The 115,343-nt window shown below is 59.3% G+C and carries 104 protein-coding genes (1 of these 104 running past the window's edge); 70 read left to right on the top strand and 34 right to left on the bottom strand.

Annotated elements, in window-relative coordinates; all coding sequences use genetic code 11:
• Both WA845_RS14530 and WA845_RS14525 read left to right on the top strand, forming a co-directional pair.
• On the top strand, positions 1-1,429 hold the 3' portion of the coding sequence (locus tag WA845_RS14530; RefSeq protein WP_174151620.1) for a type I secretion system permease/ATPase. The gene continues 419 nt to the left of window position 1, outside the view; the window shows 1,429 of its 1,848 coding nt (coding positions 420-1,848); the start codon falls outside the window, past its left edge; the stop codon is at positions 1,427-1,429.
• Positions 1,416-2,729, top strand: coding sequence for an HlyD family type I secretion periplasmic adaptor subunit (locus tag WA845_RS14525; RefSeq protein WP_174151619.1), 1,314 nt, complete (start codon positions 1,416-1,418; stop codon positions 2,727-2,729). Before WA845_RS14530 ends, WA845_RS14525 begins: the two co-directional genes overlap by 14 nt.
• Positions 2,730-2,753: 24 nt before the next feature.
• Here WA845_RS14525 and WA845_RS14520 read toward each other — a convergent pair whose 3' ends face one another.
• Together WA845_RS14520 and WA845_RS14515 are read right to left on the bottom strand one after the other, a co-directional pair.
• Positions 2,754-3,674 carry an SMP-30/gluconolactonase/LRE family protein gene (locus tag WA845_RS14520; RefSeq protein ID WP_174151618.1) on the bottom strand — a complete coding sequence of 307 codons (921 nt, stop codon included), beginning with the start codon at positions 3,672-3,674 and terminating at the stop codon, positions 2,754-2,756.
• Positions 3,675-3,707: 33 nt separating this feature from the next.
• A complete protein-coding gene (locus WA845_RS14515) occupies positions 3,708-4,421 on the bottom strand; it encodes a GntR family transcriptional regulator (RefSeq protein ID WP_034498325.1) in 714 nt (237 codons plus the stop codon).
• A gap of 103 nt (positions 4,422-4,524) precedes the next feature.
• Here WA845_RS14515 and WA845_RS14510 point away from each other — a divergent pair, with 103 nt between their 5' ends.
• From WA845_RS14510 to WA845_RS14465, 10 genes are read left to right on the top strand one after another with little or no spacing between them, the layout of a single operon-like run.
• Positions 4,525-5,577, top strand: a complete 1,053-nt coding sequence (locus WA845_RS14510; protein ID WP_174151617.1) for a Gfo/Idh/MocA family protein — start codon at positions 4,525-4,527, stop codon at positions 5,575-5,577.
• Positions 5,570-6,586 (top strand): Gfo/Idh/MocA family protein, encoded by a 1,017-nt coding sequence (locus tag WA845_RS14505; protein ID WP_337322434.1) that lies wholly within the window; start codon positions 5,570-5,572, stop codon positions 6,584-6,586. The genes WA845_RS14510 and WA845_RS14505 overlap by 8 nt, the downstream gene beginning before the upstream one ends.
• The gene (locus tag WA845_RS14500) at positions 6,583-7,656 is read left to right on the top strand and encodes a Gfo/Idh/MocA family protein (RefSeq protein WP_072493613.1); all 1,074 of its coding nucleotides are present in this window, start codon (positions 6,583-6,585) and stop codon (positions 7,654-7,656) included. Before WA845_RS14505 ends, WA845_RS14500 begins: the two co-directional genes overlap by 4 nt.
• 22 nt (positions 7,657-7,678) lie before the next feature.
• The gene (locus tag WA845_RS14495) at positions 7,679-8,950 is read left to right on the top strand and encodes an ABC transporter substrate-binding protein (RefSeq protein WP_004438356.1); all 1,272 of its coding nucleotides are present in this window, start codon (positions 7,679-7,681) and stop codon (positions 8,948-8,950) included.
• Positions 8,951-9,007: 57 nt separating this feature from the next.
• Positions 9,008-9,976 carry a carbohydrate ABC transporter permease gene (locus WA845_RS14490; protein WP_337322433.1) on the top strand — a complete coding sequence of 323 codons (969 nt, stop codon included), beginning with the start codon at positions 9,008-9,010 and terminating at the stop codon, positions 9,974-9,976.
• Positions 9,969-11,012 carry a carbohydrate ABC transporter permease gene (locus WA845_RS14485; RefSeq protein ID WP_035208507.1) on the top strand — a complete coding sequence of 348 codons (1,044 nt, stop codon included), beginning with the start codon at positions 9,969-9,971 and terminating at the stop codon, positions 11,010-11,012. Before WA845_RS14490 ends, WA845_RS14485 begins: the two co-directional genes overlap by 8 nt.
• A 22-nt stretch (positions 11,013-11,034) precedes the next feature.
• Positions 11,035-12,114, top strand: a complete 1,080-nt coding sequence (locus tag WA845_RS14480) for an ABC transporter ATP-binding protein (protein ID WP_174151616.1) — start codon at positions 11,035-11,037, stop codon at positions 12,112-12,114.
• A gap of 37 nt (positions 12,115-12,151) precedes the next feature.
• The gene (gene araD / locus WA845_RS14475) at positions 12,152-13,876 is read left to right on the top strand and encodes an L-arabinonate dehydratase (RefSeq protein ID WP_174151615.1); all 1,725 of its coding nucleotides are present in this window, start codon (positions 12,152-12,154) and stop codon (positions 13,874-13,876) included.
• An 11-nt stretch (positions 13,877-13,887) separates the two neighbouring features.
• The gene (locus tag WA845_RS14470; RefSeq protein WP_035208513.1) at positions 13,888-14,685 is read left to right on the top strand and encodes an NAD-dependent epimerase/dehydratase family protein; all 798 of its coding nucleotides are present in this window, start codon (positions 13,888-13,890) and stop codon (positions 14,683-14,685) included.
• 34 nt (positions 14,686-14,719) lie between these two features.
• Positions 14,720-15,430, top strand: a complete 711-nt coding sequence (locus WA845_RS14465; RefSeq protein WP_003506768.1) for a ribonuclease activity regulator RraA — start codon at positions 14,720-14,722, stop codon at positions 15,428-15,430.
• A gap of 3 nt (positions 15,431-15,433) precedes the next feature.
• On the opposite strand, the gene WA845_RS14460 is transcribed toward WA845_RS14465, so the two are convergent.
• Complete coding sequence (locus tag WA845_RS14460) at positions 15,434-17,785, bottom strand: helix-turn-helix transcriptional regulator (RefSeq protein WP_337322438.1); 2,352 nt, start codon at positions 17,783-17,785, stop codon at positions 15,434-15,436.
• 135 nt (positions 17,786-17,920) lie between these two features.
• Between WA845_RS14460 and WA845_RS14455 the strand changes: the two genes are divergently transcribed.
• The 19 genes from WA845_RS14455 to WA845_RS14365 all read left to right on the top strand — a co-directional run bounded on the left by WA845_RS14455 (position 17,921) and on the right by WA845_RS14365 (position 42,391).
• The gene (locus tag WA845_RS14455; protein WP_337322432.1) at positions 17,921-18,949 is read left to right on the top strand and encodes an ABC transporter permease; all 1,029 of its coding nucleotides are present in this window, start codon (positions 17,921-17,923) and stop codon (positions 18,947-18,949) included.
• Positions 18,949-19,830: an ABC transporter permease gene (locus WA845_RS14450; RefSeq protein WP_020813268.1), complete on the top strand. Its 882-nt coding sequence runs from the start codon at positions 18,949-18,951 to the stop codon at positions 19,828-19,830. Before WA845_RS14455 ends, WA845_RS14450 begins: the two co-directional genes overlap by 1 nt.
• Before the next feature lie 4 nt (positions 19,831-19,834).
• Positions 19,835-21,481, top strand: coding sequence for a nickel ABC transporter ATP-binding protein NikE (gene nikE, locus WA845_RS14445; protein ID WP_174151613.1), 1,647 nt, complete (start codon positions 19,835-19,837; stop codon positions 21,479-21,481).
• A 17-nt stretch (positions 21,482-21,498) separates the two neighbouring features.
• Complete coding sequence (locus WA845_RS14440) at positions 21,499-23,055, top strand: hydantoinase/oxoprolinase N-terminal domain-containing protein (RefSeq protein ID WP_072493680.1); 1,557 nt, start codon at positions 21,499-21,501, stop codon at positions 23,053-23,055.
• Complete coding sequence (locus WA845_RS14435; RefSeq protein ID WP_004438394.1) at positions 23,048-24,181, top strand: DUF917 domain-containing protein; 1,134 nt, start codon at positions 23,048-23,050, stop codon at positions 24,179-24,181. Before WA845_RS14440 ends, WA845_RS14435 begins: the two co-directional genes overlap by 8 nt.
• 43 nt (positions 24,182-24,224) lie before the next feature.
• On the top strand, positions 24,225-25,820 hold the full coding sequence (locus tag WA845_RS14430) for an ABC transporter substrate-binding protein (protein ID WP_072493606.1): 1,596 nt from the start codon (positions 24,225-24,227) through the stop codon (positions 25,818-25,820).
• 116 nt (positions 25,821-25,936) lie between these two features.
• Positions 25,937-27,013 (top strand): DUF917 domain-containing protein, encoded by a 1,077-nt coding sequence (locus WA845_RS14425; RefSeq protein WP_006698622.1) that lies wholly within the window; start codon positions 25,937-25,939, stop codon positions 27,011-27,013.
• Positions 27,010-28,548, top strand: coding sequence for a hydantoinase/oxoprolinase N-terminal domain-containing protein (locus tag WA845_RS14420; protein WP_174151612.1), 1,539 nt, complete (start codon positions 27,010-27,012; stop codon positions 28,546-28,548). The genes WA845_RS14425 and WA845_RS14420 overlap by 4 nt, the downstream gene beginning before the upstream one ends.
• A gap of 44 nt (positions 28,549-28,592) precedes the next feature.
• Complete coding sequence (locus WA845_RS14415) at positions 28,593-29,537, top strand: isoaspartyl peptidase/L-asparaginase family protein (RefSeq protein WP_037091053.1); 945 nt, start codon at positions 28,593-28,595, stop codon at positions 29,535-29,537.
• A gap of 104 nt (positions 29,538-29,641) precedes the next feature.
• Positions 29,642-30,547 carry a LysR family transcriptional regulator gene (locus WA845_RS14410; RefSeq protein WP_004438405.1) on the top strand — a complete coding sequence of 302 codons (906 nt, stop codon included), beginning with the start codon at positions 29,642-29,644 and terminating at the stop codon, positions 30,545-30,547.
• Positions 30,548-30,725: 178 nt separating this feature from the next.
• Positions 30,726-31,670, top strand: a complete 945-nt coding sequence (locus WA845_RS14405; RefSeq protein ID WP_004438407.1) for an ABC transporter permease — start codon at positions 30,726-30,728, stop codon at positions 31,668-31,670.
• Positions 31,667-32,485, top strand: a complete 819-nt coding sequence (locus WA845_RS14400) for an ABC transporter permease (RefSeq protein WP_072493604.1) — start codon at positions 31,667-31,669, stop codon at positions 32,483-32,485. The genes WA845_RS14405 and WA845_RS14400 overlap by 4 nt, the downstream gene beginning before the upstream one ends.
• Complete coding sequence (locus WA845_RS14395; RefSeq protein ID WP_037091055.1) at positions 32,482-34,116, top strand: ABC transporter ATP-binding protein; 1,635 nt, start codon at positions 32,482-32,484, stop codon at positions 34,114-34,116. Before WA845_RS14400 ends, WA845_RS14395 begins: the two co-directional genes overlap by 4 nt.
• A 13-nt stretch (positions 34,117-34,129) precedes the next feature.
• Entirely contained in the window at positions 34,130-34,972 is an 843-nt protein-coding gene (locus WA845_RS14390) for a serine hydrolase (RefSeq protein ID WP_167378225.1), read from the top strand.
• 29 nt (positions 34,973-35,001) lie between these two features.
• Entirely contained in the window at positions 35,002-36,546 is a 1,545-nt protein-coding gene (locus tag WA845_RS14385) for an ABC transporter substrate-binding protein (protein WP_035208529.1), read from the top strand.
• A gap of 127 nt (positions 36,547-36,673) precedes the next feature.
• Positions 36,674-38,116, top strand: a complete 1,443-nt coding sequence (locus WA845_RS14380; protein WP_004438417.1) for a M20 family metallopeptidase — start codon at positions 36,674-36,676, stop codon at positions 38,114-38,116.
• A gap of 503 nt (positions 38,117-38,619) precedes the next feature.
• Complete coding sequence (locus tag WA845_RS14375; protein ID WP_174151609.1) at positions 38,620-39,549, top strand: sugar ABC transporter substrate-binding protein; 930 nt, start codon at positions 38,620-38,622, stop codon at positions 39,547-39,549.
• A gap of 236 nt (positions 39,550-39,785) precedes the next feature.
• Positions 39,786-41,327, top strand: a complete 1,542-nt coding sequence (locus WA845_RS14370; RefSeq protein ID WP_113344121.1) for a sugar ABC transporter ATP-binding protein — start codon at positions 39,786-39,788, stop codon at positions 41,325-41,327.
• Positions 41,328-41,359: 32 nt separating this feature from the next.
• A complete protein-coding gene (locus WA845_RS14365) occupies positions 41,360-42,391 on the top strand; it encodes an ABC transporter permease (RefSeq protein ID WP_022563607.1) in 1,032 nt (343 codons plus the stop codon).
• Positions 42,392-42,472: 81 nt separating this feature from the next.
• Here the strand turns inward: WA845_RS14365 and WA845_RS14360 are convergent, their stop codons facing one another.
• Positions 42,473-43,228 carry a gamma-glutamyl-gamma-aminobutyrate hydrolase family protein gene (locus WA845_RS14360; protein ID WP_125270832.1) on the bottom strand — a complete coding sequence of 252 codons (756 nt, stop codon included), beginning with the start codon at positions 43,226-43,228 and terminating at the stop codon, positions 42,473-42,475.
• 293 nt (positions 43,229-43,521) lie between these two features.
• Between WA845_RS14360 and WA845_RS14355 the strand changes: the two genes are divergently transcribed.
• A complete protein-coding gene (locus WA845_RS14355) occupies positions 43,522-44,619 on the top strand; it encodes a TRAP transporter substrate-binding protein (RefSeq protein ID WP_003510333.1) in 1,098 nt (365 codons plus the stop codon).
• Between the two features lie 368 nt (positions 44,620-44,987).
• Here the strand turns inward: WA845_RS14355 and WA845_RS14350 are convergent, their stop codons facing one another.
• Positions 44,988-46,469 carry a TRAP transporter large permease gene (locus tag WA845_RS14350; RefSeq protein ID WP_004438436.1) on the bottom strand — a complete coding sequence of 494 codons (1,482 nt, stop codon included), beginning with the start codon at positions 46,467-46,469 and terminating at the stop codon, positions 44,988-44,990.
• Between the two features lie 31 nt (positions 46,470-46,500).
• Positions 46,501-47,040, bottom strand: a complete 540-nt coding sequence (locus WA845_RS14345) for a TRAP transporter small permease subunit (protein WP_004438438.1) — start codon at positions 47,038-47,040, stop codon at positions 46,501-46,503.
• Between the two features lie 413 nt (positions 47,041-47,453).
• On the opposite strand from WA845_RS14345, the gene WA845_RS14340 reads away from it, so the two are divergent.
• The gene (locus WA845_RS14340; protein WP_004438441.1) at positions 47,454-47,678 is read left to right on the top strand and encodes an aa3-type cytochrome c oxidase subunit IV; all 225 of its coding nucleotides are present in this window, start codon (positions 47,454-47,456) and stop codon (positions 47,676-47,678) included.
• Positions 47,679-47,744: 66 nt separating this feature from the next.
• Positions 47,745-48,278: a hypothetical protein gene (locus tag WA845_RS14335; RefSeq protein ID WP_174151608.1), complete on the top strand. Its 534-nt coding sequence runs from the start codon at positions 47,745-47,747 to the stop codon at positions 48,276-48,278.
• 50 nt (positions 48,279-48,328) lie between these two features.
• Here the strand turns inward: WA845_RS14335 and WA845_RS14330 are convergent, their stop codons facing one another.
• The gene (locus WA845_RS14330) at positions 48,329-49,582 is read right to left on the bottom strand and encodes an NAD(P)/FAD-dependent oxidoreductase (protein ID WP_220366954.1); all 1,254 of its coding nucleotides are present in this window, start codon (positions 49,580-49,582) and stop codon (positions 48,329-48,331) included.
• Between the two features lie 317 nt (positions 49,583-49,899).
• Here WA845_RS14330 and WA845_RS14325 point away from each other — a divergent pair, with 317 nt between their 5' ends.
• Positions 49,900-51,636: a methyl-accepting chemotaxis protein gene (locus tag WA845_RS14325; protein WP_174151606.1), complete on the top strand. Its 1,737-nt coding sequence runs from the start codon at positions 49,900-49,902 to the stop codon at positions 51,634-51,636.
• An 80-nt stretch (positions 51,637-51,716) separates the two neighbouring features.
• Here WA845_RS14325 and WA845_RS14320 read toward each other — a convergent pair whose 3' ends face one another.
• The 8 genes from WA845_RS14320 to WA845_RS14285 all read right to left on the bottom strand — a co-directional run bounded on the left by WA845_RS14320 (position 51,717) and on the right by WA845_RS14285 (position 61,337).
• The gene (locus WA845_RS14320) at positions 51,717-53,036 is read right to left on the bottom strand and encodes an LLM class flavin-dependent oxidoreductase (RefSeq protein WP_337322431.1); all 1,320 of its coding nucleotides are present in this window, start codon (positions 53,034-53,036) and stop codon (positions 51,717-51,719) included.
• A gap of 18 nt (positions 53,037-53,054) precedes the next feature.
• Positions 53,055-54,401, bottom strand: coding sequence for an MmgE/PrpD family protein (locus WA845_RS14315; RefSeq protein WP_174151636.1), 1,347 nt, complete (start codon positions 54,399-54,401; stop codon positions 53,055-53,057).
• A 4-nt stretch (positions 54,402-54,405) separates the two neighbouring features.
• Positions 54,406-55,203, bottom strand: a complete 798-nt coding sequence (locus WA845_RS14310; RefSeq protein WP_174151605.1) for an amino acid ABC transporter ATP-binding protein — start codon at positions 55,201-55,203, stop codon at positions 54,406-54,408.
• 12 nt (positions 55,204-55,215) lie between these two features.
• Entirely contained in the window at positions 55,216-55,998 is a 783-nt protein-coding gene (locus WA845_RS14305; RefSeq protein WP_006698607.1) for an amino acid ABC transporter permease, read from the bottom strand.
• Positions 55,995-56,738, bottom strand: coding sequence for an amino acid ABC transporter permease (locus tag WA845_RS14300; RefSeq protein ID WP_111813386.1), 744 nt, complete (start codon positions 56,736-56,738; stop codon positions 55,995-55,997). Before WA845_RS14300 ends, WA845_RS14305 begins: the two co-directional genes overlap by 4 nt.
• 186 nt (positions 56,739-56,924) lie before the next feature.
• Entirely contained in the window at positions 56,925-57,764 is an 840-nt protein-coding gene (locus WA845_RS14295) for a transporter substrate-binding domain-containing protein (protein ID WP_004438468.1), read from the bottom strand.
• Positions 57,765-57,988: 224 nt separating this feature from the next.
• A complete protein-coding gene (locus WA845_RS14290; protein ID WP_034498268.1) occupies positions 57,989-60,277 on the bottom strand; it encodes an NADP-dependent malic enzyme in 2,289 nt (762 codons plus the stop codon).
• A gap of 160 nt (positions 60,278-60,437) precedes the next feature.
• On the bottom strand, positions 60,438-61,337 hold the full coding sequence (locus WA845_RS14285) for a LysR family transcriptional regulator (protein ID WP_174151604.1): 900 nt from the start codon (positions 61,335-61,337) through the stop codon (positions 60,438-60,440).
• A gap of 399 nt (positions 61,338-61,736) precedes the next feature.
• Between WA845_RS14285 and WA845_RS14280 the strand changes: the two genes are divergently transcribed.
• The 3 genes from WA845_RS14280 to WA845_RS14270 are packed head-to-tail and all read left to right on the top strand — an operon-like array spanning position 61,737 to position 65,874.
• Positions 61,737-64,166 carry a glucose/quinate/shikimate family membrane-bound PQQ-dependent dehydrogenase gene (locus WA845_RS14280; RefSeq protein ID WP_220366955.1) on the top strand — a complete coding sequence of 810 codons (2,430 nt, stop codon included), beginning with the start codon at positions 61,737-61,739 and terminating at the stop codon, positions 64,164-64,166.
• Between the two features lie 56 nt (positions 64,167-64,222).
• Positions 64,223-64,447: a hypothetical protein gene (locus tag WA845_RS14275; protein ID WP_035208549.1), complete on the top strand. Its 225-nt coding sequence runs from the start codon at positions 64,223-64,225 to the stop codon at positions 64,445-64,447.
• A complete protein-coding gene (locus WA845_RS14270) occupies positions 64,444-65,874 on the top strand; it encodes a mannose-1-phosphate guanylyltransferase/mannose-6-phosphate isomerase (RefSeq protein WP_044459816.1) in 1,431 nt (476 codons plus the stop codon). The genes WA845_RS14275 and WA845_RS14270 overlap by 4 nt, the downstream gene beginning before the upstream one ends.
• 57 nt (positions 65,875-65,931) lie before the next feature.
• Here WA845_RS14270 and WA845_RS14265 read toward each other — a convergent pair whose 3' ends face one another.
• Complete coding sequence (locus WA845_RS14265) at positions 65,932-66,654, bottom strand: CPBP family intramembrane glutamic endopeptidase (protein ID WP_064263145.1); 723 nt, start codon at positions 66,652-66,654, stop codon at positions 65,932-65,934.
• A gap of 222 nt (positions 66,655-66,876) precedes the next feature.
• Here WA845_RS14265 and WA845_RS14260 point away from each other — a divergent pair, with 222 nt between their 5' ends.
• The 9 genes from WA845_RS14260 (at position 66,877) to queE (ending at position 75,128) form a co-directional block, all read left to right on the top strand.
• The gene (locus WA845_RS14260; protein ID WP_034498262.1) at positions 66,877-68,109 is read left to right on the top strand and encodes an ABC transporter substrate-binding protein; all 1,233 of its coding nucleotides are present in this window, start codon (positions 66,877-66,879) and stop codon (positions 68,107-68,109) included.
• Between the two features lie 141 nt (positions 68,110-68,250).
• Positions 68,251-69,153 carry a carbohydrate ABC transporter permease gene (locus tag WA845_RS14255; RefSeq protein WP_004438488.1) on the top strand — a complete coding sequence of 301 codons (903 nt, stop codon included), beginning with the start codon at positions 68,251-68,253 and terminating at the stop codon, positions 69,151-69,153.
• Positions 69,146-70,087 carry a carbohydrate ABC transporter permease gene (locus tag WA845_RS14250; protein ID WP_004438490.1) on the top strand — a complete coding sequence of 314 codons (942 nt, stop codon included), beginning with the start codon at positions 69,146-69,148 and terminating at the stop codon, positions 70,085-70,087. Before WA845_RS14255 ends, WA845_RS14250 begins: the two co-directional genes overlap by 8 nt.
• A 5-nt stretch (positions 70,088-70,092) precedes the next feature.
• Positions 70,093-71,181 (top strand): ABC transporter ATP-binding protein, encoded by a 1,089-nt coding sequence (locus tag WA845_RS14245; protein ID WP_111813377.1) that lies wholly within the window; start codon positions 70,093-70,095, stop codon positions 71,179-71,181.
• A 55-nt stretch (positions 71,182-71,236) separates the two neighbouring features.
• Positions 71,237-72,001, top strand: a complete 765-nt coding sequence (locus WA845_RS14240) for a sugar phosphate isomerase/epimerase family protein (protein ID WP_035211069.1) — start codon at positions 71,237-71,239, stop codon at positions 71,999-72,001.
• 23 nt (positions 72,002-72,024) lie between these two features.
• Positions 72,025-73,158, top strand: coding sequence for a Gfo/Idh/MocA family protein (locus tag WA845_RS14235; protein WP_174151602.1), 1,134 nt, complete (start codon positions 72,025-72,027; stop codon positions 73,156-73,158).
• 151 nt (positions 73,159-73,309) lie between these two features.
• Complete coding sequence (queC, locus tag WA845_RS14230) at positions 73,310-74,020, top strand: 7-cyano-7-deazaguanine synthase QueC (protein WP_004438501.1); 711 nt, start codon at positions 73,310-73,312, stop codon at positions 74,018-74,020.
• On the top strand, positions 74,020-74,376 hold the full coding sequence (gene queD / locus WA845_RS14225; RefSeq protein ID WP_174151601.1) for a 6-carboxytetrahydropterin synthase QueD: 357 nt from the start codon (positions 74,020-74,022) through the stop codon (positions 74,374-74,376). The genes queC and queD overlap by 1 nt, the downstream gene beginning before the upstream one ends.
• Positions 74,373-75,128, top strand: coding sequence for a 7-carboxy-7-deazaguanine synthase QueE (gene queE, locus WA845_RS14220; RefSeq protein ID WP_174151600.1), 756 nt, complete (start codon positions 74,373-74,375; stop codon positions 75,126-75,128). Before queD ends, queE begins: the two co-directional genes overlap by 4 nt.
• A 241-nt stretch (positions 75,129-75,369) precedes the next feature.
• Here queE and WA845_RS14215 read toward each other — a convergent pair whose 3' ends face one another.
• The 6 genes from WA845_RS14215 to WA845_RS14190 all read right to left on the bottom strand — a co-directional run bounded on the left by WA845_RS14215 (position 75,370) and on the right by WA845_RS14190 (position 81,451).
• Complete coding sequence (locus tag WA845_RS14215) at positions 75,370-76,419, bottom strand: Gfo/Idh/MocA family protein (protein WP_004438510.1); 1,050 nt, start codon at positions 76,417-76,419, stop codon at positions 75,370-75,372.
• A gap of 18 nt (positions 76,420-76,437) precedes the next feature.
• Positions 76,438-77,223, bottom strand: coding sequence for a ThuA domain-containing protein (locus WA845_RS14210; protein WP_004438513.1), 786 nt, complete (start codon positions 77,221-77,223; stop codon positions 76,438-76,440).
• A 55-nt stretch (positions 77,224-77,278) separates the two neighbouring features.
• The gene (locus tag WA845_RS14205; protein WP_064263139.1) at positions 77,279-78,307 is read right to left on the bottom strand and encodes an ABC transporter ATP-binding protein; all 1,029 of its coding nucleotides are present in this window, start codon (positions 78,305-78,307) and stop codon (positions 77,279-77,281) included.
• 10 nt (positions 78,308-78,317) lie between these two features.
• Positions 78,318-79,151, bottom strand: a complete 834-nt coding sequence (locus WA845_RS14200) for a carbohydrate ABC transporter permease (protein WP_004438518.1) — start codon at positions 79,149-79,151, stop codon at positions 78,318-78,320.
• The gene (locus tag WA845_RS14195; protein ID WP_004438520.1) at positions 79,148-80,122 is read right to left on the bottom strand and encodes a carbohydrate ABC transporter permease; all 975 of its coding nucleotides are present in this window, start codon (positions 80,120-80,122) and stop codon (positions 79,148-79,150) included. The genes WA845_RS14200 and WA845_RS14195 overlap by 4 nt, the downstream gene beginning before the upstream one ends.
• Before the next feature lie 63 nt (positions 80,123-80,185).
• Complete coding sequence (locus tag WA845_RS14190) at positions 80,186-81,451, bottom strand: ABC transporter substrate-binding protein (RefSeq protein WP_174151599.1); 1,266 nt, start codon at positions 81,449-81,451, stop codon at positions 80,186-80,188.
• Between the two features lie 270 nt (positions 81,452-81,721).
• On the opposite strand from WA845_RS14190, the gene WA845_RS14185 reads away from it, so the two are divergent.
• From WA845_RS14185 to WA845_RS14175, 3 genes are all read left to right on the top strand, one after another.
• A complete protein-coding gene (locus WA845_RS14185; protein WP_044459944.1) occupies positions 81,722-82,735 on the top strand; it encodes a substrate-binding domain-containing protein in 1,014 nt (337 codons plus the stop codon).
• 173 nt (positions 82,736-82,908) lie between these two features.
• Positions 82,909-83,106, top strand: coding sequence for a hypothetical protein (locus WA845_RS14180; RefSeq protein ID WP_004438530.1), 198 nt, complete (start codon positions 82,909-82,911; stop codon positions 83,104-83,106).
• A 230-nt stretch (positions 83,107-83,336) separates the two neighbouring features.
• Positions 83,337-83,495, top strand: coding sequence for a hypothetical protein (locus WA845_RS14175; protein WP_004438532.1), 159 nt, complete (start codon positions 83,337-83,339; stop codon positions 83,493-83,495).
• Here the strand turns inward: WA845_RS14175 and WA845_RS14170 are convergent.
• Positions 83,492-84,076, bottom strand: a complete 585-nt coding sequence (locus tag WA845_RS14170; protein ID WP_004438534.1) for a DNA-3-methyladenine glycosylase — start codon at positions 84,074-84,076, stop codon at positions 83,492-83,494. The two genes, WA845_RS14175 and WA845_RS14170, sit on opposite strands and share 4 nt — an antisense overlap.
• A 91-nt stretch (positions 84,077-84,167) precedes the next feature.
• Here WA845_RS14170 and WA845_RS14165 point away from each other — a divergent pair, with 91 nt between their 5' ends.
• From WA845_RS14165 to WA845_RS14150, 4 genes are all read left to right on the top strand, one after another.
• Positions 84,168-84,566, top strand: coding sequence for a hypothetical protein (locus tag WA845_RS14165; RefSeq protein ID WP_034498252.1), 399 nt, complete (start codon positions 84,168-84,170; stop codon positions 84,564-84,566).
• Positions 84,563-85,348 (top strand): SDR family oxidoreductase, encoded by a 786-nt coding sequence (locus tag WA845_RS14160; protein WP_004438541.1) that lies wholly within the window; start codon positions 84,563-84,565, stop codon positions 85,346-85,348. The genes WA845_RS14165 and WA845_RS14160 overlap by 4 nt, the downstream gene beginning before the upstream one ends.
• Positions 85,349-85,523: 175 nt before the next feature.
• Complete coding sequence (locus tag WA845_RS14155; protein ID WP_174151598.1) at positions 85,524-86,579, top strand: L,D-transpeptidase family protein; 1,056 nt, start codon at positions 85,524-85,526, stop codon at positions 86,577-86,579.
• 19 nt (positions 86,580-86,598) lie between these two features.
• Entirely contained in the window at positions 86,599-87,384 is a 786-nt protein-coding gene (locus WA845_RS14150; RefSeq protein ID WP_174151597.1) for a L,D-transpeptidase, read from the top strand.
• 166 nt (positions 87,385-87,550) lie between these two features.
• On the opposite strand, the gene WA845_RS14145 is transcribed toward WA845_RS14150, so the two are convergent.
• From WA845_RS14145 to WA845_RS14135, 3 genes are all read right to left on the bottom strand, one after another.
• A complete protein-coding gene (locus WA845_RS14145) occupies positions 87,551-87,853 on the bottom strand; it encodes a DUF982 domain-containing protein (RefSeq protein WP_004438551.1) in 303 nt (100 codons plus the stop codon).
• A 114-nt stretch (positions 87,854-87,967) separates the two neighbouring features.
• On the bottom strand, positions 87,968-88,135 hold the full coding sequence (locus WA845_RS14140; RefSeq protein WP_006698588.1) for a hypothetical protein: 168 nt from the start codon (positions 88,133-88,135) through the stop codon (positions 87,968-87,970).
• Positions 88,136-88,311: 176 nt separating this feature from the next.
• Complete coding sequence (locus tag WA845_RS14135) at positions 88,312-88,839, bottom strand: DUF4142 domain-containing protein (RefSeq protein ID WP_044459826.1); 528 nt, start codon at positions 88,837-88,839, stop codon at positions 88,312-88,314.
• Positions 88,840-89,207: 368 nt separating this feature from the next.
• Between WA845_RS14135 and WA845_RS14130 the strand changes: the two genes are divergently transcribed.
• The 6 genes from WA845_RS14130 to WA845_RS14105 all read left to right on the top strand — a co-directional run bounded on the left by WA845_RS14130 (position 89,208) and on the right by WA845_RS14105 (position 93,583).
• Positions 89,208-89,408, top strand: a complete 201-nt coding sequence (locus tag WA845_RS14130; protein ID WP_035211052.1) for a hypothetical protein — start codon at positions 89,208-89,210, stop codon at positions 89,406-89,408.
• 210 nt (positions 89,409-89,618) lie between these two features.
• Positions 89,619-90,398 carry an ABC transporter ATP-binding protein gene (locus WA845_RS14125; RefSeq protein ID WP_006698586.1) on the top strand — a complete coding sequence of 260 codons (780 nt, stop codon included), beginning with the start codon at positions 89,619-89,621 and terminating at the stop codon, positions 90,396-90,398.
• 23 nt (positions 90,399-90,421) lie between these two features.
• Positions 90,422-91,195 carry a transporter substrate-binding domain-containing protein gene (locus tag WA845_RS14120; RefSeq protein ID WP_112636715.1) on the top strand — a complete coding sequence of 258 codons (774 nt, stop codon included), beginning with the start codon at positions 90,422-90,424 and terminating at the stop codon, positions 91,193-91,195.
• Positions 91,196-91,214: 19 nt separating this feature from the next.
• A complete protein-coding gene (locus tag WA845_RS14115; RefSeq protein WP_174151596.1) occupies positions 91,215-91,937 on the top strand; it encodes an ABC transporter permease in 723 nt (240 codons plus the stop codon).
• Positions 91,938-91,949: 12 nt separating this feature from the next.
• A complete protein-coding gene (locus WA845_RS14110; protein WP_037091118.1) occupies positions 91,950-92,639 on the top strand; it encodes an ABC transporter permease in 690 nt (229 codons plus the stop codon).
• A 17-nt stretch (positions 92,640-92,656) separates the two neighbouring features.
• Complete coding sequence (locus WA845_RS14105; protein ID WP_174151595.1) at positions 92,657-93,583, top strand: homocysteine S-methyltransferase family protein; 927 nt, start codon at positions 92,657-92,659, stop codon at positions 93,581-93,583.
• Positions 93,584-93,793: 210 nt separating this feature from the next.
• Here the strand turns inward: WA845_RS14105 and WA845_RS14100 are convergent, their stop codons facing one another.
• Positions 93,794-95,128 carry an aspartate aminotransferase family protein gene (locus WA845_RS14100; protein WP_337322430.1) on the bottom strand — a complete coding sequence of 445 codons (1,335 nt, stop codon included), beginning with the start codon at positions 95,126-95,128 and terminating at the stop codon, positions 93,794-93,796.
• 145 nt (positions 95,129-95,273) lie between these two features.
• Between WA845_RS14100 and WA845_RS14095 the strand changes: the two genes are divergently transcribed.
• The 4 genes from WA845_RS14095 to WA845_RS14080 all read left to right on the top strand — a co-directional run bounded on the left by WA845_RS14095 (position 95,274) and on the right by WA845_RS14080 (position 99,838).
• Complete coding sequence (locus WA845_RS14095; RefSeq protein ID WP_004438580.1) at positions 95,274-95,822, top strand: cupin domain-containing protein; 549 nt, start codon at positions 95,274-95,276, stop codon at positions 95,820-95,822.
• Positions 95,823-96,440: 618 nt separating this feature from the next.
• Positions 96,441-97,121 carry a sugar transferase gene (locus WA845_RS14090; protein WP_004438583.1) on the top strand — a complete coding sequence of 227 codons (681 nt, stop codon included), beginning with the start codon at positions 96,441-96,443 and terminating at the stop codon, positions 97,119-97,121.
• A gap of 184 nt (positions 97,122-97,305) precedes the next feature.
• Positions 97,306-98,562: a polysaccharide biosynthesis/export family protein gene (locus tag WA845_RS14085; protein ID WP_113731676.1), complete on the top strand. Its 1,257-nt coding sequence runs from the start codon at positions 97,306-97,308 to the stop codon at positions 98,560-98,562.
• Between the two features lie 7 nt (positions 98,563-98,569).
• Positions 98,570-99,838, top strand: a complete 1,269-nt coding sequence (locus WA845_RS14080; protein WP_113344059.1) for an O-antigen ligase family protein — start codon at positions 98,570-98,572, stop codon at positions 99,836-99,838.
• Here the strand turns inward: WA845_RS14080 and WA845_RS14075 are convergent.
• From WA845_RS14075 to WA845_RS14055, 5 genes are all read right to left on the bottom strand, one after another.
• Positions 99,835-100,329, bottom strand: coding sequence for a hypothetical protein (locus tag WA845_RS14075; RefSeq protein ID WP_004438593.1), 495 nt, complete (start codon positions 100,327-100,329; stop codon positions 99,835-99,837). The two genes, WA845_RS14080 and WA845_RS14075, sit on opposite strands and share 4 nt — an antisense overlap.
• Positions 100,330-100,412: 83 nt before the next feature.
• Entirely contained in the window at positions 100,413-101,771 is a 1,359-nt protein-coding gene (locus WA845_RS14070) for an HlyD family type I secretion periplasmic adaptor subunit (RefSeq protein ID WP_004438597.1), read from the bottom strand.
• 8 nt (positions 101,772-101,779) lie between these two features.
• On the bottom strand, positions 101,780-103,987 hold the full coding sequence (locus WA845_RS14065; RefSeq protein WP_174151594.1) for a type I secretion system permease/ATPase: 2,208 nt from the start codon (positions 103,985-103,987) through the stop codon (positions 101,780-101,782).
• Between the two features lie 68 nt (positions 103,988-104,055).
• Positions 104,056-106,077 (bottom strand): hypothetical protein, encoded by a 2,022-nt coding sequence (locus WA845_RS14060; protein WP_174151593.1) that lies wholly within the window; start codon positions 106,075-106,077, stop codon positions 104,056-104,058.
• A gap of 149 nt (positions 106,078-106,226) precedes the next feature.
• Complete coding sequence (locus tag WA845_RS14055; protein WP_006698576.1) at positions 106,227-107,192, bottom strand: hypothetical protein; 966 nt, start codon at positions 107,190-107,192, stop codon at positions 106,227-106,229.
• 915 nt (positions 107,193-108,107) lie between these two features.
• On the opposite strand from WA845_RS14055, the gene WA845_RS14050 reads away from it, so the two are divergent.
• The gene (locus WA845_RS14050) at positions 108,108-108,878 is read left to right on the top strand and encodes a helix-turn-helix domain-containing protein (RefSeq protein WP_022563657.1); all 771 of its coding nucleotides are present in this window, start codon (positions 108,108-108,110) and stop codon (positions 108,876-108,878) included.
• Between the two features lie 42 nt (positions 108,879-108,920).
• On the opposite strand, the gene WA845_RS14045 is transcribed toward WA845_RS14050, so the two are convergent.
• Positions 108,921-109,268, bottom strand: coding sequence for a hypothetical protein (locus WA845_RS14045; protein WP_006698574.1), 348 nt, complete (start codon positions 109,266-109,268; stop codon positions 108,921-108,923).
• 392 nt (positions 109,269-109,660) lie between these two features.
• Between WA845_RS14045 and WA845_RS14040 the strand changes: the two genes are divergently transcribed.
• From WA845_RS14040 to WA845_RS14020, 5 genes are read left to right on the top strand one after another with little or no spacing between them, the layout of a single operon-like run.
• Positions 109,661-110,683 carry a UDP-glucuronic acid decarboxylase family protein gene (locus tag WA845_RS14040; RefSeq protein ID WP_006698573.1) on the top strand — a complete coding sequence of 341 codons (1,023 nt, stop codon included), beginning with the start codon at positions 109,661-109,663 and terminating at the stop codon, positions 110,681-110,683.
• A gap of 1 nt (position 110,684) precedes the next feature.
• Positions 110,685-111,668 (top strand): UDP-glucose 4-epimerase GalE, encoded by a 984-nt coding sequence (gene galE / locus WA845_RS14035; protein ID WP_337322429.1) that lies wholly within the window; start codon positions 110,685-110,687, stop codon positions 111,666-111,668.
• Positions 111,665-113,596 carry a glycosyltransferase family 2 protein gene (locus WA845_RS14030; RefSeq protein ID WP_045535105.1) on the top strand — a complete coding sequence of 644 codons (1,932 nt, stop codon included), beginning with the start codon at positions 111,665-111,667 and terminating at the stop codon, positions 113,594-113,596. Before galE ends, WA845_RS14030 begins: the two co-directional genes overlap by 4 nt.
• A gap of 14 nt (positions 113,597-113,610) precedes the next feature.
• Positions 113,611-114,114 carry a DUF995 domain-containing protein gene (locus tag WA845_RS14025; protein ID WP_034498547.1) on the top strand — a complete coding sequence of 168 codons (504 nt, stop codon included), beginning with the start codon at positions 113,611-113,613 and terminating at the stop codon, positions 114,112-114,114.
• Between the two features lie 13 nt (positions 114,115-114,127).
• Positions 114,128-115,090 carry a glycoside hydrolase family 26 protein gene (locus tag WA845_RS14020; RefSeq protein WP_004438632.1) on the top strand — a complete coding sequence of 321 codons (963 nt, stop codon included), beginning with the start codon at positions 114,128-114,130 and terminating at the stop codon, positions 115,088-115,090.
• A gap of 53 nt (positions 115,091-115,143) precedes the next feature.
• Here the strand turns inward: WA845_RS14020 and WA845_RS14015 are convergent.
• Positions 115,144-115,343, bottom strand: a 200-nt coding sequence (locus tag WA845_RS14015; protein WP_337322428.1) for an AGE family epimerase/isomerase, incomplete at its 5' end; no start/stop codon positions are given.

The following is a 115,343-nucleotide window of genomic DNA, read 5'->3' as shown; positions in this document are numbered from 1 at the left end:
TGCCTTTTTCGACCTGCCGTGGATGCCGCTTTATCTCGGCATATGTTTCCTGTTCCATTTCTGGATCGGTGTAACGGCGCTCGCCGGCGCTGTGCTGCTGGTCTCGCTCACAATTTTCACCAATATCTTTTCTCAAAAACCAATCCGCGACACCATGGTGGAAAACATGGTCCGCAACCGGCAGCTGGAGGCCTCCCGCCGCAACGCAGAGGTGGTGCAGGCCATGGGGCTTGGCGGCCGGCTCGGTAAACGCTGGCAAAATTCCAACGAGGCCTATCTCGCCGCCAATCGCAGGGCGGGCGATGTGGCAGGCGGCCTCGGCAATATCGCAAAATCGCTTCGGGCCGTTCTACAATCGGCAATTCTTGCTGTCGGCGCTTGGCTCGTCATCGAGCAGGAAGCCTCCGGCGGCGTGATGATCGCCAGTTCGATCATGATGGGCCGGGCACTGGCGCCTGTCGATCTCGCCATTTCCAACTGGAGGTCCTTCGCGGCCGCCCGGCAGAGCTGGGCACGGCTGAGAGAGCTTTTTTCGCAAATGCCGGCCGATGCCGCTGCCATGGCCCTGCCGAAGCCAGAGAAGGAATTACGGGTCGAGAATGTCACCATCGTTCCGCCGGGCGGAAAAAAGCCCATCGTTGCTGGGCTCGGTTTCGTCGTGACAGCGGGAAACGCGCTCGGCATCATCGGTCCGTCAGGTTCGGGCAAATCGACGCTATCGCGCATTCTCACCGGCGCGTGGATGCCTGCCGCCGGCAAGGTGCGGCTCGATGGCGCAAGCTTCGATCAGTGGGACCGGGAAGCGCTTGGCCGCCACATCGGTTATCTGCCGCAGGGCGTGGAACTTTTTGAAGGCACCATCGGGGAGAATATCGCCCGTTTCGCGGACAACCCAGATCCCGAAGCCATCATCGCTGCAGCTAGGGCTGCCGGCGCGCACGAGCTGATCCTGCGTTTCGAAAAGGGGTATGACAGCGATATAGGCGAGGCGGGTTCAGCTCTCTCGGCCGGGCAGCGCCAGCGCATCGGTCTGGCCCGCGCTCTTTATGGCAATCCCTTTATCGTGGTGCTGGATGAACCCAACGCCAATCTTGACGCGGAAGGCGAGGCGGCAGTGGTCCGGTCGATTGCCTCCGTCAAGGCGCGCGGTGGTATTGCCGTTGTCGTCGCCCATCGGCCAAGTGCCATCGGTGCGGTGGATTTCATCCTGATGATGGAAGAGGGAAGGATGAAGGCCTTTGGCCCGCGCGACGAGGTGCTGTCCAAGGTGCTGCGTGTTCCGCAGGGGCAGGGCGGCAAAGGTTTCACCGCATCCGCGCAAACGGTCTCACCGCTGCGCGTCGTGGCCAATACCCAGGCCCGGCCCGCCGGGCTGGAAGACGGCCGTGAAGAGAACAGCCGGAAGGGAGAGACGGATGTCAAAGATTGATCAGCGCAGCAGCGTTTCCCGCTCCATCCGCAAGCATCTCTTTGCGGGACTCGCCGCAAGCATTGCGCTTCTGGCCGGTGTCGGGGGCTGGGCCGCGACGACCCGTCTTGCCGGTGCAGTCGTCGCCTCCGGTCATCTGGTTGTGGATTCGTACACGAAAAAGGTCCAGCATCCGAGCGGCGGTGTCGTCGGTGAAATTCTTGTGAATGAGGGCGAGAGGGTGAAGGCCGGCGATGTGGTCATGCGTCTCGATGCGACGCAGACCCGTGCCAATCTCGCCATCGTGACCAAGCGCCTGGACGAACTGACTGCACGGATGGCCCGACTGGAAGCCGAGCGGGACGATTTGCCTGAACTCGCCTTTCCGCGGACTCTGATCGCGCGCATGGATGACCCGAATGTCGCTTCTGCCATGCGCAGTGAGACGAAGCTGTTCGAATTCCGCAAGTCCTATCGAGAGGGCAGGAAAGCGCAGCTGTCCGAGCGCATCACCCAGTTCGAACATGAGATCGAAGGTCTGAAGGCGCAGGAAGTGGCCTATGATAACGGGCTTGCGGTGTTGCAGGCTGAAATTGCCTCGCAGAAATCGCTGCGCGAACAGGGCGTCGTCTCCGTGCAGCGGCTGAACAGCCTGCAGACTCAGGCCGCGACATTCGGCGGGGAGCGCGGCGAAAAAATCGCCTATCAGGCACAGACTGCGGGGCGCATCACCGAAACCAAGCTGCAGATCCTTCAGATCGATCAGGAATTGCGGACCGAGGTCGGGAGGGAACTGCGCGAAATACAGGCCCAGATGGGCGAATTCGTCGAGCGCAAGGTTGCCGCCGAAGATCAATTGAAACGCATTGATATCGTCGCGCCGCAATCGGGCACGGTGCATGAAATGGCTGTGCATACGGTGGGGGGCGTCGTAACGCCGGCAGATCCGATCATGCTGATCGTACCTGACGGAGATGACCTTGCGCTCGAGGCGCAGATCCTGCCGAAAGATATCGACCAGCTTCAGGTGGGGCAAAAGGCCATGCTGCGCATGACCGCCTTCAACCAGCGCGTCACGCCGGAGCTGGAAGGTCATGTCAGCCGCATTGCGGCGGATATCACGACAGATCAGCGCACTGGGCTCTCCTATTATCTGGCACGGATTTCCGTCCCGGTTACCGAGCGGAAGAAGCTGAACAATGCGCCGCTGGTGCCGGGCATGCCCGCCGAGGCCTTTATCCAGACCAGCGAAAGAACGGCGCTGTCCTACATCGCCAAACCGCTGACGGACCAGATCAGCCGCGCCTTCCGGGAGGACTAGGAATTCGAACCCGACCTGAGGGCGTTATCCACCGTCGCCAAAACGGAAGCCGGCGAACCCTCTCGTTTGCGTCGGGATAGCCCAGACGCCGCCCGAAAATGGCGCTTTCTCAAGCCGGTCTTCGGACATGTTGTGGCGGTGTGATGTCAGGAAAAGGATGCTGAAATCAGGCCCTCCGAAGCAGGGCATCGTGGGGTGAGGGACAGGAGCCGCGATCACGTTCGTCAGCTTGCCATCGGGCGAGAAAATGTTCAACACGCCAGCGGAAACGCCCGCGCTGTAATAGTTGCCGCTGCTATCGAGACAGCCGCCATCGGGTCTTCCTGTTTCTTCGGTCATCCGGGCCACCTGTACGCCCTCATCGAAGGTGCCGTTCAGGCGGTCGAATTTTCGCCGGCGTATCCATTTCTGGACGGAATCGCTTTGCCACATAATCGAGCCGTCGGAAGAAAAAGCGAGGCCGTTCGGGCATGTCAGCCCGGTCTGCATGCGCTTGGCGCTTTTTTCCGTGATCCGCCAAAGCTCGCCATGGGGCTCCATGTCCGAAAGCGGCACATTGTGCATTGTTCCCACCCAGAAAGCGCGGTCGGGGCCGATCCGTCCGTCATTCAGCCGGCACGGGATGCCTTCGGGTGCCGGAATGGAATGGAGGAGACGCGTTTTGCCGCTGTCCGGATCGAGGATGACGATGTCCATGCCACAAGTGACGATGAGTTCGCCGTTCTGGCAAAGGCCGAGACTTGAAACTGTCCTGGGGAACGGCCATTCTTGATAGACGCCGGGCTCAAGACCTGCGCACCGCACGGTCTTTCCGAGAATATCGCACCAGAAAAGCACCTGTCGCCGCTCGTCCCAGACAGGGGATTCCGCCAATGTACTCATCGTGTCGCACAGAAGTTTCGTTTGCGACATGGCAAGCGCTTGTCCGGGATTTGCCGTATTCATGATGTTCGAACCGTTGAAAAAGATGCCGCAGAATTACTCGAAATAGTCCTGGTGGTTCTCGAAGACTTGCGAAAGAATGCCGAGGACACGTCTCAGATGTTTGCGCAAATTATCGGTCGCGCGGGCTTCGTCTCCTGCCCTGATTGCGTCATATACCGCCTCATGTTCGGAAAGCAGGCGTGCCATATGCGCTTCGTCGGTTATGGCGAGTGCCCGCAGTCGATCCAGCCCCGCCTTCTCGCGGATCAGCAGGGATTCCAGTCTTTCAAGCCCCGTCGCGGCGGCAAGCGCGCTGTGGAATTGGTCGTCATGAACTCGGAAAGCCTTTCTGTCTCCATTGCGCATTGCTGCCCGCTGGCCGTTCAGGGCGTGTTCGATCTCCTGTTCCGCTTCCGCTGTCAGGCCGATCTGGCACAGCCTGCACACTGCCGCCACCTCAAGTGCCTCGCGGATGAATTGCGCGCTGCGGATGTTCTTTTCCGATAATCTCGAAACATAGGTGCCGCGGCTTGGCAGCGTCACGATCAAACCATCGTCGCGCAGACGGCTCAGCGCCTCCCGCACCGGGGTTCGGCTGGAATTGAACGACTGTCCGATTTCGTTTTCCGAGACTGCCTGACCGGGAAAAAGCTCCCGCGAAAGGATGGCGGATTTCAGCGCGGAATAAATCTGGTCCACGACCGGACGGTTAAGGTCCAGTCGCTCCATTGTCGGCACGGTGCCGCCTGTCACGGGAATCTTCGGCATATACCCTCCAGCGTTCTCATAACCGGTATACCGGAACACAAGTCTGTTGACAACCGGCATACCGGTATGCAAATGATTGCGCATTGGGAAGGAGGCTCCCGAAATGCAAAATATCAAGACCTGCGTCATCGTTGGTGCCGGAATGGTAGCGAAGACGCATGTGCTTGCCTGCGCGGCAAGCCCTGAAAAAATTCACCTGAAAGGCATAGTCGATGGTGGCTCCGGCCGCGCCAAGGCGCTGGCCGCCGAAGCCTCGAAAAACACCGGATATGAAGTTGCGGTTTATTCCTCAGTCGAGGAGGCGGCGCGCGATACGGATGTCGATTTCGCCATCATCGCAACACCGCCAAATGCCCGTATTGATATCGTCGGGAAACTGGCGAAAGCCGGCAAGCACATCCTGATGGAGAAGCCCGTCGCTCGCAATACGCAGGAAGCAGACGGTCTTGTTGCCCTTTGTCGCGAGGCAGGTGTTACTCTCGGCATCATCTTCCAGCACCGCATGCGGGCTGCATCGCAAAAAGCCCGTGAGCTCGTTGATGGCGGCACGCTCGGCGCACTAGGCCTCTGCGAAATCTCCGTGCCCTGGTGGCGGGCGCAATCCTATTACGACGAACCGGGTCGCGGCACGCTGGCGCGCGATGGCGGCGGCGTTCTGATCTCCCAGGCAATTCATACGATCGATCTGGCATTGAGCCTGACGGGGCCAGTGGCCCGTGTTCAGGCCATGGCTGCGACGACGCGGTTCCATCGCATGGAAACCGAAGATTATGTTTCTGCCGGACTGCGCTTCAAGAACGGTGCCGTTGGCTCGCTGGTGGCAAGCACCGCAAGTTTCCCCGGCGCTGCGGAATCGATCCTGCTGCACTTCGACAATGCCAGCCTGCGGCTCGCTTCGGGTCTGTTGCATCTCGACTGGCGCGATGGCCGGCAGGAGACTTTTGGCGGCGCGGCCGCTGGCACGGGCGGCGGCGCCGACCCCATGGCTTTCACGCATGAATGGCATCAGGGCGTCTTCGATGATTTCGCAGACGCCATCTCTTCAGGACGCGCGCCGGTCGTCACCGGTGAAGCGGCTCTTTTGTCTCACAGATTGATCGACGCGATCATCAACTCGGCCGACACCGGCAAGGAAGTGGAACTGCAGGATGAGTAAAGCAATCAAGTTCGTCGCTCTCGGGATTGAGCACCGGCACATTTTCGGCATGGCCCAGAACCTGCTGGATGTTGGCGCCGAATTTGCCGGCTGGTGGACGGAAGGCGAGCCCGATGTCGTGGAAGGCTTCGTCAAGCGCTTCCCGGATGTGCCGCGCGCAGCATCGAAAGAGGCGCTGCTGGCTGACGGCACCGTCGATCTCGTCGTGATCGCCGATATTCCCTCCAAGCGCGCCGATCTCGCGATTGCCGCCATGGAAGCCGGCAAGGATGTCATGTCCGACAAGCCCGGTTGCACCACATTCGAACAGCTCGACCGCCTGCGCCAGACGGTGGCAAAGACCAAGCGCATCTGGACCGTGGATTTCTCCGAGCGCTTCGAAGTGCCAAGCGTGACCAAGGCTGCTGAACTCGTTGCCCAGGGCGCCATCGGCCGCGTCATCCAGACTGTCGGCCTCGGCCCGCACCGCCTGAACCGCCAGATTCGCCCGAAGTGGTTCTTCGAGCGCGAAGCCTACGGTGGTATCATCACCGACATTGCCAGCCACCAGATCGACCAGTTCATGTTCTTCACCGGCTCGACCGAGGTTGAGATCGTGTCCGCCACCGTTGCCAATTACGCCAACCCGCACGATCCGGGTCTTCAGGATTTCGGCGAGGTCGTGCTGCGCGGCGACAAGGGTCACGGCTATATCCGCGTCGACTGGTACACACCGGATGCGTTGCCGACGTGGGGTGACGGCCGTCTGACCATCCTTGGCACCGAGGGTTACATCGAGCTGCGTAAATATGTTGACGTCGGCAACACCGAAGGCACTGATCGCCTCGTTCTCGTGAATGGCGACCGCTGCGAGTATATTGATGCTTCCGGTGCTGGCCTGCCCTATTTCGCCCGTATCTGCGACGATATCCGCAACCGCACCGAAACGGCAATGACGCAGGAACACGTCTTCAAGGTCTGCGACCTCTCGCTTCAGGCGCAGGCCAAGGCTGAGGGAGCCTCGAAATGATTGGTGTTGCCATCATCGGCGCCGGCATCGGCGCCCAACATCTGACCGGTTATCGGGCGCTGCCAAAGCGCTTCGTCGTCAAGGCGATCTGCGATCTCGATCTGGAGCGCGCCCACTCCGTCGCCGGCGATGATACCTCCATTCGTCTGACCACCGATCTCGATGAGGTTCTGGCCGATGAGAGCATCCAGCTGATCGACGTCTGCCTGCCGCCGCACCTGCATTTTCCGGTGACGCTGAAGGCGCATGCGGCGGGCAAGGACGTCGTCTGCGAAAAGCCGTTGGTTCGCTCTCTGGAAGAAGCCAATGCGCTGATCGACTCCGTCAAGAAGACCGGTCGCGGCGTGTTTCCCGTCTTCCAGTACCGCTTCGGACAGGCGATGCGGCAGATGCGCGCGCTCATCGATGCCGGTCTTGCCGGCAAGGCCTTCGTCGCGAGCTCGGAAGTCCATTGGAACCGTGGCGCGAGCTATTACGACATTCCCTGGCGCGGCACCTGGAAGGGTGAATGCGGCGGTGCAATCCTCGGTCATGCCATTCATGCCCATGATCTTCTCTGCCACGTCCTCGGTCCGGTCGAGGAAGTTTTCGCCATGGCCGATACGCGGGTCAACAAAATCGAAACCGAAGATTGCGCAGCACTCAGCTTCCGCATGAAAAGCGGTGCGCTCGCGACTAGCTCGGTCACGCTCGGCGCGGCCGAAGACACCTCGCGCCTTCGTTTCTGCTTCGAGGGCTTCACGGCGGAGAGCGGCACCTTGCCGTATCGTCCGGCGGAAGACACCTGGCGTTTTATCGCCCGCGCCCCGACGACACAGGATCAGATCGACGCCGTTCTGGCGACCGTAGCGGATGGCGAAAACGGCTTTGCCGGTTTTGTCGAAGCCATTGCCGACGCGATGGAAGGACGCGGCGGCAAGGAAGTGACGGTTCATGACGGCTTGCAGTCAATCGAACTCGTGACAGCCATCTACCGGTCCGTCCGGGAAGGAAAGCCGGTTCGTCTGTCCGACGCCGCCGAAGGTGAGTGGATCAAGGGCTGGGCTCCGAGCGCATCCGCAAAAGCATAATCATCTAACGGGAGGAAACCAGATGACCAGAAAATACAGCATGGCATTGGCGCTCGCCATTGGCGCGGCGTCCTTTGCCGGTGCCGCGCAGGCGGCCCAGGAAGTGCGCTTCACCTGCGCTTATGACGGTAACGGCTGCGAAATCCTGAAGGATATTCTCGCACGTTACGAAAAGCAGCATCCCGATGTGAAGATCGTCACCGATGTCGTGCCCTACAAGGCGCTGCTGGAAGGTCTGCCCGTGCAGCTCGCCGGCGGCAGCGGTCCTGACTTCGCAACCGTGACCGATCTTGGCGGTCTCAACCGCTATTATCTCGATCTGACGCCCTATGTGGACGCGAAGTATTGGGAGGACAATTTCTCCAACGTGCTGAAATGGTACCGCAGCGGCCCTGACGACAAGGGCATCTACGGCATGCACACGCAGCTCACCATCACCGGCGCCTTCATCAATCGCACCCTGTTCGATCAGGCAAACGTCGCCGTTCCCGGCAAGGATGCAACGCTGGATGACTGGGCAAAGGCCGCCAATGCCGTAGCCAAGGCAACCGGCACGCCTTACCCGATGGCGATCGACCGTTCCGGCCACCGCATCGCCGGCCCGGCCATTTCTTACGGCGCGAAGATTTTCGACGCTGACGGGAAGCCGATCCTCGTCGATGAAGGCTTCACCACGTTCGTGAAGAAGTTCGTGGAGTGGAACAAGGACGGCACCATGGCGCGTGACGTCTGGGCCGGACAGGGCGGCAATACCTACCGCGACGCCGCGCAGGAATTCATCAACGGCCAGCTGGTCTATTATTATTCCGGCAGCTGGCAGACAGCGCGCTTCGACAGCCAGGTGGGCGATGCCTTTGACTGGGAAGTCGTGCCGCAGCCCTGCGGTGGCGCAGCCTGCACCGGCATGCCCGGCGGCACCGGCATCGTCGGTTTCAAGCAGACCAAAAACCCGAAGATCGTTGCCGACATCCTGAACTTCCTTGCTCAGGACGAAAACTATCTCGACTTTACGGTGCGCACCCGCAACGTTCCGGCGAACAAGTCGGTGGCTGACAAGGGCGTGACCTATACCGGTGCGACGCCTGCGACGCAGAAGGCCATGAATGCCTGGCTCGACCAGATCCCCGGTCTCAGCCCGATTGCCTACGCCTACCAGGGCTACAAGAACAACCGCGCCATGTTCAACATCTCAGTCCAGCGCATCACGCAGGCTATCGTCGGTGAAAGCACCGTTGATGAGGCCATGGCCCGTGCGAAGACGGACCTTGAGGAAGCGTTGAAACAGGCGAAGTGATCCATCGCCTTCCGGCGCGGCGCATGCCGCGCCGCGCCGGATCGAAGGAGGACCCTCATGTATAAATTTCTTGCGCCCGTCATGGGCATCGTTGAATTGCCCTTTTCCTTTCTGCAGAAGGTTCTTGGCCACAGGCGGATTGCGTGGGTGTTTCTGACACCCAACCTGATCCTGTTTGCGGTCTTCGCCTTCCTGCCGATCCTGCTGAACATGGCCTACTCCGTGACCGGCAGCGAACACATATTGCTTTCCGAGCGCCCTTCGGTGGGCGGCGAAAACTTTTCGGTCCTTCTTTCCTGTCAGAACTACCTTGATCCCAATTCCTGTGCGCGCGACCTGTTCTGGCGCTCCGTCTGGAACACGCTGTTCTTCGTCGTGCTGCAGGTGGGTTTCGTGGTCGGCTTTTCGCTGATCACGGCCATCGTGCTGAACCGCGATATCAGGGCGCGCGGCTTTTTCCGTGCGGTATTCTTCTTCCCGGTTCTGCTGTCGCCTGTCGTCGTGGCCTTGATCTGGAAGTGGATTCTCCAGCGTTTCGGCGTTCTCAATGCGGCGATGGAAGGCTTGGGCCTCGGTTCGGTGGACTGGCTGCTTGAGGCCAATCTCGCCTTCGGCTGGTCGGTCTTCCTGTCGGTCTGGGCGCATATGGGTTTCTATACGCTCATTCTCCTCGCTGGCCTTCAGGCGATCCCGCGCGATGTCTATGAGGCGGCGCAGCTGGACAAGGCAAGCCCGTGGCGCATCTTCCGGCGCATTACCCTGCCCTTGCTTGCACCCACCATGCTCGTCGTTCTCGTTCTGTCGGTCATCAAGGGCGTGCAAACTTTCGATGAAGTCTTTGCCTTTACCGGCGGTGGCCCGGGTTCGGCGACGACCTTCATTATTCAATTCATCTATCAGACCGGCTTTGCCGGGACGCCCCGGAATTTCGGACTTGCGGCCGCCGCTTCGCTGCTGCTCGCCGTGGTGCTCGTGGTGCTGACCGCCCTGCAATTCCGGGCAAACAGGAGCAAGGTCGATGGCTAGGATTGGCGCATTTCTGACCCGTACCCGCGGCCGTAACGGCAAGCTGCATTGGACCGATTGGCTGTCCTACGCCTATCTCGGCGTGGCCGTGCTGATGATGTTCGGTCCTGTCGTTTGGCTGGTGCTCTCGTCGTTCAAGACGGAAGCCGATCTCCAGCGCTTTCCGCCACGGCTGCTGCCCTATAGCCAGGAAACCATGGTGGTGGACGGGCAGCCAAATCCGCTGCCGGCCTATGTCGACAAGGATGGCCGCAAGCTCGGCATGATCAGGCGTATCGGCCTCGTGGCGCAGGTGGTTGATCCCGCCAAGCCGGCGGAAGTGCTGAAGATGCAGTTCAACGAGCTGAAGCCGGCTGAAAAGGTGGCGCTCGCGACGGAAAACTACACCGAGCTTTTCCAGCGCTTCAATTTCCCGCTCTATTTCTGGAACTCGACCTTCATCACGGTCACCTCGACCATCATCATGCTGATCGTCAATTCCATGGCGGCCTTCGCGCTCTCGAAATATCAGTTCAAAGGCAGGGGCGCCGTGCTGGCGCTGGTGGTCGGTACGCTTATGATCCCGCAGACCGTCGTGCTTGTGCCGTTGTTTCTCATCACCAGCCAGCTCGGTTTGATCAACAGTCTGTGGGGCGTCATCATTCCCGGTGCGGCAACACCCACGGGCGTCTTCCTGCTGCGGCAATACATGCTGACGATACCGGACGAGATCCTCGATGCGGCGCGCATGGACAAGGCCAGCGAGTGGAAAATCTACTGGCGCATCATCCTGCCGCTCTCGGCACCCGCGCTCGCGGTTCTCGCGATCCTTGCGATCATGTGGCGCTGGAACGACTTCCTCTGGCCGCTGATCGTGCTGACCCGCAACGACAACTTCACCCTGCAGCTGGCACTTAACTCCTTCCAGGGCGAGATGACGACGGAATGGAGCAATCTTCTGGCCATGACGGTGCTGACACTCGCCCCGATCGCGCTGGTCTTCATGTTCCTGCAAAAATATATCGCCACCGGCATTGCGTCCACGGGCGGCAAATAATCCTCAGGGAGGAAATACGACAATGGCAAGTATAGAGCTTCGTCAGGTCAAAAAAACATATGGCGCCCTCGATGTGATCAAAGGCGTTGATCTCGATATCAAGCACGGCGAATTCTGCGTATTCGTCGGCCCTTCCGGCTGTGGCAAGTCCACCCTGCTGCGCATGATCTCTGGCCTTGAAGAGTTGAGCGACGGCGACATCGTCATCGGCGGTGATGTGGTCAATACGGTGCCGGCTGCGGATCGCGGCCTTGCAATGGTGTTCCAGTCCTACGCCCTCTACCCGCATATGACGGTCCGCGAAAACCTTTCTTTCGGTCTTGAGAACATCGGCACGCCGAAGAAGGAGATCGCCGAGAAGATCGCGCAGGTCGCCAAGATGCTGCAGATCGATCAGCTTCTCGAGCGTCGTCCCAAGGATTTGTCGGGTGGGCAGCGCCAGCGCGTCGCCATCGGCCGCGCCGTGGTGCGGGAACCTCGCGTGTTCCTCTTCGACGAACCGCTTTCCAACCTCGATGCGGAACTGCGCGTCGATATGCGCGGCGAAATTTCCAGTCTGCACCGGCGTCTCGGCAACACCATGATCTACGTCACGCATGATCAGGTGGAAGCGATGACCATGGCCGACAAGATCGCCGTTTTGCGGGCTGGTAAACTCGAACAATTTGGCGTGCCGCTCGACCTCTACAACCGCCCGGCCAATCTCTTCGTGGCAGGCTTTATCGGCTCGCCGAAAATGAACTTTTTCGCAGGCGAAGTGACCTCGGACGCAACGCCCGCGCTCAAGATCGCGACGGGCGAGTTGATTCCACTGCCACAGACCGGCTTTGCCTATAAGCCCGGCCAGAAGGTGACGCTCGGCATCCGCCCGAACCATGTGGAGCCGGGCGAGGGCGGCGCGTTGACCATGTCGGTGCGCACGGCGGAACAGCTGGGCGGCGAGTCCTATCTATACGGCAATCTCGGTGACGGCACTTCTGTAACGCTGCATCTTTCCGGCCAGACCTCGACATCGGCGGGCGAAGTCATCCGCCTGTCGGCGCCACTTCAACACGTCCACCTTTTCGACACGACGAGCGGGCTGACGCTCCGGCAGGACTGACAGCCTTAGGCACCACCCGCAACGTAGGACCAATGACATGACCGATAAAAAACTCCGCTCCGACCGCTGGTTCGCTCCCGACGACCTGCGCAGCTTCGGCCACCGCTCGCGCATGATGCAGCTGGGCTATGCGGAGGAGGATTTTATCGGCAAACCCGTCATCGGCATCCTCAACACCTGGTCGGAGCTCAACACCTGTCATTCGCACTTTCCAGAGCGCGTGCAGGATGTGAAACGCGGCGTGTTGCAGGCTGGCGGCTTCCCCGTCGAAATGCCGTCGCTTTCCGTGGATGAGAGCTTCACCAAGCCGACATCGATGCTTTACCGCAACATGCTGGCGATGGAGACGGAAGAAATGATTCGCTCGCATCCGCTGGATGGTGTGGTGCTGATGGGCGGTTGCGACAAGACGACGCCGGGCCTCGTCATGGGTGCGATCTCGGCCGGTGTGCCGATGATCTATCTGCCCGCCGGCCCGATGCTGAGCGGAAATTATGCCGGCAAGGTGCTGGGCTCGGGTTCGGACGCCTGGAAATATTGGGATGAGCGCCGCGCAGGCAATGTTACGGACGAGGAATGGCGTGGCGTGCAGGGCGGCATTGCCCGTTCTGCCGGTGTGTGCATGACGATGGGCACGGCCTCGACCATGACGGCCATTGCCGACGCGCTCGGCATCACCCTGCCGGGTGCCTCCTCCATTCCGGCAGTCGATTCCGAACATCAGCGCATGTCCGCGGCCTGTGGTCGCCGCATTGTCGAGATGGTGTCGGAAGATCTGACCCCTAACCTTATTCTGACGGCGGCAGCGTTCCGCAATGCCGCCATCGTCGCCATGGCGACGGGTTGTTCCACCAATGCCGTCGTCCACCTCATCGCCATGGCGCGCCGCGCCGGCGTGCCGATGACGCTGGATGAGCTGGACGAACTTGGCCGCGTTACACCGCTCATCGCCAATGTCCGCCCTTCCGGCAAGAACTATCTGATGCAGGACTTCTTTTACGCCGGTGGTCTGAGAGCGCTGATGAAGCAGCTGGAAAGTCGTCTCGACTGTTCCGTGCTGACCGTGACCGGCCGCAGCATGGGCGAAAACCTCGAGGGTGCAAAGGTCTACAACGACGACGTCATCCGCTCGCTGGACAATCCCGTCTATGCGGAAGGCTCGCTTGCGGTGCTGCGCGGCAATCTCTGCCCTGACGGCGCCGTCATAAAGCCCGCCGCCTGCGACCCTAAACTCCATATACATCAGGGTCCGGCGCTGGTGTTTGACAGCTACCCGGAAATGAAAGCCGCCATCGACGATGAAAATCTCGATGTGACGCCCGATCATGTGCTGGTGCTGCGCAATGCCGGTCCGCTCGGCGGTCCCGGTTTTCCGGAATGGGGCATGCTGCCCATTCCAAAGGCGCTGATCAAAAAAGGGCACCGCGATATGCTGCGCATCTCAGACGCCCGCATGTCCGGCACGTCCTACGGTGCCTGCGTACTGCATGTCGCACCGGAAAGCTTCGTTGGCGGTCCCTTGGCGCTCCTGAAAACGGGCGATATCGTCCGCCTCGACCTGCCGCAGCGTCGTCTCGACATGCTGGTCAGCGAAGAGGAAATCGCTCAGCGCCGGTCGGCATGGCAAGCGCCTGCGCCGCGTTATGAACGTGGGTACGGCTATCTCTTCTCCAAGCACGTGACGCAGGCCGACCAGGGTTGCGACTTCGACTTCCTGCAGACAGATTTCGGCCGTTCCGCCGGCGAGCCCGATATTTTCTAAGAGGCCCCATCATGTTGAAGCGATTGCTCATCACCGGTGCCGGCGGCAAGCTGGGCAGCATGTTGCGCGGGCGGCTTGGCCATGTTGCAGAAACCATCCGTCTTTCTGACGTGGTTGATCTCGGTTCGCCAGCGTCCCCTGAAGAGCTCGTCCACTGCGCGCTGGAGGACGAGCAGGCAGTTTACGATCTGGTCAAGGATTGCGACGGCATCGTCCATCTCGGCGGAGTTTCCGTAGAAAGGGCGTTTGATCCCATCGAGGCTGCCAATCTGCGTGGTGTCTACAATCTCTACGAGGCGGCGAGGGCGCACGGCAAACCTCGCATCCTGTTCGCGTCCAGCAACCACACGATCGGCTATTACCCGCAGGGGCAGCAACTTAGCCCTGAGACGCCTTTTTTGCCTGATGGCCTCTATGGGGTTTCGAAGATTTTCGGCGAGGCCATGGCAAGCCTCTACCATTCCAAATTCGGACAGGAGACGGCTATCGTGCGTATCGGCTCCTGTGACGAGAAACCCACGAACTGGCGCATGTTGTCGACCTGGCTCAGCTACGGTGACTTCGTCTCTCTCATAGAGGCGACCTTCCGCGTGCCAAAACTCGGATGCCCGGTTATCTGGGGCGTTTCGGCCAATGACGACAGCTGGTGGGACAATTCCCATGTCGATTTTCTCGGCTGGCAGCGGCGCGACAATGCCGCGCGTTACCGGGCCGAAATCGAGCGCGACGTCCCGCGCCCCGGCCCCGAGGCTGCGATCGCAAAATATCAGGGTGGCGTCTTCATCGACGAGCCCATTCACAGGACTTGAAACACATCCATCCGGCCATTGCGAGGAAACAGACATGAACAATGAAACGCGCGAAAAACTGATGACGATTTCCGTCGCCACGCTGGCGACAGCGCTTTACAAGCGCGGCCTGCGAAACCAGGTCATTCAGGGCGTTCGCCCGCTGGGCTACAAGGGCAAGAACATGGTGGGCCCGGCCTTTACCCTGCGCTACATGCCGGCCCGCGAGGATCGCAACCAGCTCGTAGAATTCCGCAATCCCGCCCATCCGCAGCGTGTTGCCATCGAAACCTGCCCGCCGGGCCACGTGCTTGTCATGGACAGCCGCAAGGACGCCTCTGCCGCCTCGGCCGGCGATATTCTGGTGACGCGTCTGATGGTTCGCGGTGGTGCGGGCATCGTTTCCGATGGCGGTTTCCGGGATGCGGCCACCATTGCCGAACTGGACATTCCGGCCTACCACACCCGCCCTTCGAGCCCCACCAATCTGACCAAACACGAGGCCATCGAGATCAACGGCCCCATCGGCTGCGGCGATGCACCGGTGTTTCCCGGCGACATCATCGTGGGTGACGCCGATTGCGTCATCGTCATCCCCGCCGGCATTGCCGATGAAGTGGCGACGGAAGCGGTTGAAATGACAGCCTATGAGGATTTCGTGGTAGAGCAGGTCAAGGCCGGCCAGACGATCATCGGCCTTTACCCCTGCACCAAGGAAGAGCACCAGACGGCCTTTGCCGAATGGCGCAAGAAGAATAACCGCTGAGCCTCATAACCAGCCCAGTGCTTTCGCCGCGCGGATCGCCTCCGCGCGGCGTTTGCAATCCAGCTTGCGGAACAGGTTGCCAAGGTGAAACTTCACTGTCACTTCCGAGATGTTGAGCGTCTGAGCAATCTTCTTGTTCGACATGCCGCTGGCCAATAGCTGCAGCATCTGTGCTTCCCGTTGAGAAAGGCCGCCATGCAGCGCCCGGGCCTGCGGTGAGTTCACCGAGGCGGCGAAAATAGACAGCGCGGTGCGGACATCGGATGAGGTTTCGATGAAACTGCGGATGCGGCGATTGTTGAGAAGCGGCGAAAGGAAGACGCGCTCTTCCGACAGCACACCGTTGCAGCCAAGGCGGGTCGCCGATTCAAGCGCGGTGAGTATATGCGCGCGGGCGGCGGCGTTGTCACGGCGCTGGTGCGCGGCATAGCTCTGCCAGATTCTCAATGCGACCTTCTCGCGATTGGTGACCTTTGGATTGGCGATCATCGCATCGATCTGCCGGGAGAGATAGGCGCGGGGTGTGAACAGATGCACCGCGTCGCGCAGCCAGGCCATGACATAGGCGATTTCATCACGACGTGTCAGGCGGGAGAGGTCTTCGTGGGCGCTCTCCACCCAGTTACGGCCCATGGGCATGCGAACTGCTGAAAGCGTCGCTGCGGCATCTGCCCAACGGTTGGCGTTCTGATAGGCGATGGCCGTTCTGATCTCCATCATCGCATGAAACTGCAACCCCTCCGACAGATGAATCCAGAGTCCGTCCAGAAAACCCGGACGAACGGTCATCGGAAAATGGTCGATCAGCACCTGCGAGGCGTAATGCAGTGCAAACTGCATCAGACTCGGCCAGATTTCGGCGGCGGCGAAATGATCAAAATCATGTTCGACGAAATGCAGCAGGTCGCGCGGTTTTCCGGCCTCATAGGCAAGGCAGGCTTCCGCCAGTCGCAGCATCCGGAACTCCTGCATGGCATCATGCGGCACCTGTTCCAGCCGTGCGCGCGCTTCCTGCGCCGCCCGGCGCGCCAGAAGCACATCGCCGCTCATCAGCCGCAGCACTATCTGGTGCAGATGGATGAAGAATTCGAGCAGAGGCTGTCCGCCCATCTTGCGCAGATAGATAAGCGCGCGGGCGGCGGCCGCCTCTGCCTCGCGGAAATTGCGACGGCGGATTTCGAACTCAAGCAGCGCATTGTAATAGGCCGCCCATTTCCCGTGATCGTCCATGGGGTAATCCGCCATGAACTCGCCAAGCCGCGTTATCACCGCGTCATTGGGCGTCAGGTCCTCGGCGATCATCAGGTTCAGCCGGAAGGTGCGGGCGGCGAAGGAAAACCGCGAGCCGCGGGCTAGCACCTTCAGCGGGTCAAGGTAATCCGAGCCGAGGCTTTTCCCGAGCAGATGGCGCACGCGCTGCAATTCGCCCTGTTTCAGCAAGGCGCGGGTAACCGCGAAAAGGACGGTTTCATTGGAGGTGATCATATCCTGCGAAAACCGCATGATGATTTCGCGAAACCTGTCGACGCTGCTCCGGTAGATCAGTTCCCGCCCATGGGCGCGTTCGAGGATTTGCGCGGCATGGGTCTCGTAACCGCGATCGAGCAGCATCGCCATGGCTGCGAGCGAATGCCCTGCCTTTTCGAAGGAGGAGGCGACCTCCACCACGGCGCTGCCGGCCTGCAAGGTGGCGAGGCGTTCTCTTGCCGCGACCGTTAGGAGCCGTATCAGTGTGTGGTGATTGTCAGGTTTTCCCGTCAAAAAGGGCGGCAGAAGCATGGCCCAGTCAGCATCTGGGGCGGCGGAAGGGTTTTCGAGCCAAAAGGAAAGTTCGACGGTCTGGGCGGGCGTGAGATGGGGCAGATAGCTTTCGCGCAGATAGTCGGCGCATAACGTGTCATCCGGCAGGCGCGCCAGCGAAAGAAAGGCCGGCCATCCCGCGTAATCCTCGAGTGCCAGCCGTCGTTGCCCGGATGGAAGGTCGTCCACCTCATCTGGCCGCAAAGCGAGTTCTTCCGGTCCTATGGTGAGCGAGCCGTGATGCAGGATGTGACGCGCCATGCCGCTGATCCTCTGGTCCGGCCGGCAGGCGATGACGACGAAACGCACCGACTCCAGAATGGGGGCTGGCATGCGTACCGCCCTTGCAAAAACTGGAATGTCCCACAGCAGGTTGCCATTGACCGCGTTATCGCTTTGCGGCTGGTGCGTGCGGCATATCTGAGCTCCGAGCTCCTTTGCCAGCGTCTCCAGCAATACGCTTTTTCCCGCACCCGCCGGTGCGCGCAGAAACACCACGCCCGCGGTTTCGCTGGCAATGCGATTGCAGAGGTGGGGCCGGGGCAGAAGCATCATGGGAAAGGGATAGGATATCGGTTTCAAAAAACCTATACTCATTCTTTAAAAAACTATACCTTTCAGCGATTGTTCGAATGGCCATGTGGTGAAAACTTGTGCTCAGGCAACCGATGCACAAGGAACGTTCCACCGATGCAGCAACATCCGCTGGTCGCGATTTTGAACAGGCTCGGCACCTTCGTGCTGGTCATGATCGCCCTGTCCATCATGATTTTCGTGCTGGCCCGCGTGGTGCCGGGAGATCCCGCCCGCATGGCGCTGGGGCCGGCTGCAACGCAAGACCAGGTGGATGCGTTGCGCGGGCAGATGGGCCTCGACAAGCCGCTCGCCGTTCAATATCTCGATTATATCGGCAATGCATTGCATGGTGATCTGGGCTTCTCGCTGGTTTCGCAGCGCCCCGTTACAACCGATCTGGCGCAGACTGTTCCCGCGACCGTCGAGCTGGTGCTGGTCGCGGTCATCTTCATGTTCCTCGTCGCCATCCCGCTCGGCGTCATCACGGCGCATTATCGCGACCGGCCGCTGGATCATATCGGTCGCATCCTGTCGCTTACCGGGGTCACGATCCCAAGCTTTCTCTTCGCCATCACGCTGCAATTGCTGGCAGCGCGCTTTCTCTCCGGCTGGCCGATCATCGGCAGGCTCGATCATTCGCTTGGCTGGCAGGGCGGCCCCACCGGTTTCATCCTTGTCGACGGCATGCTGGCCGGACGTTTCGACGTCGTGCTCGATGCGTTGAAGCATCTCGCGCTTCCGGCCTTTGCGCTTTCCATGGCCGGCATCGGCCAGATCACCCGCATCACGCGCTCCTCTATGATCGAGAACCAGCGCAAGGACCATGTGCAGACCCTGCAAAGCTTCGGCGTGCCGGAGCGGGTCATCATCTTCCGTTACCTGCTGAAGCTCTCTTCCATCGCGCCGCTGACGATCATGGGTCTCGAATTCGCGTCGCTGATCGGCAATGCCTTCGTGATCGAGATGGTCTTCGCCTGGGGTGGTTTTGCTTCCTACGGGCTCAACGCCATCCTGCAGAAAGACCTCAACGCCGTGACCGCCGTGGTGCTGGTGGCCGGTCTGTTCTTCATCGTTGCGAACCTGATCGTGGATGTCCTGATCTCGATCATCGACCCGCGTCTGCGCCGCAAGGAGGCTCGCTGATGGCCGATATGAAAATGCTCGAACCCACTGATCGGGGCTTAAGCGCCGGTTACATGATGTGGTATCGCTTCAGCCGCAATCCGGCGGCGGTCATCGGCTCGTTGATCCTTCTGTCGGTGCTGGTACTGGCGGTCTTCGCACCCTGGCTTACGCCCTATCCGAAACATATCGGCGCGGTTGTCGATTTCCGCGCCCGCCATATGCCGCCGGATCTGGAACACTGGTTCGGCACCGACAAGGCCGGTCGCGATATCTTTTCCCGCACCATCTTCGGGCTCCGCGTCTCGCTGCTTCTCGTCATCGGCGTGCTCGGCATTTCCGTTCCGGTCGGAACTGTGCTTGGCCTGATCGCCGGTTATTTCGGCGGCTGGACCGAAAAACTCATCAGCGGCCTGACGAATGTGATGCTGGCCATGCCGCCGCTAGTCATGGCGCTCGCGGTCTCCAACCTGCTGGAACCGACACTGATGAACGCCATGATCGCGATCACGCTGCTGTGGTGGACCTGGCATGCGCGGCTGATCTATTCGGTATCGAAGTCCATCGCTTCGGAAGATTACATCGAGGCGGCACGTCTTGCCGGTGCAGGCCCGTTACACATCCTCTTCCGCGAAATACTGCCCAACTGCGTTTCGGTCATTTCGGTCAAGACGACGCTCGATGCCGCCTTCGTCATTCTGTTCGGCGCGACGCTGAGCTTCCTGGGTTTCGGCGTCAAGCCGCCGACGCCTGACCTTGGATCGATGGTCGCCGACGGGCGCCAGTTCATGCCGGATTTCTGGTGGGAAGTGCTCTGCCCCGGCGCGGCCGTGCTTTACGTGACGCTGGGTTTCAATCTGCTGGGCGACGGCCTGCGCGACATGTTCGACGTGGAAAGCTAAGGCCATGACTGAACCGCTTCTCAAGGTCGAAAACCTCAACGTCACCTTCACCAATTACGGCCGCACCCGGCAGGTGCTGCGCGATGTCGCCTTCACGGTTGCCGCCGGCGAACGCGTGGCGTTGATCGGCGAAACCGGGTCGGGCAAATCCGTCACGGCCAAGGCTATCATCGGCACTTTGCCAAAAAACGCCGCGATCACATCAGGTGCCATCTTCATCGATGGCCGGGATGTGCTGTCCATGCCACGCAGGGAGCGTGAGGCCCTGAAGGGGACCGCCTTTTCACTGATCATGCAGGACCCACTCTCCTCCTTCAATCCGGTCTTCAAGATCGGCACACATCTCGATGATGTCATGCGCTTCGCCGACAAGCGCGATGGAATCAACTCGTCCAAGGCCGAGCGTCGCAACCGCATAGCTGCCGTTCTGCGCCGGGTGCAGCTTGCCGACACCGAGCGGGTGATGAACGCCTATCCGTCCGAACTTTCGGGCGGCATGCGCCAGCGCGTGTTGATCGGGCTTGCCCTGCTGCATCAGCCGAAGCTCCTGATCGCGGACGAGCCGGGCACGGCACTTGATGTGACGACGCAGGATGAAATCCTCAATCTCATCAACCAGCTGGTCGCCGAAGAAAACATGGCGCTCTTGATGATCACCCACAATCTCGGCGTCGTACGCAAGGTGGCGGATCGGGTCGTGGTCATGCATCACGGCGATATCGTCGAGACCGGACCCTGCACGCAAATCCTCCATAGCCCTGCCAAGGATTATACGCGCTCGCTTCTCGATGCCGTGCCTCCGCTTTATGGCCCGCGCGTCACCGATCTGGCGCAGAGCACGCGTTCGCCCATCGTCACCATCGAAGGGCTGAACAAGATTTATGGTCGGCGCAACGGTTATCACGCCGTGCGGGATGTGAATCTGACGCTGAAGGAAGGCGAGGTATTCGGCCTGGCCGGTGAATCCGGCTCCGGCAAAACTTCCGTCGCCCGTATGATCATGGGCCTTTCGCGCCCGACCTCCGGCAATCTTGTCATTGACGCTCCCGCGCCTGCGCGCGGCAAGCGATTGACGCAGATCGTCTATCAAAACCCGGGCACCTCGCTTAATCCGAAGCGCACGGTGAAACAGACGCTTGCCCTGCCGCTGAAATCCATCGGCATGGATAGGCAGGCGCGGGAAAACCGCATGCAGGAACTGATGGGGCTGGTGCGGCTGCCGCAATCCTATCTCGGCAAATATCCGCATGAGCTGTCCGGCGGCCAGAAGCAGCGTGTGGCGATTGCCCGGGCGTTGGCGGCCGAGCCGAAAATTCTCATCCTCGATGAGCCAACGGCCGCACTCGATGTCTCCGTGCAGAAGACGGTTATCGACCTTCTGCTGCAGCTGCGTGAGGAGCTTGGCCTGACCTATCTGATGATCTCGCACGACCTGTCGCTGATGCGCAATTTCTGTTCGCGCATCGCCATCATGCTGCGGGGCGAGATTGTCGAAGAGGGCGTGACGTCGGCGGTCTTTGCCGAACCGGCCCATCCCTATACCCGCGCCCTGATCGCGGCCATCCCCGTCGTCACCGACGACGAAGAACGTCTCAAACCCACGGTGACCGAGGAAGAGCGCATGCGCTTCCTCGTCAGAACGACCGATTGATGAAAGAGGAGCCTGACGTGTATCGCGTTGGAATTGACGTCGGCGGCACGAATACCGATGCCGTTGTGTTGCAGGATAAGACCGTTCTGGCGGGGGTGAAGGCCTCCACGACAGAGGATGTGACGTCAGGCGTCATCGAAGCCCTTGAAAAGGTCATCGAGGCATCGGGCATAGACAGGGCGCGCATCGGTGCCGTGATGATCGGCACCACACATTTCACCAATGCGGTGATCGAGCGCCGGCATATGGACGAGGTTGCAGCCATCCGGCTCGGCCTGCCGTCCGGTGCCGGCCTGCCGCCCATGGTCGACTGGCCGGATGATCTCAAGGAAATCGTCGGCAACCACGGTTATCAGGTGCGTGGCGGTTACGAATTCGACGGTCGTGAAATCTCACCGCTCGATGAGGACGAAATCGTCCGTATCGGTGCGGATATTCGCGCCAAGGGCCTGAAGGCCGCTGCCGTCACCTGCGTTTTCAGCGGCATCAATGATGCGATGGAACTTCGGGCGAAGGAAATCCTGCAGGAGCGCTGCCCCGGCCTGCCGGTGGTGATGTCCAAGGATATCGGCCGCCATGGCCTGCTTGCACGCGAAAGTGCGGCAATCATGAATGCCAGCCTGCTGTCGCTTGCCGACCGCACGGTTGCGGCTTTCGGCGAAGCGCTGAAGGCTGCGGGCATCACCTGCCCGTTCTATATCACCCAGAACGACGGTACGCTGATGGCGGCTGATGTAGTGCGCGGTTTCCCCGTGCTTACCTTCGCTTCCGGTCCGACGAACTCCATGCGCGGTGCGGCCTTCCTCACCGGTCTCAAGGATGCCGTGGTCGTGGATGTCGGCGGCACCACGTCGGACGTCGGCTCGCTGTCCCACGGTTTCCCGCGTCAGGCCTCGACCACGGTGGATATTGGCGGCGTCCGCACCAATTTCCGCATGCCCGACGTCTTTTCCATCGGTCTCGGCGGCGGTTCGCTTGTGGTCAATGGCGATCACGGCCTGACCGTCGGGCCGAAATCCGTCGGTTACCGCGTCCGCCGCGAGGCGCTCTGCTTCGGTGGCTCGACCCTGACAGCGACCGATATCGCGGTTGCCTCCGGCAAGGCGGATGTTGGCGAGAAAAAGCTGGTTTCCAGCCTCGACAAAAAGCTCGTGGATGCGGCCGTCAACAAGATCAACGACATGCTTGAAGCCTGCGTGGAGCGCAGCCGCATCTCATCGTCACCAGTGCCGGTTATCGCCGTTGGCGGCGGTTCCATCCTGATGCCGGATCGCATCGGTGATCTTGAGGTTATCCGGCCTGAGAATTTCGCGGTGGCCAATGCCGTTGGCGCGGCCATTGCGCAGATCAGCGGTGAGACCGACCGGGTCTTCTCACTCGTCGATGGACGCACGCGCGAGAGCGCACTGGCCGAGGCAGAAGCGGAGGCCCGCGAAAAGGCGGTTGCCGCCGGCGCGATTGCCGCGACGCTCGAAGTAATCGAGCGCGAGGATATGCCGCTGGCTTACCTGCCCGGCAACGCCACCCGCATTCATGTGAAAGTTGTTGGAGAAATGGGAGCCAATCATGGCTGAGACACGCAAGCTGAAATATGACGAGGCGGCATTGCGGACGCTGACGCGTGAAGATCTCGACGCACTGGAAATCGGCGCAGGCATTCTCGGCACGGGCGGCGGCGGCAATCCGTATCTCGGGAAGCTTCTGGCGCTGGAGGCCATGAAGGCCGGCTACGAGATGAAGATTCTCGCAACCGACGCCATCGAGCCGGACGCGCTCTGCATGTCCATCGGCGGTATCGGCGCGCCCGTCGTCGGCGTCGAGCGCATTCGCGAAGGCCGTGAAGGCCTGCGTTGCCTGCGGGCGATGGAAGAGCTGATCCGCACGCCAGTTGACGCCATCGTCTGCGAGGAAATCGGCGGTTCCAATTCCATGAACCCGCTGGTGACGGCGGCGCTGGGCGGCCTGCCGATCCTCGATTGCGACGGCATGGGCCGGGCATTCCCGGAAATGCAGATGACCACCTTCTCCATCTATGGCCATAGTTCCACGCCCTCGGTGATGTGCGATCTGCACGGTAATGCCGTCATCTTCAGCCATGCCGTTTCCGAGGTCTGGCACGAGCGCATGGCGCGCGCCTGCGTCGTCTCGCAGGGCGGCGGCGCGATGCTGGCGACCGCGCCGATGCAGGCGCACTACGTGCACCAGTATGGCATTCCGAAAACCTACACCAAGGCCATTGCCATCGGTGAGGCGGTGATCCGTGCCCGCAAGCAGCAGGAAGACCCTATTGCTGCAGTCTGCGCGCTCGAAGGCGGGCGGCGCATCTTCAACGGCAAGATCACCGATCTGAAGCGCCATCTTCGCGGCGGTTTCGCCGTCGGCGATCTTACGCTCTCCGGCTTCGACGATTGCGCCGGCCAGACGGCGGGCGTCGCCATCCAGAACGAATTCCTGCTGTTTTCCCGTGACGGCAAGGTGGAAGTGACGGTTCCCGATCTGATCGTCCTGCTCGATGTCGACACCGGTTATCCGATCACCACCGAAGTGCTGCGCTACGGCCAGCGCGTGGCCGTCATCGCCATTCCCTGTCACGACCTGCTGCGCAGCGCCCGCGCGCTTGAGGTCGTTGGCCCGGCGGCCTTCGGCTATCCGGACATTCCTTTCTCACCGCTGCCCGTTCCGGTCAGCAAGGCTGCCTAACCATAAGCGGGCCCGATGACCCGCAATAAAGAGGAGAACGATAATGAAAATGCCTGTAGTTTCTTCCCGTCTCGCCGCACTGGCGCTCGGCACGGCGCTCGCGTTGCCGGTCCTGTCTTCTGCGGCCCTTGCGGAAGACAAGGTGTCGGTCGCGGTCAACACCATGCAGATATTCAGCTCGCTCGACCCGGCGAAAGTGACTGACTACACCGGCTACATGGCCATCGTGAACATGTATGACGGACTTACCACGGTGAACGCCAAGGGCGAAATCGTGCCGCATCTGGCGAAATCCTGGGAGATTTCCGCGGACGGCCTGACCTACACCTTCCACCTGCGCGACGATGCGAAGTTCCAAGACGGTACGGCAGTGAAGGCGGCCGATCTTGCCTGGTCGATCCAGCGCCTGCTCGGTATCAACAAGGGCCCGTCGAACCTCATCGTCGGCGTGCTGAAGCCTGAAAACGTGACCGCACCTGACGATGCAACCCTGGTCATGAAGATCGACCGCCAGTTCTCGCCCTTCATGGCGGCGACGCCGCTGATGATGGCGATGAACAAGACGCTGATCGAAGCCAATGCCAAGCCCGAAGACAAATGGGGCGAGGCTTATGTCGGCGAACATTCCGCCGGTTCCGGCCCCTACAAGCTCGTCAGCTACAACCGCTCCGCCGACATGGTCATCGCCCGTAACGCCGATTATTTCCTCGGCTGGACCAAGGGCAAGCCGATCGATGAAGTACGCTTCGTGCAGACCAGCGACGACGCCACCGTCAAGGCGTTGGCGGAAAAGGGTGAGCTCGGCCTTTCCTCGCACGGGCTCGGCAACGACACCTATGAATCCATCGGCCGGATGAAGGGTTACAAGCTGATCCAGACCCGCACCGCCGGCGGTTTCGTCATCAAGCTCAACACCAAGGTCTATCCGACCGACGACGTCCACGTCCGCCGCGCCATCGCCTATGCGACTGACTACAAGACGATCCAGGAAGTGATCTATCCGGGGTTCGATATGAAGGGGCCGCTCTCTGACGCGTTCAAGGACGCGCATAATGGCGATATCCAGCCGGGCGTCTACGATCTGGAAAAAGCCAAGGAAGAGCTGGCGAAGTCGAAATATGCCGGCCAGAAGATCACGCTCGTCAACAGCTATGTCGCGTCGCTCGCCTTCGAGGCGGAAGTGGCGCTGCTTCTGCAGTCGAGCCTCGAGCAGATCGGCATCACGCTCGATATCAAGCCTGAGCCGTGGAACCGTATCGTCGAGCTTTCTTCCAAGCCCGAAACAACGCCGGCATCGACGCAGGTGAACATCTCGCCGACCTATCCGTCGCCGGACTCGATGTTCTACAACCAGTATCATTCCAAGGCATCCGGTACCTGGATGTCGATGGAATGGCTGCAGAACGCGGAAATCGACGGGCTGATCGACAAGGTTCGCGCCACCACTGATGTGAACGAGCAGAACGCTACCTACAAGGAGCTGCAGACGAAGATCGTTGATCTTCAGCCTGACGTCTGGGCGGTTGCGCCGAACCGCCGTTATGCGGCGAACAAGTGCCTTCAGGGTTACGAGTTCATCCCCATGCAGAGCTGGGACTTGAACTTCTCCAACTTCCATTGGGACTGCAAGGCCGAGTGATCTTTACCTCATGAAAACCGACCCCGCCCAGATGGCGGGGTTGGCAGACTTGGAACTTCAAAGGGAAGGAGCATCGCCTGCGGCCGGAAAGGCTGCGGCATGCCCGAGGATGACGCATGATCCAGGAATTTTCCGAAGACGATATCGAACCTCTGGCCACCGGTGCCTGGATTCTGGGAACGGGGGGCGGCGGCAATCCCTATATCTCGACGCTCAATCTGCGGCGTCTCTATGCCGAGGGGCGACGGGTCAAGGTCATGGATCCCATGGCGCTTGCCGATGACGACATGGTTGCCGTCGTCTCCAAGATGGGTGCCCCGCTTGTCGGTCAGGAACGGCTGGGAGACCCCGTGCATCTTGCCCGCGCTGTCGAGGTCATGGAGGATTATCTCGGCAAGCCGTTCCGGGCGATCATGAGTGTGGAGATCGGCGGCTCCAACGCGCTCTCGTCTTTCCTCGCTGCCGCCGTCCTCGACCGGCCGGTCGTCAATGCCGACGCCATGGGACGCGCCTATCCCGAAGCGCAGATGACATCCTTCGCCATCGGCAACCTGCCGATGTTTCCGCTGTCGCTGGTCGATGTGCGCGACAATGAGGTGATCGTAACGCGGGCTGCCTCATGGAAATGGATGGAGCGTATCTCGCGTAAGGTCTGCACCGAAGTGGGCTCCACCGCCGCCACCTGCAAGGCGCCGCGCACCGGCAAGGAAGTGAAGGAGTGGGGCATTCATTACACCGTCACCAAGGCGACCGAACTCGGGCGCGCGGTGATGGAGGCGCGTGCGCGCCATGACGATCCCGTTCAGGCGGTTCTCGACCACGAGGGCGGCAAGCAGCTGTTTCGCGGCAAGGTGGTGGATGTGGCCCGCGAGACCACGGGTGGTTTCCTGCGCGGCAGCACGACCATTGAAGGCATCGATGCCGACCGTGGCTCGCGCATGGAGCTCGCATTCCAGAATGAGTGGGCCGTTGCCTTCCGCGATGGCCAGCCAGTCGCCATGACGCCGGACCTGCTTTGCCTTCTCGATACGGTTTCCGGCGGCGCCATCGGTACGGAATCGGTGCGTTACGGCCAGCGCGTGACGGTTGTCGCCCTGCCGGCACCCGAGCTTTTGACGACGCCTGCCGGCATCGCCGCCGTCGGCCCACGCGCCTTCGGTTATGACATTGACTTCAGATCGGTATTCCCATGAAACGCATCGGTATTGACGTTGGCGGCACCAATACGGATGCCGTTTTGATCGATGGAGACACCATTGTCGCCTCCATCAAGGTTCCGACCACGCAGGATGTCCTGTCGGGCGTAAAAGCAGCGCTCGCCCATGTGTCCGGCCATGTCGGCGCGACGGATCGACCGATCGACGCGGTGATGATCGGCACCACCCATTTCACCAATGCGGTGGTGGAGCGCGCCCGGCTGGAACGGGTTGCAGCCATCCGCATCGCTCTGCCGACCGGTTCTTCGCTGCCGCCCATGTGCGACTGGCCAAAAGATTTGTACGATGCTGTCGATCCGTTGATCTTCATGGTCCATGGTGGCCATGAATATGACGGCAGCCCGCTGGTGCCGATGATTCCCGATGAAATTCGGGAGGCGGCGATGAAAATCCGCGATGCGGGCATCACTTCCATCGCCATTTCGGCAACCTTCTCGCCGCTGACAACTGAATGCGAAGTGCGGGCGGCGGAAATCGTCCGTTCGGTCATTCCCGATGCACGCATCACGCTTTCCCATACGCTTGGCCGCATCGGGCTTCTGGAGCGGGAAAACGTCGCCCTGCTGAACGCGGCACTGCAAACCCTTGGCAAGACCACCGTTCAGGCATTTTCGGATGCGTTGCGCGAAGCAGGTGTGAAGGCGCCATTCTATCTGACCCAGAATGACGGCACGGTGGCGCTCGCGGATGTCGCCGCTGCCAACCCGGTGCACAGCTTCGCTTCCGGCCCGACGAACTCAATGCGGGGTGCTGCCTTCCTCACCGGGCTTAACGATGCCATGGTGGTGGATGTCGGTGGCACGACTTCCGATATCGGCTGCCTTGTCGGCGGTTTTCCGCGCGAGGCGAACAATATCGTCCATATTGGGGGGGTGCGCACGCTCTTCCGCATGCCCGATCTTCTGCCGATTGCGCTCGGCGGCGGCACCATCGTTGATCCTGAGACGGGCAAGATCGGTCCACGCTCGGTCGGTTATCGCATCCTGACGCAGGCCCGTGTTTTCGGCGGCCAGACACTCACGACCTCGGATATTGCCGTTGCTGCGGGGCTGATCGAGATGGGTGACCGCGACCGCGTCAAAGGCCTCGATCCGGCTTTCGTGCAGGCCACACTCCAACGCATCCGTGACATGGTGGCCGACAGTTTCGACCAGATGAAGACCTCGGCCGAAGATGTGCCGCTGGTTGCCGTCGGCGGCGGGGCGTTTTTGATTCCCGTGACGGTTCCGGGTGCGTCGGAAGTGCTGCGTGTGGAAAATGCCGGCGTTGCCAATGCGCTGGGCGCGGCGATGGCGCAGGTTTCCGGCGAGGTCGACCAGGTCTTTTCCGGCCTGAGCCGCGAGGAGGCCCTTGCGAAAGCAGAGACCGAGGCGCAGAACGCGGCGATTGCCTCTGGAGCGGAACGAGCGAGCCTGAAGACGCTTGAGGTGGAAGATATCCCGATTGCCTATCTGCCTGGCGGCGCGCGGCGGGTTCGCGTGCGGGTCATCGGCGAGATCGCCTTTCATTGATGGTAAGAGGCCCTGCGGTTGGCGGGGCGACGAGGGGAGAGAACATGACGAAGATCGCACTGGCCATTCACGGTGGTTGCGGCGTTATGCCGGAAGACAGCATGACTTCAGAGGAGTGGACCGCTGCGCGCGATGATCTGGCAGCGGCGCTGCGTGCCGGTTATGGCGTATTGAAGGCTGGCGGAACCGCGCTTGAGGCGGTCGAGGCGGCGGTCGTTGTCATGGAGGACAGCCCGCATTTTAACGCAGGGCATGGTGCCGCACTGAACGAGAACGGCATCCACGAACTCGATGCCTCGATCATGGATGGTGCCACATTGGCAGCGGGCGCGATCAGCGCGTCCCGCGCCATTCGCAATCCGGTGAAAGCCGCCCGCGCACTGATGGCGGATAACCGTGCCGTCTATCTGACGGGGGAGGCGGCCGACCGCTTTGCAGAGGAAAAGGGGCTTGCGACCGAGCCGCAATCCTATTTCACGACTCAAAAGCGCCGTGAAGCACTGGCGGCGATGAAGCGCCATGCCGCCGCTGGCACGGAAGCGACGGAAAACGAGAAACACGGAACCGTGGGTGCGGTGGCGCTCGATGCGGCGGGCCATCTTGCCGCGGCCACCTCGACAGGTGGCTACACCAACAAGCCCGATGGCCGGGTGGGTGACAGCCCGGTGATCGGGGCAGGCACCTATGCACGGGATGGGGCCTGCGCGGTTTCCGGCACCGGCAAGGGCGAATTTTTCATCCGCTACGTCGTCGGTCACGAAGTCGCATCCCGCGTCGCCTATCTCGGGCAGGATCTGGAGACGGCTGCTGGCAATCTCGTCCATCAGGATCTGGCGCCCTACGATATTGGCGCGGGTCTTGTGGCTATCGATGCCGAAGGCGGGATTGCAGCGCCCTACAATACCCCCGGCATGTTCCGCGGTTGGGTCACCTCCACGGGTGATGCTTGCGTGGCCACCCATGACACCGTGTATTCGGTGGAACTGTAGGCAGTTGCCGCGTGCGGGATAAAAAACCGGTGACATGAAGCGTTATCGGCGGCAAAACGTCAGAACCGAAACCGGCTTGTCTCTTCATCCATGGTGCTGGCCTCATGAACATCAAGCAGCTCGAAGTTCTTCGTACGCTTCTTTCCACCGGCTCGACCATCGCCACGGCCAAGGCAATGGGGCTTAGCCAATCGGGTATCAGCCGGCTGCTGGCGCAGCTTGAGGCCGACCTGTCTCTGACGCTGTTTGCCCGCGACAAAGGGCGGCTCATTCCGACACCGGAGGCGGTGCTGCTTGCGCGGGATGCGGAAAACGTGCTGCTTGCGGTCGACCGCATGTCCGGTCATGCGGAAGATTTGCGGAATGGTGCGGCTGGTCCGGAAATCGTGCGCATCGGGCTGCCGAGCAGTATGTGGGAAAATTTCGCGCCCGCCATGCTGATCGACTATGTCCGGGATTTTCCCGGCGTTCGCATCGAGACTTTTTTCGAGACGACGACCGCCATCAACAAGCTTGTCGGCGAGCGGGTGATTGATCTCGGTTTCCTGCGGATGGAAGGTGAGATCGGGCCGGGCATCGACGTCGAGCGTGTCGCGACCGGCAAGAGTGTGTGCGTGGTCCGGGAGGATCATCCGCTGGCAGCGCTTGACGAAATTACCGTGAAGGACCTGCGCAACATTCCGCTCATCCTGATCGGCCGCCAGCGGCCAAATCGCATGGCGCTCGATCAGGTGTTCAAAAAGGCTGGCGTCAAACCGATGGTGAAGATCGAGACTCACACCAACAGTTCCGCCTGCGCCTATGTGGCGCACGGGTTGGGGGTAACGATCATCAGCAGTTTTTATGCCAACCTCTATCGGCACCTGCCCGTTGTCGCGAGGCCGTTCGTCCCGCAGGCGACGCAGGAGTTCGGTCTTGCCCGCGCCTCCGGGGCACCGCTCTCCATCGCTGCGCAGGCGCTAAGCGATGCCTTGAAGCGGGAAATTCAGCTCTCGCAAAAGATCGTCTGAAGCGGGATTTTGGGCGGAAGATGTCCTTGTCCTCATCGGGAGGACCGCGCCGTCATTCTGCATAGATGTATGACGTTTATGCATAATATTGCGTGATATTTCTCAATCCGTCATAGTCGCCAGCAATGAAACCGATAGAGGCGGGCTGTCATTACCTGCCATCAATCGTGGGGAACCGATGATAAGATTCATACTGAGCCGTCTTTTGATGGCGCTGCCGACGATCGCATTCGTGTCGATCACGGTGTTTGCGCTCATCCGCTTCATTCCCGGCGATCCGGCCGCCCTGATGCTGGGCGACATGGCGCAACCGGAACAGATCGAAGCCATGAGGACCGAGCTCGGCCTCGACAAGTCCATGCCGCAACAGTTCGTCATCTGGGCCGGCAATGTGGTGCAGGGCGATTTCGGTCGCTCCATCGTCAATGACGAGCCGGTGCTGCCGCTGGTCGTCTCGCGCTTTCTCGTCAGCGCCGAGATCGTCGTGGTTGCGGTGCTTCTCGCCAGCCTGATTGCGGTTCCGGCAGGCGTGATCGCCGCCTGGAAACAGAACAGCCTGACTGATCTCGCGCTGGTCGGAACGGCGACGCTGCTTCTGTCCATTCCCACGTTCTGGCTTGGCCTTCTGCTTCTTCTGTTTTTCGGCCTGAAACTCGGCTGGCTGCCGGTGCTCGGATATGTGTCGATCAGCGACAATCTCGTCGGCGGCATGCTTTATCTCGTCCTGCCCGTCATGACGCTGGTAATCCACGAAATGGGTGTTCTGATCCGCATGGCGCGCGCCTCGACGCTGGAGGTTCTGCGGCTTGATTACATCACCCACGCCCGCGCCAAGGGCCTTTCGGAAAGCGCCGTTCTCTGGCGGCACGCCTTCAAGAATGCCTTTGGCCCGACCTGGACAATGATCGGCCTCATCCTTGGTAATCTTCTCGGCGGCATCGCCGTCATCGAAACGGTGTTCACCATTCCGGGCCTCGGGCGGTTGATGGTCGACAGTATTTTTGCCCGCGACTATCCGGTCATTCAAGGCTGTCTGCTGTTCGTCTCGCTCTCCTATGTTCTGGTCAACCTGTTCGTCGACCTCCTCTATCCCCTCTTCGATCCGCGCGTGGTTGCCGAATGAAAAAGTTCACACTCAACGGGCTTATCGGCGGCTTTCTCATCGCCCTCCTGCTCATTACCGCCGCAACCGGCCTGTTCTGGACACCTTATGATCCAATGAAGCTCGGTTTCGCCTCGCGTCTGGCCGGTCCAAGCGCCAGCCATCTTCTCGGCACCGATGAATTCGGGCGCGATGTTTTGAGCCGCCTGATGGTCGGCGCACGTGCCAGCGTCTGGATCGGCTTCCTGACGGTCAGCTTCGCGACGATCTGCGGCACGCTGATCGGCCTTGTCAGCGGTTATGCGCGGGGCTGGGTGGATGGCATCATCATGGCCATCAACAATGCGCTTCTCGCCTTTCCCGGCATTCTGCTGGCGCTGGGCCTGCTCGCGGTGTTCGGCGCAAACCAGTATGGCATCATCTTCGCTCTAGGTATCGCTTATACGCCATCCATGGCCCGCGTGGTGCGCGGTGCCGTGCTTTCTCTGCGTGAGCGTGAATTCATCGAGGCGTCGCTGGTGATGGGCAATGGTGAAATCTACACCATGTTCCGCCACATCCTGCCCAATTGCATCGCGCCGATCACGGTTCTTGCCACTTCCATGTTTGGCTGGGCCATTCTGTCGGAAAGCGCGCTCTCCTTCCTTGGCCTTGGTGTGCCGCCGCCGGCCCCCACCTGGGGCAATATGCTGGCCGCCGGCCGACCCTTCATCCAGCAGGCCGTGTGGCTGGGTCTTTTCCCCGGTCTCTGCATCGCGCTGACGCTGCTCGGCATCAATCTTTTGGGCGATGCCCTCCGCGACAGGCTTGACCCGCGCATGAGAGGTCTCAAATGACTGATAATACACTTCTCACCGTCCGGGGCCTTTCGCTCGAAGTCGCCAGAACCGGCCATCGGGTGGTCAAGGATGTTTCCTTCGATATAGCCGCGGGCGAAATCTTCGGCATCGTCGGTGAAAGCGGTTCGGGTAAGACGCTCGCCACCCGCGCGCTCATCTCGCTTCTGCCACCGGCCATCGCTGTCACCGGCGGGTCGATCGTCTACAAGGGGCAGGATGTGATGTCTCTGCCGGTGAAGGCGCTTCGAAGTCTGCGCGGCGCAGAGATCGGTGTGGTGTTTCAGGAGCCAATGACCTCCCTCAATCCATCAATGACGATAGGCCGGCAGCTGGAAGAGGGGCTGATCCTTCACACGAAACTGTCGGGAGAAGAGCGCCGCGCGGGAATTCTCGACATGCTGAGCCGAGTCGGCATCCGCGATCCCCAAGGCGCGTTGACGGCCTATCCGCATGAGTTTTCCGGCGGTATGCGCCAGCGCATCATGCTGGCCTCGGTCATGCTGTTGAAACCCGCTTTGCTGATTGCCGACGAGCCGACGACGGCACTTGACGCTGTCATCCAGCGCGATGTCATGGAACTGATGGTGGAGCTGACACGTGCGGAAGGCACCGCCGTTTTGCTCATCAGCCATGATCTGCCGATGGTGGCGCGTTATACCAGACGCATCGTGGTCATGGAAAAAGGCGCGATTGTCGAGCAGGGCCGTACCGAGGACCTGCTGGACGCGCCGCAGCACCCATATACCAAGAAGCTGCTTTCCTCCCTGCCGTTCCGTGGCGAGCCGCGCCGTATCGACACCTCCAAAGCGCCGATGGTTTCGGCCCGCGATATCGTTGTCGATTATGCCGGCCGCAAATCCCTGCTGAAGAAAGCCAAGCCAAAGCGCGCGCTGCATGGCGTCAGCATCGATATTCATGAGGGAGAGGTCGTGGCGCTGGTTGGCGGCTCCGGTTCCGGCAAGACGACGCTTGGCCGCACCATTGCCGGGCTCGTCAAGGAAAGCGAAGGGCATATCCGCTTTCAGGGCCGCGAGCGCAACGAGGACTGGAAGGATTATCGCCTGAATTGCCAGATGGTGTTTCAGGATCCCTATTCCTCGCTTGATCCGCGCATGACCATTCAGGCGCTGGTGGAGGAGGCATTGCGCCTCGTGCCTGACCTCGATCAGGCCGCCAAGCGCAAGCGGGCGCTGGAAACACTGGAGGAAGTGGGGCTCGGCGCTGACTACGCCGCCCGTTATCCGCACGAGCTTTCCGGCGGCCAGCGCCAGCGCGTGGCGATTGCCCGCGCGATTGCCCGCCGTCCGCGGTTCCTGATCGCCGACGAACCGGTCTCGGCACTCGACGTGACGGTGCGGGCGCAGGTGCTCGATCTCTTTTCCGATCTGCAGAAACGTTACGGCTTTTCCTGCCTGTTCATCAGCCACGATCTCGGTGTGGTGGAGCAGGTGGCGGACCGTGTCGTCGTCATGCAGGACGGCCGCATCATCGAAGAGGGTGACCGCGACACGATTTTCGACAGTCCGAAGGAAGCCTATACGCGCCGGCTGCTCTCGGCCATTCCCGCCCTCGACCAGAATGAAAAGGGCGGCGTGACACTGAAATGGCGTCTGGAAGATGAAGTTTAACAGGAAGATGACAATGACTGTGGCTGCCCAATTAAATGCGATCTGTGATGCACAGCCTTTCGTGACGCGCTTCATGGTGCGCAATCTCCTGACCGGTGAAGAGATCGGCCGGGGAGAAAACGAGGAGACGCCATCGGGCAGCACCCGCAAGACGTCGATCATGATGGCAGTGCTCAAGGCCGCCAGCGAAGGGCGGATCGATCTCGACCAGCCCGTCACCTATGAAAAACGGCTGGCGGAAGAGGTGGCGAGCGGCATGTTCCGCTATATGACGCCGGGCATCGTGATTTCGCTACGCGATGCCGTCGCCGGCATGATGGTGCTGAGCGATAATGTCTGCACCAAGATGGTGCTGGAGAGGCTGACGCTGGAAGAGGTGGACGGCTATTGCAAATCGCTCGGCATGTCCAACACCCATCATCGTTTTCTCATTCCGCCATTGGCACTGGCGGCGGACCATCCGCTTAAAACCGTCACCACAACGTCGGCGGCGGACCAGGTGTTGCTGTTGCAGACCATTCTCGATGCCCAGTCCTCGCGGCAAGCGCAGGCGAAGCTCGGATGCAGTGCGCAATTGTGCGAATGGGCGATGCAGACGCTGAAGAACCAGATTTTGCGTTATGGAATTCGCTCCCGCCTGCCGTTCGAGGCCGTGGTGGCGAGCAAGAGCGGTCGCGGCAAACGTGGTCGCATGGATGCGGGCATCGTCTACAGAAACGGCGCGCCGTCCTTCATCATCACCGCTTATACCGATGAGGTGCCGCAAACCATGCCTGACGGCACGCCGGGATACACCATCGCGCTCGAAACGATCGGCCGGCTGGCGCAGGCGTGCTGGGATGGCTTTCATCAATAACAATCAACGACAACAAAGAGGGTAGAACAGTGAAAAAACTTCTTCTCGCAGGCGTTGCCCTGCTCGTAACGGCCAACATAACCGCAGCACGCGACATCACCATTGCGCAGAGCTCGGATCTGCGCAGCAACAACCCGGGGGTGAACCGCGATGGCAATACGGATGGGGTCATCCTGCATATCGTCGAGGGTCTCGTCGGCTATAACAATGCCGGTGAGGTGAAGCCGCTTCTCGCAGAAAGCGTCGAGGTTGCCCCTGATGGCCTGACCTATACGTTCAAGCTGCGCAAGGACGTGAAATTCCACAACGGCAAGCCGCTCACCGCAGAGGATGTCGTCTGGAACTGGACGCGTTACCTGAAGCCGGAAACCAAATGGGCCTGCCTCAACGATTTCGTCGAGGGCGGCGCAGCACACGTCACTGGCGTCAAGGCCACGGATGCTTCCACTGTCGAGATCACCCTGGAAAAACCATCCGGCGTTTTCCTGGGCCTCATGTCACGGCCGGAATGCGGTTATACGGGCATGATCTCACCGGAATCGGTTGCTTCCGATGGCAGTTTCGTCAAGCCGATCGGCACGGGGCCCTTTCAGTGGGACGAGTGGAAGAAGGGCGAGTATATCCGCCTCGCCAAGTTTGCCGACTACGTTTCGCCGGCAAATGACGGCAAGCCTGACGGCATGGTCGGCTCCAAGCGGCCGCTGGCCGATGGCGTCAAGTTCATGGTCATCCCTGATGCCTCGACCGTGAAGGCGGGTCTTGAATCCGGCGTGCTCGATACGGCCGAGATTTCCCCCGATCTCATTCCGGAATTCAAGACCAACGAAAAGATGCAACTCATCGTTTCCCGCAACAACGGCAAGAACCTGTTCTACATCCAGACCCGTGACAAGGTGCTGAGCAATCCCGGCGTGCGTCGCGCCATGGCGATGGCACTCGATCTTGATGAACTGGTTGCCGCCGCATCCAACGGCACGGGCGAGGCCAACGGTTCGATGGTTTCGCAGGATTCTGTCTATTACGGTGAGACCCAGAAGAAGCGTCCGGCCTATGACATCGATGCCGCCAAGAAGGAGCTTGAGGCGGCCGGTTACAAGGGCGAACCAATCTCGATCATCGCCAACAAGCGTGGCAACGTGCCGAGCTTCCCGGCCGCCGTCATGGCGCAGGCGATGATGCAGCAGGCGGGCCTCAACGTGCAGATCGAGGTGCTGGACTATGCCACCCAGGTGGATCGCCGCCGCTCCGGCAATTATCAGGTGATCTCGCAGTCGGTCGCTCCGCGCCTCGACCCGGCGCTGATGTATGCCTTTTATGTCGGCAACAAGGACAAGAACGCTTCCCTGATGTGGGATGATCCGAAGGCGATCGAGCTGATGAAGGCCGCCTATGTTGAGGCCGACCAGACGAAACGCCAGAAGATTTTCGATGAGTTCCATGAGCTGATGCTGAAGGAAATGCCGGGTATCTTCCTCTATGACATGGTCGATGTCTGGGGCGCGACGAAGAAGCTGAAGGGCCAGCCTGTCTGGCAGTCGAACGCTCGCCTCTGGGAGGTCTCGGTCGACAACTGACCCACCCTTGCCCGCGCCGGCGGCTGACCCCGGCGCGGGCTTTCCATTATTAAGCGCGGTAATTTGGCGGTGCCTCTGCCGAAGCGCCTGAGCGTGCCCGAAAAGGGCGGAAATGCGAGGAAAAGCCATGAACCGTGATGCCGTGATGTCGATTGCCGCCGAAATCGAGGCGATGAAGCCTGATTTCACCACTTTGAGCGACAGCATCTGGGATTTTGCCGAACTCAAATTTGAAGAACGGCAATCTGCCGGCATTCTGGCCGCCGCGCTTGAGGAAAATGGCTTTACGGTTCGGCGCGGTGTGGCGGGCATGGAAACCGCCTTCATCGGCGAATTTGGCAGGGGCAAGCCCGTTATCGCCTTCCTCGGTGAATTCGATGCGCTGGCCGGCATGAGCCAGGTGGCTGATGTGGCGAAGGTGCAGCCGCGAGAGGAGGGCGCCACCGGCCATGGCTGTGGCCATAATCTGCTCGGCGTCGGCTCATTGATGGCTGCTATTTCGCTCGCCCGGCATCTGAAGGCCAATAATATGCCCGGCACCGTCCGTTATTACGGCTGCCCCGGCGAGGAGGGCGGTTCCGGTAAGACCTTCATGGTGCGTGCCGGCCTGTTTGACGATGTCGATGCTGCGCTGACCTGGCACCCGGCACCGTTCAACGGGGTACGCTCGACCAATAATCTGGCCGTGCTGGAATATTTTTACCGTTTCAAGGGTGTTGCGGCCCACGCTTCCAATGCAGCCCATCTCGGCCGCTCGGCGCTCGATGCCGTCGAACTCATGAATGTCGGCGTCAATTTCCTGCGCGAACACATGCCGCAGGATTGCCGCGTACATTATGCAATCACTGACACTGGCGGCAAGGCGGCCAATGTGGTGCAGGCCAAGGCGGAAGTCCTTTATCTGATCCGCGCCCCGGAAATGCGTCAGGCGCTTGATCTCGCCGCGCGGGTGGACAAGGTGGCGCGCGGTGCGGCACTGATGACCGAGACCGAGGTGGAGATCGTCTTTGATACCGCCTCCACCAATCTCCTGCCCAACATCGCGCTGGAAACGGCGATGCATGAAAACATGGTGGCGCTTGGCCCTGTCGCTTTCGATGAAGCGGATATCGCTTTTGCCAAACGCATCCAGGATACTTTTACTGACGAGGCGATCAAAAGCAGCATCCGGCTCTACCAGATAAAGGGTGATGTCTTTTCCAACCGTAAGATCGACGGCTCGACGCCCCTGCATCTCGGCCTGCGGGATTTCGAGGGGCATTCGCATTTTCGGGCCGGCTCCACCGATGTCGGTGACGTCAGCTGGGTGACACCGACGGCACAATGCTGGACACCCGCCTGGGCGATCGGGACCAATCCGCATACCTGGCAGGTGGTGGCACAAGGCAAAACTCCTGCCGCCCACAAGGCCATGGTGCATGCCGCCAAAACGCTTGCAGCGACAGGTCTTTCACTGATGACATCGCCGGAATTGCTCGCCAGCGCCAGGAAGGAATGGCAGGAAAAGACGGAAGGCAGCAAATACGTCTGCCCGATTCCCGCCGATGTCATGCCGGGTTCCCACCGGTAAGGCGCTACGCACCTCCTTTTGCCGCCGTCCCCGTGCCGCCATATTTCCACAGGCGGCACGGAAGATCCCCTGACTGTTTCGAGCGGAAGAAAAGCTGATGCGCCGCCGGCCTTCTCCAAGGAGAGCCGGTGGATGCCGGTTTGGAATAAATCTTCCATCCCGGCCGAGTTATCCCCATTTCGAGCCGTAAAGCATAATTTCAACGGCTTATGGACCCGGCCTCCCGGTTGGGAACGAGGCCGAGCGAGCCTCTGCATCTTCCACGGCTATGCGATCCGGAGGCACGTCCCCCGCAATTTCCCATCATCACAGCCTTGTGCACCACTCCGCTGCGGGGCTGCGAAGAAAACATTGACGTTCGAACCAAAAATGGAATAAATATATCGAACAGGCAGAAAATCGGTTTCATTATTCCGTTTTCTGATGTGAGGAGGTTGCGGCGGGCTTTCGGGTTCGCCTCCGGCTGGGAGAGGCGGCGCCGGACGCCACGGAGGAGAAAAACAATGAAGGAATTTATCATCGGCGCAGCTATGTCTGTGCTTCTCGGCACGGCGGCCCATGCGGAGACCGTAGGTGTCTCGATGGCGCTGTTTGACGACAACTTCCTGACCGTGCTGCGCAATGGCATGCAGGATTATTCCAAGGAGCTGAAGGGCGTCACCCTGCAGGTCGAGGATGCGCAGAACGACGTCGCCAAGCAGCAGAGCCAGATCCAGAACTTCATCGCTTCCAAGGTCGACGCAATCATCGTCAACCCTGTGGACACGGATGCGACAGCGGCCATGTCCAAGCTCGCAGCCGACGCCAAGATTCCGCTCGTTTACGTCAACCGCCAGCCGGTGAACGTCGACAGCCTGCCGGACGGACAGGCGTTTGTCGCCTCCGACGAAACGGTGGCTGGTACGCTTGAGGCGAAAGAGGTTTGCCGCCTCCTCGGTGGCAAGGGCAATGCCGTCATCATGATGGGCGAGCTCTCGAACCAGGCGGCGCGCATGCGCACGCAGTCTGCGAAGGATGTCTTGAAAACCGACGAATGCAAAGGCATTTCCGTGGTTGAAGAGCAGACCGCTAACTGGCAGCGCACGCAGGGTTCCGACCTCGTGACCAACTGGCTGTCGAGCGGCATCGAGTTCAACGCCGTCATCGCCAATAACGACGAAATGGCGATCGGCGCCATTCAGTCTCTGAAGGCTGCTGGCAAGGACATGAAGGATTATGTCGTCGCCGGTGTGGACGCCACGCAGGATGCTCTCGCCGCCATGCAGGCGGGCGATCTCGACGCCACGGTCTTCCAGGATGCGGCAGGCCAGGGCAAGGGCGCACTTGATGCCGCGCTGAAGCTCGTCAAGGGCGAGAAGGTCGAGAAGAAGGTTTACATCCCCTTCCAGCTCGTCACGCCTGAAAACGTCAAGGACTACGTGGCCAAGAACTAGTGGCCGCCTTCCGGCATCTGCGCCGTTCAGATTGATATTGGAGGCAGATGCCGGTTCCCGACGGCGCCGAACAAGCTTCGGCGCATGAGGGGATCGTGATTGAATTCCAGTGAATTCAAAGTGTTGCAGCGCCCTGCATGTTGTGGTCGACATGGCGCTGTAAGCCTCCCCGGAGGCAAGGTGCGCCATTGGGCGAAGCCTGTTTCCGGTCAATTTTGTCTATTGTGGAGGATGAGATGGTCGTCAGTCCATCGACAATGGCCGCCGTGCGCGCCAGCGGCGCCGTGCCGAATGCGGAATACCTTCTCGCCGTCGAAGGCATACGCAAGGAATTTCCCGGCGTGGTGGCGCTCGATGATGTGCAGTTCAAGCTAAAGCGCGGCACCGTGCACGCGCTGATGGGCGAGAACGGCGCTGGAAAATCGACGCTGATGAAGATTCTGGCTGGCATCTACCAGCCAGACAGCGGCGAAATCCGCCTGAAAGGCGCCGACATTCGTCTCGATTCCCCGCTTGATGCGTTGGAAAACGGCATTGCCATGATCCATCAGGAATTGAACCTGATGGCTTACATGACGGTCGCGGAAAATATCTGGATCAGACGGGAACCCAAGAACCGGCTGGGCCTTATCGATCATGGCGAGATGTACCGCCGTACCGAAGCCCTGCTGGATCGCCTCGGTATCGATCTCGATCCGGAAACGCGGGTCGGTGAGCTTTCCGTCGCCAGCCGTCAGATGGTCGAGATTGCCAAGGCGGTTTCTTACGATTCCGACGTTCTCATCATGGACGAGCCGACATCCGCGCTGACGGAGCGCGAGGTGGAGCATCTCTTCCGCATCATTCGCGATCTCAGGGAACGCGGTATCGGCATCGTCTACATCACTCACAAGATGAACGAGCTATTCGAAATCGCCGACGAGTTCTCTGTTTTCCGGGACGGGAAATATATCGGCACGCATGCCTCTACCGATGTAACGCGCGACGACATCATCCGTATGATGGTGGGCCGCGAGATCACGCAGATGTTCCCGAAGGAAGAGGTTCCTATCGGCGACGTTGTCCTGTCGGTCAAAAACCTGACGCTTGATGGCGTGTTCCACGATATTTCCTTCGACGTTCGCGCCGGTGAAATTCTCGGCGTCGCGGGCCTGGTCGGTTCCGGTCGTTCCAATGTTGCAGAGACAGTCTTCGGTGTGACGCCCGCGTCTTCAGGGACGATCAGCATCGATGGCAACCCCGTTTCAGTCACCAGCCCGACGGAAGCCATTCGTCATCGCATGGCGTTTCTGACCGAGGATCGCAAGGACACGGGATGTCTGCTGATCCTGAATATTCTGGAAAATATGCAGATCGCCGTTCTGCAGGACAAATATGTCGCCAATGGTTTCGTGCAGGAAAACGCGTTGTCGGACGCCTGCGAGGAAATGTGCCGCAAGCTGAGGGTGAAAACTCCGCATCTTTACGAGCGCATCGAAAATCTTTCGGGCGGCAACCAGCAGAAAGTGTTGATCGGTCGCTGGATGCTGACCAAGCCGCGCATTCTGATCCTCGATGAGCCGACGCGCGGCATCGATGTGGGCGCCAAGGCGGAAATTCACAAGCTCGTTTGTGAGATGGCGCGCCAGGGCGTCGCCGTCATCATGATTTCCTCCGAAATGCCGGAGGTTCTGGGAATGAGCGACCGCATCATGGTCATGCATGAAGGTCGGGTGACCGGCTTCCTTGATAGAAGTGAAGCCACGCAGGTTAAGGTGATGGATCTCGCATCGCGGTGAGGCGCGCCGGGATTTCTCGAGGAGGAACAGATATGAATAGCAACGCCGCCGCCACTCCGGAGCTGGATGCCAAATCCGGACGCAAACCGCACCGGCGCATACCGCCGGAAGCCAATATTTTCTTCATTCTGATCGGCATAGCGCTGATTTACGAGATTCTCGGCTGGATATTCATCGGCCAGAGCTTCCTGATGAACCAGCAGCGACTGACCATCATGATCCTGCAGGTCTCCGTGATCGGCATCATAGCCGTAGGTGTTACGCAGGTCATCATTACCGGCGGCATCGATCTGTCCTCCGGGTCGGTCGTCGGCCTCACGGCGATGTTGTCCGCTAGCATGGCGCAGTCTTCAACCTGGCCGCGGGCACTTTATCCCGGGCTCACCGACCTGCCGTTCATCATCCCGCTTGCTGTCGGCATTCTCGCCGGCATGTTGGCCGGTTTCATCAATGGGCAGCTCATCGCCCGCACGAAAATCCCGCCCTTCATTGCCACTCTCGGCATGATGGTGACCGCGCGCGGCATTTCCAAGTGGTATACGAAGGGTCAGCCGATCTCCGGCCTGACCGACGGTTTCAATTTCATTGGCACAGGCATCTGGCCAGTCGTGGTGTTCCTGCTCGTGGCAATCATTTTCCACGTCGCGCTGCGTTACACCCGCTATGGCAAGTTCACATATGCAATCGGTGCCAATGAGCAGGCTGCACGTGTATCCGGTATCAATATCGAGGCACATCTGATCAAGGTCTATGCCATTGCCGGAATGCTCGCCGGTCTCGCCGGTGTTGTCACCGCCGCCCGCGCTCAGACCGCGCAGGCCGGCATGGGCGTGATGTATGAGCTTGACGCCATCGCCGCGGCCGTCATCGGCGGCACCTCGCTATCCGGCGGCGCCGGCCGCATCACCGGAACGGTAATCGGTACGATCATTCTCGGCGTCATGACATCGGGCTTCACCTTCCTCCGAGTGGACGCCTACTATCAGGAGATCGTCAAAGGTCTCATCATCGTGGCGGCCGTCGTCGCTGACGTCTACCGGCAGAAGAAACGCGCCAAGCGTTAAATCCTCCTCCCAGACCTTGGGGCAGGCCTTCAGGCTTGCCCCTTTTTTGTGCCCTCATGCGGCGAGGGGATCAGCAGCGGCTCATGCTTTGCTGTTTCGATAGTCGTGGACGGCTTTGCCGAAGGCCTCGAACAGGGCGCGGGAGGGCGCGTCCGTCTCGGCCCAGTATTCTGGATGCCATTGCACCCCGACAGCAAATCCTTTTGCGTCAATGACAGACACCGCCTCTATCGTGCCATCGGCGGCCGTCGCCTCCACCTGCAGGCGCGGCGCGGTTTCGGCAATGGCCTGCCTGTGCAGCGAGTTGATCTGGATTTCGCCCGACATGCCGAGATGCTGTGCAATGCAGGAGCCTTCGCGCACATGCACAGGCTGGCGGATGGCAAAGGCGACGTCGCGGTCGTCATGTTCCGGCTTGCGGTGGTCCCATATGCCCGGGTGCTCCTGAATTTCGGACGCCAGCGTTCCGCCCAGCGCCACATTCAGTTCCTGTATTCCTCGGCAGATGGCCAGCATCGGAATGCCGCGCTCGATCGCACGGCGGATGAGCGGCAGGCTGGTGGCATCGCGGGCCTGGTCGAACGGGCCGTCGCTCTCCTTCGCCTCCTTTCCGTAGAGGGAAGGGTGCACATTGGTGGCGGAGCCGGAGACGAGCAGGCCATCCACCCGGTCGAGAATGGCGTCCACGTCGTGTCCGTCCTCAAAGGCCGGCACGATGAAGGACATGACACCAGCCACTTTCAGGGCGGCGGAAACATACTGGTTCTGCGCGGCGTGCCAGTCGGCTCCGGTAAAATGCCTTATGTCGGCGGGGACGGCGATGATGGGTTTTGGCATGGCGGCTCCGGAACGATTCTTCGAAATATGTGCGACCGCCGGCGAACCAAGTCAAGCATGCCTTTGCCTCCTGCTGATCCGGCATGCGCCTAAAGTATAAGGCGATGCCGAGATATTTCAGTTGAATATAAAATGCGAAGAAAATTCCCGGAAACACGGCGTTTTTCCGCGATTAATTCTTGGTGCGGGTGCTTGTCAGTCGGGCGATAACCGTGCTTACTTCGCTACAATGCCTGAACAGCAACGAGGGGAATTCAAAGCTGCAGGCAGCGTTCATATCTGGGAGGATATAGATGGATCGCCGTTCCTTTATGAAAAAAGGTGCGCTCGCGGGAGCTGCCACTGCAGCCCTTGCCGCGCCCGCCATTGCGCAGCAGAATACCAAGATCAACTGGCGCCTGACGTCGTCATTTCCGAAATCGCTTGATACGATCTATGGCGGTGCCGAGGATATTGCGAAGCACGTCGCTGCCGCCACCGATGGCAATTTTACCATCCAGCCCTTTGCCGCCGGGGAAATCGTTCCCGGCTTGCAGGCGGCCGATGCCGTATCGTCAGGCACTGTGGAAATGTGCCATACCTGCTCCTATTATTATGTCGGCAAGGATCCGACCTTCGCGATCGGGACGGCGATACCCTTTGGCCTGAATGCCCGCCTGACCAATTCGTGGTTCTATGAAGGCAACGGCAATAAACTGCTCAATGAATTCTACGCCAAACATAACCTCTACGGCATGATTTCGGGCAATACCGGCGCGCAGATGGGAGGCTGGTTCCGTAAGGAGATCAACACGGTTGACGATTTCAAAGGCGTCAAGATGCGCATTGCCGGCCTTGCCGGCAAAGTGGTTGAAAAGCTTGGTGTCGTGCCGCAGCAGATCGCCGGCGGTGATATCTATCCGGCGCTGGAAAAGGGCACCATCGACGCCGCCGAGTGGGTCGGCCCTTATGACGACCACAAGCTCGGTTTTCAGAAGGTTGCAAAGTACTATTATTATCCGGCCTTCTGGGAAGGCGGCCCGGTCATTCACTCTTTTGTCAATCTGGACAAGTGGAACAGCCTGCCCAAGAACTACCAGACGGCGCTGCAGGACGCCTGCGCCTTCGCCAATACCAGCATGATGGCGAAATACGACGCCAAAAACCCGATTGCCATCAAGCAGCTCGTTTCTGAAGGCGCGGTACTCAGACCCTTCAGCCAGGAAATTCTGGAAGCGTGCTATAAGGCGGCCCTTGAGGTATACGCCAATATTTCGGCTTCCAATCCGGACTTCAAGAAGATTTACGAGGACCAGGTCGCCTTCAAGCGCGAAGGCTATCTGTGGATGCAGCTGGCGGAATACACCTTCGATACTTTCATGATGATCCAGCAGCGTAACGGCAAGCTCTGATTATTCAGTAACGGCGGCGGACCGGGCAAAGGCCTCGGAGATTTCGGTCTCCGGGGTTTTTGTTGTGCGCGTACCCTCATGCATTCGACAACAATGGATGGATTATGATCGGGTCCTTCAGAGCACAATCGCAGGATAAGCGACCAGCCGGACTGCCGGCTGAGATCGGCGCCCCCAGCCCCGGCCATTGGCCTCAATTGTGGATGTGACGCGATGTGGAAAACGCTGAGCGTTGCATTCGTCATCAAGAAGAACCGGACAGGCAGTATAGTGACTGCCCGGGTCCGTTTCTAAAGAGAATGAAGGGAAGGCGGGGGCGTACCCGTCTTCGCAATCACAGGCGTTTCCGCGCCCTTACAGGATGCCTGTCAAGGCCCGATCTTCGGCGGCTCGCCCAGATTTGGCATGCCCGGCATTCCTCCTGGCTGGCCTCCTGGCAAGCCGAAATTGGGCATGGTGTTGCCACCCTGATTACCGAAGGCGGGCACCTCGATCTTGATGGAATTCAGATCGACGTCGGGAGCCTTGTCTATCCAGTAGGTGACGGATTCCGGCCAGAATATCACGATGGCGACGAGGATGAGCTGCATGCCGAGCCAGGGAATGGCGCCCATGTAGATATCCGATGTCTTGACGGTGCGCGGCGCGATGGAACGCAGGTAGAACAATGCAAATCCGAAGGGCGGGTGCATGAAGCTTGTCTGCATGTTGATGCAGATCAGCACGCCGAACCAGATGAGGTCAATGCCGAGCGACTGGGCTATCGGCGCCAGCATTGGAATGACGATGAAGGCGATTTCGAAGAAATCGAGGAAGAAGGCGAGGAAGAAGATGAAGATGTTGACGAAGATCAGGAAGCCGATAGGACCGCCCGGAATGCCCGACAACATGTGCTCGATCCAAAGCGAACCATCCATGCCTTGGAAAACGAGCGAAAAGCAGGTCGCGCCGACCAGGATGAACACCACCATCGACGTGATGTGCATGGTGGAATGCATTCCCTGCTTGACGAGGTCCCAGCTGAGCCGCCGATGTGCCGCCGCCAGCGCCATCGCGCCGACAACGCCGAGCGCTCCGGCTTCCGTCGGTGTTGCGAGGCCGAGAAAGATGGTGCCGAGCACGAGGAAGATGAGCACGATGGAGGGGATCATGCCCGCCAGCACACGCAACACCAGCGCCCGGTTAAGCTCACCGCGTGCCTCCGGCGGCAAAGCCGGAAGATCCTTCGGCCGCACGATCGACATCAGCAGGATGAAGAGCATGAAGATCGCCACCTGCAGGATCGACGGACCGATCGCGCCGAGATACATGTCGCCCACGGATTTACCGAGCTGGTCGGCAAGGACGATCAGCACCAGCGAGGGCGGAATGACCTGTGTGATCGTGCCCGAGGCGGCGATGACGCCGGTGGCAAGTCGCGGATTATAGCCGTATTTCAGCATGATGGGCAGCGAGATGACGCCCATGGTGATGACCGAGGCCGCAACCGTGCCGGTGATCGCGCCCAGGATCGCGCCGACAATGATGACGGCATAGGCAAGTCCGCCCGGTATAGCGCCGAAAAGCTTCCCCGTTCCTTCGAGCAGGTCTTCCGCAAGGCCGCAACGCTCCAGAATAGCGCCCATGAAGGTGAAGAAGGGAATAGCCAGCAGAAGGTCGTTCGAAACGATGCCGAAGATGCGCAGGGGCAGGGCCTGAAGAAAAGCCGGTGAAAAATGCTCGGTGAAGATGCCGATGACGCCAAAAACGAGGCCGACCGTGGCAAGCGAGAAAGCCACCGGAAATCCGTAAAGCATGAAGATAATCATGCCGATGAACATCAGTGGCGGAAGAATACCGTATTCAAACATGGGAATATCCTGAAGGTTCAGATCGGCGCGATCATTGCAGGGGTTTTTCGTACTTCGTATCGAGCGCATAAAGCCCGTTGAGGGCGCCTATGCGCTTGATGAGTTCGGAAAACCCCTGAAGAACCAGAAGGGCGAAACCGGCGAAGATGATGAGTTTCACGGGCCAGCGGATCAGGCCGCCGGCGTTGGAAGACATTTCGCCCTGATTCCAGGACAGCGTGAACATGGGCCAGGACAGCCAGGCTAGATAAAGGCAGCCGGGCAACAGGAACAACACAATGCCGATAATATCCACCCAGATGCGGCTGCGTGGCGAAATCGCACCATAGATGATGTCGACCCGAACATGCTCGTTCATGCGCAGCGTATAGGAAGCGCCGATCAGCACGATGAAGGCGAACATGTACCACTGGATTTCGAGCCAGCCGTTGGAGCTGTAGTTCAAGGCGTAACGGACCATGGCGTTACCGGCGCTGACGAGGCAGCAGATGAGCACGAGATAACCGGCGACCTTGCCCAGGGCCTCGCTCGCAGAATCTATCAACGCACTTATTTTTAAAAGCGATTTCATGACTTTCCCCTCTTCCCTTGCCGGGCCCTTTGCGGGTTTATGGCGGAGAGCAAAGCCCGATACCCCTGCAACGGCCACGCCTCCACGCGCGTCCGCACCCATCGGTTCCGGAGTTCCTCCCCACAGAATCCGTGTATGGGCAGGCGGTTCGAAAAGCAACCGAAACCGCACGCAAAGAGCAAGAACGGTGGCCCTTTTCAACTATTAACGAAAGAATGTTGCCGGAAGGCAAGTATTGTCCTTGAGAGCCGGTCCGACGGATGGCGGCGTGACACTTTCGTGCGGAACGCATTGCGCTTTTCGACCACTTCATGTTACCTCTGGCACCGGAGAATCCGGCATGGCCCGTGATCGTCCGCGGGGCAGATTTCCCCGCAGGACGGGAATGACGGATGGAGCAAAGGGGAAGTGGAATGAGCGAACACCATACAGGTCCGGTCGAACTTGGCGCTGAAATGAACTACGCCGAACACGAAAAGACCTATAACGGTTTTCTGGCCTTGACCAAATACGGCACGATGATGCTGTGCGTGCTGATGCTGGCCATGGTTGCCGGTTTTTTCACATCCGCGGGCTTCCTCGGCGGTCTCGTTGTCTTTCTCGTTCTGTCGGCGGCCGGTTTCGTTCTGCTGCGCTGATCGAACCGTTTGCGGGCTGTTGCCCTTACGGGTAAGGGTTCTGCCGGACAACCGGGAAGGCCGGGCATGAAACGCCTTTTATCCTGTCTGTTTCTGTTGATTGCGGTTGCATGTCCCGTCTCCGCGCGTGATCTCTCTCCTGCCGAGCAGGAGAGGCTGCGTGCCGAGATCGAGCGTTTCAGCACCGCCCTGAATGCGCAGGATTTCGAAACGGTCGGCAAGACTGTGCCGCCGAAAATCTTCGAGTTCATCGCCAGTGATGCGGGTGTCACCGTGGAGCAGTTGCGGAGCGCCTTGACGGCGCAGATGCAGATGGCGCTCGCGGCGGTCAAGATAACCGAATTCACCATGGACGCGCGGGCGATCAGCCTGACTGAGACGCCGGATGGCACGCCGTATGCGCTCATTCCGACAAAAACCGTGATGGAAACCGGCGGTCAGACCATAGAGGCGAAGTCCCACACGCTGGCGCTGATCGACGGTTCGGACTGGTATTTGCTCCGGGTGAGCGATCAGCAGCAGGTGACCATCTTGCGAAAGGTCTACCCGTCCTTCGCGACGGTGGAATTCCCTGACGATTCCACGCAGACGGTGAAATAACCCGTATTGCTGGCGAGGCCGGGCCGTGGCGTCGCCAGTGCTACCCCATTTCAGGAAAACCGTCCCGGGCGGAAGGGATCGACCGAGATGGACGTTTCGTCGCCGTTTGCCATCTGCGTCACCAGCCGGGCTGTGGCTGCCGACTGGGTCAACCCCAAATGACCGTGGCCGAAGGCGTAGATAACGGAGGGTGTCGTCCGCGCGGTGCCAATGACGGGAAGACAGTCCGGCATGGAGGGGCGGAACCCCATCCATTGCCGTCCGCCTTCCAGTTTGAGGCCGGGAAGGAAACGTTCCGCTTTTTTCAACATGGCTTCCGCGCGGCGGAAGTTCGGCTTCAGGTCCAGCCCGCCGAGTTCGACGGCGCCGCCGACGCGGATGCCAGTCGACAAGGGGGTCACAACGAAGCCGTGGTCGTTGAAATAAAGCTGGCGTGTCAGGTTGAAAGCACCGACAGGCAGGGTCGTGTTGTATCCTCGTTCCGTTTCCAGCGGCACGATGTTGCCAAGCGTCGCCGCAAGTTTTTTGGACCATGCTCCACAGGCGATCACCACTTTGTCGGCGTCGATCTTGTCGCCGTTCTCCAGCGTGACGATCGTACTTTCGCCCACTGCGTCGATGCGCTGAGCTTCGCCTTTGCGAAGGCTGGCTCCGCGTGAGATCACAAGATCAAATATGGCGCGGGTGAAATCATAGGGATCGGAGACCTGCAGGCCATCCGCCGAAAACACCGCATGGCGGAACTGCGGCGCCAGGCCCGGCTGCAGCTCTTCGATTTCGTTGCGGTCAACGCGCTGGAATGCGAAGCCGGCTTTTTCCTTTTCGTCCCAATCCCTACGGGCGGCGTTGAGGCTCGCCTCGCTATCATAGATATCAAGCGTGCCGGTTTTTGAGATGAAGGACGAGAGCTCGGGCATGGCAGCGATGTGGGCCATTTCGATGGCCGCCAGCCGGTTGATTTCCACGAGTGATTTCAGCCCATGACGGAAACTGCGTTCGGCGCTGGCGCGCCAGAAACGCCAAAGCCACGGGGCGATCTTCGGTGCATAGGCCGGCGGCACGCTGAGAGGTCCGAGCGGATCAAAAAGCCAGCGCGGGGCTTTTTTCATGATACCGGGCGCGGGAATGGGGATGATTTCCGGAAAGGCCAATATGCCGGCATTACCGGAACTCGCACCGCGGGAGATGTCGCCACGCTCAAGAAGCACGACATCACGCCCGGCATTCTGCAGATAAAGCGCTGCCATGGAACCGATAATGCCGGTGCCGACCACCAGCACGTCGCATTTCAGGGTTTTGGTCATCGGCGCTCCTGCAATACAAATCTCTCAAGCCCGCCATAACAATGAATGCAGAGGGTATGAAAGGTCGCATCACGCTGCGGCGATAGAAATATCAGCACTGTGGCAAATAAGCGGTTCCGCGGTGGGGAGGCCGCCATGCACATCAGTGCGTTTTGCCCATCGGCCAGGTCGCGGCTTAGATAGTTATGAGTCATTATTAATCGCTATTTAACAGTGTCTGGCTAGTTTCGCGTGCAGTCAGGCCCATCCATGTTCATCCCTTCTCATTCGGAGGGGCAGTGGGTCTGCGCGGCGGTTAATTTGGGGGTTTTAAAGGCATGTCTCACTTTTCCAAACTCGGTCTGGATGCATCTGCGGTACTTGACGCCCTGAACCGTTCGCAGGCCATCATCGAATTCGATCTGACCGGGAAAATTCTGAAGGCGAACGATAATTTCTGCAAAGCGGTGGGTTATCAGCAGTCCGAAATCATCGGACGGCACCACAGCATGTTTGTCGCTCCCGAAGAGGCTGCCAATGCGGAATACAACGCGTTCTGGGCGAAACTCTCGCGCGGCGAATATGATCAGGGTCAATATCGGCGCCGGGCAAAAAACGGCGACGAAATCTGGATCGAAGCTTCCTATAATCCCGTCTTTCGTTTCGGTAAACCTTACAAGATCGTCAAGGTTGCAACCGATATCACCGTGATCAAGCGCAAGAGCATGGAAGATGACGGCAAGCTGGCCGCTCTCTCCCGCGCGCAGGCCATGATCGAATTTACACCAGATGGGAAGATCCTCAGCGCCAACGAGAATTTCCTCGCGGCGCTTGGTTACACGGCGCAGGAAATTGTGGGCAAGCATCATTCGATGTTCTGTGAGCCAGCTTATGCCCAGTCCCAGGAATATCGTGATTTCTGGCAGGAGCTGAGGAGCGGCCGTTTCTCTGCCGGGCAGTTCATGCGGCTCGGCAAGGACGGCAAACGCGTTTTCATCCAGGCGTCCTATAATCCGATACTGGATGAGCAGGGCCGTGTCTTGAAGGTGGCGAAGTTTGCCTTCGACGTGACGGACCGCATGCATGCGGTGGAGGAGCTTGGCGCGGCGCTTGAGCGGCTCTCCCAATGCAACATCCGCGTCACGCTGGACAAACCCTTCGTGGGTGAATTTGAGAGCCTGCGGCGCGATTTCAACAAGTCTATCGCGGAATTCCAGAAGACGCTGGAAAATGTTCTCGGCCAGACGGGCGATCTGACCCGCAGCAGCCAGGAAGTCAGCGAGGCTTCCGTCAATCTGGCCGAACGTTCGCGCGAGCAGGCCGTAGCGCTCGAAGAAACCTCTGCGGCACTGGAGGAAATCACGGCGACGGTTCGTTCATCCACGGAAAACATGAAAGAGACCCGCAAGCTGGTTCAGAGTGCACGCACATCCACCGCGGCCTCGACCGAGGTCGTTGAGCGCACGGTCAATGCCATGCAGCGCATCGAGACAGCATCGCGGGAAATCAGTCAGATCATCGGTGTTATCGATGAGATCGCCTTCCAGACCAACCTGCTGGCGCTGAATGCGGGCGTGGAAGCCGCCCGCGCGGGTGAAGCCGGCAAGGGCTTTGCCGTGGTGGCGCAGGAGGTGCGCGAGCTTGCGCAGCGTTCCGCCGGTGCCGCCAAGGAAATCAAGGCGCTGATCAACAATTCCGGCAGCGAGGTCCTCGAAGGGGTAAGGCTCGTGGGTGAAACGGGCGAAGCGCTGAAGCAGATCGACGCGCTGGTCAGACATATTGACGGCAACGTTGACATGATCGCCAAGGCAGCCGACGAGCAGGCTGTCGGCATCAGTGAGATCAACAAGGCGGTCAACCGGCTGGACCGGATGACGCAGGAAAACGCCGCCATGAGCGCACGCACCACCGTAATCAGCACCACGCTCGCGCAGGGTGCGGATGCATTGGCCCAGCTTGTCAGCCTGTTCAAACTGAACCGCCGCACGGTTCAGCGTGAGGATGGTGCCTCTATACGGTCTGATTTTTCGACTGCTGCTCGGCACGATCAGGAGGTCGGGCGCGCAGCAGCATGAAGGGAGCCGGCTTTCGCCGGCCCCGCTTATTGCTGATCATCAATTGAGGCGGATGCCCTTGATAGGGCACCTGCGCACGGTTATCCCCGCAAGGCCGGGCGCGTGATGCCGAGGTGGTCGCGCAATGTGGAGCCCTCATATTCCCGGCGGAACAGGCCGCGTTCCTGCAAGAGAGGTACCACCTCGCGATTAAACTCCTCCAGACCGCCGGGGAAGAAGGGCGGCATGACGTTGAAGCCATCGGCTGCGCCGTTTTCGAACCATTGCTGCATCCTGTCGGCAACATCGCTCGCCGTTCCCATGACGATATGGTGGCCACGGCCGGCCGCGACGCGCAGCGCCAGTTCTCGGATCGTGAGCTTTTCGCGCCGTGCCAGCTCGGTCAGCAACTCGGCGCGGCTGCGCAACTGGTCGGAGATGGGAAGTTCGGGCAACGGGCCGTCGAGATCATAGTCGGCCAGGCTGTGGCCGATGCGCTCTTGGAGCAGCGGCATCGCGCTCTTGATGTCCGTCCAGCGGTTCAGTTCCTTCAGCTTTTCACTCGCCTCCTCGAAACTCCTGCCGATGATCGGCATGAAGCCGGGCATCACGGCAACGCTGGCGGGATCGCGGCCGAATTTTTCGACGCGCGCCTTGAGGCTCGTGTAGAAAGCCTGCGCTTCGGAAATCGCCTGTTGGGCGGTGAAGACGATATCGGCGGTGCGTGCGGCAAGATCCTGACCCGGCCCGGAGGAACCGGCCTGGATGAGAACCGGATGGCCCTGCGGCGAGCGCGGAATGTTGAGCGGTCCCTTGACGGTGAAATATTTGCCTTCGTGGTTGAGAACATGGACTTTCTCGGGATCGACGTAGCGGCCCGCCTGCTTGTCCTTGATGAAGGCGTCGTCATCCCAGCTGTCCCAAAGGCCGCGAACGACGTTCACATATTCTTCCGCCACCGCATAACGCTCGTCATGCTCGGGGTGGTCCTTGGAGAAATTCGCTGCCGTCCGTGCGTAAGAGGTGGTGACAATGTTCCAGGCCGCTCGACCATGGCTTAGATGGTCTATGGAGGCGAAGGCGCGAGCGGTGTGATAGGGCTCGCCATAGGTGGTGGAGGCGGTTGCGGCCAGCCCGATCTTCTCCGTCACCATTGCCAGCGCGGCAAGCAGGGTCAACGGCTCGAAACGTGCGATCATCGAAGGATGGGCGTCGACGCCGCTGGTCAGCCCGTCGGCGAGAAATACCATGTCGAACTTCGCCGCTTCGGCCATTTTCGTCACGCGGGTGAGCAGATCGAGGTTTTCGCTGCCGGCCTCCGCATCGGGGTGACGCCAGCCGGAAACGTGGTGTCCGGCACCCTGCAGGAAAAGGCCGAGATGCATCTGTCTTTTGCGGGTCGTGGTGGTCATGGGAATCATGCCTTCATGTCAGTCGAGTTATATTGGCGATACCAGAAGCATTTCGAGCTTCCTGAGGTCGGCTGCGGTTTTCATGGACCGCACCAAGGCCGGGATACTGGCGAATTTTTCACTGCCGCCGGTCGCGTCGGCAAATTTTTCGGCCGGGTCATCAATGCCGGGAAGCTCGTCGACGCGGCGCGATAGCACCGTACCATCCTTCTTCGTGACATCTATCACCACGAAACGGGTGGTTGGGTCTGGCGACAGGCGGCGAGCGGTCTCGTCATGCCGGCGCGAGACTTTCGCGGAAAGGCCGAGCAGGTCGGCGCGTGCCGGGCGTTCGTCGAAATGGCTGATCCCCAGTGACCCATCCGTCAGCGCCGCAGCGAAGACATATTCGGGGCTGAAGCGCGCGTCTATGCCGGTTGCGGGCGTGGCAGGGCCGACAAGCGCGGCATCGCCGCCGGGCGGGAAGGTGATGGTGACCGCCTCGATTTCTTCCGGCTGCAGCTCATGGGTGCTGCGCAGCGCCAGCGCGCCCACGGCGACGGGGTGTGCCGCGGTACAACACGGGAAGGCCTTGAGGGTCAGGCCCGGCGAGACGATCTGCCAGGGTGCGCCCCAGCCGGAGAGAACACGCTTCGGCTGCTCGGCGCCGAAGGCGAAGGCCGAATAAAAGCCGATGGAATTTTCCAGAAAATCCGGCGCGCCCTGAAAGCCGGATCGTGCCAGCCGTGCTGCGGTGAGGCCGGCACGCGTGGCAAGCCCCGCATGGAGCGGCTTGGCGTCATAACCGAATTGCAGGCGAAGCCCGGCCGATTGCGTGGCGGCGAGGCCGAGCGCCACGGCCGTTGTCTGCGGATCGAATTTCAGGAGATGAGCGATCGCCGCCGCGGCACCCATGGGGCCAAGTGTGGCGGTGGCGTGGAAACCATTTTCGTAATGTCTGGTGCCGAGCGACAGGCCAATGCGGGCCATGGTTTCCAGCCCGACGATATAGGCGGCGATGAATGCATCCGCCGTCGAGCCTTCCTCGACCGCAACAGCCAGCAGGGCTGGAACAATGGCGACGGTGGGGTGGCCGCGCACACTGCCATGGACGTCGTCGTAATCAAGCACGTGACCGGCATGGCCGTTGATAAGGGCGGCGGTGAAGGCATCCGTACGCAGATCGTGGCCGACGATGCCGGCTGCGCCTTGCGTGCCTGACGTGAAGGTGTCGATCAGGATTTTCGTGCTCCTGTCGGCAGCGCCGCCCAGAACGCAGGCAAAGAAATCGATCAGTGCCGTGCGGGCAATGGTGACCGCCTCTTCATCGTGTAGCGGATCGGAAGCGGCAATGGCTCCTGCAAGACGAAGTGTGAGTTTTTCCTCCGCGACCATGGCATCAGATCCCTTCGCCGTCATTCACGCGCGCGCCTTGTCCGCCGAGACCCTTGACGAAGGCGTTGATGCGCGGATTGGTCGACTTGTAGAATATGTGCTCCGGCGTGCCCTGATCGACGATCAGGCCGTTTTCGGTGAAGACGATTTTGTCGCTGATTTCTTCGGCAAAGCGCATTTCGTGAGTAACGAGAATGCTCGTCATGCCGTCGTTGACGAGGTCGCGGATGACGGCGAGCACTTCCCCAACCGTTTCGGGATCGAGTGCCGAGGTGACTTCATCGAACAGTACCAGCTCCGGCCGCATGGCGAGCGCGCGGGCGATCGCCACGCGCTGCTGCTGGCCGCCGGAAAGCTGGCCGGGATAGGCGTCGACCTTCTGGGACAGGCGGACCTTTTCCAGCAATTCGCGGGCATGGCGCTCCGCTTCGGCTTTTGGCGTGCCAAGTATTTTGATCGGCGCGATGGTGATGTTTTCCATCACCGTCAGATGCGGGAAGAGGTTGAACTGCTGGAACACGATGCCGATGCGCTTGCGCAGCGCGATGCGCTCGGCCTCGGTCTTCAGCTGGTCGACACGGGTGCCGCCGACGGTGATCTTGCCCGATTGCGGAATGAGCAGGCCGTTGATGCAGCGCAGGATGGTGGACTTGCCGGAGCCGGAAGGACCGATGATGGAGACGGCGTCCCCCTTGTTGACGGTGAGATCAATGCCTTTCAGAACCTGGTTGTCACCAAAAGCAAGATGGATTGCTTCGAGTTCAACAAGCGGCTGGGCGTTTTGGGCGATGGATGCGGGCATGGCTTGTTCCAATCAGCGGGAAGCGAAGCGCCGCTCGAGGCGCTGCGTGAAACGGGAGACGGGATAGCAGAACAGGAAGAACGCCATCAGAACGGTGAGATAGACCACCACGGTGAAATCGTTGCGCTGCACGGCGGTGCTGGCGTCGGTCGCGGCGTGAAGAAGCTCATGCACGCCGACCAGCGAGGCGAGCGCCGTGCCCATGGTGATCGATGCGTAGAGGTTCATCCACGGCGGCAGGGAGCGTTTTATGCATTGCGGCAGGATGATCCAGCGCAGGGTCTGGTTGCGCGAAAAGCCCAGCCCCTGAGCGGCTTCCCATTGCGCTGTCGGAATGGACTGGATGGCGCCGCGGGTGATTTCGGCGATATGGGCGCTGGCGGGAATGGCAAGGCCCACAACCGCCTTGATCCAGTCCGGAAAAGGAATGTAGTTGCCAAAGGCCACGATCTCGAAGGGGAAGATGTAAGTCGCGGCAAAGATCAGCACCAGATGCGGGGCATTGCGGAAAATTTGCACATAGGTCAGTGCCGGTGCGCGAACCAGACGGTAGGGCGCAAGCTCCATGATGCCGAGAAGAACGCCGATAAATGTGCCGATGGCGATCGCCAGAATGCTTATCAGCACATTCATGGCGAAGCCCTTGGCGAGATAGGGCAGCCATTCCAGCAGCACCTGGCCGAGCGACGGATCGAGGACCAGCCACAGGATGACGGCAACCAGGACGCCCAGCAGCAGAATGGTGCCGAAAGGCGGCTTCTTCACCGCCCGTGTTGGAGAAACCACCGCACTCATTGACCGAACCCCGGAACCGCAAGACGCCGTTCAAGCCAGAGACCGGCCCTTGCGACGATGAAATTGATGACGCTGAAGAAAACGAGGATAACGATCATCAGCTCGACCACATTGTCGCGCTGCGTCCAGATCAGGATGGAGGCATAGGTGATCTCACCCACGGCGATTGCAGAGCCGACCGTGGTGAGCTTCACCAGATTGACGAGATTGTTGATGATGGAGGGCAGCGCTGTCCGGATCGCCAGCGGAAACTCCACATAACGCAGAATCTCGAAGGAACTGAAACCGATTGCACGCGCTGCCTCGATTGTGGTGCCGGGCACCGCCTCGATGCCGCCGCGCAGCGCTTCGGCATGGAAGGCGGCAATGTGCAGTCCCGTGACCGCAACGACCCAGAAAAACGGTGTCAGCGGATTGTTCTGCGCGCCACCCAGCGCATTGGAAATCAGCATGTTGAGCACGAGGAAACCGCACATCAGCTGTACCAGCGTCGGCGTGTTGCGCGTCAGTTCCACATAGGCGCGCACGGGACCGGCGAGCCAGGTCTTCCCGGACGTGAGCATTGCCGCGAAAATGAAACCGAAGACGAGGCTGAGCGGCAAGGTGACGGTAACGAGGATCAGCGTCATCTTCATGCCGTCGAGCCAGATCTGAACCTCATAGCCGCTGTTCAGAAAATCATAGTTGAGGCCAAGATGCGCGGCCAGTTCTATGAAGCGCGCTGTAAATGAATCCTGCATTGGAAATCCATGCTGTTATTGCGGGTGCCGCCACGTGGGCGGCGCCAGAATGGCCTGCCATTATAAAGCAGAAAAGAACGGCAGGTGAACCGGCCGTTCCTGATGATCATGGGAACCATCTCTATGCCATCGTCCTCACCACGTTGCGGCGTGACGGGGGATGACAGGACAGCCGTGCGCTGACCTTTACTGCGCGGCGGACAGCTTCTTCTGCTGTTCTTCCATATAGCCGATGCTCGGCAGACGGTTTGCCTTGGCGAATTCCAGCATCTTGCCGGAAGCGTGCAATTCCTTGACGATCTTGTCGAGAGCCGCCTGCGTGTCGCTTTCACCCTTTCGCAGCCAGATCACGGAATCCGACGGTATGAGATCTGTGGGGATGAGGATGCCGTAATCCTTCCACTCATCAGCGCGGTCCTGAAGCATCAGGCTCAGCGTGCCGTTGACGTGAACGGACACATCGCAATTGCCACCCTTCAGCGCCAGCAGCGATTCCGGCTGGCTGGGCAGAGCTTTTACCTGCGCGCCATATTGCTCGATCAGCGGCTGAGTGTAGTTGGAACCTTGAGACACGCAGGCGATCTTGCCTTTCAGGTCGGACCAGTCCTTGATGCCAGAGTCTTTTCGACCGATGGCGGCGCCGCCCTGACGGTCATAGGGGGTGGGCACGTAGTCGAGCGTTTTCGCACGTTCTTCGGTGTACTGCATGTTGGCGATAAGAATATCGACCTTCCCCTGCTGCAGGAACTGCACGCGGTTTGGCGGGGTCACGGTCTCAGTCACCAGTTCAACGCCGAGACCTGCGGCGAGCGCCTTGGCGACGTCGATGTTGAGGCCCTTCTGCTCCTGCGTTTTTGGATCGATAAAACCAAAAGGCGCGCCGGAAAGAATGACGCCGACGGTGAGCTTGCCGCGACCCTTGATGCGGTCAAGCGTTGCATCCGCATGAGCGGTGGTTGCCAGCGAGGCGATGACAACGGTTCCGGCGATGAGTTTCGCGGCAAACTTGGGGAGGGAGAAGGCCATGGGTATTTCCTTTTGCTTGTGGCTGGAACCTACATGACGGACTTGCAGAGAGCGAGAATTGGCATTGCGCAAAAAATACTATGAATAGAAACGAGTTCCAATAATGTTGTCAGGCAGAAAAAATATCCTAATAATTTAAAATCGTAGAATCTTGTTCTTTAGGTTTTAGTGGTGTGCGGCTTGTTTCAACCAAGAGGCGAGAAGCAAGCCGCACTGCATTTCAATTATCGTCCGGCATTATAGGCCGCGATTGCTGCCATGTTGACGATATCGCTGTCCTTGGCCCCCATCGAGGTTATCTGCACCGACTTGTCGAGGCCGACGAGAAGAGGGCCGATGACGGTCGCACCGCCCAATTCCTGCAGCATCTTGGTGGAGATGGAGGCGGAATGGATGGCGGGCATGACCAGCACATTGGCGGGGCCGGAAAGGCGCGCGAAGGGATACTGGCTCTGCATGCGGTGATGGTTCAGCGCCACATCCGCCGACATTTCGCCATCGACCTCGAAATTGACGTTGCGCTTGTCGAGAATTTTCACCGCCTCGCGCACCTTGTCGGAGCGTTCGCCGACCGGCTGGCCGAAGGTGGAATAAGCGAGCATGGCAACGCGCGGCTCGTAACCGAAACGGCGGGCGAGGCCGGCTGCCTCCTCGGCGATATCGGCGAGGTCCTCGGCATTCGGCATGTCGTGCACGGCCGTGTCGGCCACGAAGACGGTGCGGTTGCGCGAGACAACGAGGGACACGCCGATGACGCGATGGCCTGGCTTGGTGTTGATGCAACGGCGGATATCTTCCAGCGCCGTCGAATAATTGCGCGTCACGCCCGTCACCACCGCGTCCGCATCGCCCATCGCGACCATGCAGGCGGCGAAGTGGTTGCGGTCGTTGTGGATCAGGCGCTGCACGTCGCGCAGCAGGAAGCCGCCGCGCTGCAGCCGCGCATAGAGGTAATCGATATAGGCATCGACCCGGCTGGAGAGGCGGGCATTGGTAATTTCGATATTGGCGCGGTCGAGATCGATACCGGCACGCTCCGCATTGGCCTTGATGATATCGTCACGGCCGAGCAGGATGGCGGTACCAAGCCCTTGAGCGGTAAACGAAATCGCCGCGCGCATGACCTGTTCTTCTTCCGCTTCGGCAAAGACCACGCGCTTGGGCGAACGACGCACACGCTCGTAAAGGCGTTGCGTGGTCGAGGCCATCGGATCACGACGGGCCGAAAGCTCGCGGGCATAGGCGTCGAGATCGGGAATTTCGCGCTGGGCGACGCCGGTTTCGATAGCGGCTTTTGCCACGGCGACAGGAATGGCGGAGATCAGGCGCGGATCGAACGGGACCGGAATGATATATTGCGGTCCGAAACGCGGGCGGTTGCCCTGATAGGCGGCGGCCACATCGTCAGGCACGTCTTCGCGGGCCAGATCCGCCAGCGCCTGCGCGGCGGCGATCTTCATGGCATCGTTGATCTGGCGGGCACGCACATCGAGCGCGCCGCGGAAGATATAGGGGAAGCCGAGGACGTTGTTGACCTGGTTCGGATAGTCGGAACGTCCCGTCGCCATGATGGCGTCATCGCGGATGCGGGACACTTCTTCCGGGGTGATTTCCGGGTCGGGATTGGCCATTGCAAAGATAATCGGCTTCGGCGCCATGGAGCGGATCATTTCTTCGCTGAACGCGCCCTTCTGTGAGAGGCCGAACACCACGTCAGCACCCTTCATGGCTTCCGCCAGCGTGCGATTGTCGGTTTTCACCGCATGCGCGGATTTCCATTGGTTCATGCCCTCGGTGCGGCCCTGATAGATGACGCCCTTGGTATCACAGAGCGTGATGTTTTCCGGGTTGAAACCCATGGCCTTGATGAGGTCCATGCATGCGATTGCGGCCGCACCCGCACCGTTGCAGACGAGCTTGGTGGTCTTGAAGTCACGTCCGGTCAGTTCGATGGCGTTGATCAGGCCGGCGGCGGCAATAATGGCGGTGCCGTGCTGGTCGTCATGGAATACGGGAATATCCATCAATTCGCGCAGGCGGCTTTCGATGATGAAACACTCCGGCGCCTTGATGTCTTCCAGATTGATGCCGCCGAAGGAGGGGCCGAGGTAACGCACGCAATTGATGAACTCATCGGCGTCTTCGGTATCGACCTCGAGATCGATGGAATCGACATCGGCGAAACGCTTGAAGAGGACCGACTTGCCTTCCATGACCGGCTTCGAGGCCAGCGCGCCGAGATTGCCCAGCCCTAGGATCGCGGTGCCGTTGGAGATGACGGCCACCATGTTGCCGCGTGTCGTATAATCGTAAGCGGTCGCCGGATTTTCGGCGATGGCTTTCACCGGCACGGCCACGCCGGGCGAATAGGCGAGTGACAGATCCCGCTGTGTTGCCATCGGCTTCGTCGGGGTGATTTCCAGCTTGCCCGGCCTGCCTTCCGCGTGGAAATCCAGGGCTTCCTGATCCGTAACCGATGTTCTTGTGCTGGCGGGCTTGGTCGTGTCGGACATGGGCTGTGTGTGCTTTCGTGTCTATAACAATGTAAAAATATCCGCTGTTGTTATTGTATTTTTCGCGCGCCTGCCAAGCCTTGAATGTTGTTCAGTGCAGCAAATTTAAGCGGGATGAAATTTGCGGCCGATTCAATCGATTAATTCCGCGTCCTGCTTGTCAAAGGCTAAGTCTGTAGGCTCGGCGGGCCATATTCGCGAAGGCTTCGACATGCAGGGCAAGCGCGCCGCGCCTGACGAGCAGTACGCAGTCGGACCATGCCTCCGCGCTATCGAGTGACACGGCGGCAGTGCCCCTTGCGGAAAGCACCGTGCTTTCCGGCAGGATGGAAATGCCTGCACCGGCCTCCACGAGCGCGAGAATCGTATTGACGTTGGCGATGCGCATGCCGACTTGCGGCGTGCAGCCGGCATCTTCGAAAAGCGAAAGCGCGCTGCTGCTGAGGCCGAGGCCAATCTCGTCAACCGGCAGCAGCAGTTTTTCGTGCAGGATATCGCTGACGGAAACCTGCGGGCGCTTGGCGAGTACGTGACGTTCCGGCAAAGCGACGCAAAGCCTCGAGCGGTCGAACGGCATGGTTCGCAAGGTCTGCGGCAGCGTGGGAAGAGGCGCGCGGATGAAGGCAACGTCGGTCTCGCGGGTCGTCACCTGCTCGATCAGCTGTTCCATTGTCATGCCGGGCAACAGTTCAAGCGTCACGTCTGGGTGCTCGTCACCATAGCGGGTAATGAGCGCGGGTAGTTTACGCTCGGCCATAACACTGGTGCCGTAACCGATGCGCAGCGTGCCAAGCTGGCCGCGGCGGATCTGCTGCGCCCTTTCCAGCGCACTTTTGGTGCGTGCAAGGATTTCTTCCGCCTCGATGAGCATGGACTGACCGGCCGGGGTAAGTTCCACACCGCGATTGATGCGGTGAAAGAGCTTGAAGCCCAGATTTTCCTCCAGCTGTCGAATGCGCTGGGTGACGGCGGGCTGGGCAATGCCGAGCTGCAGGGCGGCGGCACGAAAGTTCCTCGCCCTTGCCGCTTCCACGAATATCGTGAGTTGACGAATATCCATCGGGAGATTTCTTTGTTTTGTCGGGTGTGATGTGATATAAGCATAGCTTATCGAAATTGCCCAGCTTGCGCATTGTCATCTTGTCGCAGGCGACGTTATACCGCAGCCAGTGTTTCGATCGTCTTTGCCGCTTTGCAGACTTTGATGGGAGAAACCGGGGAGGATTTGTTCAAGCATCTTGCCCGCCGTCCATGGGGCCGGCGGTTACCTGCAGTGAATGGGTCACGCATGACAGTCACGACGGAAGTCTTCCCCACCATTGTTCCCCGTTCAGCCGCGCCGCCTTCGGCGCATTTTCGCCTGGCCATTGCGGCCGCAGGCTGTCCCGGCATCGCCGGACGCTGAACAATCACCGGGCTTCAGCCTTTTGGGGCAGCTCTTCTAACCGGACATTCTTTCATGGGTAATCCAGCAACTTCTTTATCGCTCCCAGCCAGATTGTGGCTGTTGGTGCTCGGCGCTGTCATCGTTGCCGCAGGCCTGTTCTTCGCCATTGGCGGCGGCCAGCTTGTGGCCCTCGGCGGCAGCCTCTATTTCGTCACGGCGGGCATCGCGCTCATCGTCTCGGGCCTGCTCATCCTGCTGCGCAAGCCTGCCGGTGCGGTTCTCTTCGGCCTTGTCTTCGTCCTCACCGGCATCTGGGCGGTGTGGGAAGCCGGCTTGCACTTCTGGCCGCTCATTTCACGCCTTCTCGCGATGGGCGTCGGTGCCATTGTCGTTGCGCTCTCCTATCCTCTCTTGCGTCGCGCGGCCGGCAAGGCTCCGGCATACGGCGCCTCTTTCGCCATTGCCGCCATTCTCGCCATCGCCACCGGCGCGGGTTTTGCCGGCATGTTCGTGCCGCACCCCACCGTCGCGTTCAATGGTGAACCCGCAGCCCTGACGCCCGTAACACCGGAAACGGAGCAGAAGAACTGGGAACATTACGGCAATACATCCGGCGGCAGCCGCTTTGTCGCTCTCGATGAAATCACGCGCGACAACGTCAAGAACCTCGAAGTCGCCTGGACCTACCACACCGGCGATACCCCGATCAGCCCCGGCGCGAATGGTGCGGAAGATCAGGAAACGCCGCTGCAGGTTGGCGACACCGTATTCCTGTGCACGCCGCATAACAATGTCATCGCTCTTGATGCAGATACCGGCGCAGAGAAGTGGAAGGCGGAAATCAACGCGAAATCTTCCGTCTGGATGCGTTGCCGCGGTCTTGCCTATTTCGACGCCAAGGCGCCGCTGAAGCAGCCGACTGCACCGGGCTCCACGCCGGTTACCCCGGCTGTGGTGGCCGAGGGCGCGCTTTGCCAGCGTCGCATTCTGATGAACACCATCAATGCGGAACTGATAGCGCTCGATGCCGACACCGGCGCGTTTTGCCCTGATTTCGGCACCAATGGCCGCGTCGACCTGAAGATCGGTCTCGGCGATGCACCGGACCCGCAATATGTGTTGACCTCCGCACCTACGCTTGCCGGCACGACTGTCGTTGTCGGCGGCCGTATCGCCGACAACGTTCAGGTCGATATGCCCGGCGGTGTGATGCGCGGTTTCGATGTGGTGACGGGCGCGCTTCGCTGGGCCTTCGACCCTGGCAACCCTGATATTACCGGACTTCCGCCCGAGGGACAGACCTACACGCGTTCCACACCCAACGTCTGGGCGTCCATGTCCTATGATCCGGAGCTGAACACCGTCTTCATGCCGGTCGGCAGCCCTTCGGTGGACTTGTACGGCGCAACTCGCACACCGCTCGACCATAAATATGGTGCTTCGATGCTGGCGCTCGATGCCACCACCGGTCGCGAAAAATGGGTCTACCAGACGGTTCATAACGACCTCTGGGACTTCGACGTGCCGATGCAGCCGAGCTTCGTCGATTTCCCGAAAGCGGATGGAACCACTGTTCCGGCACTGGTTTTCGGCACCAAGGCGGCACAGATCTATGTTCTCGACCGGGAGACAGGCCAGCCGCTGACCAAGGTTGAAGAAGTTCCGGTCAAGCCCGCCAATATTCCGAACGAGCGCTACGCGCCGACACAGCCACGCTCGGTCGGCATGCCGCAGATCGGTGCGCAGACCCTGACGGAAGCGGACATGTGGGGCGCGACCCCGTTTGACCAGCTTCTTTGCCGCATTGCCTTCAAGGGTATGCGTTATGAGGGCCTCTATACGGCGCCGGGCACGGACCTCTCCCTGTCGTTCCCGGGCTCGCTCGGCGGCATGAACTGGGGCGGTCTTTCGACGGACCCGACCACGAACACGATCTTCGTCAACGACATGCGCCTCGGTCTCTGGATCCAGATGCAGGAAGCGGCACCGACCAAGGCTGTCGCGAGTGGCGGCGAAAGCGTCAATACCGGCATGGGCGTCGTTCCCATGAAGGGCACACCCTATGCGGTGAACAAGAACCGTTTCCTGTCGGCTCTCGGTATACCCTGCCAAGCCCCGCCCTATGGCACGATGACCGCTATCGACATGAAGACCCAGAAGATCAAGTGGCAGGTGCCCGTGGGCACTGTCGAGGATACCGGTCCGCTCGGCATCAAGATGGGCCTTCCGATCCCGATCGGCATGCCCACGCTCGGCGGCACGTTGGCCACGCAGGGCGGTCTCGTCTTCATCGCCGGCACGCAGGATTATTATCTGCGCGCTTTCGATACGGCGACCGGCAAGGAAGTCTGGAAGGCCCGCCTTCCGGTCGGCAGCCAGGGCGGCCCGATGAGCTACAAGTCTCCGAAGACCGGCAAGCAATATATCGTCATCTCAGCTGGCGGCGCACGCCAGTCTCCTGACCGTGGCGACTATGTCATCGCCTATGCATTGCCGGGCTGACGCTTGCGTCACGCCTCACTTGAAGCCGGCCCCGGGAGCAATCCCGGGGTTTTTATTTGCTCTGCATCGATCCGCGCGAAGAAATCGAGCGGAACCTCACCTGCCGCGTGGCGTTAGGAAAGCGTGCCGGGGCAGACACCCAGCTGTTCACCAAGCTTTCACAAGGGGGATTTATGAGCTTGCGCTTGTCCGCCCATGAACCGATGATGGCGGTATTGGGAAATATGTATATTGTCCGGCGCGCCGGGAAATTTTTTGACGTTGGAAAGGTTTTATTGTGAAGGAACAATCTCGAAAGATCACGCCGGTTCTTCTGGCCGGTGGTGCTGGCTCCAGGCTATGGCCGGTCTCGCGCGATCAGTTGCCCAAGCAGTTTCAGCCGCTGGTCGGCAATCTTTCGACCTATCAGCAGACCCTGCAGCGGGTGGGTGACGAAACGCTTTATTCCGAGCCACTCGTCATCACCAACGAGGATTTCCGTTTTTTTGCCCGCCGTCAGGCGGAGGAGATCGATCTGCCGGCCACCGTGGTGCTTGAGCCCGCCCGCCGTGACAGCGCCGCCGCCATGGCCGCCGCCGCTGTGCTGGCCGAGCGCCGCGAGCCCGGATGCCTGGTTCTGGCGCTTGCTGCCGACCATGTGGTGCTCGATGCCGACAAGTTTTCCGATGCCGTGAAACTCGGCGCCAAAGCCGCCGATCAGGGCAACATCGTCGTCTTCGGTTTGGTGCCGACGGAGCCGCGCACCTCCTATGGTTACATCAAGCCGGGCGAGGCGATTGATGGTGAAAAGGATCTGAGCAAGGTCGAGGCCTTCGTGGAGAAGCCTGACATGAAGACGGCGATCTCCTATCTCGAAAAAGGCTATCTCTGGAATTCCGGAAACTTCCTGTTCCGCTCCGACGTGATGATTGCCGAACTGGAGGCCTTTGCGCCGGAAATTCTGGCCGCGGTAACGCAGTCCGTCGAGCAATATGAAAGCGACCTCGGCTTCGTGCGTCTGCATCAGGAAAGCTTCGAAGCCTCGCCCAAGAATTCCATCGACTATGCCGTGATTGAGAAGACCAGGCGCATGGCTGTCGTGCACGGCCATTTTCGCTGGTCGGATATCGGCAGCTGGGACGCGATCTGGGAGATCGCCGACAAACACAGCAATGACAATGCGCTGGAAGGTAATGGCGTCTTCATCGATTCCGAAGGCTGCCTCATCCATTCGACGCAATTGCTGACGACGGTGGTGGGCGCGAAGGACATGGTGGTGGTGGCCACCAAGGATGCGGTTCTGGTGGTGCCGAAGAACCGGGTGCAGGACGTGAAGGGTCTGGTGGAGACGCTGAAGGACGGCGAACATGCGCCACAGACGCAGACCCACAAGCGCGTTTACCGGCCCTGGGGTTACATCGAGCACATGTATGTGGACGAGCGTTATCGGGTCGGTCATATCACCGTCGATCCCGGCCACCGCATCTCGTTCCAGAAACACTATCACCGCTCGGAACACTGGATCATCGTCAAGGGAACGGCCACCGTGACGATTGGTGACGAAACCCGGCTGCTGACGGAAAACCAGTCGGTCTATATCCCGATCGGCCAGCCGCACCGTCTTGCCAATGAGGGGCAGATCCCGCTCGAACTGGTCGAAATCCAGACCGGAGCCTATATTGGTGAGGACGATGTCATCCGCATCGAGGATGATTATAAGAGGCAATAGGCGTTACCTACGCAAGAGAATAAGCGAAGCGGACGTCTGCCCGCTTCGCCTTTTGGTTCAGGCCGCCAGTGCATTTATAAAATGGGCAAAGCCATGAGAGAGAATTGCCGCCTCCAGTCCCCGGCGCCAAAATAGCCATCCGAAGATGAGTCCGGGAATAAAATTCCCGGTCAGCACTGCAAGGACGAGTGCCGGCCGGGGCTGCGCGGCAATGGTAAACAGAAACGGCAGATGACCAGCGGCGAACAGAGCGGCAGCGATCACGATGGCGGCGCACATTATGAACGCTCGAACCTGCCCGCCTCCTGTAGAGCGCCAGAGAATCCACGCGAAAAACGACATCATGCCCCATCGGGTCAATAGCTCTTCGGTGACGCCGCCATAGAGGAGCCGGGTGGCCAGGGGAATGTCAAATCTGGTCATATTTGCCATGGTTGCTGCATCTGTGACCAAGGGCAGGATCGCCGACGAATAGACGATCATCACAATGGCAGCGGCAACACCCGCAGCAAGTGCAGGTGGCACTTGTTTTCGCAGTACCGCACGCGGATCGCCGCCCGTCAGCCAGCTATCGATCAAAGGAGCATGGAGCCCGATTTTTGCGGCGAGGGCTTGGCCGGTGGCGACCGAGGCGACGGTCAGGACTGCTGGTTGGAGGAGTATCAACAGGCGCATCGCCATTGAAACCTGCTGCCCCGGTATGAGCTGCTCAAACGCGGCGAGTAAGAGCGATGCGACACCGATCAATCCGATGATCAGGAGAATATGCCAGCGTTTCATTGTCTCTTGCACCTGTTTGCTTACTGCGCAGAGTTTTTAAACCAGTGGCATTGCGTGTGGATTACGGCGCGCAAGCCCCTCTACGGTCCGCCTGTCAGGCGAATTTTGCCATCCTTCGAGACGCCGCTGAATGCAGTAACGAGATTCGTATTTTAGGCGGTTGCCTAATCAAAAATCTTCGCATACGTTCCAACTGCAACGTTTCAGTGAGGGAGGAGACTCATGCGAATGCGTGTTATTTCTGCGGCTTTTCTGGCCAGCGTGATGATTCCGGCGGGCTTTGCCGGGGCCACTGATCTCGAGGTGACCCATTGGTGGACATCGGGCGGCGAAGCCGCAGCGGTGGCCGAACTGGCCAAGGCTTTCGACGCGACCGGCAATAAATGGGTGGACGGCGCGATTGCCGGTTCGGGCGGCACGGCCCGGCCGATCATGATCAGCCGCATCACCGGCGGCGATCCGATGGGCGCCACCCAGTTCAACCACGGCCGGCAGGCGGAAGAACTGGTGCAGGCCGGCCTGATGCGGGACCTGTCCGACGTTGCCGAAAAAGGTAAGTGGAAAGAGGTCATCAAGCCGGCGAGCCTGCTCGACAGCTGCACCATCGACGGCAAGATTTATTGCGCGCCGGTCAATATCCATTCGTGGCAATGGCTGTGGCTTTCCAATGCGGCTTTCAAGAAAGCGGGCGTCGAAGTTCCGAAGAACTGGACGGAATTTGTTGCGGCAGCGCCGGCGCTGAAAAAGGCCGGTATCCAGCCGCTCGCGCTTGGCGGCCAGGCATGGCAGGCGAACGGCCTGTTCGACACGCTGACGCTTTCGATCGGCGGAAAGGACCTTTATCAGAAGGTCTATGGCGACAAGGATGCCGAAGCGGCGGCAGGTCCTGAAATGGCAAAGATTTTCGCGGCTGCCGTCGAGGCGCGCGACATGGCCAAGGGCACCAATGTTCAGGACTGGAACCAGGCCACCAACATGGTCATCACCGGCAAGGCCGGCGGCCAGATCATGGGCGACTGGGCCCAGGGTGAATTCCAGCTTGCCAACCAGAAAGCCGGCACTGATTATTCCTGCCTTCCTGGCCTTGGCCTGAGTGAATACCTGACCACGGGTGGCGACGCCTTTTATTTCCCCGTTTTGAAGGACGAGGCGAAAACCAAGGCGCAGGATGTTCTTGCCGCGACCATCGTTGATCCGAAAACGCAGGTTGCCTTCAACCTGAAGAAAGGCTCGCTGCCGATCCGCGGCGACGTCGACCTGAATGCAGCCAATGACTGCATGAAAAAGGGTCTGGCAATTCTGGCCAAGGGCAATGCGCTGACCAGCACCGACCAGCTGATTTCCGCCGATACGCAGAAACAGAAGGAAGATCTGATGGCGGAATTCTTCGCGGGCTCGATGTCGGCGGAAGACGGGCAGAAGCGTTTCGCGGACATTATCGGTTCGGCTGACTGATAGTAATCTCTTCGGATCGGGAGCGGTTCGCCGCTCCCCTTCCAACGTCCGGGCTATGCCAGGATAATAGGCAATGGCCGGAGTTTCTCGCGGCGAGCCCCGTGCTCGGCCGTTGACTGTAACGTTACAGGAGGAGGTAACATGGCAGGTCAAGCGCGCTCACGGCGGCCCAACCAGCTTTTCCGCAATCTCAATTCGAAGATTGCCTCCATTCCGATGATACTGACCGCCGTGGTGATCTTTCTTGGCGGCACGGTCTGGACGGTGGTTTATTCCTTCACCAATTCCAAGCTTCTGCCGCGGGCGAACTTCATCGGTTTCGATCAATATGAGCGGCTGTGGGCCGCGCCGCGCTGGATCGTCTCAATCCAGAATCTGGCGATTTACGGCATCCTGTCGCTAATTTTCAGCCTTGTCATCGGCTTCGTGCTGGCGGCGTTGATGGATCAGAAAATACGTTTTGAAAACGCGTTCCGCACCATCTTCCTATATCCTTTCGCTTTGTCCTTCATCGTTACCGGCCTCGTCTGGCAGTGGCTGCTGAACCCGGAATTTGGCATCCAGTCCGTTGTCCGTTCGCTTGGCTGGGAAAGCTTCACGTTCGACCCGCTCTACAATTCCGAGATCGTTATCTATGGCATTCTGATCGCGGCGCTCTGGCAGGGCACGGGGCTCGTCATGTGCCTGATGCTGGCCGGTCTTCGTGGCATTGATGAAGACATCTGGAAGGCGACGCGCGTTGACGGCATTCCGATGTGGAAAACCTACACCCTCATCATCATACCGATGATGCGTCCCGTCTTCATCACCACGCTCGTCATCATCGCCAGCGGCATCGTCAAGGTCTACGACCTCGTGGTGGCGCAGACAAGCGGCGGGCCGGGCATCGCGTCCGAGGTCCCGGCAAAATATGTCTATGACTACATGTTCCAGGCGCAGAATCTGGGGCAGGGCTTTGCCGCCTCTACTATGATGCTCCTGACGGTTGCGATCATCATCATTCCATGGGCCTACCTTGAATTCGGAGGCAAGAAACGTGGCTAATCTCAGCACATTGAACACGGTTGTCGCCGCCAACGATGCGGTTTCCAATGAGCTCTCCGGCCCGCGCGGCAAGAAGCCAAGGAAAACCTTTTCCCGCCGCAACATCATTCTCTACGGCACATTGTTCGTGGCTGCTGCCTATTACCTGCTGCCGCTATACGTGATGGTCGTTACCTCGCTGAAGGGCATGCCGGAAATCCGGCTCGGCAACATTTTCGCACCGCCGGTGGAGATTACCTTCGAGCCTTGGGTCAAGGCTTGGGCGAATGCCTGTACAGGGCTGAATTGCGACGGGCTTTCGCGGGGCTTCTGGAACTCCGTACGCATCCTCGTGCCGTCGGTCGTCATTTCCATCATCGTCGCCTCCGTCAGTGGCTATGCCATGGCGAACTGGAAGTTCAAGGGATCGGAGTTGTTCTTCTCCATCCTCATCATCGGCGCCTTCATTCCCTATCAGGTGATGATTTATCCGATCGTTATCGTGCTTCGCGAACTGGGCATTTACGGCACACTGAGCGGCCTCGTCATCGTTCACACCATCTTCGGCATGCCGATCCTGACGCTGCTTTTCCGCAACTATTTCGCCTCGCTGCCGGAGGAACTTTTCAAGGCGGCGCGGATCGATGGTGCCAATTTCTGGCAGATTTATTTCCGCATCATGCTGCCCATGTCACTGCCGATCTTCGTGGTGGCGATGATCCTGCAGGTGACCGGCATCTGGAACGACTTCCTGTTCGGCGTGGTGTTCACGCGGCCGGAATATTACCCGATGACGGTGCAGCTCAATAACATCGTCAACTCCGTGCAGGGCGTGAAGGAATACAACGTCAACATGGCCGCAACCCTTTTGACCGGGGCCGTGCCGCTGATCGTCTATTTCCTCTCCGGCAGGCTTTTCGTCCGCGGCATTGCTGCAGGCGCAGTAAAAGGTTGAGCTATATGAACAAAAGCGTTTCCATCCGCGATCTTTCGCTGTCCTTCGGCGCCGTTACCGTGCTGAAAGACCTCAATCTCGATATTTACGACGGCGAATTCCTCGTGCTGCTCGGCTCTTCCGGCTGCGGCAAGTCGACCCTTCTCAACTGCATCGCCGGCCTTCTGGAGCCGACCGACGGACAGATATACATCAAGGACCGTAACGTTACCTGGGAAGAACCGAAGGATCGTGGCATCGGCATGGTGTTTCAGTCCTATGCGCTCTATCCGCAAATGACGGTGGAAAAGAACCTTTCCTTTGGCCTTCAGGTCGCCAAAGTGCCGAAAGAGGAAATTGACCGCCGCGTCAAAAGGGCAGCCGGCATCTTGCAGATCGAGCCGCTGCTGAAACGCAAGCCGGCCGAACTTTCCGGCGGTCAACGCCAGCGCGTGGCGATCGGCCGGGCACTGGTGCGGGATGTGGATGTCTTTCTGTTCGATGAACCGCTCTCCAACCTCGACGCCAAGCTGCGCTCGGAGCTTCGCGTCGAAATCAAGCGGCTGCACCAGTCGCTGAAGAACACCATGATCTATGTGACGCATGACCAGATCGAGGCGCTGACGCTGGCTGATCGCATCGCCATCATGAAAAGCGGCGTCATCCAGCAGCTGGCTGACCCAGTCACCATCTACAACAAGCCACGGAACCTGTTCGTCGCAGGCTTCATCGGCTCGCCCTCGATGAATTTCCTGCGCGGCGAGCTGATCGAAAAAGACGGTAAGGTGGTCTTCACCACCAATGGCGTGACTTTCGCACTGGACGGTTATCATGCGGAAACGCCGCTTGTCGCCGGTCGCGCGGTGGTTCTGGGCGTTCGCCCCGAACATGTGCGCGTTGATGCCGATATCGTCGGCGGGGAGGTGCACGAGGCGATCGTCGATATCGAAGAGCCGATGGGCGCCGACAATCTGATCTGGCTTAAACATGCCGGGCATACCATGTCCGTGCGCGTTGGCGGCCACAGACGGTTTTCACCCGGCACCAAGGTGCGCCTTGGCCTCGACATGACCATGGCCTCGCTGTTCGACGCGCAAAGCGAGGAACGGCTCTAAAGGGCGCTGACCACTCCCACACATTCCCAAGACCCACATCTCTATGGAGGAGACAATGACAGAACTCGGTTTTCAGCTTTACAGCGCCCGTAATTTTCAACCCTTTTCCGATATTCTGAAGAAGCTCTCAGCGGCAGGTTACAAACATGTGGAAGGTTACGGCGCCATGTATGCTTCGCTGGATGAAGCCGGCCTGAAAGGTCTGCGTGCCGAACTGGACGCCAACGGCCTGACCATGCCCACCGGTCATTTCGGTCTCGATCTTCTTGAAGGCGATCCCAAAAAGGCGCTGAATATTGCCAGCGCTCTGGGTGTGGAAGCGATCTATTGCCCTTACCTGATGCCCGACCAGCGCCCTAACGATGCCGCCGGCTGGTTCGCCTTTGGCAAGCGCCTGCAGGAAGCCGGAAAGCCCTTCGTGGATGCCGGGCTGGTCTTCGGTTGGCATAACCACGACTTCGAGTTCAAGGCGCTTGCCGATGGCTCAACGCCGCAGGAGCAGATATTTGCCGGTGGCCCCGACCTGAAATGGGAGGCGGATATCGCCTGGATTATCAGGGGCAATGCCGATCCGCTCGCCTGGATCGAAAGCTACGGCAAGCGCATCAACGCCGTGCACGTGAAGGACATCGCGCCCGCAGGGGAGAATAAGGATGAAGATGGCTGGGCCGATGTCGGCCATGGCACCGTCGACTGGAAGGGCCTCGTCGCGGCGCTGAAGGCGAAATCCGCCACGAAACATTTCGTGGTCGAACACGACAACCCGAAGGACATCGATCGACTGATTACCCGTTCTATCGCGTCGTTCAAAACCTATTAAGTCTCAGATTTCGGAGTTTCATCATGGCCAGAGATCTTGGCGTCGGCATCATCGGATGCGGCAATATCTCGTCTGCTTATTTTTCGCTGGCACCGCTCTTCAAGGGCATAAAGGTGCTGGCCTGCGCTGACCTCAACCGCAATGCAGCGGAACTGAGAGCGGAAGAATTCGGTGTTGTCGCGCAGTCCATCGAGGAATTGCTCGCCAACCCGGAAATCGACGTGGTGGTGAACCTTACAATCCCCGCTGCGCATTTTCCGGTATCGAAAGCCATTCTCGAGGCCGGTAAGCACGTCTATTCGGAAAAGCCGCTGGTGCTGTCGCTGGAAGAGGGCGAGGAACTGCGGCGCATCGCCCGCGAGAAGAACCTCTCCGTCGGCTGCGCACCGGACACCTTCCTCGGCGGTGCGCATCAGCTTGCCCGGCAATATATCGATGACGGCAAGGTCGGCCGCATCACGTCAGGTACATGCCACGTTATGAGCCCCGGCATGGAGATGTGGCACCCCAATCCGGGTTTCTTCTTCCTCAAGGGCGGCGGGCCGATCCTCGATCTCGGTCCTTATTACGTTGCCAACCTCATCAACCTCATCGGCCCGGTAAAGCGCGTCGGCGCGTTGACAAGCATGGCAAATCCGACCCGTACGGTGACCAGCCAGCCGCTGAACGGCGAGATCATCCCTGTCGAGACCCCGACAAATATCCATGCCCTGCTGGAATTCGTGAATGGTGCGACGATCACGCTTTCGGCGAGCTGGGATGTCTGGTCGCATCGTCATGCCAATATGGAACTCTATGGCACGGAAGGCTCGATCTACGTGCCGGATCCGAATTTCTTCGGCGGTGTTGTCGAAGCCAGCGGTCGCGACAAGAATATCCAGCCGCTGGAAGACTGGGCTCACCCCTTCGGCATCGCCAATCAGGAAAGCCCGAACGGCCCGCGTGCAAATTACCGCACGGCCGGTCTCGCCGATATGGCGATTGCCATTCTGGAGGGGCGCGACGCCCGCTGCTCGCTGGATCGTTCCCTGCACGGTATCGACGTGATGACGTCGATCCTGAAGTCCGGCGAAGAGGGCCGTTTCATCGAGATGACGACGACCTGCACGCAGCCGGCCGCGCTCGGCATTGAGGAGGCGCAGGCGTTGCTGCGCTAAGGACGGAAGATCATTCCTTGAAAAGCGGTGAAGGTAACTTTGCCGCTTTTCGTGATTTCAGCTAGGGCCTTCACAAATTCCCCGCTTTGCTTTAAAGCCGCCCCTGTAATCCGGTCGCAGCCCACCCGGTCAAAACAAGGGATCCCAACTTATGAAAACCATCGTCATCTGCTCCGGCGGATTGGACTCCGTTTCGCTTGCGCATAAAATCGCCGCGGAACATGAACTTTTAGCTCTCGTCTCCTTCGATTATGGCCAGCGCCACAGGAAGGAACTGGATTTTGCCGCCGATTGCGCCAGACGGCTCGGCGTGCCGCATCATGTCATCGACATCAGAACCATCGGCGCGCATCTCACCGGTTCCGCACTGACCGACGATGTGGAGGTGCCTGATGGCCACTACGCCGAAGAGACCATGCGCTCCACCGTGGTGCCGAACCGCAATGCCATCATGCTCACCATCGCTTTCGGCCTGGCTGCCGCGCAACAGGCGGAAGCAGTGGCGATTGCCGTTCATGGCGGCGATCACTTCATCTACCCGGATTGCCGGCCGGGCTTCATTGACAGCTTCAACGCCATGCAGGCGCATGCGCTTGAAGGCTATGCTGATGTGAAACTTTTTGCGCCCTACGTCACCGTTTCCAAGGCGGCCATCGTGACCGATGGCGCGAAATATGGAACGCCCTTCGGTGAAACATGGTCCTGTTACAAGGGCGGCTTGCGTCACTGCGGCCGCTGCGGCACCTGCGTGGAGCGGCGCGAAGCCTTCCATCTTGCCGGCGTCACCGATCCGACAGACTATGAGGACCCGGATTTCTGGGTGGCCGCGACCCATGCTTTTGCGGCGCAGGAGGTGCGTTGATGTTCCGCATCACCAAGGAATTTCACTTCTCCGCCTCTCACCAGTTGAAAAGCTTGCCCGCCGACCACCAGTGCAGCCGTCTGCATGGCCATAATTACATCGTCGAGGTGGAACTGAAGGGGGAAGCGCTGAACGAGCACGGTTTCGTGCGCGATTATCATGAGCTTGCACCGCTCAAGCACTACATCGACGACAAGTTCGACCATCGCCATCTGAATGATGTTCTCGGCCATGACCGGGTGACGGCTGAATGCCTGGCTAAGCATTTTTATGACTGGTGCAAGGAGCGTCTGCCGGAAACCAGCGCCGTGCGGGTTAGCGAAACCGCCAAAACCTGGGCGGAATACCGGCCATGACGGCGGCTGCACACAAGATTGCAGCGAGGGACACCACGATCCGCATCAGTGAAATCTTCGGCCCGACCATTCAGGGCGAAGGTCTGCTGATCGGTCTGCCGACGGTTTTCGTTCGCACTGGCGGCTGCGACTATCGCTGTTCCTGGTGCGATACGCTGCACGCGGTCGATAGCGATTATCGCGACACGTGGAAACCGTTGCCGGTCGATGCAATCTGGCAGGAGGTGCGGCGGCTTTCCGGTGGCGTACCGCTGACGGTCTCGCTGTCTGGCGGCAATCCGGCCATCCAGCCGCTTGGGTCGCTGATCGCAAAAGGGCATGGTGAAGGCTATCGTTTCGCGCTGGAAACGCAGGGCAGTATCGCCAAAGACTGGTTTGCCGATCTCGACCATCTGGTTCTGAGCCCCAAGCCGCCATCGAGCGGCATGGAAACGGACTGGCAGGCTTTCGAAGACTGTCTTGCCGCTGCCGGCGAGGGGCCGCAGGTGGCCTTGAAGATCGTGGTCTTTGACGATGCGGATTACGCCTATGCCAAAGCGGCATCCGCGCGTTTCCCGTATTTGCCGGTTTACCTCCAGCCCGGCAACCACACCCCGCCGCCGCCGGATGATGACGATGCGCGTGTCGATATCGATGGTGTAATGGAGCGGATGTTGTGGCTGGTGGATAAGGTTAGCGAAGATCGCTGGTTTTCCGCCCGCGTGCTGCCGCAGCTGCATGTGTTGTTATGGGGGAACAAGCGCGGGGTGTGAAGTTGCGCGGGAGTGAAATTCCACGCTTTAGTTTGCGTCCTCAAGAAGCGCACAATGTATTGAGCGAGTGTAAGCCGCTTGTTTCTTCTCCCCGTGGGGGAGACGTCCGCGGCAGCGGGACGAGGGGGCGAGCTCTGCGAAATCCGGCAATGTTGCCCCCTCATCCGACCCTTCGGGCCACCTTCTCCCCTCCGGGAGAAGAAACCTGCGGCAAAGTGATGCCGCAGGTTGTTCTTTCACATCAAGCCGAAACGGCCAACTCGCGTCTCTCCCGATCCGCAATGATCGACAGATCGAGTACCTTCTGCAGATTGGCGGCGTGGCGGAAGTCGGGATCGGCGACGCCGCCTTCCATCACGGCCTTGGCGAATTTTTCGTAGTTCGTCGGCACGGGATCGACATCGATCGTCTTCCAGATCGCCTTTTCCACATCCTCGCCGATGCAGGCACGCAGGCTGGAATAGTCGGGCGTGTGAATGACTTCGAGTGCGCCCTTGTCGCCGTGGATGCGCAAACGAAGTTCGTTGAGGTGGCCCGTCGCCCAGCGGCTGGCATGAATGACGCCCATGGCGCCATTTTCCAGTTCGGCCGTCATGGTGAAGCTGTCATTTGCATCCAGATCGTAAGCGCCGATCTTGTTGCCCTCATATTTGTCGAAGGTCTTCAGCCGAGTGAAGATTCGTTGCACATCGCTGCCCGCGCCATAAGAGGCGAAGTCGAGTATGTGGATGCCGACATCGCCCAGCACGCCGTTCGAGCCATGCTTGGTGGAAAGCCGCCACAACCACTTACTCTCTGTCATCCAGTCGCCCCAGGCCTTGGAAACGAGCCAGCTCTGGAGATAGGAGGCTTCCAGATGGCGAACCTTGCCGATCTTGCCGGCCAGCACCATCTCGCGCGCCGCCTGCAAGGGGGCGACGTTGCGATAGGTGAGATTGACCATGGCAACGAGGCCGGCCTTTTCGGCCGCGTCGGCCATTTCGGCGGCATTCGCGTAGTTTTCCGCCAGCGGTTTTTCGCAGAAAACGTGCTTGCCCGCCGCAAGCAGCTTCAGGCTCGTGGGGTGATGGATGGCATCGGGCGTGACATTCGCCGCCGCATCGAATTCACCCCAGGCAATGGCGTCATCCAGCGAAGTGAAAGAGAGCGGGATGTTATGGCGCAGCGCAAAGGCCCGTGCCACCACGTCGTCCACATCTACCGCCGCAACCAGTTCGACGCCGGGGATCTGAGAAAAATATGTGGCATGGTTGTTGGCCATGCCACCGGTTCCGAGAATGAGAAGTCTCATGCCAGTATCTCCAAGCCCTTACCTGTAACCTGCTTCGCCTGCCTTATGCAACTTGGGACCACGTTCCTCGATAGGCTCGAGCGCCTTATCGACGGGAACATTCGGCGCGTCGTGAATACTCTTCAGGGCGCCGACCGGATTATAGGCCCATTTTACAGAATTGCTGATGACCTTCTGCACATTGGCGTCGTGATAGGTCGGATAAGTTTCATGGCCGGGGCGGAAATAGAAGATATTGCCGGCACCACGACGCCAGGTGAGACCCGAACGGAAAACCTCACCGCCCTGGAACCAGGAAATGAAGACGGTCTCAAGCGGCTCCGGTACGGAAAACTGCTCGCCATACATCTCCTCGTTTTCCAGCTCGAAATGCTCGGGCAGGCCGGCGGCAATCGGGTGGCGGGGATTGATGGTCCACAGGCGTTCGCGTTCGCCCGCCTCGCGCCATTTCAACGCGCAGGGCGTACCCATCAGGCGCTTGAACGGCTTGGAGAAGTGGCCGGAATGCAGGACGATGAGGCCCATGCCTTCCCAGACGCGCTTAGCGACGCGCTCCACAATGTCATCCTGAACTGCGCCGTGGTCCTTGTGGCCCCACCAGACGAGAACGTCGGTCTTGTCGAGACGCTCCTGTGAAAGGCCGTGCTCCGGCTCCTGCAGCGTGGCGGTGGTGGCGTTGATCTCGGGATTTTGGTTCAGCGCGTCGGCGATGGTGTTGTGCATGCCGTTTGGATAGATCGAACGCACCGTCTCATTGATGTGTTCGTGAATATTTTCGCCCCATACAACGGTGTTGATGGTCATTCTCATGCTCCTTGGTGAAAGCCGGCTACTTGGGTTGTCCCGGCGGAAGTTAGGTTCAGGCGGCGCCGCGAGCGGGGTTGCGGGCAATGGCCCGACCCTCGGCGTCAAAACGGTGGATCTGCGCCGTATCCGGCACGATGGTGATATGCTCGCCCGCCTTGCGGCCGGTCACGCCCTCTTCACGTACGACAACAGGCTCGCCGGCGCCGATCTCGACATAGATGTAGCTGTCCGATCCGAGCATTTCCGAATGCACGATTTCTCCACTCCAACCGCTGCCGTCGCTGGCGATGGTGATGTGTTCCGGCCGGACACCGATCGTTTTTGCGCCTTCTGATTCCGCATACTTGCCTGCCAGGAAGTTCATCTTCGGCGAGCCGATGAAGCCGGCGACGAAGGTGTTGACAGGACTTTCGTAAAGCTCGAGCGGCGTGCCGATCTGCTCGACCCGACCGTCGCGCAGGACGCAGATGCGGTCGGCGAGTGTCATCGCCTCCACCTGATCGTGGGTGACGTAGATCATCGTCGTGTCATGCATCGAGCGATGCAGCTTGGCGATCTCGAGACGCGTGGCCACGCGCAGCGCCGCATCGAGGTTGGAGAGCGGCTCGTCAAACAGGAAGACCTTCGGATCGCGCACGATGGCGCGGCCGATGGCGACACGCTGGCGCTGGCCGCCAGAAAGCTGCTTCGGCAGGCGCTCCAGATAGGGCGTGAGCTGCAGCATCTCCGCTGCCGCTTCGACGCGCTTCTTGCGCTGTTCTTTGTCCGCGCCCGACAACTTCATGCCGAAAGCCATGTTTTCGAACACGGTCATGTGCGGATATAGCGCATAGGACTGGAAGACCATTGCGACGCCGCGTTTGGCGGGCGGCAGGCGGTTTACTGTCTCACCGTCGAAGGAGAGCGTGCCGCCGGTGATTTCCTCCAGCCCGCATATGAGGCGTAGCAGCGTGGACTTGCCACAGCCTGAAGGGCCGACAAAAACCATGAATTCGCCGGAGCGGATATCCATGTCGATGCCCTTGATGACATCGAAGGCGCCAAAGGATTTGCGAAGATCGCGCAATTGAATGGTGGTCATGATGTTTCTCCTAGCCTTTGACGCCGCCGGCCGTGAGGCCGGAGATGATGCGTCGCTGGAAGATCAGAACGAGGACGACGAGGGGCGCGGTAACGATGACGGACGCGGCCATGATCGTTCCCCAGGGAATTTCGAACTGTGAGCCGCCCGACAGCAGCGCGATGGCGACCGGCACCGTGCGCTGCTCGTTCGATGAGGTGAAAGTGAGCGCGAAGAGGAACTCGTTCCATGCCGCGATGAAGGCGAGGAGCCCCGTCGTGACGAGCGCCGGCCACATCAAAGGCATGAACACCTGTGTGATGATGACCCAGGGCGATGCGCCGTCAACGATGGCTGCTTCCTCGATTTCGATCGGCAGGTCGCGCATGAAGGTTGTCAGGACCCAAACCGTGAAAGGCAGGGTGAAGATCATATAAGAAAAGATCAGCGCCAAGGGCGTGTTGAAGATGCCTGCCCAGCGGATCAGTTCAAACAGGCCGGCGAGAACGGCAATCTGCGGGAACATCGAAACCGACAGAATGGTGAGCAGCAGCAACGCGCGGCCCCGGAAGCGGACGCGCGCCAGCGCATAGGACGCGGTGACCGCCAGAAACAGCGACAAGATGACGACGGATGATGCAACAAGCAACGAATTGCCGAGATTGCGCAGGAACGTGCCGTTGCCAATGACGAAACTGTAATTGGTGAGCGAAAATTCGCGCGGCCAGTAATTAACCTGGAACAACGCCGAGCCCGATTTCAGACTGGTCAGGATCGCATAATAAAACGGGAATACCGAAATTACCATGATGACGGCGACCAGCGCATAAAAGGCGGTGGTTTTCAGGATGCTGGGCAAGGTCATCGCTGGGCTCCATCGGTGTTGACACGCCCGAGCCACATATAGATGACCGTGATCGAGGCGATGATGAGGAACAGCATGGTAGAGGCGGCGGCGCCATAGGCGAACTTGTCGAAATCGAACAGATTCTCGCGCGCCAGCACCGACATGGTGCGGGTCTGGGCATTATTCGGCGTCAGGATGTAGATGAGGTCGAAAACGCGCATCGCATCCAGCATACGGAAGATGACGGCGACCATCAGGGCAGGGCGGATCATCGGCAGGGTAACGCGGAAGAACACCTTGACGGGGTGGATGCCATCCACCTTGGCCGCTTCATACATGTCCTTCGGCACCATCTGCAGACCGGCGAGAATGAGCAGCGCCATGAAGGGCGTGGTCTTCCAGATGTCGACGATAAGCACGGCGATCATCGCGGTTTCGGGGTTGGCGGTCCAGGCAATCTTGTTGGAGATCAGGCCTAGATTAAGGAACAGGTCATTCAAGATGCCGAACTGGTCGTTCAGCATCCACGCCCACATTTGCGCAGAGACGATGGTGGGAATGGCCCATGGCACAAGAATGGCAGCGCGCACGAGGCCGCGTCCCTTGAATTCTGCATTCAGTACCAGAGCGACGATGAGGCCGAGGACGGTTTCGAGGCTGACCGAAACGATGGTGAATTTCAGCGTGTTGAGAACCGCCCCCCACCATGCGGGATCTGCAAGAAGGCCTCGATAGATCGTGCGGCCGCTGCTGAGCGTGATCCAGGTGAGATAGTTCTTGAGGCCGACGAATTGTGCTCCCTCCAGATTGGTGAGCGAGGCGTCGGTGAGGCTGAACCACACGGTGCGCACGAGCGGCCAGCCCGCCACCAGCGCCAGCACGAGAAATGTGGGGGCAAGGAACAGCCAGGCGGATTTCAAGCGTTCTGACTGTAGATCGGAACCTGTGCCGGATGCCGTGACCGGTCTTTGAAGGGCGATGTCGTTCATGGGGATATCTCGCGGTTGGGGCGCGGGAGACGATCAGGCGAGACCGTTCCCGCGCGGGCCGGATTACCAGCCGTTGCCTTTGAGATCGGTCAGTTCAACCTCGAGAAGCTCAAGATTTTCAGCGGCCGTGCCATTGCCGGAGAGCGTGTTGTGGACCGCACCCCAGAACTTGGCCGAAACCTCGTTATATTTCACCTTGGCCGAGGCGGAAGGACGCGGGACGGCGGTCTGGAAGATCGGCTTCCATGTCGGCATGAAGGGCTGCGCGGCCGCAACATCCTTGTCGTCGTAAAGCGAAGCGATCGTCGGCATGTTGGAAAGCTGAACGGCGCGCATCTTCTGGGTTTCCTTGGATGCGATAAACTTCACGAGCTCAATGGCAGCTTCCTGGTTGGCTGAATATTTGGATACGGCGAGATTCCAGCCGCCGAGCGTTGAGGCCGGTGCCTCGCCCTCGGCGCCAGCCGGGAGCGGTGTTACGCCGAACTTGCCCTTGATGGCGCTGTCGTCGCCATTGCCGAGCGCGTAGGCGTAGGGCCAATTGCGCATGAAGACGGAGTTGCCGGTTTGCCAGACGCCGCGCGCTTCCTCTTCCTTGTAGGCAAGCACGCCCTGCGGCGCGATGGTGCCGACCCATCCCTTGGCAGTTTCGATGGCGGCAGCAGCCTTTTCATTGTTGACGGAGATATCGCCATTGCTTTCGACAATATGGCCGCCGCCGGCGGAAGCAATCCATTCCAGGGCATTGCAGGTGAGGCCTTCATAGGCGCTGCCCTGGAAGACAAAACCCCAGAGGTCCTTCTGGCCCGCTTCACGCTCCTTGTCCTGGATTTCCTTCGCGGTTTTGCTCAGCTCCTTCCAGGTTTTCGGCGGTTGCTTGCCGTATTTTTCGAGCAGGTCCTTGCGATAGAACAACGCGGGCGCGTCTGTGAACATCGGCATGGCGACGAGTTTGCCGTCCACGGTTTGCGATGCGACGATGGAGGGGAAATGATCTCCGATGACATCCTTCGTCGCCGCGGTCAGGTCCACGAACTGGTCGGCAAGCTGCGGCGCCCAGATAACGTCCGTCTGGTAGACATCGACATCCTTGTTACCCGCGGCAAGCCACAGCCGGTACTGGCTGAACTGCTCGCTGGAGGATGACGGCATGGTGACGAGATTGACCTTGTGGCCGGTTTGTTTTTCGAAAGCCGCAATGCGTTCTTTGAAGAATGCGACGTTCTTGCCGGTGGAATTGGCGGCGATGGAAATCTCGGCCGCCTGCGCGGAAACGGCGGCGGAAAGTACGCTGCCGCACAGGAACAAAGTCTTCATGGAAATATTCATTGTCAAACTCCTCCGTTGACGCTCCCGATTGTCCTCAAAATTGAAAGCGCTTTTGACTAAAAGGAAGCTCGCAAAAGCCGGGCAATCTGTCAATACTCTTTCTAATCGAGCGACAATCGGGCGTTTTTGCCTGCAAATTTTCACCATTTGCCTTTCAAGATGATGGACTGTAAGGTTTCAGGTGGGAAGAAATTGAAATCGTTTTCAATTTTTGTCGACTTGAAAATTCCGCAGCGGCGACGCATGCAGGGGGCGAATTGGCAAAAAAACATGAAGCTCAAGGAATTCGCAGAAAAGGTTGGCCTGTCGCCCACCACCGTTAGCAGAGCGCTGGGCGGCTATCCCGAAGTGCGTGAGGAAACGCGTCAGCGGGTCATGGAGGCTGCGCTCAAATACGGGTATTTGCCGAATGCCAATGCCGTGCGGTTGGCAACCGGCAGGGCCGGCGCTATCGGTGTCGTTATGGGCCGGTCGGGCGGAGGACATTTCTTTTCGGAATTCATGGGCGGCATGGCCACCCGGCTGGAACGGGAAGAGACCGACATTCTCGTCAGCGTGACAGTTGACAACAATCTCGATGAGGAGCTGGCTATTTTCAGCCGGCTGGCGGCGAGCGGTCGTGTGGATGGCATTATCGTGCACTCACCGCGTCCGGAGGATGAGCGTATCGCGCTGCTCAACCGGCTCGGCGTACCCTTCATCGTGCACGGGCGCTCAAAGACACCCTTCGAACATGCCTGGCTCGATATCGACAACCATGATGTGACCTATCGCCCGACGATCCATTTTCTCGAGCGCGGCCACCGGCGTATAGCCCTCATCAATGGGCCGGTCGGACGAACCTTCGTACGGGATCGTGAACAGGGTTTCCGCGAGGCGCTGGCTACCCACGGCATTACGCCCGATCCGCGCTTCATGATGAACGAGCACTTCAGCGAAGAGACCGCGTTCCGCTTCGCCCGTTCGCTGCTGGAGCAGACACCGCGCCCGACAGCCTTTGTTGCGGGTGCCATGATGACGGCACAGGGCGTCTACCGTGCTGCGACCCAGATGGGGCTGACAATCGGCAAGGATGTTTCCGTCATCGCCCATGACGATGTGTTTCCTTACCTCACGCCTGAAAGCATGATGCCGCCGCTTTCCACCACCCGCTCGCCCATGCGCATGGCAGGAATAAGGGTGACGGACCTTCTTCTGCAGATCATCGGCGGTCGCCCCGTCCGCGAGGTTCAGGAACTGTGGCCTGTGGAACTGATTTTGCGAGAATCGGTTGGCCCTGCCTGAGCTTTGGGCCATAGCTCACTGATTCCACTCCATTTTGTGAACGCCGATTGAGAACGTTCGCCTTTAGTCATCTATACGACAGCATCGTCTCATGTATAATCGGAAGGGTATCGGGTTCATGGAACAGAGACCCGGACCGGCGCGTTGAGGGACGTGTCGATGGAGGACGATGGATGTTTGAATTTCTAAAACCGCAACAGCAGCCTGTAATCGATGACGTCGAGGCGACCGGCACCTATGCCGATGCGTTGCTCAACGTAACGAGCCCGGAATTGACACGTTCCACGGCGCGCGAACACGGGCATGAAGCCCATTCACGCGATTATTGTGAAAATCGCGACATTTCCCGTGGCGCTCTCGGTTTTGCCTGAGCGATCACAAAATCTTCCTCGAAAAAAACGGAACGGACGGACCGCGCCTGCGTTTCCTTTCTACGACCCGCAGGGCGGCGGAACTTGATCCAGAGGACCTTCCCGGCTTTATGACCGATGGGCGAACTGGGTGTTGCGCCGTCTGAGTGGCGGCGTTGCAACGCAGTGTCGCGATAGATCAAGAGCAGCGACTTCCGTGAGGTCCGCCGCGCTGACATCAGGAGACCGCAATGACGACAATTCCGGTTGAGCCCTATCCGGAACCGCCGATGCCGGTTCCACCCCAGCCCGACATCCCCCCGATCAAAGAGCCGGAGCCCGATCGTTTGCCGGACGAGGTGCCCACACCCAATCCCGACGAAAACGACGAGCCCCCGAAGGTGTTTTAGGCCGGATCGGGTGACTCGAATTTTTTGCTCACAAAAGGTGAGTGCGCGAGTCCGAAACGCCAGGGATAATCGATCGCTCGGCTGATGCCGATGCGCCTGCCGATGCTGACGGCGGTTGCCGTTTTCGGCAGCTGAAGGAAAAAAGGTGGCGCCTCGAGCGCGGCACCGTCCATCTCTCCGGTGATGGCCATTGCCTGACAAAGCCTTCCCGGGCCGGAGCATAGGAGTCTGAGTTTGTCAGTTCCCCGTCGCAGTTTCATCATGTCGATACCGGTTCGCGGTTCGATCGCGCGAAGAAGCACGGCTGAACCCGGGGAACAGACGAAGTTGGCGCACCAGTGAATGCCGTACGACCGGTAGACGTAGAGACGTCCGGCTGGCCCAAACATTGCCCGGTTGCGCGGGGTTTTCCCATTGAAACTGTGCGACGCCGGATCATCTGGATGATAAGCTTCGGTCTCGACGATGACGCCGCCGGTATTACCGACGCGAAATTCCGCTCCGATGAGCGCGCGGGCGACATCCACTGCGTCGCGAAGGAAAAAACTCTTGTCCATTTCCGGACCAAAGACCTGATTCATCGGAACCCCTTCCACGCTATGTCGTTCTGAAGTGAGCTTTTACTCATTTCCCGCATCGGCCTTGTCGATGAATCCAGCCGGAGGGCATGTCATGCAACTTTCGACGACTTATGTAAAACGCAATGACGGATCTATCTCCGTCGAGTTTGCCGGCAGCGACGGCGATCACGTTTCGGTTCGCCTTGCCGATGGTCTGGAAGGGATCGACGACGCGGAAGCGATTAAACGGGCGAGCGCCGTGATGGTCCAACTCACCGCATTTGGAACGCGCCAGGGTGCCGACGCACCCTCGCAATTTTCCCGCCTTGGAACGGCTCAGAATGATGGAACGCGCGAGCAGGGTGAGCGCGTGCAGGCGAGCGCCCGGACCGCGAGGGACCGTGACGTTCTGGAGGAGGAGCTGGAAGAGGGGCTGGAGGACAGCTTTCCGGCCAGTGATCCCGTCTCGGCGACCGTTACCTCCATCGCCTCGCGAAAAGGGGGGCTGTGACATTGACTGTTCGTAAAGTCGCTCTCGTGACCGGGGCCGGTTCAGGTATCGGACGCGCCGCCGCCCTTCATCTCTCCACCCAGGGTTTTTCGCTCGGGCTGCTCGGGCGCACGCAATCCGAACTGGAGGACGTTGCCGACGACATTACCGCTCGTTCCGGCGCCTCGAAAATTCTCATCGCCGACGTGTCGGATGAGGAGGCCATGCGGAGCGCCGTTGCAGCGCTGGTGGAGGATTTTGGCCGCCTTGACGTCGTGGTGGCCAATGCTGGCGTCAACGGTGTCTGGGCGCCTATCGATGAACTCAAACCCTCGGAGTGGGACGACACGATACGCATCAATCTCCGCGGCACCTATCTCACGGTTCATGCCAGCGTGCCACATCTGAAGGCGGCAGGCGGCGGTTCCATCGTCATTGTCTCCTCGATCAACGGCACGCGCACCTTCACTTCGCCCGGCGCGACCGCCTATTCGGTCACAAAGGCAGGGCAGCTTGCCATGGCCCAGCAACTGGCGCTGGAGCTTGGGCGGCACCGCATCCGTGTCAACGCAGTGTGCCCGGGTGCGATCAAAACGGCAATCGACGAGAATACGAAGATACGCGCACGGGAAAAAACCGAGGTGCCGGTTCGCTTCCCCGCGGGAGATATTCCGGTGACGGGCGGTGTGGCGGGAACGAGCGAGGATGTCGCCGAGCTGATCGGTTTTCTCGCCTCCGATGCGTCCCGCCACGTGACCGGCACACCGGTCTGGATCGACGGCGGCCAGGGGCTTCTCCGCTAGATGCTTCTCCGGCGTCATGCCCGGAGACCCTCACGGGCTTGTGTCCCTATGATTAACGAAAGGGTAACGTCTGTTCACGAGACTTTGTCCATGGATGAGGTTGCCGTGTTGTGGCCACCTTCGATAGTTAAGCGTTTGCCGGAAAGGCGGGCAAATCAGGCGGGCAGAAATATCCATGGGTATGCAGGCTGTGCTGAACTTCGCGGTGGCGGGGTTGCGGCAAAAGTTCAAGACGGGGGCAAAACTGGCTGCGGTCATCGCGATCGGCGGTAGCCTTTCCGCGTGCACCTCAATGGGTCTCGACAGCGTGAAAAAAGACCCGCCGAAGCTGTCGTCCAAGATGATGGCGCAGATGTCAGCCAAAAGCATGCGTCCGGAAAGTCCGGTTCTCGTTCGCATCTTCAAGCAGGAGAGCGAGCTCGAGGTCTGGAAGATCGACAAGACCGGCAGTTATGCGTTGCTGAAGACATATCCCATGTGTCGCTGGTCCGGAAAACTCGGGCCGAAGATGAAAACGGGAGACCGTCAGGCGCCGGAGGGTTTTTATCATGTCTCGGCCGGCATGTTGAACCCGAATTCGCAATATTACGTCTCATTCAATCTCGGTTACCCCAACCGGCTGGAATCCGCGCTCGGCTATACCGGCGAGGCGCTGATGGTGCACGGCGCCTGTTCGTCTTCCGGCTGCTACGCGATGACAGACGCGCAGGTGGGTGAGATCTATGCCATTGTCGCGCGTGCGCTGCAGGGTGGGCAGGACCGCTTCCAGGTCCAGGCCTATCCCTTCCGCATGACCGCAAGGAACATGGTGGCGCACCGGAACGACCCCAACATGCCCTTCTGGAAGACGCTGAAGGAAGGTTACGATTATTTCGAGGTGACGCGGCGCCAGCCCAAGGTCTCCGTCTGCGGCCGCCGTTATGTCTTCAATAGTGAATTTGCCGAAGGCGAGCCTGCCGATCCGCTGGCAGCCTGCCCGCCGGCCGTCAACCAGAATGACCCGCTGGTGGCATCGAGGCTGGCCGAGGAGCAACAAAAACTTGCCGCGGCGATGAGCGAGGGAACTTCCGCCCCCCTCAGCGCGTATGTAGACGGCGGCATGCATCCGAGCTTCCGGGCCATACTGAAATCGAGCGGCGCCAAGGCAATGGCATCGCAGGTTTCCGGCACGAAGTACCCTATAAGCCGCCCCGAGGCGGCGCTGGCGGATCCCTTTGCCAGTGTGAGATGACGTAAATGAGGTTTTTCAATTGAACGAGACGATGACGACCCGGCGGGGTTTCCTGCTTGGAGCAGGCGGTTTGGCACTGGCCGGACTTGCGGGTTGCAACACCACGGCACGTGAAACTGCGAGGCCGGCCGCTCCGGCGGAAGATCCGATGTACGCGCTGATGTACGGCCCGAAACCTGACGAGCAGTTCCCACTGCCGGAAATTCCCTATAAGCGCATTCCGCGCCAGTTCCTGCGGCAGATGGTGGCGAACCCGACCGGCGAGCGTCCCGGCGTGATCGTGGTCGATACTGCCAACCATTTCCTTTATCTGACCTATGAAAACGGGCAGGCCATGCGTTACGGCGTGGGTCTTGGCCGCGCAGGCTTCGAGTGGTCGGGCCGCGGCGTCATCCAGTACAAGCGGCAATGGCCGCGCTGGACACCACCAGACGAAATGATCGCCCGTCAGCCGGAGCTGGAGCCTTATAGCAGCCGCAATGGCGGCATGGAGCCGGGCCTCAAGAATCCGCTCGGTGCGCGTGCACTTTATATCTTCAAGGATGGCAAGGACACGATCTATCGTCTGCACGGCTCGCCCGAATGGTGGACAATTGGCAAATCCGTGTCTTCGGGCTGCGTTCGCCTGCTGAACCAGGACATAGTCGATCTCCACAATCGCGTGCCCGATGGGACGCCGATTGTGGTGACAGCGCTCGGTCCCGCACAGCAGGGTGTGCCGATTGGTCAGGAAGGCGTGCCTGTCGCGCAATATGGCAATGGCGCGGTCGGTGACGGTTTGTCACAGCCGATGCAGACCTACTGACCTAAGAGAGAGGTGGGCCGCCGGCAACGGCGGCTCAACCGCGTCGGGCGGTCCGCTGTCGGTATCATTCATGGCGTTGTACCTCCCAGGTAAACGACGCAGCACGTTACCGGTGCCCCGCCGGAACAGCGGGGCTTAGCCAGGGAATATGTTCTGGCACAGCCCTCTAGCCGACTGCGCGGCTCATGGGCAACATTTCATCGAAATGGACCGGACCGGCCATAACCAGCGGCATGCTCGCCTCAAGGCAGGCGGAGATGAATGCTTCCCGTGCCACTTCCGCGGCTTCGAGCCTGGACAGCGCGGCGCGGCATTTTTGCACGGCGCGCTTATAGCGTTCACCACGGCGAAGCGGCCATTCGTTTTCCAGAAAATCCAGGGCGTCGTAAACGCTCAGAAACGATCTCTCAAGGCCGCATTGCATGCGCACCCGAACAGGCGCTCTAAACAAAACTTCCGGGCTGTTCATCTTTACCTCCAATCTTAAACAACCAGATCAAGAAGCCTGAAAAATATTGGAGCGGCGGCGCCCCGGATCAAGATCGGACACACAAATTTTCGCTGCGCCGATAAGCGTCGGCACCTAGCGTTGTTCTTTATCCTCCCTGTGCGGACAGCGCTTCATCATTTTGTCGATGGCCGCCCTATCACCTGCAAACCGTTCAAACAGTTCTGCCGCCTGCACCAAGCCCAACGCATATAGTTCCTGAATTTGTTCGATAGTGTAGTTTCGGGTGTTCGCATCGTTCATTTTTCAGCCGTCCTTCTTGCGATGAACGCGCGGAGGATTGTGAAGTTCTGCTGCCGGGATCCGGCCTGAAGAATTTCGCCGGCGCGCCGCCTGATCAACTCGCACGTCCGGGTGCGAGCCTAGCCGTGTCGCGCCAGCTTCTCCCTCACACAAAGATCACCAGCAGCCATCTATCGTCAGTTTTTATCGAGGCCCTGGGCCATCTCCAGATGATGCTGGAGCGCCGGTAGAGTTTTTGCCGCCCACGCCTTAAGCTCCGGATTATCGCCGCCTTCGGCGTAGCGCTTGAAAAGATCAACGGCGTCTTCATGCGCATCGACCTGATCATCGATATATTCTTCGTTGAACTCGTTGGCGTCGAGTTTTGCGAGGTCGTCTACTTCTTCCTTGTGATCATCTGTCAGAGCGGTGACCGGTGTCCCGTTCACCTTGCCGCCGGATAACAGGGTTTTCAGTTCCGAACTGGTTTTCTCATGCTCGGTGATCATTTGCTGCGCAAAGGCTTTGGTTTCCTCGTTCCCTTTGGTGAGGGCGAGTTTGCTTGATTCAATTTCGAAGATATCGCTTGCCGAGGCCTGCAAGATGAAATCCTCGGTTTTTGGCGCGACGCCAAGTGCGGAATTGACGCCGGTGGATTCCGTCGCGGATTGCGCCAAAGCAGTTCCGGCGACGAGTGCGAACGCGAGGGAAAGAATGGTCTTCATTGTTGAGCCTCCTGATGGTTGAGGCTCCACCAACCGTGATGGGCAAGAAATGTTCCTCGGGGCGAAAGAAAAGCCCGCTTGAACGGCGTTGCCGGTTGCCGGAGTTGACGCATCGCCTCGGGATAATGTCCATGCGAGGCGGGCACTCTATACGGGCCAGAATTCAGGGGTCGACTTCGATCCGAATGATGCTATGGTTCATACATTGCCATCAACCGAATTCGTAGGCGGTGGCAACTGAGGGTTACTATGTGCTCCCGCCTGCTTTTTGCGGAGATGCACATATGTTGTATCCGTCAAATTTCGAATATTGTCTGCTACGACGAATTCTCGTTCGTTGGGCCGCCCGTTTCACATCAGATGAGACGTTGCAGGCCAAACTCGTGGAAAAGACGATACGCAAAACTCTTCAGGATTTTCTGCTGAAGGATGATGGTGCAGCCATCGACCTCGAGTTGCTCGCGACGATGCGCCGGTTGGCGTTATGCGAGTTTGGTGTGAAAAGAGATCAGCAAAATCAGGCGCCGCCGGTTGACGTGGCCGAAGGACGCGGCGCATCTCCGCAATAGCGGTATCTCCGCAGTGATATCTCTCCGACTGCGCCATAGGGCGGAACGGAGAACGGTGGCCGGATAACGGCAGTTGGCCGCAATTTTCTTTCTTTTCCGTTGGCGGGAATGTTTTTTCCTTTCCGCGATGCAATAGAGCGGTTATTTCCGCGTCAGAAAACGCGCACTTTGCTAGATGTGCGCAGCTATTGACATGAGCCGGACCCTTTGATGACGACTGACGTTCCCTGCGCATTGGCGGTTGACGATATCCACAAGAGCTTTGGTTCTCACGAGGTTCTGAAAGGTATTTCGCTCAAGGCGCACAAAGGGGATGTCATTTCCGTCATTGGCTCCTCAGGCTCCGGCAAGAGCACCTTCCTCAGATGCATCAATTTCCTCGAAGTTCCGGATCGTGGCCGCGTGATCGTGAATGGCGAGGAAGTGGCCGTGAAGTACGGTCGGGACGGCAATGCCATGCCGCAGAGCTGGCGCCAGGTGGAGCGTTTGCGCACCGGTCTTGGCATGGTCTTTCAGAATTTCAATCTATGGGCCCACCGCACTGTACTTGAGAACATCATAGAAGCCCCGGTGCATGTGATGGGCGTGAAACGTGCGGAAGCCATCGAGAAGGCTGAAGCGCTGCTGCACAAGGTCGGGCTTTACGCGAAGAAGGATGCTTATCCGGCGTTCCTGTCCGGCGGTCAGCAGCAGAGGGCAGCCATAGCCCGCGCGCTCTGCGTCGAGCCGGCGGTGATGTTGTTCGACGAACCCACCTCGGCGCTGGACCCGGAGCTGGTCGGCGAGGTGTTGAAGGTGATCCGTGATCTCGCCGAGGAAGGCCGCACCATGCTTCTGGTGACACATGAGATGCGATTTGCGCGCGATGTGTCGAGCCATGTCATGTTTCTGCATCAAGGCCGCGTGGAAGAAGAAGGACCGCCGGAACGGGTCTTCGGCAATCCTCTGAGTGCAAGGTGCCGGGAATTCACCGGCGCGCTCGCGAGCTGATTTTTTCGTAACAGGAGATTCAAATGAAATTCTTCGCCTCAATGCTGGCCGGTACGGCTTTCGCACTTTCCGCTTTCTCCGCCAGCGCAGACGTCCGCTTCGGCGTCATGAACGAAAGCTATCCGCCTTTCTTCGCGCAGGACGCCAGCGGCAAGTGGCAGGGCTGGGAAATCGACCTGATGGATGCCGTCTGCGCCGAGATGAAGGAGAAATGCTCCATCGTCGCGCTATCCTGGGACGGTCTCATTCCCGCGCTTGAGAGCAAGAAATTCGATGTGATCTGGTCTTCCATGTCCAACACGCAGGAGCGCCAGAAGGTGATTGGCTTCACCGACAAATATTACAATACCCCGAGCAAGCTGATCGGGGCCAAGGACGGAAAGCCGGGGGCAACGGCTGAAGACGTGAAAGGCAAGACCATCGGTATCCAGGTCGCCACCATTCAGTCTGCCTATTATGCAAAGTATTTCAAGGACGTAGCCGACGAAAAAACCTACCAGACGCTGGATGAGGCGTTTCAGGATCTGGCTGCGGGTCGTATCGATTACGTCTTTGGTGACTCACTTGTTCTCGACACGTTCCTGAAAAGCGATGCCGGCAAGGATTGCTGCGCGGATGCCGGCAATGTTGCTGACGACCCGGAAATCCTCGGACTTGGCGTTTCAGGTGGCGTACGCAAGGACGACAACGAACTGAAGCAGAAGCTGAACGCCGCCATCGCCGCCGTCCGCGCCAGCGGTAAATATGATGAGATCACCAGGAAGTACTTCAGCTTCGATATCTACGGCGCGAAGTAATCCGGGTCGGGTTCGGCAGATGGCAAGCCTGGATACAATGTTGCAGCTTCTGTCGCCCTATCCTCCGGGATGGGGTGGTACCCTGTTGACGGGTGCTGCAGCGACGCTTGCCATCTCGGCCGGGGCCTATCTCATCGGCATGGTCATCGGCATGGCGGGCGCCTTGGGCAAGCTTTCGGGCAACCGCGGGCTCGAAACCGTCCTCAATCTCTACACCACGCTCATCCGCTCCGTGCCGGAACTGATCCTGATTGTGGGGCTTTATTATGCCGGAACCGACGGGCTCAATCGCCTGCTGCAGCTGGCCGGATTGCCGGTGCTCGAAGTCAACGGCTTCATAGCGGCAGTGGCGGTTCTGGGCTTCGTGCAGGGCGCTTACATGACGGAAGTGCTGCGCGGGGCGATAATGGCGATCCCCAACGGCCAGATCGAAGCGGCGAGGGCTTTCGGCATGTCTCCCCTCCTGCGGTTTCGCCGTGTCGTTCTGCCGGCGCTTTTGCCCAATGCTCTGCCGGGGCTTTCCAACCTGTGGCTCGCCGTCACCAAGGACAGTGCGCTTGTCGCCGTTGTGGGGTATCAGGAACTGGCGCTCGCGACCCGGCTCGCGGGTGCAAGTACCAAGCAGTATTTCCTGTTCTTCATGGCCGCGGCCCTGATGTATCTGGCGATCACCCTCGTCTCCAATTTCATCTTCAGGCAGATCGAACGGCACGTGCGCCGTGGTCAGCCCAGTCTGGCGTGAGGGAGATTGGCGATGGATTTTTCCTGGGTCGGGAAATACTGGCCGCTTCTTCTCTCCGGAGCATGGCAGACGATCGCCCTGCTCGTGATCTCCGTCTGCTGCGGTTTCGTTCTCGCCATCGGACTTGCCTTCGCGCAGGTCAGCGGCGGCCGAATGACCCGGATTCTCGCGCGTGGTTATTGCACCTTTTTTCGGGGCACGCCGCTGCTGATACAGCTCTGGCTGCTCTATTACGGCGTGGGGTCGCTCTTGCCCATGGTGCCGGGGCTGCGGCAAAGCTTTCTGTGGCCGGTGCTGCGCGAAGGTTTCTTTTTTGCGGCGGTCAGCTTCACGCTGAACTACGCAGCCTATGAAGCCGAAGTTCTTCGTGGTGCGTTGCTGGGCGTTCCAAAAGGCGAACTCGAGGCGGGCAGGGCCTTCGGCATGAGCCGCTTCACGCTGGCGCGCCGCATCTGGCTGCCGCGCGCGATCCGCGCGGCGCTGCCGACGATCGCGGGTGAAGTGGTGATGCAGCTGAAAGCCACGCCGCTTGCGTTCACGGTGACAGTCATGGATCTTTACGCCGTCGCCTACAAGGTGCGGCAGGACACGCTGCTGGTCTACGAGCCGCTTTTCGTCGTGACGATTTTTTATCTCATCCTCACCGCCATCATTGCCCGCTGCTTCGGTTTCATCGAGGCGCAGGTTCCGGTGCGCCGATAGCCTATCAAGGAGTTCTCATGAGCGATATTCGTATTCTGGACGGTGGCATGAGCCGTGAACTGCAGCGGCTGGGCGCTGAACTGAAGCAGCCCGAGTGGTCGGCGCTCGCGCTCATCAACGCCCCGGACATCGTCCGCCAGGTGCATGCGGAATTCATCGAGGCTGGCGCGGATGTGGTGACCACCAATTCCTATGCGCTGGTCCCTTTTCATATCGGCGAAGACCGGTTCAACAAAGAAGGTGCTTCACTGATCGCCCTTTCCGGTCGCCTGGCGCGTGAAGCGGCGGAGGCTTCGAAGCGTAATGTGGCCGTGGCCGGCTCGCTTCCTCCGATCTTTGGCTCCTACGAGCCAGAAAATTTCGATCCCTCTCGCGTTCAGGACTATCTGAAGGTGCTGGTCGAAAATCTTCAGCCACATGTGGATGTCTGGCTTGGAGAGACCCTGAGCCTTGTCGCTGAGGGTGAGGCGGTGCGGCAGGCGGTGGCCGAGACGGGCAAGCCTTTTTGGATTTCCTTCACGTTGAACGACGAACCCGCTCAGGTGAACGGTGCGGAGCCCAAGCTGCGATCCGGCGAGACCGTGCGCTCCGCCGCCGAATGGGCCGCCGGATCAGGTGCCACAGTGCTGCTCTTCAACTGCAGCAAGCCGGAAGTGATGAGGGCTGCCGTGGAAACCGCAGCCGCCGTCTTCAAGGAAAAGGGTGTTGCTCTGGATATCGGCGTCTATGCCAATGCGTTCGAAGGCGAACAGGGCGACTCCGCCGCCAATGAGGGGCTGCACGGCACGAGAGCGGATCTGACCGATGATGTCTATTCCCGCTTCGCCTGCTCCTGGGCAGATGCGGGGGCCACCCTGATCGGTGGCTGCTGCGGTATTGGCGCTGCGCATATCCATACGGTTGCCGATACGCTTCGCCGGCGTGGCACTGGCAGAACGATCTGAAAAGAGAGCCCCCTTGTCGAAAAGGTGCGTGCCATCGCCAGCCGCCTGGCCAAGCTCAAGCGCCGGTCCCGGCCGCATGGTGATCTGACAGGGCACATATGGCGTCCCACGGGCGAGGGCGGCCTGCGCTCGATTCAGGAACATTCCATGTTACTGGTAGAAAAGTGAAAAAGGCTGCAATTTAGATTGCAGCCTTCCTGTTAAATCCAGTTATTCCGCTCTTTTCAGCGCGTCGCCGAGAATGGAAACGATGTCGTCGAAGTGGGATTTTTCGGCGATCAGCGGCGGTGAAAGAGCAATGATGTCGCCGGTGACGCGAATGAGCAGGCCACGTTCGAAGCAATCCACAAAGACACCATAGGCACGGGCGCCGATCGCGCCGTCGCGCGGCTGGAGTTCTATGCCGGCGATGAAGCCTATGGTGCGGATGTCGATGACGTTGGGCGAGCCCTTGAGCGAATGAATAGCATCGTGCCAGGCGTCCTGCAATTCGGAGGCGCGGGTGAAGAGGCCCTCGTCGCGATAGATGTCCAGCGTTGCGATGCCTGCCGCGCAGGCGACGGGGTGGCCGGAATAGGTATAGCCATGGAACAGTTCTATCTGGCTTTCGGGGCCATGCATCAAGGCATCATGAACCTTGCGGCTGGTGAAGACCGCACCCATGGGGATAGCTCCGTTTGTGAGCCCCTTCGCCGTGGTGACGATATCGGGCGTCACGCCGAAGTAATTACTGGCGAAGGATGAGCCCATGCGTCCGAAACCGGTGATGACCTCATCGAAGATCAGCAGAATGCCGTACTTGTCGCAGATGGCGCGCAGGCGTTCCAGATAGCCTTTCGGTGGCACGAGGACACCGGTGGAGCCCGCCACGGGTTCCACGATGCAGGCGGCGATGGTTTCCGCACCGTGCAGGGCGACCAATCGTTCCAGATCGTCCGCGAGCTCGGCGCCGTGCTCTGGCTGGCCCCTGACGAAGCTGTTCTTCGTAAGATCGTGGGTGTGACGCAGATGGTCGGCGGGGATTTGCGGGAAGACGCGGCGGTTGTTGACGAGGCCGCCCACGGAAATGCCGCCGAAACCGACACCGTGATACCCACGTTCGCGGCCGATGAGGCGGCTACGCGTCCCCTGGCCAATGGCTCGCTGATAGGCGATCGCGATTTTGAGCGCGGTATCGACCGATTCCGATCCCGAACCAGTGTAGAAGACGCGGTCCAGTTTGCCGCCTTCCGGGCCGGGGGCGATTTCCGCCAGCCGTTCGGCAAATTCGAATGCGACCGGGTGACCCATCTGGAATGAAGGTGCGTAATCCATAGTGGAAAGCTGGTGCTTCACTGCGGAGGCAATCTGCTGCCGTCCGTGGCCGGCATTAACGCACCAGAGGCCAGCCGTTCCATCGAGAACCTGACGGCCATCATTGCTGGTGTAATACATGCCTTCGGCGCTCGCCAGCAGACGGGGATTGGCCTTGAACTGCCGGTTGGCGGTAAAAGGCATCCAGTAGCTGTCAAGCGATGTGGAATTAGATCGGCTCGGGTTGTCCATCACGGTTCTCCTGTTCATGGCCGACGATTGAAAGCTATTTTCTTCACCGAACAAGCCCTTTTCTCCATGTGGCGAAGTGATTGAAAATACTGTAGGCGTGAAGACGGGTTTTCGATATTTCGAACAACGGCAACGGGGGCGACGGATGTCGGTGGATATAGGGGGACGTTTGCGCCATCTGCGGCTGCGTCACAATATTTCCCAACGGGAACTGGCAAGGCGTGCTGGTGTCACTAATTCTACGATTTCCCTGATCGAATCGAACACCTCGAACCCCTCCGTGGGCGCGCTGAAACGCATTCTCGATGGCATACCGATAGGGTTGGCCGAATTTTTCGCCTTTGAGCCGGAGACGAGCCGTAAGGCTTTTTACCGGGCGGACGAGCTGGTTGAAATTGGCAAGGGCCCGATCTCGTTTCGCCAGGTGGGCGAGAATGTCTTCGGCCGCAGCCTGCAGATACTGAAAGAGTGCTACCAGCCCGGCGCCGATACCGGCAAGGTGCCCTTGGTCCATGATGGCGAAGAAGGCGGCATTATCCTTTCAGGGCGACTGGAAGTAACGGTGGACGAGGAGAGGCGGGTGCTCGGCCCGGGTGATGCCTATTATTTCGAAAGCCGAAGGCCACATCGCTTCCGCTGCGTCGGACCGGTGGCCTGTGAGGTCATCAGCGCCTGCACACCGCCAACCTTCTGATTCCCCCAAACTGGGGCCTGGAACCACCTTCAGGAAAGGCGCGCAGGGCTGCGTTCAAAAAAAGTGGCCGTTAGCTATGCGCTTTTTGCGTAGCTGCCATGACAATAATGCAGTTTATCGCCACTCTTTTGCCGCCTTTGCCGCCTTTTAGCGATTTTTCCATCGCTTTTTCTTGGCGAGGTGCAGGTAGGGGGTAAAAAAATCCCAGCCGATATGTCAAATTTTATATGCATTGCCACAATCTTGCTGCGCCGCAAAAAAATTTAATAGTCTGTCATATGACGCGCTGTTCTTAACGTTCCTGTCTCATCTCGCCAAGTTATAAGAAACACATAAGAAAAGGCTATAGCTCCCGCAAAAACCAATACATGCGACGGCGTCACCCATGCTCTCAAGACATGGCCTCCAGCACATTTGTTGCTTTTTTGTGCAACCGTTAATATTGCCCGGACGTTGATCGGCCGCTCACGCAAGAAATCGCATAGACGGTTATGGGCAATGTGCCTTACAAAAAATCCATTAGCATCAAATTCCGAACACAGACTTGTTATCTCCTTTAGACGGAAAGACGCGCCTCCGGGCACCGACCAATCGCAAAACATAAATGGAGTTCTCTCTATGAAGTCCGCGACCCAATCGGCTGAACAGACACTCAGCAGCTCCGAAGATTTCGATGTCAGTTTCCCTATCGGGGGCATCGCAAAACGCAGCTTCGATATGACATCGGCTGCTCTTGCGCTGCTCATCTTCAGCCCGATATTCCTGCTGATCGCCGTTCTGGTGAAGATGTCCGACCCCGGTCCGATCTTTTATGGTCACCGTCGTGTGGGACATAATGGCCGCTATTTCCATTGCCTGAAATTCAGGACGATGGCGATGAACGGCGATGAGATCCTGCGGCAATATCTTGCCGCCAATCCGGAAGCCGCCGAGGAATGGCGGGCTACCCGCAAGCTCAAGAACGATCCGCGTGTTACGGCCGTTGGCGCCGTGCTGCGCAAGCTCTCCCTTGATGAACTGCCGCAGCTCATTAACATCCTTCGTGGTGAAATGAGTGTGGTTGGCCCGCGTCCCGTCGTGGACGAGGAGCTGAGCTACTATGAAAGCGCTGCCGCCTATTATCTCAGCACCCGCCCGGGTCTGACCGGCCTGTGGCAAATCAGCGGCCGTAACGACGTGTCTTACAAGACCCGCGTTGCCTTCGACACACAATATGTCCAGAACTGGTCGATGCGGCAGGATGTCTTCATCATCGTCAAGACCATTCCCGCCGTGTGCCTGTCACGCGGAAGCTACTGAAAACCGATATTGAGTTCGGCTATATCGATCTTCGCTTCGACACGCACCCCGACCGGGATCCCAAGTCCGGTCTTCGGGTGCGTCATTGGTGCTAATCATACCGGCCGCTTCTTGCGGCGCCGCCTTGCCGGTCGCGCGACGGCCTGATCGCCTGTATGGCGATCCGCTAACAGGGAGTTTCCCGATGAACGGCTTTTCCGCCGCCCACCGCCCGTTTGTGGCCCTCGTTCTTGCTGCTACCGTCGCTTTTTCCGCGCCGCTTTCCACAATGGCTGCGGATGGCGTTCAATATAAGCTCGGTACCGCGGACAAGCTGCGTATCCGCGTTGCCGAATGGCAACCGGCCGACGGCAGCATCCGCAACTGGGACGTCATCAACGGCGACTATTCCGTCGGGCCATCCGGTACGCTGTCCTTGCCCTTCATCGGTCAGCTCGACGTCGCAGGCAAGACTCCTTCCGAGGTGAGCGACCAGATCGGCGCTCAGCTTCAGAGCAAGTTCGCCCTCCGCAACCTGCCTTCGGCCTCCGTAGAGATCGCCCAGTTCCGGCCGATCTTTCTGAGTGGCGATGTGCAGACACCGGGTGAATATCCCTATGCCCCTAACATCACCGTGCTGAAGGCTGTCAGTCTTGCAGGCGGCTTGCGGAGGTCCGACGCCGGACAGCGTTTTGCCCGCGACTTCATCAATGCACGTGGTGATGCCGCCGTTTATGATAACCAGCGGGCAAGGCTGCTTGCCCGCCAGGCGCGGTTGATCGCCGAGGTAAAGGGCGATCAGACGATTACCAAGACGCCGGAGATGGAAAAGATCGCCGAGATCGACACGCTTCTCGCCAGCGAAAGCGCGCTGATGAAATCGCGGACCGAGCGTTATACACTTCAGCTCAAGGCGCTGACGGACTTGCACGCGCTTTTGCAGAGCGAAGTCGAATCCCTGAAGAAAAAGTCGGAAACGCAAAACCGGCAGCTTCAACTCGCCAATGAAGACCGCGACCGCGTCAACAGGCTGAACGAGCAAGGCCTTGCCTTGTCGCAGCGGCGCATTTCGGCAGAAGAACGTGCGGCCGAGGTGGAATCCACCCTCCTCGATATCGACACGCAGTCGCTGCGCGCCAAACAGGATATCAACAAGGCAACCCAGGACGAGATCAACCTGCGCAACGACTGGGTGGCGCAGCGCTCCAAGGAGTTGCAGGACACGGAAGCGGAACTCGACAAGCTCAATCTGCAGCTGACCACGAGCCGCGAATTGATGTCGGAGGCACTGGCGCAATCGGCCGAGGCGATCCGCTTCGATCCATCGGGTAAGTCCGCGACGATCAGCTATGTCGTGGTGCGTGAGGAAAACGGCAAGCCGAAGGAGCTGAAGGTCGATGAAAATGCCTTGCTTCAGCCCGGCGACGTCATCAAGGTCTCTTCCGAAATCCTGATGCAGTGAGGTTTCAATGCGGATCGCCAAATCGGCGCTGATCGATCCCGAACGCAATGAGATTTATGGGATGACGGCCGTTGCGCTGTCATTCTTCGTTTTCGCCTATTCGTCGCGTTTCGGGCAAATCTCGGTTCTGGCCTATTATGGCATGTGGTTGCCGCTGGTGGTGGTCGACTACCGGCGCGTGCTCGGCAATTATCCGCGTTACCTGTGGATTTTCGGCTTCGGCATTCTTACCGTCCTGTCCAGCTTCTGGTCGGAAGCCGTATCTGTAACCATGCGCGCCTCCATCCAATACATGACCCATATCGTTTGCGCGCTGGTTGCCATGCGCGTGATTTCCATCCGGACGCTGACGCGGGGCGCTCTGATTGGCATAGGCGTCGTCCTGCTCTATTCGCTCCTGTTCGGCATCTATCTTTTTGACGCGCTTGATGGGACCTACAGTTTCGTCGGTGCCTTCTCATCCAAAAACCAGCTCGGTTTCTACGCGTCGCTGGGCGTCATTTTTGCTGCCTCGTCTGTGCTGGTACTCAAGCAAAGGGGCATCTGGCTGCCGATTGCAGGCGTGACGGGACTCTTGTCTGCCTATAGCCTCGTCGCATCGCAATCTGCCACCTCCGCCATCACCACCGCGGCCGTTGTCGCCCTCATCATCGGTTTTATCCCGATCGGGATGCTTTCGCCCGCAAACCGTAAAATGATGTTTTTTGCTCTCGGCGGTCTCGGCGCGCTGCTTGCGGTGGCTGCGCTACAGTTCGGTCTGTTAGATGCCATTCTCGGTATCTTCGGCAAGGATTCGACGCTGACCGGCCGAACCTATCTCTGGCAGCAGGGCATAGAGGCTGCAAAGCAGGCTCCGATCCTGGGGGTCGGCTACCAGGGATTCTGGGTCGCGGGTTTTGCCGATGCCGAACGGTTGTGGAACGACTTCTTCATCACCGGCCGCAGCGGCTTCCATTTCCACAATACCTATATCGAGACAGTGGTGGAAAACGGCTTTGTCGGCATGATCCTGCTGGGCATGGTGCTTTACGGCACGCTGCTGGGACATCTGAGATCGGTGCTGATGCGTCGAAGCGACCCGCAGGGCGTTATCCTTTTTGCGATTTGCGCGCTGTTCGTGGTGCGATCCTTCGTGGAGATTGACATCATCTTCCCCTATCAGATCGGTTCGTTCCTGCTTTATTTCGCGGCCGGAAAACTTTGCCTTCCGGTAAAGGCGGCGCGGAACGGTGAGACTCACCCCGCTATCGGCATGAGACTGCAGACCAGACCCTAGAGATAATCCGCCGAGACATGTGGACTGGCGTGAATGAAGCTCCACATGTCCTTGCTGACCTCGACAATGTCGGCGATTGATTTTTCGAGCTGGCCGATTTCCTTTTCGTCCATGCGCTCGACCTTGCCGTAGCGGACCTGGCTGTCATCTTCCACCAGACGCATCAGCTGAGTGCTGGCGATATCGCCCTTTTCGTCAAAAGAATAGATGCAGTGATTGTATTTGTTGCGCGTCTTCGCTTCCCTCTTCAGCCGCGCCATGATGGAGAGGACAGTCTTCCGGTCCTTCGCGTCGGTGGAGGGAAGCTTTGCCAGGCGTTCGATGAGATCCATGCGCGCCCGCGTGGTGTTGAGGGTGAGGAACACGACGATGGCAGCCTCCTTGTCCACTTTCAAAAGGTGGACGATCAGATAGATCATCAGGCTCTCGGTGTTGGTCCACACATAGTTCAGCCTGCCGACCAGCAGCAATACATCCGACATCGCCGCCATGACGCTTCTCCCGCCCCGACAAAACATCCTTCGACATCATATGCCGACTGTCGCGGAAAAGACAGGGTAGGTTACTGATTTCTTCATCTTTCCTTGAAAGCACGGGACATGCTGTCAGCGATCGGCTTGGTCAGATATTCGAAGAAAGTACGCTCCGAAGTCTGGATCAAGACGTCGGCAGGCATGCCCGGCACGGGGCGGAAATTATGGACCTTGGCGATTTCCTCATCGGGCACCTGCACGCGCACGATATAAACATCCTTGACCTGCAGACCGGCGTTCTCCTCGATGCTGTCGGCGGAAACGTAAAAAACCTTGCCGTTCAGGACCGGCGTGGTGCGGCGGTTGAGCGCCGAAAGACGGATCGCCGCCGTCTGCCCCTCGTGCAGTTGGTCAATCGAGGTTCTGAGCACCTGCGCCTCGAGGATCAGCGGAACATGGGCCGGCAGGATTTCCATGATCGGCTTGCCTGTCGTTATGACGCCCCCGGGCGTGTGATAATAAGCGCGCACGACAGTTCCGTTGACGGGGGAGCGGATGACGGTGCGCTCCAGCACTTCGGCGGCCCCACGGACCTGTTCGCGCACGCTGTCAAGATCGGACTCCGCCGTCTCCAGCGCGTCAAGCGCCGCCTGCTTGTTGGCGTTGACCGCAATGATCGCTTCCTGCTTGAATTTGGCGATCTCCGCTTCGCTCTGGTTCATTTCGCCGCTGAGACGGGCAATGTCCCCCATCGCATCGGCAATGGCGCGCTCCAGCGCCAGCATGTCGGTCTTGCGGATGACACCATCCTTGGCGAGCCTCTCCTTGGAATCGCGTTCCTGCGTGAGAAGCGCGAGTTGCCGGTCGAAGGACTGCTTTTGCCCGTCATAACCCGCATAACGAAACTCCAGCGACCTGATGTTCTTCTCGATCAGATTCAACTGCTCTTCGAGCTTGATGAGTTTGCTATGGAACACGATGTTCTGGCTCTGGATGATGGCGTTGATATCCGGATCGCCGGCTTCCTTCATGACGATGTCGGGCACCTTGAAGCTCTTTGCGCCCTGCGCTTCGGCGCGCAGGCGCGTGACGATGGTCTCAAGCCGAAGCCGCCGCAGCTGCAACATGCGTTCGTTGGCGAGCGCCGTCGTCTTGTCGAGTGTGAGCAGCACGTCGCCTACCTTGACCGTGTCGCCTTCGCTGACCATCATCTCCTTGATGATGCCACCTTCCAGATGCTGCACGACCTTGTTATTGCCGGTGGCAACGAAGCTGCCCTGGGCGATGATGGCGGAGGAGAGCGGCGCGGTGCCAGCCCAGTAGCCGAACCCGCCGAAGGAGGCGAGCAGCACGGCAAGACCGATCGAGCTGTGCAGGCGGATTGAGCGCGGTACCTCGCTGTACCATTCCAGCTGACCCTGTGGTTTGACTTCGGCAATGGCGTTCTTTTTCCTGAACATGACGATCCTCAACCCTCGATCTGCGGGGACTGGCTGGCCTGGCGGCCATTGCCGGAGAGCGCTTTCAGCACGTCCATCCTTTCGCCGAACATGGCGACCGACCCGTCTTTCAGCACCATGATCTTGTCGACGCATTGCAGAAGCGCGGGCCGCTGGGTGATTGTGACAGTGGTGATGCCCTGTCTTTTGGCGTGCAGCAGCGCCTTGGCCAGGGCCTGCTCACCCTGGGTGTCGAGGTTTGAGTTCGGTTCGTCCAGCACCACGAATTTTGGGTCGCCGAAGAAGGCCCGAGCAAGTGCGATGCGCTGTTTCTGCCCGCCGGAAAGCGGTGCGCCATCGGCGGCGACCACGGTTTCATAACCCTGCGGGAAACCGGCAATCAACTCGTGAACGTCGGCCAGCACTGCGGCCTCATAGATTTGCCTGTCCTCTATATCGTCGCGCATGCGGCAGATATTGGCTTTGATGGTGCCCGGGAACAACTGCACGTCCTGTGGCAGATAACCAATACTTTCCCCGAACTGCCGCTGGTCCCAGTTGCGCAGATCCATGAGATCGAGGCGGACATTGCCCGATGTAGGCAGGATGGAGCCGACCAGCATTTTGCCGAGCGTCGTTTTGCCAGAGCCGGAATTGCCGATGATGGCAAGCGATTCGCCCTTTTTCAGCGAAAAAGAGATACCGTTCAGGATCACTTTCTTCTGCGGCGGCGGTACGAAGAGAATGCGCTCAACATCCAGGCGTCCTTCCGGATTGGGAAGGCGCAGGCGCGGGAAATTGAGCGGTGAGCTGATGAGGAGCTGCTTGATGCGGCCATAGGAGGCGGCCGATTTGTTGAACTGGTGCCAGCCCTCGATCGCTCCTTCAATGGGCGCGAGCGCACGGCCCGAGACGATGGAGGCCGCAATCACCATCCCGCCTGTCAGCTCGCCGGAGAGCGAAAGATGCGCGCCCCAGCCGAGAAGCGCAACCTGTGTGATCATACGCGCGGCCTTGGACACGCCAGAGAACATGATGTTTCGATCCTGTGCGGCCACATGCGATTTCAGCGAGCCCGCCGTTTCGCGGCCCCACATTTTTACCGCTTCGGGGATCATGGCGAGCGCGTTGATGATCTGCGAATTGCGCGACATGGAATCGAGATGGAAATTGGCGCGGCTCAGATAACCCGAGGCTTCGGAGAATTGCCGTGCGGTGAAGCGCTGGTTCAGCCAGGCGATGGTGAACAGCACGGCGCAGCAGACCATGATGATAATACCGAGATGCGGATGGACCAGATAAACCACCACGATGAAGAGCGGCATCAGCGGCGCATCGAGAAAAGCGATAAGGGTTCCCGAGGTGAGGAATGAGCGCAATTGCTGTAAATCCTGCAATATCTGGTAATCCTTGCCGCTGCCATGCAGGGAGGCTCGTGCGGCGGCAGACAGGATGGGAGCGCCGAGCTGGACCTCGAGCTCCACAGCGGTACGCATCAGGATGAAGCGGCGGATGGCATCCATGAAAGCCTGCAGCAGTACCGCTCCGAGAACCGCGACCGTCAGCATCACGAGCGTATCCATCGAGCGGCTCGTCAGCACGCGGTCCGAAATCTGAAACAGATAAAGGGGTATGGCGAGAAGCAGGACGTTGATGGCGACGGTGAACAGCATCACCACAATCATGTTGCGGCGTACCGCGGCGATACCCTTGGCAAGGCTTGCAGCGAAATTGATGGGTTCGCTGCGTTTATGAAAGCCGCTCTGGCTGCTGCCACCGCCGCCGCCACCGCCGCCACTGCCCGTTGGCTCCTTGCCATCGCCGCCACCGCCCGTCGCCGGGCGGCGTTCGGTTTCACGGATCGGACCGTCATTGTTGTCGATAGTCTTGACGAAGGGGAGGTCGGGCGCGCTCTTCAGTTCTGCATTGTCGATCTTGGCTTTGGGGGCAGGTCGCGACGCGGGGTGTGGCTCCTGCTGTGGTGCGGGGTTTCCCGCTGGCATATCCCGCAATGTGCCGGATTGCGGAGTCGTAGGCGAGGGCGGTGGGGCCACCTCCGGAGAGGGCGGGGTTGCCCTAGCGATCTGTTCCGCACCCGACAACTGGCGAAGGTTCTCTACGGCTTCATTGATGGCTGAGATACAGGCGTCTGTCAGCTTGCTGTCTTCCGCGTCCTGATCCAGCGGTAAATCCAGCGAGCGTCCATCCGCAATCGTTCTTCTTGAAATATGATCCATTTTTATCGGTCCCCTCGGTGATCTTGCGGCTTTTGCGGTTACGCAGGCGGAACTACCGCCGGCAAAACCTACGCGGTGACCGCTTGCATGACGTCGGATGAGTGAGCATTGGACCACGACAGGTCGTGCCCGGCATTGATGACGCCGTCGGATTCGTTTTCGATGGTGGCGGGATCGTCGTGAAGAAAGGCGATGACCTCGTTGGCAAGTTGGCCCGGTTGCGCCGGCTGCGACGTATCGTTTTCGATGATGCCGCCCTGTATCAGAATGGCGTCGGAATAAACGCCGCCGGCAACATAGGTGGTGGAACCGAAGCTGTCGTAATCAATGATCTGCGCGAGATTGATGACGGCATTGCTGCCGGTATCGATATGGACGTCGGTATTCTCGTTGTTTTCGAGCACCTTGGCAGCGGCCTGGGTAACGTCGTCGGAATCGCCGAGCACACTCACCTGCTTGATGATGCTGACATCGTAGAGATTGCCGGTGATGTAGAGCACGTTCAGTCCCTGATAGCCGGCAAAATTGCTGTCATGCGCAAGTGCATCCGGCATGTTCGGATCGCGCTCATTGATCGCGGACACCGTCTGCGCCATGTAGTCGGGCATCGTTTCGAAGCGGTCGTTGGACCCGACGTTATAGATGGAGGCATCATTCCAAAGGAGATTGTTGCCGGATTGAATAGTGGCGCCTCCCGGTGCATCGGGATTGGCGCGGGCCCAGTCATTGTCGTAAAGCACGGCGATCTGGCTGATGAGGTTCATGTCCAGCACATTGCCGCCAACGATGATGAGGTCATACTGCATTCCGATGCCGAGGAAATTCGCAATATTGAGTGCGGCATTTCCCCCTGTCAAAAGACTGACGCTCGCACCGGATGTCGTGATCATCATCGTGTCGTTGTCGCTGACGAACTGGTATTGTTCGATCCAATGCACGAAGGAAACGTCACCCTCCAATACGCTGACGCGCCACGCGGTGGGGAAAATCGGCATTTCGCCGGTTTCAGGGCTCTCCGTCGCCGTATTTTCCGCGCCGGGGAAAATGCTGCGTTCGAAATTGGCGATGTTGTAGGCGGCCGTGTCGGCCTGATCCTCGGAACGGGTGAAAACGGAAGCGATTTCGTCCCTGTCGCTATATATATAGGCCTGGGTGATCGCATCGATCTGGTGGTAGTCACCCATTACGGCGGTGACGGAGGTCATGACGGCGGTGTTGACCAATGTGGCGACGTTGGCGACGACATTGGCGCCTGCGGCCACATCGAGACTGTTGCCGGCGGGACTTTCTTCATGCAGCGCAACGTCACTTCGTTCCGGTTCTTCCGGAGGCTTGGCAATGCCGCGATCCGGCATGTAGTCGTCCAGCGCCGGCTTCTCAGCGGCGGCAACGCCATTGATATAAAGACCATTGATGTCGTTGCCGGCCAGGACGAAATCCTGATCTGCGCCGGTCCCGAGTGAGGTAACGTCGTTGTCTCGGGCGTGCTCGATATAATCATGCGCGGTCTTGGCGAGAGCCTGCAGCGCATCATAGCTGTCGGTGCGCTGGAAACCGGAAAAAGGGGTGAAGACGGACGCTTCGTTGTAGAATTCGACTGTACGTTCAGTGACGAAGCTGGTGTCGCGGGCCACGTTGGGGCCGTCCGTCATATTCAGATAATCATCGTCCTGAAGAATATTCACCTGCGCGATATGGGCGACAACCGAGCCTGGGCCGGTATGAATTACCAGCTCACGTTCGTCCTCGAAGGAAAGGCGACCTGGAAAGCGGAAATTCGCAGCGGAAATATCGACCGGTATCGAATTCGCAAACTGCTGCATGTCATGTTCGACCGTGCGTGCGAAATGCGGCGGGAGATAATCGAAGTCGTAATAGCCGGCATGGTACTTGACGCCAGGATCGTAGTCCTGAAGTGCAACGTCATAGTTCTTGTCGAGCAGCCTTGCTGCTTCCTCTTCCGGCAGTTGCTCAGGCCCGGAACGTGCGGGGCCTTCACTATAGTTGTTTCGCAGACGTGCTTCTTCGGCCATCGTGTCGAACAGGCCGATGAAATGCGCGATCATGTCTGAAATCTTGTCAATATGCATTGGAGGTCCCTCCCCGATCATTGCGGCACGTCACAGATGGCGGGCGGCACACGTCTTGGAAGCGGTGCTTCTCTGTCGCCAGGCCTGTCCATGAACCGCAAACTGCACCGGCGGACGCCGGTGCAGCTCTTTTCGTCAAGAGATGGTTGTCAGGAGTGATCCTCACCGACGTCCGAGACACTGGAGTTGCCCCCTGTGACCGTGACGTCAACGGCATTGGAGAGCATGTTGGCGCCCTGCACCAGCTCCAGATGGAAGCCGGAATTTGCAAGGATTGCCGATGCGTCGGCCGTGCTGGTGCCTGCTGCGTCGTCGCCGGCCTTGAGATCCCATCCCTTGCCGTCGATGCCTTCTGCGCCATAGGCGTCGCCTGCATTGGCGCTCAGGTGGTTTTCGGCGCCACCGTTCTGCATCTTGATGTCGTACGCCTCATCCTGATCCGCCAGGTGGTTGGCCTGCACGAGGCTGAAGCCCGTGTCGTTGCCGTCACCGTTGAGCGAGTCGTTGAGGATGCTGTCGACATCCAGGGTAAAGGAGAAGTCGTCACCCAGATTGAAGGTGAGGTCTCCGCCGGCGATGCCGAGATTGCCGACATCCTTGACGCCCGTGATGTTGCCGAAGTCGTCATCCGACTTGTAGAAACTGTCCGAGGAGTTGAAGCTGTCGGTGGTTGTCGAGACCTTGGTGGAGGTGTCGTTGTCGGAATAGGAGAACGTCTTGTTGTCCGTATCCGTAATCGTCTTCACGTTGGTGTCGTTGTCGCTGTACGACTTGCTTTCATAGCTCCAGTCGTAATCGGTCTTGATTTCGGTGCTGGTTTCGGTGCTCGTCTTGGTCGTCGTGTCGTTATCGCTGTACGACTTGCTGTCATAGCTCCAGTCATAGTCGTTATCGCGATTGTCACCATTGCCGACTGCAACATCGATCTTGGCATCAACATCCACATTGGTGCTGTTGTCGCTATTGTCGTTGTTGCGGTTTTCACCGTTCGCGGTGCCGACGTTGCTGTCTTCCACCTTGGCGTCATTGGTAGACGTGTTGGCAAAACCATCGGAAAGCGCGCCGATCTTGGTGATATCGTCGTCGCTGCCAGCGGATTTATGATCATAACCCATTTCGATTTCCTCCGAAAAAGCTCGGAGCAGCTTTCGAAATCCCTCTCATCTCAAACGGGATTTTTTCGCGCTTGCTCCGGATAGCATGAAGATTGATGTTTTGCAGATGGACTCGGTTACGCATCATCTGCGGTTCGGTATTGGCCCGTGGACGGGCTCTTTTTGTTTAGCCCTTGTGCGCTACTCGATAAAAAAGGGCGCACAAATCCGTTCCTCGCTCCCGCAGGGTAGCGCGGTGGCTTCGTCTTTTCGCTTGCATGTTTTCTTGAAAAGGGTCCGGCGCTCTCAAACACACGTCAAGGCCGGGAGTGTCTTTCCATCAGCCGCCGTTCAGCGACGGTTAGACTGTGCCGCAGAAAAATTGCGCTTCCTAGATATCAATTTGGGCTAAACCTATCGGCGTTCCACCCGGATATATACGTCGCAAGCGGTTGTCCTGCGCATCGTTCGCCGGTTCATTCTCGAAAAAAACGCCGCTTCGGCAGGGCAGAGCGGCTGTTTCGTGAAACATGGTTTATTTCGGTGGAGAGAGGTCCCCATCCCGAAAAGGCACAGGCTTTGGCATGTGCAGCAGGCGAGCTATGTCGAGGGATATCAACTGGAAGTTACATTTCGTCGGAACGCAAAACCAGCACGAAAGCTTTTCCGATATATTTGTTTTTACGCAGGTTCCGGGATCACTGATTCTGATCCGGCTTAACCTATTTTGTATGTCAATTGTAAAAAATAACCCGTTTGGGCCATTTATTTACGCAGCTTTTCGTATTAGCGTTTACGAATTAACGGGTGATTAATAATAGTTGACATGACATGAAGCGGAGAATCGCCTCCAAGTTTTAAGGGGTGGGTCGCCGGGCGGATGACAGACTGCGCAACCAAAAGAAAGTAATGCGTAAGCGCTTGAGGGAGGCGTCAATGTTCATGGGAACGTCAGATTATGCGGCAAAACAAAAAAACGCCGTTACACATATAAATGGAACTTTGTTGATCGTAGCGGATCCGGACCTGTTTTCCGAGTGCCTCATGGAGGCGTTGGGCAAAAAGTTCCCTACATTCTCCGTGGTAAGCGTGACATCGTCGGCAACGATTGATGATGATTACGGCGCCGACGTCCGGCTCGTATTGCCCTATCGCCTGGCGGGTGAGCGGCTTAATAGTGTATTGTCGGCGATCCGTGAAAAACATCCTGAAGCGCCGATTGCGCTCGTCGTGGAAACGATCGACAAAATTGAAGAGCCACTGAAGCGGCTGGTGGGAATGCGCATCATCGATGGTGTGCTGCCGCTTAATCTCCGGCTCGACGTCTTCATGGCGGCGGTCGACCTGCTCATGAAGGGCGGGGAGCATTTCCCGGCGGCCCTTCTAGGCAAGCTTACGCCCTATCCCACCGCAGTCGGTGGTAAAAGCGTGCGGAACAGCCCTGTCATCGCCAACCGTGCCGACGCCCTCGCCGAGAGCAGGAGCGACATGGCGACGCTGACGACGCGTGAGGTGCAAATCCTCGACCTGTTATGCAAGGGTACGCAGAACAAAATCATTGCCGACCGGCTTCATCTGTCCGAGAACACGGTGAAGGTCCACGTTCGCAACATCTACAAGAAGATGAACGTTCGCAACCGCACGGAGGCGGCGTCGCGTTTCTTCAGCAAGGATGAAGGCGCGACGTTCTCCGGCTGGAAGAACTGAGCGTCGAGCTGCCAGAGGCAGCCCGGACGTTATGCAGGAGGCTCAGGGCCTTAGGAAGCAGCGGGACTTTTGCCCAAATCCGCTCGGCGAGCAGATATAGGGAGAAGAGCCCGAATAGGAAGGTCGCGAAACTGCCGGTGTGTCCGAAGCATCTGCAACAAGCGTAACGGCTGCGTTGCCGGTTTTTTGATAGCCATAGGCCGCCTTCGCCGGCGTGACGCGGCTCTTGATCGTAGTCGGGCTGGCCGATGCGGTTGTGAGAACGGCGTCTTCGACGACGGAGCATGAAGCGGTCGCGAAAGTGAAAGTCAAAAGTGCGCCGGCAACGAGCGCAAGACGACATTGACGGACTGTTTTGCCGCCACGGAAATAAGGCATTTCATTCATCATGTGTGTCCCCTGAAATCGACTGTCTGTCGCATCTCGCCGGGCGGTTTTGTTCCCGGTGGACCGAGCCTTACAAAACCAGGATAGCCCCGACTGGTTGAGCGAAGCTTGCGCTAATGCTCAATAAGAAAGGCATAATGGAGGCGTAGTTAAAAAGTATTAAATCAAAGGGCTATTTTGAGTAATTTTGGGTAATCAATTGTAATATTTCGATAAATTGAAGTTGACCTGTTTTTGCCTGCGCTTATCATGAAAGTGGAAATTTATCGGATGTGAATATTAAAACCTCAGGAAGAAGAAAAAATAGAGGGATGATATTCAGATAGCGTCAAATGGAGAGTTTAATTCACTTAGTTGAATCGGCTGTGCTGATTCACCGTGGGGAGGTGTGTGTTATGCGTAATTTCGTTCCCAACGAACATGATAACGGCGTTACCATTTACTCAGATTGGAAACCCGGGCAACGGGTACTCGTTAATGGTGGCGCCGGTTTCCTGGGCTCCCATCTCTGCGAGCGGTTGCTGAGCAGCGGTCACGAGGTGATCTGTCTCGATGATCTTTCGACCGGCCGTACCGCGAATGTGGAGCATTTGCGGAACAATAAGCGGTTTCTGATGGTCGAGCACGATGTGCGCAAACCCTATGACATCGATGTTTCGCTGATCTTCAACTTTGCCTCTCCGGCTTCGCCGCCTGATTATCAGCGCGATCCCGTCGGTACCCTTCTCACCAATGTACTCGGCGCAGTCAATGTGCTGGAAGTCGCGCGCAGATGCGGTGCTACCGTGGTGCAGTCCTCGACCTCGGAAGTCTATGGCGATCCCCACGTCAATCCGCAACCGGAAACCTATTTCGGCAATGTAAATACAATCGGGCCGCGCGCCTGCTACGATGAAGGGAAACGCAGCGCGGAAACGCTGTTTTTCGATTATCACCGCACTTTCGGTGTCGATATCAAGGTCGGACGCATTTTCAACACTTACGGGCCGCGTATGCGCCCTGACGACGGCCGTGTGGTTTCGAACTTCATCGTTCAGGCGCTGAAGGGGGACGACATCACCATTTACGGTGATGGCAGCCAGACCCGTTCTTTCTGCTATGTCGATGACCTGATCGATGGCTTCCTGCGCTTCTCGGCCAAACCGAAAGACTGCACCGGGCCGATCAATCTCGGTAATCCCACAGAAATTCCCGTGCGGCAGCTGGCCGACATTGTTATCCGGATGACAGGTTCTCGCTCGCGCATCGTCCATCTGCCTGCCGCGATCGATGATCCGCAGCAGCGTCGTCCGGATATTTCGCGGGCAAACGAGCTGCTGAAATGGCAGCCGCGTGTACCGCTCGAAATCGGCCTTGAAAGAACGATCGTCTATTTCGATGCGTTGCTGGCGGGCCGGAAAGTGGCGGAGGCCGTATGAGATGCCCCGCACAATCCTCGTCACGGGCGGGGCCGGATTCATAGGCAGCCACATCTGCAAGGCGCTGGCGCAATCCGGCTTCAAGCCCATAGCTTATGACAATCTATCGACCGGTCACGCGGATTCGGTCCGCTGGGGTCCCTTTATCGAAGGCGACATTCTGGATCGTGGTTTCCTGAAAGCCACGCTCCAGGAATTCTCGCCAGCCTTCGTTATTCATTGTGCCGCCAACGCTTATGTCGGCGAGTCCGTCGAGGATCCACGCAAATACTACCGCAACAATGTCGGCGGCAGTCTTTCGCTGCTGGACGCCTGTCTTGACCAGAATATCGGCGGACTGGTGTTTTCGTCCAGTTGCGCCACCTATGGCGTGCCGCCGCAACTGCCCATCCTTGAGGAGACGGCACAGACGCCGGTCAATCCTTACGGCCGCACCAAGCTGATCTTCGAGATGGCGCTAGACGATTATGCCGCCGCCTATGGTCTGCGTTTCGTTGCACTGCGTTATTTCAATGCCGCCGGTGCGGACCCGGATGGCGAGCTTTGCGAACGTCATGAACCGGAGACGCATCTGATTCCCCGTGCGCTGATGGCCGCTGCTGCAAGGCTGCCGCAACTCGATGTGTTCGGTGCCGATTACGATACCAGTGACGGTACCTGCATTCGCGATTATATCCATGTCAGTGACCTGGCCGATGCCCATGTTGCCGCGGTCAACTATCTTGCCGATGGCGGCGAGACGTTGCGTGTCAATCTCGGCTCCGGTCACGGCACATCGGTCGGTGACATCATTCGGGCAATCCATCGCGTGACGGGGCAGGAAGTCCCTGTTCATTTCGGCGCACGGCGCGCAGGAGACCCTCCGGCGCTCTTTGCCGATATAGAACGCGCACGGCAGACGCTCGGCTTTGCGCCCAGACGCTCCGATATAGACACTATCATCCGCACGGCCGGTCCCGGTTTTGGACTGGAGGTGCTGTCATGACGATGCGCTCCACGCCCTCAGTCGCATCCCCCCGCGCCGCTGCAGGCGTGTTGCGGATGCTGCCGATCTTTACAGGCTGGAACCGCCTTGCCTACCTGCTTGGCATCGGTGGCTGGCTGGTGACGCTCGCCTATTTCTGGATCTGGTGGCTCGATCGAGATCGCGTCATCGACTGGCCCTACTACTCCGTGGTCACGTTGGCGCTGGCGTGGATCACGCTTCTGCCATCCTATTTCATCTTCATATTTCTCAACGCGAGGGTTGTTGACCCGCGCTCGCCTCTGCCGCGGGGCAGGGTGGCGATGGTGGTCACCAAAGCGCCGTCGGAACCTTTCGCGGTAGTGGAAAAGACACTGCTGGCCATGCTGGAGCAGAAGGGTCTGGAGTTCGACGTCTGGCTTGCCGATGAAGCCCCGGATGCGGAAACGTTGAAATGGTGTGGCGCGCACGGCGTTTTCGTTTCCACCCGACAGGGCATTGCCGAGTATCACCGCAAGACCTGGCCGCGGCGCACGCGCTGCAAAGAGGGCAATCTCGCCTATTTTTACGACCGTTACGGTTACGAGCGTTATGATTTTGTCGCCCAGTTCGATGCGGATCACGTGCCGGAACCCGACTATCTGAGCGAGGTAATCCGTCCCTTTGCCGATCCGAGGATTGGATATGTGTCCGCCCCAAGCATTTGCGACGCCAATGCCAATGAAAGCTGGGCCGCACGCGGCAGGCTTTATGCTGAAGCAAGCCTGCATGGTGCGCTCCAGCTGGGATACAATAATGGCTGGGCGCCGCTTTGCATCGGCTCGCATTACGCCGTGCGCACGAAGGCTCTTAGGGAGGTGGGCGGCCTCGGGCCGGAGCTTGCCGAAGATCATTCCACCACGCTTTTGATGAATGCCGGCGGCTGGCGCGGCGTCCACGCCGTCAATGCTATCGCCCATGGCGACGGGCCGGTGACCTTTGCCGATCTCATCGTGCAGGAGTTCCAGTGGTCGCGCAGCCTTATGACCATTCTGCTGCAGTATTCACGGCATTACGTGCCGAAGCTGCCCGCGCGACTGAAGTTCCAGTTCCTGTTTTCGCAACTCTGGTATCCGCTGTTCTCCGGCTTCATGGCTCTGATGTTCGTGCTTCCGGCCGTGGCGCTGGTGAAAGGCCATGTGCTGGTCAACGCATCCTATCCGGCGTTTCTGGCGCATTTCCTTCCGGTTTCGCTGATTATGATCGTGTTTGCTTTCTTCTGGCGGGCCACGGGCGCGTTCCGTCCGCATGATGCGAAGCTCTTCAGCTGGGAGGCCATGGTGTTCCTGTTCCTGCGCTGGCCGTGGTCGCTTATGGGTGTGCTGGCGGCCATACGTGACACGATCCGTGGCGATTTCGTCGATTTCCGCATCACACCCAAGGGCACGCAGGCAAAACCGCCGCTGCCGCTGCGGGTAGTCGCACCATACACGGTCCTCGCGGCACTCAGCCTTCTTGCCATGGTTCTGGCGCCGCGCCAAAACGGCGCGGAGGGGTTCTTTATCTTCGCTGCCATCAATGTGGCGATCTATGCGGGCCTGTCGGTGTTCCTGCTCATCCGCCATGCAGTGGAAAACGGTTTGCCGAAGCTGCCGGCCCTGCGCGGCGGCGCAAGTGCTGCCGCCTGTTCCTTGCTGCTGGTGGCCGGAAGTGCTGCGGAGCTCAGCTCCCATGCGATTGGTGGGCTGGAAGCTCTCTCGCATGGACAACCCTATGTCAGTTTTACCGAAACACGGTTCACGGTCGCAGGTGCGGGCGCGGAAGGTGCGAGGTCGGTGCGTCTGAAACTGCGCATTGCACTGCCTGGACTGCGCGGGCCGGAGGAAATGCAGGCAGAACCAATCGTTGCGCCGCCTCCGGCGGTGGCAACCGGAGAGATCATGCTGGCCGACAATAGGGTCGGACAATGAAGGAGGAGGCTGTGATGAAAACAACAATAAGCACATGCGGATTCTCCGCTTTCGTACTCTGTCTTGCGGTGGTCGCGCCAAGCGTCGTCCATGCTGCAGGCGGCACGAAGACGCCGAAGCCGCTCAGAACCAGCGAGGTCGTGGAGATGTATTTCGACAAGACCTGGAAATGGGATACGGGCGGCGGGCGCTTCATCGCCGACGGCCGTAAATTCATCGCTGCAACGGAAGAAAAGGGCAAGAAGTCCATCGGTGAAGGCCGCTGGACTGTCGATGCCAATGGCACATTGTGCATGCGCGCCACCTGGAAAGCCGAGGCGGGAAGCGGCAAGGCCGATACCTGCTTCGACCATGGCCGCATCGGCAAGGTGCTCTACCAGCGCAAACAGGGCGGGCAATGGTACGTGTTCCGGCACAATCCGCCCCGCCCTGGCGATGAATTCCTCAAGCTCGTCCGCAAGGACGATGTCACGCCGCAGATCGCCGCCTACGACAAGGCGATGACGGCAACAAGGTAAGGAGTAAGGTGTCATGCAGATAACAAGACGAACACTTCTGTTCGCGAGTGGTGCCGCCGCAGCCTTTACCGCCGGAATGTATCCGGTGCTCAAGCTCGACGCGCAAGGGGTCGCCCCCATGACCTCGACGGGCATGAAGACGCTTGCCGACAAAAGACCGACATTGCATGCGGACGGAATACGTTTCGGCGCATATGATCCGCACGGCGATTTCACCGGCCAGTCCGGGGTGGCGACGGAACACCTGTTCTTGCCCTGGGAAGACGTGGATCTCGATAGTCTCGCACTTGCGGATGCCTACGCCCTGGAGCGAAAGCGCAATGTGATGATCACGGTCGAACCCTGGTCGTGGGACGTCAACTGGCGCCTCTCTTCAGACGAGTTGCGCCGCAAGGTTCTGAGTGGCGATTACGATAAGAACATGCAGGCGATCGCCGCACGCATGTCGGCCATGAAGAGCCCGCTGATCCTGCGCTGGGGGCAGGAAATGGAAGACACGACCGGCCGCTTCTCGTGGTCGGGCTGGAACCCGCGTGATTACATCACCGCCTATAAGCGCGTGGTGGATATGACGCGCAAGGCTGTTCCCGGTGTGAAAGTGATGTGGTCACCGAAAGGTCTGGATGGTTTGCGGGCCTATTATCCCGGTGACAATTACGCCGATCTGGTCGGTCTGTCGGTGTTCGGTCTCGAAGATTACGACAAGATCGAATATGGCGCGCCGAAGACCTTCACGGATCTGCTGCGCAAGGGCTACGGACTCGTCGAGACCTTCGACAAACCAGTCTGGGTCGCAGAACTGGGTTATGAAGGCAGCGATTCCTACGTTCGCCCGTGGATGAACGACGTGACGCTGAAACAGGCGGATTTTCCAAAGCTGGAAGAAGTCGTCTACTTCAATGACAAGGACGTTCATGCCTGGCCGCACAATCTCGGCAGACCTGACTGGCGCGTGGTGCGTCCGGCCAAGGTTTGACCGGTATCAAAACCGGCGAGCGGCGATGCCGCTCGCCCGGTAAGTGACGTTCCTCACCCTGCTGCCAGCACCGCCTCGGCCTCATAGATGGCGCAGACGATGTGATAAAACGTGCTTGCCGGCGCTGGTTCGTCGAGCATCGGCCGGTCCGCCGGCCATTTGTCGAACCACAGGCCCTTGACCGGCGTGTCAAGGAAAGGCTGCAGCGCGCCGATGGCGCTCAGACCAGAGGCAAGGTAACGCTGCCGCTCCT

Source organism: Agrobacterium sp. CMT1 (assembly GCF_037203725.1).
In the GTDB taxonomy this organism is placed as follows: Bacteria; Pseudomonadota; Alphaproteobacteria; order Rhizobiales; family Rhizobiaceae; genus Agrobacterium; species Agrobacterium pusense.
This window is presented reverse-complemented; position numbering and strand designations above follow the sequence as displayed.

What these genes read in the sequence shown, in the direction of transcription:
- WA845_RS14020 (WP_004438632.1), top strand. Translation starts at nt 114,128, where the DNA reads ATGCAGATAACAAGACGAACACTTCTGTTCGCGAGTGGTGCCGCCGCA.
- WA845_RS14355 (WP_003510333.1), top strand. Translation starts at nt 43,522, where the DNA reads ATGGATCGCCGTTCCTTTATGAAAAAAGGTGCGCTCGCGGGAGCTGCC.
- WA845_RS14110 (WP_037091118.1), top strand. Translation starts at nt 91,950, where the DNA reads ATGGATTTTTCCTGGGTCGGGAAATACTGGCCGCTTCTTCTCTCCGGA.
- WA845_RS14235 (WP_174151602.1), top strand. Translation starts at nt 72,025, where the DNA reads ATGGCCAGAGATCTTGGCGTCGGCATCATCGGATGCGGCAATATCTCG.
- WA845_RS14295 (WP_004438468.1), bottom strand. Translation starts at nt 57,764, where the DNA reads ATGGCCTTCTCCCTCCCCAAGTTTGCCGCGAAACTCATCGCCGGAACC.
- nikE (WP_174151613.1), top strand. Translation starts at nt 19,835, where the DNA reads ATGACTGAACCGCTTCTCAAGGTCGAAAACCTCAACGTCACCTTCACC.
- WA845_RS14210 (WP_004438513.1), bottom strand. Translation starts at nt 77,223, where the DNA reads ATGACCATCAACACCGTTGTATGGGGCGAAAATATTCACGAACACATC.
- WA845_RS14200 (WP_004438518.1), bottom strand. Translation starts at nt 79,151, where the DNA reads ATGACCTTGCCCAGCATCCTGAAAACCACCGCCTTTTATGCGCTGGTC.
- WA845_RS14120 (WP_112636715.1), top strand. Translation starts at nt 90,422, where the DNA reads ATGAAATTCTTCGCCTCAATGCTGGCCGGTACGGCTTTCGCACTTTCC.
- WA845_RS14240 (WP_035211069.1), top strand. Translation starts at nt 71,237, where the DNA reads ATGACAGAACTCGGTTTTCAGCTTTACAGCGCCCGTAATTTTCAACCC.
- WA845_RS14090 (WP_004438583.1), top strand. Translation starts at nt 96,441, where the DNA reads ATGAAGTCCGCGACCCAATCGGCTGAACAGACACTCAGCAGCTCCGAA.
- WA845_RS14455 (WP_337322432.1), top strand. Translation starts at nt 17,921, where the DNA reads ATGCAGCAACATCCGCTGGTCGCGATTTTGAACAGGCTCGGCACCTTC.
- WA845_RS14390 (WP_167378225.1), top strand. Translation starts at nt 34,130, where the DNA reads ATGACTGTGGCTGCCCAATTAAATGCGATCTGTGATGCACAGCCTTTC.
- queE (WP_174151600.1), top strand. Translation starts at nt 74,373, where the DNA reads ATGACGGCGGCTGCACACAAGATTGCAGCGAGGGACACCACGATCCGC.
- WA845_RS14425 (WP_006698622.1), top strand. Translation starts at nt 25,937, where the DNA reads ATGATCCAGGAATTTTCCGAAGACGATATCGAACCTCTGGCCACCGGT.
- WA845_RS14265 (WP_064263145.1), bottom strand. Translation starts at nt 66,654, where the DNA reads ATGAAACGCTGGCATATTCTCCTGATCATCGGATTGATCGGTGTCGCA.
- WA845_RS14485 (WP_035208507.1), top strand. Translation starts at nt 9,969, where the DNA reads ATGGCTAGGATTGGCGCATTTCTGACCCGTACCCGCGGCCGTAACGGC.
- WA845_RS14300 (WP_111813386.1), bottom strand. Translation starts at nt 56,738, where the DNA reads ATGCAGGATTCATTTACAGCGCGCTTCATAGAACTGGCCGCGCATCTT.
- WA845_RS14310 (WP_174151605.1), bottom strand. Translation starts at nt 55,203, where the DNA reads ATGCCCGCATCCATCGCCCAAAACGCCCAGCCGCTTGTTGAACTCGAA.
- WA845_RS14055 (WP_006698576.1), bottom strand. Translation starts at nt 107,192, where the DNA reads ATGGGTTATGATCATAAATCCGCTGGCAGCGACGACGATATCACCAAG.
- WA845_RS14145 (WP_004438551.1), bottom strand. Translation starts at nt 87,853, where the DNA reads ATGAACAGCCCGGAAGTTTTGTTTAGAGCGCCTGTTCGGGTGCGCATG.
- WA845_RS14280 (WP_220366955.1), top strand. Translation starts at nt 61,737, where the DNA reads ATGGGTAATCCAGCAACTTCTTTATCGCTCCCAGCCAGATTGTGGCTG.
- WA845_RS14395 (WP_037091055.1), top strand. Translation starts at nt 32,482, where the DNA reads ATGACTGATAATACACTTCTCACCGTCCGGGGCCTTTCGCTCGAAGTC.
- galE (WP_337322429.1), top strand. Translation starts at nt 110,685, where the DNA reads ATGCCCCGCACAATCCTCGTCACGGGCGGGGCCGGATTCATAGGCAGC.
- WA845_RS14420 (WP_174151612.1), top strand. Translation starts at nt 27,010, where the DNA reads ATGAAACGCATCGGTATTGACGTTGGCGGCACCAATACGGATGCCGTT.
- WA845_RS14405 (WP_004438407.1), top strand. Translation starts at nt 30,726, where the DNA reads ATGATAAGATTCATACTGAGCCGTCTTTTGATGGCGCTGCCGACGATC.
- WA845_RS14400 (WP_072493604.1), top strand. Translation starts at nt 31,667, where the DNA reads ATGAAAAAGTTCACACTCAACGGGCTTATCGGCGGCTTTCTCATCGCC.
- WA845_RS14435 (WP_004438394.1), top strand. Translation starts at nt 23,048, where the DNA reads ATGGCTGAGACACGCAAGCTGAAATATGACGAGGCGGCATTGCGGACG.
- WA845_RS14040 (WP_006698573.1), top strand. Translation starts at nt 109,661, where the DNA reads ATGCGTAATTTCGTTCCCAACGAACATGATAACGGCGTTACCATTTAC.
- WA845_RS14460 (WP_337322438.1), bottom strand. Translation starts at nt 17,785, where the DNA reads ATGATGCTTCTGCCCCGGCCCCACCTCTGCAATCGCATTGCCAGCGAA.
- WA845_RS14170 (WP_004438534.1), bottom strand. Translation starts at nt 84,076, where the DNA reads ATGAATCAGGTCTTTGGTCCGGAAATGGACAAGAGTTTTTTCCTTCGC.
- WA845_RS14140 (WP_006698588.1), bottom strand. Translation starts at nt 88,135, where the DNA reads ATGAACGATGCGAACACCCGAAACTACACTATCGAACAAATTCAGGAA.
- WA845_RS14490 (WP_337322433.1), top strand. Translation starts at nt 9,008, where the DNA reads ATGTATAAATTTCTTGCGCCCGTCATGGGCATCGTTGAATTGCCCTTT.
- WA845_RS14510 (WP_174151617.1), top strand. Translation starts at nt 4,525, where the DNA reads ATGCAAAATATCAAGACCTGCGTCATCGTTGGTGCCGGAATGGTAGCG.
- WA845_RS14495 (WP_004438356.1), top strand. Translation starts at nt 7,679, where the DNA reads ATGACCAGAAAATACAGCATGGCATTGGCGCTCGCCATTGGCGCGGCG.
- WA845_RS14515 (WP_034498325.1), bottom strand. Translation starts at nt 4,421, where the DNA reads ATGCCGAAGATTCCCGTGACAGGCGGCACCGTGCCGACAATGGAGCGA.
- WA845_RS14335 (WP_174151608.1), top strand. Translation starts at nt 47,745, where the DNA reads ATGAAACGCCTTTTATCCTGTCTGTTTCTGTTGATTGCGGTTGCATGT.
- WA845_RS14080 (WP_113344059.1), top strand. Translation starts at nt 98,570, where the DNA reads ATGCGGATCGCCAAATCGGCGCTGATCGATCCCGAACGCAATGAGATT.
- WA845_RS14045 (WP_006698574.1), bottom strand. Translation starts at nt 109,268, where the DNA reads ATGATGAATGAAATGCCTTATTTCCGTGGCGGCAAAACAGTCCGTCAA.
- WA845_RS14155 (WP_174151598.1), top strand. Translation starts at nt 85,524, where the DNA reads ATGGGTATGCAGGCTGTGCTGAACTTCGCGGTGGCGGGGTTGCGGCAA.
- WA845_RS14375 (WP_174151609.1), top strand. Translation starts at nt 38,620, where the DNA reads ATGAAGGAATTTATCATCGGCGCAGCTATGTCTGTGCTTCTCGGCACG.
- WA845_RS14060 (WP_174151593.1), bottom strand. Translation starts at nt 106,077, where the DNA reads ATGCATATTGACAAGATTTCAGACATGATCGCGCATTTCATCGGCCTG.
- queC (WP_004438501.1), top strand. Translation starts at nt 73,310, where the DNA reads ATGAAAACCATCGTCATCTGCTCCGGCGGATTGGACTCCGTTTCGCTT.
- WA845_RS14095 (WP_004438580.1), top strand. Translation starts at nt 95,274, where the DNA reads ATGTCGGTGGATATAGGGGGACGTTTGCGCCATCTGCGGCTGCGTCAC.
- araD (WP_174151615.1), top strand. Translation starts at nt 12,152, where the DNA reads ATGACCGATAAAAAACTCCGCTCCGACCGCTGGTTCGCTCCCGACGAC.
- WA845_RS14505 (WP_337322434.1), top strand. Translation starts at nt 5,570, where the DNA reads ATGAGTAAAGCAATCAAGTTCGTCGCTCTCGGGATTGAGCACCGGCAC.
- WA845_RS14500 (WP_072493613.1), top strand. Translation starts at nt 6,583, where the DNA reads ATGATTGGTGTTGCCATCATCGGCGCCGGCATCGGCGCCCAACATCTG.
- WA845_RS14410 (WP_004438405.1), top strand. Translation starts at nt 29,642, where the DNA reads ATGAACATCAAGCAGCTCGAAGTTCTTCGTACGCTTCTTTCCACCGGC.
- WA845_RS14105 (WP_174151595.1), top strand. Translation starts at nt 92,657, where the DNA reads ATGAGCGATATTCGTATTCTGGACGGTGGCATGAGCCGTGAACTGCAG.
- WA845_RS14100 (WP_337322430.1), bottom strand. Translation starts at nt 95,128, where the DNA reads ATGGACAACCCGAGCCGATCTAATTCCACATCGCTTGACAGCTACTGG.
- WA845_RS14205 (WP_064263139.1), bottom strand. Translation starts at nt 78,307, where the DNA reads ATGACCACCATTCAATTGCGCGATCTTCGCAAATCCTTTGGCGCCTTC.
- WA845_RS14365 (WP_022563607.1), top strand. Translation starts at nt 41,360, where the DNA reads ATGAATAGCAACGCCGCCGCCACTCCGGAGCTGGATGCCAAATCCGGA.
- WA845_RS14340 (WP_004438441.1), top strand. Translation starts at nt 47,454, where the DNA reads ATGAGCGAACACCATACAGGTCCGGTCGAACTTGGCGCTGAAATGAAC.
- WA845_RS14215 (WP_004438510.1), bottom strand. Translation starts at nt 76,419, where the DNA reads ATGAGACTTCTCATTCTCGGAACCGGTGGCATGGCCAACAACCATGCC.
- WA845_RS14330 (WP_220366954.1), bottom strand. Translation starts at nt 49,582, where the DNA reads ATGACCAAAACCCTGAAATGCGACGTGCTGGTGGTCGGCACCGGCATT.
- WA845_RS14190 (WP_174151599.1), bottom strand. Translation starts at nt 81,451, where the DNA reads ATGAATATTTCCATGAAGACTTTGTTCCTGTGCGGCAGCGTACTTTCC.
- WA845_RS14125 (WP_006698586.1), top strand. Translation starts at nt 89,619, where the DNA reads ATGACGACTGACGTTCCCTGCGCATTGGCGGTTGACGATATCCACAAG.
- WA845_RS14450 (WP_020813268.1), top strand. Translation starts at nt 18,949, where the DNA reads ATGGCCGATATGAAAATGCTCGAACCCACTGATCGGGGCTTAAGCGCC.
- WA845_RS14030 (WP_045535105.1), top strand. Translation starts at nt 111,665, where the DNA reads ATGACGATGCGCTCCACGCCCTCAGTCGCATCCCCCCGCGCCGCTGCA.
- WA845_RS14070 (WP_004438597.1), bottom strand. Translation starts at nt 101,771, where the DNA reads ATGTTCAGGAAAAAGAACGCCATTGCCGAAGTCAAACCACAGGGTCAG.
- WA845_RS14480 (WP_174151616.1), top strand. Translation starts at nt 11,035, where the DNA reads ATGGCAAGTATAGAGCTTCGTCAGGTCAAAAAAACATATGGCGCCCTC.
- WA845_RS14255 (WP_004438488.1), top strand. Translation starts at nt 68,251, where the DNA reads ATGGCAGGTCAAGCGCGCTCACGGCGGCCCAACCAGCTTTTCCGCAAT.
- WA845_RS14245 (WP_111813377.1), top strand. Translation starts at nt 70,093, where the DNA reads ATGAACAAAAGCGTTTCCATCCGCGATCTTTCGCTGTCCTTCGGCGCC.
- WA845_RS14175 (WP_004438532.1), top strand. Translation starts at nt 83,337, where the DNA reads ATGACGACAATTCCGGTTGAGCCCTATCCGGAACCGCCGATGCCGGTT.
- WA845_RS14525 (WP_174151619.1), top strand. Translation starts at nt 1,416, where the DNA reads ATGTCAAAGATTGATCAGCGCAGCAGCGTTTCCCGCTCCATCCGCAAG.
- WA845_RS14115 (WP_174151596.1), top strand. Translation starts at nt 91,215, where the DNA reads ATGGCAAGCCTGGATACAATGTTGCAGCTTCTGTCGCCCTATCCTCCG.
- WA845_RS14260 (WP_034498262.1), top strand. Translation starts at nt 66,877, where the DNA reads ATGCGAATGCGTGTTATTTCTGCGGCTTTTCTGGCCAGCGTGATGATT.
- WA845_RS14180 (WP_004438530.1), top strand. Translation starts at nt 82,909, where the DNA reads ATGTTTGAATTTCTAAAACCGCAACAGCAGCCTGTAATCGATGACGTC.
- WA845_RS14290 (WP_034498268.1), bottom strand. Translation starts at nt 60,277, where the DNA reads ATGTCCGACACGACCAAGCCCGCCAGCACAAGAACATCGGTTACGGAT.
- WA845_RS14025 (WP_034498547.1), top strand. Translation starts at nt 113,611, where the DNA reads ATGAAAACAACAATAAGCACATGCGGATTCTCCGCTTTCGTACTCTGT.
- WA845_RS14325 (WP_174151606.1), top strand. Translation starts at nt 49,900, where the DNA reads ATGTCTCACTTTTCCAAACTCGGTCTGGATGCATCTGCGGTACTTGAC.
- WA845_RS14305 (WP_006698607.1), bottom strand. Translation starts at nt 55,998, where the DNA reads ATGAGTGCGGTGGTTTCTCCAACACGGGCGGTGAAGAAGCCGCCTTTC.
- WA845_RS14370 (WP_113344121.1), top strand. Translation starts at nt 39,786, where the DNA reads ATGGTCGTCAGTCCATCGACAATGGCCGCCGTGCGCGCCAGCGGCGCC.
- WA845_RS14470 (WP_035208513.1), top strand. Translation starts at nt 13,888, where the DNA reads ATGTTGAAGCGATTGCTCATCACCGGTGCCGGCGGCAAGCTGGGCAGC.
- WA845_RS14185 (WP_044459944.1), top strand. Translation starts at nt 81,722, where the DNA reads ATGAAGCTCAAGGAATTCGCAGAAAAGGTTGGCCTGTCGCCCACCACC.
- WA845_RS14320 (WP_337322431.1), bottom strand. Translation starts at nt 53,036, where the DNA reads ATGATTCCCATGACCACCACGACCCGCAAAAGACAGATGCATCTCGGC.
- WA845_RS14345 (WP_004438438.1), bottom strand. Translation starts at nt 47,040, where the DNA reads ATGAAATCGCTTTTAAAAATAAGTGCGTTGATAGATTCTGCGAGCGAG.
- WA845_RS14050 (WP_022563657.1), top strand. Translation starts at nt 108,108, where the DNA reads ATGTTCATGGGAACGTCAGATTATGCGGCAAAACAAAAAAACGCCGTT.
- WA845_RS14360 (WP_125270832.1), bottom strand. Translation starts at nt 43,228, where the DNA reads ATGCCAAAACCCATCATCGCCGTCCCCGCCGACATAAGGCATTTTACC.
- WA845_RS14085 (WP_113731676.1), top strand. Translation starts at nt 97,306, where the DNA reads ATGAACGGCTTTTCCGCCGCCCACCGCCCGTTTGTGGCCCTCGTTCTT.
- WA845_RS14520 (WP_174151618.1), bottom strand. Translation starts at nt 3,674, where the DNA reads ATGAATACGGCAAATCCCGGACAAGCGCTTGCCATGTCGCAAACGAAA.
- queD (WP_174151601.1), top strand. Translation starts at nt 74,020, where the DNA reads ATGTTCCGCATCACCAAGGAATTTCACTTCTCCGCCTCTCACCAGTTG.
- WA845_RS14380 (WP_004438417.1), top strand. Translation starts at nt 36,674, where the DNA reads ATGAACCGTGATGCCGTGATGTCGATTGCCGCCGAAATCGAGGCGATG.
- WA845_RS14430 (WP_072493606.1), top strand. Translation starts at nt 24,225, where the DNA reads ATGAAAATGCCTGTAGTTTCTTCCCGTCTCGCCGCACTGGCGCTCGGC.
- WA845_RS14285 (WP_174151604.1), bottom strand. Translation starts at nt 61,337, where the DNA reads ATGGATATTCGTCAACTCACGATATTCGTGGAAGCGGCAAGGGCGAGG.
- WA845_RS14135 (WP_044459826.1), bottom strand. Translation starts at nt 88,839, where the DNA reads ATGAAGACCATTCTTTCCCTCGCGTTCGCACTCGTCGCCGGAACTGCT.
- WA845_RS14065 (WP_174151594.1), bottom strand. Translation starts at nt 103,987, where the DNA reads ATGGATCATATTTCAAGAAGAACGATTGCGGATGGACGCTCGCTGGAT.
- WA845_RS14350 (WP_004438436.1), bottom strand. Translation starts at nt 46,469, where the DNA reads ATGTTTGAATACGGTATTCTTCCGCCACTGATGTTCATCGGCATGATT.
- WA845_RS14415 (WP_037091053.1), top strand. Translation starts at nt 28,593, where the DNA reads ATGACGAAGATCGCACTGGCCATTCACGGTGGTTGCGGCGTTATGCCG.
- WA845_RS14165 (WP_034498252.1), top strand. Translation starts at nt 84,168, where the DNA reads ATGCAACTTTCGACGACTTATGTAAAACGCAATGACGGATCTATCTCC.
- WA845_RS14315 (WP_174151636.1), bottom strand. Translation starts at nt 54,401, where the DNA reads ATGGTCGCGGAGGAAAAACTCACACTTCGTCTTGCAGGAGCCATTGCC.
- WA845_RS14195 (WP_004438520.1), bottom strand. Translation starts at nt 80,122, where the DNA reads ATGAACGACATCGCCCTTCAAAGACCGGTCACGGCATCCGGCACAGGT.
- WA845_RS14075 (WP_004438593.1), bottom strand. Translation starts at nt 100,329, where the DNA reads ATGGCGGCGATGTCGGATGTATTGCTGCTGGTCGGCAGGCTGAACTAT.
- WA845_RS14465 (WP_003506768.1), top strand. Translation starts at nt 14,720, where the DNA reads ATGAACAATGAAACGCGCGAAAAACTGATGACGATTTCCGTCGCCACG.